Below are 114,124 nucleotides of genomic sequence, written 5' to 3' on the forward strand. Positions count from 1 at the left end.
AGATGTGCGGCGCGAAGAAGAGGAAAGTGCGCCCCTGCGAGGCCATAGCCCCCAGCTCCGCCACCGGCGCCTGGGCGCCGAGGCCGAGGAAGGAGAGCGCCGAGCCCAGCAGGATCACCTGCCCGAAGCGCAGCGTGGCGAAGACCAGGATGGGCGAGAGGCAATTGGGCGCGAGGTGCCGCCAGATCAGCCGCGCATCGCCCATGCCCTGCGCGCGCGCGGCCTCGATGTAGTCGAGGCCGAGCACGACCAGCGCCGTCGAGCGCGCGATGCGCGCCATCAGCGGCACTGTCGCCACCGAAAGCGCGATCACCACCGCCGTGATACCGGGGCCGAAGATCGCCGCGATGGCGAGGCCGAAGAGGATGGCGGGGAAGGAGAGCATGATGTCCACCAGCCGCATCAGCACGCCATCCAGCCGCCGGTAATAGGCCGCGCAGAAACCCATCAGCACGCCGATGCTGCCGCCGATGAGAAGGCTCATCGCGCCCATGCTCAGCGTCACGCGCAGGCCGTAGAGCATGCGCGAGAGCATGTCCCGCCCCTGCCCGTCCGTGCCCAGCAGATACTCGCCGCCGGGCGGCTGCATGATGGCCGAGAGGTTGGTGTCATAGGGGTCGTGGGGCGCAAGCCAGGGTGCCAGCAAGGCAAGCAGGATGCTCAGCACGACCAGGATCAGGGAAAGCGCCGCCCCGACATCGCGCAGCAGCAGCCGCAGCGTGGAGGGGCGCGCCGGCGCGGTGATCTCGGCGGCGGTGGCGCTCATGCCGCGCGCACCCGCGGATCGAGCACGCCGTAGAGCAGATCGACGATCAGGTTCACCACGATGAAGCCCATGGAGAGCACGATGATCGTGCCCTGCGCCATCGGGAAATCAGAGGAGGTGATGGCGCCGACCGCGAGGCGACCCACGCCCGGCCAGGAGAAGACCTGCTCCGTCACCACCGCGCCGCCCAGGAGGAAGCCGATCTGCAGGCCGATCAGCGTCACCACCGGCACCATCGCGTTGCGCAGCGCGTGGCGCAGCACGACAAGGCGTTCGGGCAATCCCTTCGCGCGCGCCGTGCGCACATGATCGGCGCCCAGCACCTCCAGCACCGCGGTGCGCGTCATGCGCGCGATGGGGCCGACGAAGACGCCGCCGAGCGTGATCGCCGGCAGCGCCACGGCGCGCAACCCCTCCAGCGTCCAGAGCGGCCCGGCCCGGCCCGTGAAGGGCAGCCACTGCCATTGGAAGCCGACGAACCAGATCAGCACGAGGCCAAGAAAGAACACTGGGATCGACACACCCGCGACGCTGAAGGCCATCACGAGGCGATCGAGCCAGGAGCCGCGCAGATAGGCGGCGATCGTGCCCATGGCGATGCCGAGCGGGATGGACCAGATCAGGCTCGCCGCCATCAGTTCGAGCGTCGGGCCGATGGTCGCCCCCAGCTCCTGCGCCACGGGCACGTTGTTGATGATGGAAACCCCAAGATCGCCCTGCAGCAGCCGCCAGAGATAGAGCCCGAATTGCACCGGCAGGGGCTGGTCGAGTCCGAGGTCACGGCGGATCTCCGCGATGATCTCGGCCGAGGCATTGGGCCCGGCGCGCACCACGGCCGGGTCTGTCGGCACCACCTGCATCAGCAGGAAACCCACCAGCAGCACGCCGAACATCACGGGCACCGCCAGCAGCAGGCGTTGCACGGCATGGCGCAGCATCAGGCGAGTTCCCCATGCCGGTCGTAGATCGCCACACCATCGCGCAGCGTGAGGTCCGCGCGCGCATCGCGCAGAACATCCTCCGGCGAACTCGTGAAGATGTCGCGCGAGAGGATGGCGATGTCGGCCAGCAGGCCGGGCTCGATGGTGCCGCGGCGATCCTCTGCGAATTGCGTGTAGGCGCCGCACCAGGTCTGGCAATGCACGGCTTCCTCCGCCGTCAGCGCCTCCTGCGCGCCGAGCACCGTGCCGCGATTGGTCTTGCGGGTCAGCATGGTGAACAGGTTGACGAAGGGATCGACGGTCGAGACCGGGCAGTCGGAGGACGCGGCCGGATGGTGCCCCTCCGCCAGCCAGGTCTTCATCGGATAGGCGGCCTCGCTGCGCGGCAGGCCGAGGTTGCGCACATAGAGATCGCCGAACTCGTACATGAAGACGGGCTGCGGCACGGGCAGGATTCCGCGCGCCTTCATGCGCAGCCGCTGGTCGCGGGTGAGGAAGCCGCAATGCTCGATGCGATGGCGCCGGCCGGCGAAGGGATGTGCGGCACTGTCCGCCGCCTCCATGCCCTGCAGCACCTGCTCGATCGCGGCATCGCCGATGGCGTGGATGTCGAGTTGCCAGCCCTGTTCATGGAACAGCTTGAGCAGCGCGTGGATCTTCTCGTCGGGGAAGGTGAAGACGCCCGTGCCGCCTCCCGCGCTGTCGAGATAGGGATCGAAGAAGGCCGCGGTGAGCCCGCCCGCGCTGCCATCGGCGAAGACCTTCACCGCGCCCCAGCGCAGCATGTCGTCCCCCTCCATCGGCCGCAGCCCCGTCTCCCAGGCGCGCAGTGCGATGCCCTCCGGATTGCCGGCGAGCACGTTCCAGAGCCGCAACTTCATCCGTCCCGAGGCGCGCGCGGCGCGATAGGCGTCGATCTCGGCCATGCCTGCCGTCATGCCGACATTCATGTCGGTCGCGGACGCGAAGCCGAGGCTGGCGAGGTGGTCGCAGGCGCGCGCGATGGCGGCGACCATGGCCTCCTCATCGGGCGGCGGGATGATGTCGCGCACCAGGCGCATCGCGCGTTCCTGGAACAGGCCGGTGAGCGCGCCCCCCTTGCGCTCGATCACGCCCCCTTCCGGATCGGGCGTGTTGTGGCCCACCCCGGCGGCACGCAGGGCGGCGGTGTTCGCAACACCCATATGGCCGCAGGTGCGCGTGATGAAGACCGGGTTGTCGGGTGCGGCCGCATCCAGCTCCGCCGCCGTCGGATGGCGGCCGATATCGAGCTCGGCATGGTCATAGCCGCGCCCGAGCACCCAGGCGCCCTTCGGCGCCGCCTGCGCGGCCCGGCGCAGCCGCGAGAGCATCTCATCGAGGCTCTTCACCTCCTCGGCGCGCAGGTTCACGCCGGCCAGGGCGAGCCCGTAGGGCAGCAGGTGCATATGCGCTTCGTTGAAGGCGGGAATGGCGACGCGCCCGGCGAGGTCGAGCACCCGTGCGCCCGGCGCGGCGGCGGCCATCTCGGCGGCGCTGCCCACGGCCAGCACGCGCCCGTCGCGCAGCGCGCAGGCCTCGGCGAAACCGCCTTGCAGGCCGCGGAACACCCGCCCCCCGCTGAGGATCAACCCGTCCTGCACCCTATGCCCCCAGCGCACCTTGCATGACGGGATGGTCATCGGCATGGGCGGGCGCGTCAAGCGCGCCGCGGCGTATACTGGTGGCCTGCGCGCCCTGCCTTGCCTCCGAATGAGGCGCGCGCTGCTTCGCGCAGGGGCGGCTCAATCCTTGTAGTCGGGCTGCTCCCGGTCGAGCTTGCGGCGCAACGCCTGCCAGGGCAGCCAGCCCTTGGTCGGCCCGGTGTTGAACTGCAGCTTCGTGCGCGCCACCACCTCCGGCGGGGCGACGGCCAGCGGCGCGCCGGAGGATTGCGCGGCGAGCTGGATGCGGCAGGCCTGCTCGAGATACCACATCCAGTAGAAGGCCTCGGCCACGGTGTGGCCCACCGTCAGCAGCCCGTGATGGCGCAGGATCATGCAGGGCTTGTCGCCGAGGTCCCGCACCAGGCGCTCGCGCTCATCCAGGTTGTCGTCGGCGGCAACACCTTCATAGTCGTGCAGCGCGACGCGGCCGTCGAACTCCATCATCATCTGGTTGAGCGGCAGCAGCCCCCCCTGCTGGGCGGCGATCGCCATGCCGGCCAGGGTGTGCGTATGCATCACGCAGGCGGCGTTGGGGTGGCCGCGATGCACGGCGGAGTGGATGACGAAGCCGGCCGGATTCACCGGCCAGGTCGTCGCCTGCCGCGGCGCGCCGTCCGCATCCACCAGCACCAGGCTGCTGGCCGTCACTTCCTCGAACAACAGGCCATAGGGGTTCACGAGAAAGCGATGGCCCTCGCCCGGCACGCGCACCGACAGATGCGTGAAGACGAGATCGGTCATGCCATGCAGCGCGATGAGCCGATAGGCGGCGGCGAGGTCCTCGCGCAGTTCGCGTTCGCTCGGCACATGGGTGGGGTCGGGCCGGACGGGCGGCGGGGGCAGGGCCATGTCAGTAGCCTCGCCCGTGGTCGTAGAGGTTGGGAAGCGTCTGGCCCGCCTCATGCAGCGCGATGCCGCGCGCGACATGCTCGGCCCGCTCGCGCCGCGAGGGCAGGCTCGCCAGATGCGGCGTGACGAGGATGCCCGGATGCACCCAGGCCGGGTGCTCGGGCGGCAGCGGTTCCTGCTCGAAGACGTCAAGCACGGCGCCGGAGAGCTGGCCGCTGTCGAGCGCGGCGATGATGTCCTCGACCTTCTGGTGGCTGCCGCGCCCGACATTCACCAGCCCCGCCCCGCGGGGCAGCTTCGCCAGCAGGGGGGCGGCGATGATGCCGCGCGTCTCATCGGTCGAGGGCAGCAGGCAGACCAGCAGCCTTGTCTTGGCGAGGAAGGCGTCGCGCTCCGCATCCCCGGCATAGCTCACCACGCCCGGGATGTCCTTGCGCCCGCGCGACCAGCCGATCACCGGGAAGCCGAGGCCGAGCAGCATCTCCGCCGCCCGGCTGCCCATATGGCCGAGGCCCATCATGCCCACCGTGGTCTCGTGCGCGGTGTGCTCCGGCTCGAAATACTCCCATTTCCGTGCTGCCTGGTTCAGGCCGATGCGCCGCGCGCCCTTGAGCAGCGAAAGCGCCGCCCAGCAGACGAACTCCCCCATGCGCTGGGCGGCACCCGAGGTCGCCATGCGCATCAGCGGCACATGGCGGGGCAGTTGCGGGTCGCGGGTGATGAAATCCACCCCGGCCCCGCTGCCGAAGATCACCTGCAGGTTGGGCAGGGCCGCGAGCCGCCCGGGCTCGGGATCCCACACAAGCACGTAGCGAACGCTGGCCGGGTCGACGCTGCGGTCATCCCACCAGCGCACCTCGATCTGCGGCGCACAGGCGGCAAAGAGGGCCTGCCATTCCGGCATCGCCGCCTCGCCGCCGGATTTCACGAGCAGGATGGGTTTGGGCACGCGCTCACCACGAGGTTGTCTGCGCGTGCCGGAATGCCCCCTGGCGCGGCCTGCGTCCACCCCAAAAGCCAAGGACCGCGTTGACGATGGCGCGGTTTCCGGGCTTCCTGCCGGGCAACGTCACTGGTCTTGGGGAGGACTGACATGCAACGCCGCCACCTGCTCGGCACCACCATCGCGCTCGCTGGCCTTGCGGCCACGCCGGCCTTCGCCCAGGGCTTCACGCCGCAGAACCCGGAATGCATCGCCCCCGCGGCACCCGGCGGCGGCTTCGACCTGACCTGCCGCACCGCCGCGCGGGCGCTGAACGAGCTTGGCATCATCGGCCCGGCCATCCGCACCCAGAACATGCCCGGCGGCATCGGCGCGGTGGCGATCAACCACATCAACGCGCAGCGCCGCGCCGACCCGAATGTGATCGTCGCCGTCTCGACCGGCAGCTGGGTGAACCTCGCGCAGAACCGCTTCGGCCGCTGGACCGAGAACGACGTGCGCTGGCTCGGCACGATCGGTGCGGATTTCGGCGTCATCGCCGTGCGCCGCGACAGCCGCTTCGCCACGCTGGCCGATCTGATCGCCGCCCTGCGGGCGGACCCGTCCTCCGTGCCGATGGGCGCCGGCGGCGCCGTTGGCAGCCAGGACTGGACCAAGGCGGCGCTGATCGCGCGCGGCGCCGGGCAGGACCCGCGCCGGCTGCGCTACGTGCCCTTCGAGGGCGGCGGCCAGGCCATGGCCGCGCTGCTCGGCGGGCACATCCAGGTCTTCCCGGGCGATGCCACCGAGGTGCGCGGGCAGCTCGAGGCCAATGAGATCCGCGTGCTGGCCGTGCTGGCCCCCAACCGCCTGCCCGGCCCCTTCGCCAATGTGCCGACCGCCAAGGAACAGGGCGTGGACGCGGAGTGGACCATCGTGCGCGGCTTCTACATGCCCCCCGGCGCGCCCGACGCGGCCTATGAATACTGGGCGAACGCGCTGCGCCGCCTGCATGCCGATCCGCGCTGGATCGCCATCCGCGACGGTGCGGGGCTCTACGAGTTCAACCTGGTGGGCCAGGAATTCTCCGATCTCGCGAAGCGGCGCACGGCGGAGTACCGGGCGCTGGCGCGCGAGGTCGGCGTGATCCAGCAGGCGAACTGAGCCCGCCTTGCGCGGCCTTTTGCCGGATCGGCTGCTCGGGCTCGCCCTGCTCGCGCTCGGCGCGGGCATTGCCTGGCATGCGCAATCGCTGGAGGTCGCCTTCGCCGCCGATCCGATCGGCCCGCGCGCCTTCCCCACCCTGGTCGCGGCCGTGATCGGCGGCTGCGGCCTGTTCGTGGCACTCCGGCCGGGCGATCTGTGGGAGGCCGCCGAACAGGTGGTGCCGGGCCTGACGGCCACGGCGGCGATGGCGGCCTATGCGCTGCTGCTGGTGCCGCTCGGCTTCATCCCGGCCACCTTCCTGCTCTGCATCGTCATCGCCCTGGCCTTCGCGGCGCGGCCGCTGCAAGCCGTGCTGAGCGCCGCGGTCACGGCGCCGGGGCTGTGGCTGCTGCTGGACCGGTTGCTCGATTTGCCGCTGCCGCGCGGGCCGCTGGGGGTCTGATGGAAAGCCTCACGGCCCTGATGGGCGGCTTCGCCATCGCGCTCACGCCGACCAACCTCGCCCTGGCCCTGATCGGCTGCGTGGTCGGCACCGCCATCGGCGTGCTACCGGGCATCGGGCCGATGAACGCCATCGCGCTGCTGCTGCCCTTCTGCTTCGCGCTGAAGCTGCCGCCGGAATCGGCGCTGATCCTGCTGGCCGCGGTCTATTACGGCTCGGGCTATGGGGGGCGGATCACGGCGATCCTGCTCAACATGCCGGGCGAACCCTCGGCGGCCATCACCACGCTCGATGGCCATCCGCTGGCCAAGCAGGGGCGCGGGGCGGCCGCACTTGCCGTCTCGGGCGTGGGCAGCTTCGTCGGCGCCACCATCTCGGTCGTGCTGATGACCTTCCTGAGCGTGCCGCTGGCGCGCATCGCGGTGGGCTTCTCGCCGGCGGATTATGTGGCGCTGATCGTCTTCGCGCTGTCGCTGCTGGGCGCGGTCGCGCCGGGCAATGCGGTGAAGGCCTGGGCGGCGGGCGGGCTGGGCATCGCGCTCGCGCTGGTGGGCATCGATTCCGGCACGGGGATCGAGCGGCTGACGCTGGGCAGCATCGAGTTGCTGGGCGGCATCGACTTCACCGTGCTCGCCATCGGCCTGTTCGCCATCGGCGAGGTGCTGCTGCTGCTCGAGACGCGGCTGCGCATCAGCGCCGCAGCGCTCGGCCATGGCGCGCGGCTCAGCCTGCGCGAGTTGATCGCCTGCATCCCCGCGATGACCCGCGCCACGGGCATCGGCTTCGTCATCGGCGTGCTGCCCGGCGCCGGCGCCTCGGTAGCAGCCGCCCTTTCCTACACCACCGAGAAGCGGCTGACCGACAAGCACGGCACCTTCGGCAAGGGCGATCTGCGCGGCGTCGCCTCGCCCGAGACGGCCGACAATGCGGCGCAGATCGGCAATCTCGTGCCAATGCTCTCGCTGGGCATTCCCGGTTCGGGCACCACCGCCGTGCTGCTCGGCGCGCTGCTGATGTACAATATCACGCCCGGCCCGCTGCTGTTCACGCAGCGCCCGGAGGTCGCCTGGGGGCTGATCGCCAGCATGTATGTCGGCAACGTCATGCTGCTGGTGCTGAACCTGCCGCTGGTGGGGCTGTTTGCCCGGCTGCTCGCCGTGCCGGGATGGGTGCTCTATCCGGGCGTCATCGCGCTGTCCTTCGCGGGCGTCTACGCCGTGTCCAACGCGGCCTTCGACCTGCTGATGGCGGTGGGCTTCGGGATCCTCGGCTATGTCTTCCGCAAGCTGAACGTGCCGCTGGTGCCGATCATCCTGGGCTTCGTGCTGGGCCGCCTGCTGGAGGACAATTTCCGCCGCGCCATGGCGCTCTCCGATGGCGATGTCATGGCGCTGTTCGCCTCCCTCCCCTCCCTCCTGCTCTGGGCCTGCACCCTCGCCGCCATTCTCTGGCCGCTGCTGCGCCGCAACCCCGCGTGAGCGCCGGCACAGGGCTGGCGCCCTCGGCCATCGCGCTCGTCGCGCTGCTCTGCGCCAGCTGGGGCCTGGCGCAGGTGGGCATGAAGGTGGCGGGCGAGGCGATCTCGCCCCTGGTGCATGCCGGGCTGCGCTCGATCCTCGCCATCCCGGTCCTGCTGCTCTGGTGCCGGATCCGCGGCGTGGTGGTGTTCCGGCGTGATGGCAGCCTGCCCGCGGGCATGCTGGCCGGCGCGCTCTTCGCCGGCGAGTTCTGGGCGCTCTACGCCGCGCTGGGGCTGACCACCGCCTCGCGCGCCGGCGTGCTGCTCTACACCGCGCCCTTCTTCGCCGTGCTGGGCGCGCATTTCTTCGTGCCCGGGGACCGGCTGACGGCACGCAAGCTCGGCGGCATGGTGCTGGCCTTCGCCGGGGTGCTGCTGGCCTTCGCCGACAGTCTCGGCGGGCCCGGCGCGGCGCTGATGGGCGATGCGCTGGCGCTGCTGGCCGGCGCGCTCTGGGGCGCGACCATCGCCACCATCAAGGCGACGCGGCTGACGCGCATCGCGCCGGAGCGGACGCTGCTCTACCAGCTCGCGGCCTCGGCGCTGCTGCTGCCGCTGGGCTTCGCCCTGGGCGAGCGCGGCATCGAGGGCGCCACGGCCATCACCTGGATCTCGCTGACCTACCAGGTGCTGGGCGTGGCGGTGGCGAGCTATGCTGCCTGGTTCTGGCTGGTTTCCCGCCACCCTGCCTCGCGCCTCGCGCCCTTCCTGTTCCTGACGCCGGTCTTCGGCGTCTCGCTCGGCGCGCTGCTGCTGGGCGAGCCGGTGACCTGGACGTTGCTGGGCGCGCTGGCCTTGATCGGCGCGGGGATCTGGGTGGTGAACCGCGCGCCGGGGTAGTTGGCAGGCCGGTGCCTACCGGCCTGAGGCCGCGAACGCGGCCCGCCGCTTATGCGGCGAGCCTAGAGCACGATCGATCCTGATGGATCGATCTCTTGCTCTACAACTTATTGAAACTACAGCACGAAATCGACAAACACTGATTCAGTGTTTGTCGATAGTGCTGTAGCCGCCGGAGGCGGCGCCCGGCGCCTGAGGGCAAAAAGCCTACCGCTGCCGCCAGGGCAGGCCATCCGCCTTCCAGCCGGCAATGCCGCCGCGATGGCCTTCGGCATCCACCGGACCCTCGAAGCCATCCGCCACGTTGAAGGCATGCGGGAAGCCCGCCTGCTGGGCCGCCTGCCCGGCCGCCAGGCTGCGCGCGCCGGAGCGGCAGATGAAGTAGAGCTTCGACATCGGCTTGGCGCCGGCGCGGTGAAGCTGCTCCACGAAATTGCCGTTCACCTGCATGGTCGGGTAGAGCTGCCAGGGGATGAGAACCACCTGCTTGCCGACCTCCTGCAAATCCGGCAGGCCGACGAAGTTCCACTCCGCATCGGTGCGCACGTCGACCAGCACCGCATCCGGGTCTTCGGCGATCGCCTGGTAGGCGGCGCGGGGGCTGACATCGGGAACACCGGCCATGCTGAGCTCTCCATCCTCTGTTGGCGCAGAGATTGGGGGCGCGGCGCCGGCAAAACAACCTCAGGCGGTCTCGCGGAAGATCTCCCGGCCGATCAACAGGCGGCGAATCTCGCTGGTGCCGGCGCCGATCTCGTAGAGCTTGGCGTCGCGCAGCAGCCGCCCGGCCGGGTAGTCGTTGATGTAGCCATTGCCGCCGAGGATCTGGATGGCGTCGAGGGAGGCCTTCGTGGCGGCCTCCGCCGCGAAGAGGATGGCGCCGGCCGCGTCCTTGCGGCTGGTCAGCCCGCGGTCGCAGGCCCGCGCGACGGCATAGACATAGGCGCGCGTGGCGTTGAGCGCGGTGTACATGTCCGCGACCTTGCCCTGAATGAACTGGAATTCGCCGATCGACTGCCCGAACTGCTTGCGATCGTGGATATAGGGCACGACCAGATCCAGGCAGGCCTGGAGGATGCCGATGGGCCCAGCCGCCAGCACCGCGCGCTCATAATCCAGGCCCGACATCAGCACCCGCACGCCGCCGCCGACCGCCCCGAGCACATTCTCCTCCGGCACCTCGCACTCCTCGAAGACGAGTTCGGAGGTGGGCGAGCCGCGCATGCCGAGCTTGTCGAGCTTCTGGGCCGGGCGGAAACCCTTGAAGCCCTTCTCGATCAGGAAGGCGGTGATGCCCTTCGCCCCGGCGGATGGATCGGTCTTGGCGTAGACCACCAGCGTCTCGGCGTAATGCGCGTTGGTGATCCAGAGCTTGGTGCCGTTCAGCACCCAGCGATCGCCGCGCTTCTCGGCGCGCAGCTTCATCGAGACCACGTCGGAGCCCGCCGAGGGCTCGCTCATAGCCAGCGCGCCGAGATGCTCGCCGCTGATCAGCTTCGGCAGGTAGCGGCGCTTCTGGTCCTCATTGCCGTTGCGGCGGATCTGGTTCACGCAGAGGTTGGAATGCGCGCCATAGCTGAGACCTACGCTGGCCGAGGCGCGGCTGACTTCCTCCATCGCCACGCAATGCGCGAGATAGCCCATGCCCGCGCCGCCATACTCCTCCTCCACCGTGATGCCGTGCAGGCCGAGCGCGCCCATCTCGGGCCAGAGGTAGCGGGGGAATTCGTCGGTGCGGTCGATCTCGGCGGCGATGGGGGCGACGCGCGCATCGCAGAAGCCGCGCACGGAATCGCGCAACAGATCGACCTCGTCGCCGAGGTCGTGGTCGAGCATGGGCATCTGGTTCGCGGCCATGGCTAGCTTCCTTCCGCATGGTGCTTGCGCAGCGCGCCGCGCATGATCTTGCCCGTTGCCGTCTGCGGCAAGGCCTCGGCGAAGATGACGCGCCGCGGGTAGCAATGCGCGGCCAGGCGCTGGCGCACGAAATCCTGGATCGCGGCGGCGAGCGCGGCATCCGCCACCACGCCGGGCTTCGGCACGACCACCGCGGTCACGATCTCGGTCCGCAGCGCATCGGGCAGGCCGATCACCGCCGCCATCGCCACGGCGGGGTGCCGCGCGAGGCAATCCTCCACCTCGCCGGGGCCGATGCGATAGCCGGCGGAGGTGATGACATCATCGTCCCGGCCGAGGAAGAAGACATGCCCGTCCTCATCCATCGTCGCGCGGTCGCCGGTGAGCAGCCACGCGCCATGGAACTTCGCCCGCGTATCCGCGGGACGGTTCCAGTAGCCCAGGAACATCACCGGATCGGGCGCACGCACGGCGATCAGCCCCTCCTGCCCCTTGGGCACGGGCGCGCCATCGGCGCCGAGGATCGCCACCTCATGCCCCGCCACCGCGCGGCCCATGCTGCCGGGCTTCACCGGAAACATCCCCGCGCTGTTGGAGACGATGAGGTTGCACTCCGTCTGGCCGTAGAACTCGTTCATCGTCAGCCCGAAGGCCCCGCGCCCCCAGTCCAGCATCTCCGCCCCCAGCGTCTCGCCCCCCGTGCCGAGGCTGCGCAGGCGGTGGCCGAAGCGCGCCGGGTTGGGCACGCCGCGCAGCATGCGCAGCGCCGTGGGCGGGATGAAGGCGTTGCGCACGCCCTGCGCGGCCATGAGGTGGAAGCAGAATTCGGGGTCGAATTTGTGCATCCGGTGCGCGAGCACCGGCACGCCGTGAAACAGGCTCGGCAGCAGCACGTCGAGCAGCCCGCCGATCCAGGCCCAGTCGGCCGGCGTCCAGAACAGGTCGCCGGGCTGCGGGAAGCCCTCCTGCGGCGCCTCCACGCCGGGCAGATGGCCGCGCAGCACGCGATGGGCATGCAGCGCCCCCTTCGGACTGCCGGTGGTGCCGCTGGTGTAGATGATCAGCGCGGGATCATCGGGCCCGGTCGCTACGCAGTCATGCGCGTCCTGCGCCCGCGCCATGGCGGCCGCGAGATCCTGCGCCCCGGGCCCGCCGCCGATCGCGAGGATGCTTTGCAGGTCAGGCAGATCGGCGCGGATGGCGTCGAGCTTGGCGAGCCCCGCCTGGTCCGTCACCAGCGCCGCCGCGCCGCAATCGGCGAGGCGATAGCGCAGCGCGTCCTCCCCGAAGAGCAGGAACAGCGGCACGGCAATGGCGCCGAGGCGATAGGCGGCGAGGTGCGCCACCGCGGCCTCGGGCGATTGCGGCAGCAGCACGCCCACGCGGTCGCCGCGCCCGATGCCCTGCGCGGCCAGGACATTCGCCAGGCGACAGACGCGGCGATGCAACTCATCGAAGCTGATGCGCTCGGCCGTGCCGTCCTCCTGCAGCGCGACCATCGCCAGGCGGCCGCTGCCATTGGCCCAGCGGTCGCAGCATTCCTCGGCGATGTTGCAGCGCGCCGGGATCTCCCAGCGGAAGCGCGCCAGCCAGGCGGCGTAGGTCCCGCGCGCCGTCATGGGGCGGGCCGCGTATCCTCGATCACCTTCCCGTCATTCGGCAGGGCGCCCGGCTCCTCGAGCCGCACTTCGCCGCGCAGGCGGGTGACACCCTGCAGGCTGCGCGCGAGGCTTTCGACCAGCGCGGCATCGCGCACCGGGCTCTCGACGCGCAGCGTCATAGTGTCGCGCGTCTCGGCGAGGCCGATGACGAGGCGCGCGCGGCCGAGGCCCGGATGCGCGCGCATGACCTCGGCGATCTGCTCCGGCCGCACGAAGAGCCCGCGCACCTTGGCGGATTGATCGGCCCGGCCCATCCAGCCCTTGATGCGCATGTTCGTCCGCCCGCAGGGCGAGGCGCCGGGCTGCACGGCGGAGAGATCGCCGGTGGCGAAACGGATCAGCGGATAGGCCCGGTCGAAGCTGGTGACGAGCACCTCCCCCACTTCGCCCTCCGGCACCGCATCGCCGGTGCCGGGGCGCACGATCTCCACCAGCACGTCCTCGTCGCAGATCAGCCCCTCCCGCGCTTCGGATTCATAGGCGATGAGGCCGAGATCGGCGGTGCCGTAGCTCTGCAGCACGGTCATGCCGCGCGCGGCGTAGAAGGCGCGCAGCGCGGGCAGATAGGCGCCCCCCGTGACATGGCCGTAGCGCAGCGACGACAGGTCGAGGCCGAGCGCCTCGCCGGCCTCGAGGATCGCCTTGAGGAAATCCGGCGTGCCGGCATAGCAGGCCGGGCGCAGATGCGCCGCTGCGCGGGCCTGCGCCTCGGTATTGCCCGGACCGGCGGGAAAGACGGGACAACCGAGGGCGCGCGCGCCTTCCTCCAGCATCATGCCGGCGGGCGTGAAATGGTAGGCGAAGCAATTGTGCAGCAGCATGCCGCGCCGCAGCCCCGTGGCGTGCAGCGCGCGGGCGAAGCGCCAGGGATCGGGCCCCGCGCCCTGCGGTTCATGGATCGGGCCGGGCGAGACGAAGATTCGTGCCAGATCGCCCAGCGGCGTCGCGGCGAAACCGCCCAGCGGCGGGGCATCCGCCTGCGCCTCGATCAGTGCGGATTTGCGCGTGACAGGAAGGGCCGCCAGCGCCGCGCGATCCGTCACCGCATGCGGATCGACATCGGCGAGCAGCGCGGCATAGGCCGGCGCGCGCGCCTTGGCGTGCGCGATCTGCCGCGGCAGGAGTTGCGCGAGCGCGGCTTCGCGCGCCGCGGCGCTGCGGGTCTCGCGATTGTCGAAATGTCCTGTCACAGCCAGCGTTTCCGGCGCTTGTAGGATTTCAGGTTGCGGAAGGATTTGCGCTCGGCGCCGTGGCCACCGAGGTAGAATTCCTTCACGTCCTCGTTGTTCGCCAGCGCCTCCGCGCTGCCATCCAGCACCACCTTGCCCTGCTCCATCACATAGCCGTGGCTGGCGACGGAAAGCGCCATGCGCGCATTCTGCTCGACGAGCAGGATGGTGATGCCAAGCTCCTCGTTCAGCTTGCGGATGATGCCGAAGACCTCCTTCACCAGCAGCGGCGAGAGGCCCATCGAGGGCTCATCCATCAGGATCAGCCTCGGCCGCGCCATCAGCGCGCGCCCGATGGCCAGCATCTGCTGCTCGCCGCCGCTGAGATAGCCGGCGAGGCCGGTACGTTCCTTGAGGCGCGGGAAGTAGTCATAGACCATGTCGATGTCGCGCTTCACCTCCGCATCGCTGCGCGTGAAGGCGCCGAGGCGGAGGTTCTCCAGGCAGGTCATGTCGCTGATGATCCGCCGTCCCTCCATCACCTGGAAGATGCCGCGGCGGACGATCTGATGCGCCTCGATCCCGTTCAGCCGCTCACCGGCGAAGCGGACGTCGCCGCGCGTGATCTCGCCCTCCTCGGTCTTGAGCAGGCCGGAGATCGCCTTCAGCGTCGTCGACTTCCCCGCGCCATTGGCGCCGAGCAGGGCGACGATCCTGCCCTTCGGCACGGCCAGCGACAGGCCGCGCAGCACGAGGATGACGTCGTTGTAGACGACCTCGATGTTGTTCACCTCGAGCAACGGCGCCTCCGCCGGCGCAGCCGCCGGCGGAGGGTTCGTGGCAGGAGCCGCCTGGCTCACCAGCCGAGCCAGTCGCGGCGGCGCGGCAGTTCGACCACCGTCACCGGCTCGACCTTCATCGTGCCGGCGGCCATCAGCTCGGCCACGCTGCCCTGCGCGGTGGGGCCGTTCACGACAGCGCGGTAGAGGCCGACGCGCAGCGTGCCGCGGTGATCATCGGGCGCGAAGTTGGAAGGGTTGCACACGCCCTCGAAGCCGCGCGGCACCCAGTTCTGGCGGGCGTAGAAGCCCTCGCGGATGCGTTCGCCGGTCATCGCGCCGCCGCCCTGCACCGCATGCTCCATGGCCTCCACCATCAGCATCGCGCTGCACACGCCGGCGACGTAGTGCACCGGGCGATAGGCCGTGCCGGCCGCGTCCGAGACGCGGCTGATCTCACGCACCGTGCGCATACCCGGCGCATCCTGGCCCCAGACCGCCGCGGTGCGGACGGGGAAGACCACGCCATTCGCCGCCGTGCCGGCGGCGCGCATCGCGTTCTCATCCATGCCCCAGACATTGCCCAGGAACTGCACCTGCACGCCCGCGGTCTGGCAGGCACGCAACACGGAGATGTTCGAGCCCGCCGTATTGCCGAGATAGGCATAGTTCGCCCCGCCGCTGCGCAGCGTCAGGCATTGCGCGGTGTAGTCGCCCGGCGTCAGGGCGAACTGGATGGCGGGCAGCACATCGAAGCCGAGCTCACGCGCCAGCGTCTCTCCCGCCTCCTTGGGCGAGTTCGGATAGGGGTGGTTCGCCCCCATATGAACGTATTTCGGCCGGCCCTGCTGGCCGCGCGCCTTCCAGTCATCCGCCGCCCATTGCAGCATCGCGCGCAGCGCATCGGAATAGGACGGGCCATAGAAGAAGTTGAAGGGCGCGGCCTCCACGCCCTGGCGGCCGGAGCGCCCGGCGGCATCGGTCAACGCGGCGGAGTAGGAGCCGCTTATGTAGGGGATGCGGTCGCGCGTGACGAAGCGGATCAGCGCCTCGGTGTCCACCGTGCCCCAGCCCTGGATCGCCACCACGCGGTCGCGCGACCAGGCCTGGTACTGGCTGACGGCGCGCGGCGCCTGGTAGCCGTAATCCACGCCGTTGACCGCGAGCGGGCGTCCGCCCACGCCGCGGCGCGTCGCATTCACCCAGGCGAGGGTATCGGCCACACCCTGTCCATAGGGCACACCGACATCCGAGGTCGGGCCGGAATTGTCCATCAGATGGCCGATGGGGATGCGCTGCTGCGCCGCCGCGGGCAGCGAGAGGCTCAGCGCCGCCGCCGCCCCGAGAACCAGTGACTTCATGTGCATGGCATATCCTCCCTGAAGGCCGGGCTTGCTGCCGGCTAGTGTGAATAGGGGTAGAGTTTCCAGTACGCCTTGATCAGGCGCCAGCGCCTTGCGAGCCCATCCGGCTCGAAGATCAGGAACAGCATGATGGCCGCGCCGAGTGCCATCTCGCGCAGGTAGCTGAGCGAATTGCCGAGCCGCAGCGCCTGGTCGATGGCGCTGCCGGAGAGCGCCTCCGCGCCCCATTGCGTCACCTCGGGCAGCATCACCATGAAAGCCGCGCCCATCAGGCTGCCCATGACGGAGCCAAGCCCGCCGATGATCACCATGCCGAGGAACTGGATGGAGAAGAGGATGTTGAAGGCCTCCACGCTCACGAACAGCAGGTAGTGCGCGTAGAGCGCGCCGCCGATGCCGGCGTAGAGGCTCGCGATGCCGAAGGAGAGGGTGCGGTAATAGGCGAGGTTGATGCCCATCATCTCGGCCGAGAGGTAGTGGTCACGCACCGCCACCAGCGCGCGGCCATCGCGCGAGCGCATGAGGTTCGCCGCGGCCACGAACATCACCACGACGTAGAAGAGCGTGAGGTAGAAATAGGTCTCGTCGCGATCGAAGGCGAAGCCGAAAACGGCGGGGCTCTCGGTCATCCGGCCCGCGACGCCACCGGTGAACCAGCGCGCGCGGGCAAAGAAATCCTCGAGGATGAACTGCGCGGCCAGCGTCGCGATGGCGAGGTAGAGACCCTTCAGCCGTGCCGCCGGTGCGCCGAAGACCGTGCCGATGAAGGCCGTGATCAGCCCGGCGAGGGGGATGCAGAGCATCACCGGGATGCCGAAGCGCTCATGCAGCCAGGCCGAGGTGAAGGCACCCAGGCCGAAGAAGGCGGCGTGCCCGATGCTGATCTGCCCGGTGAAGCCGACCAGGATGTTGAGCCCGAGTGCGGCGATGCCCAGGAAGCCGATGTTGATCAGCAGCGAGAGCTCATAGCGCCCGAGCACCAGCGGCGCGCAGCACAGCAGCGCAAGGCCCGCAACCAGCGCAAGGCGGCTGTTGCGCGTGGGGAAGATGGTGGTGTCGGCGGCGTAGCTGGTGCGGTAGTCGCCGCAGGGGGTCATGGCGCTCATGCGCTACACGCGCTCAATGTTTTTCGTGCCGAACAGGCCATACGGCTTGATCAGCAGGATCAGCACCAGCGCGTAGAAGGGCGCGATCTGGAACATGTTGCCCCAGTTCAGCCACTCGCTGTCGATGTAGTGCGCCCAGTTCTCCAGCAGCCCGACGATGATGCCGCCGAGCACGGCGCCAAGGATGGAATCGAGCCCGCCCAGGATCACCGCCGGGAAGACCTTGATGCCGTAGAAGGACAGCGCGGAAGACACGCCGTTCACCACGCCCACCACCACGCCGGCCACCGCCGAGACGACGGCCGAGATCGCCCAGCTCATCGCGAAGACCTTGGGCACGGAGACACCCAGCGACTGCGCCACCTGCTGGTCGAAGGCCGTGGCGCGCATGGCAAGGCCATGCTTGGAGGCGGTGAAGAACCAGCCGAAGGCCGCCATGATGAGCAGCGAGATGGCGAGGCTCATCAGGTACACGCTCTGCACCTCCAGCCCCAGCACGCTGACGCGCTCGACGGCGAAGATCGGCGGGAAGGGCTTGGCGAAGACGCCGAAGATCCACTTCATCAGCGCCTGGAAGAAGATGCCCAGCCCGATCGTCGCCATGATGACGCTGATCACCGGCTCGCCGATCAGCGGGCGCAGCACCACCACCTGCAGCACCACGCCGAAGATCGTCATGAAGACCAGGGTGAACAGGAAGCCGGCATAGAAGGGCAGTTGCCACTCGGAGAGGAACCACCAGCACACCCAGGCGCCCACCAGCAGGAACTCTCCTTGGGCGAAGTTCACCACCTGCGAGGCCTTGTAGATCAGCACGAAGCTCATTGCGACCACGCCATAGAGCGCGCCGACGATCAGCCCGTTCAGCGTGAGTTGCAGCAGTAGCGCCCAATCCATCCCTGCTCTCCTATGCCGCGGCCTGGGCGGGTGCGGGCGCGATGCGCATCACCTGCAGCGTGGTGCGGATGCGCTGCTTCGTGCCGTCCTGGAAGGCGATGGTGGTGTCCACCGGGATCGCCGCGTCGCCGCGATAGATCGCCGCGATGATGTCGCCGTACTTCTGCGCGATCACGCCGCGGCGCACCTTGCGCGTGCGGGTCAGTTCCTCATCATCCGCATCCAGCTCCTTGTAGAGCAGCACCACATCGCGCAGGCGCTGCGCCTCGGGCAGCGTGGCGTTGACGCGGGCAACCTCGGCACGCAGCAGTTCCAGCACAGGCGGCTTGGCGGCGAGGTCCGAATAGGTGGTGAAGGCGATGCGGTTGCGCTCGGCCCATTGGCTGACGATGGGGAAGCGGATGCAGATCATCGCCGCCAGGTGCGACTGTCCCGCGCCCAGCACCACCGCCTCTGCCACATAGGGCGAGAATTTCAGCTTGTTCTCGATGTATTGCGGGCTGAAGCGCACGCCAGCGGCGGTCTCCGCGATATCCTTGATGCGGTCGATCACCACGAGCTGCCCGGCCTTGTCGAAATAGCCGGCATCGCCGGTGTGCAGCCAGCCCTGGCGCAGATCGGCCGGCGCCTCGCCCCCCAGATAGCCGGCGAACATGTTGGGGTGGCGCGTCACGATCTCCCCCACCCCATTCGCATCCGGCGCGTCGATGCGGATCTCGATGGTATCGTCGAAGCCGACGCCGACCGTGTCGAAATCCACCTCGCCCGCGCGGTGCAGCGTATAGGCGCCGAGCAGTTCCGTCTGGCCATAGAGCTGGCGCAGCGGCACGCCCATGGCCTGGAAGAAGCGGAAGGTCTCCGGCCCCAGCGCCGCGCCGCCCGTCGCCGCCGATGTGAGGCGCGAGAAGCCGAGCCGGTCGCGCAGCGCGCGGAACAGCAACGCATCCGCGAGGCCCGAGCGCCGCCCCCGCGCCAGGCCCTCCAGCCCGAGCTTCATGCCAAGCTCGAACATCCGCCGCTTCAGCGGGCTGGCATCCATCACGCGGGCGCGCACTTCCGCCGCCAGGGCTTCCCAGACGCGCGGCGCGAAGAGCACGAAGGTCGGGCCGATCTCCCGGAAATCGGCCATCATCGTCTCGGGTTCCTCGACGAAGTTGACCTTCATCCGCGCGATCAGCCCCCAGCCGAGGACGTAGATCTGCTCCATGATCCAGGGCAGCGGCAGGACGGAGACGTATTCATCCTGCGGTCCCTTCGGGTCCGCCTTGAGATAGGCGTGGCAATGGCGCACCAGCGCGCCGGCGGTGAGCATCGCAAGCTTCGGTCGCGCCGTGGTGCCCGAGGTGGTGCAGAGCACCGCGACGGCTTCGGGATCCTGCGCCGCCAGCAGCGCGTCATAGGCCGCCACATCCACCTCAGCGCCGATCCGGCACAGCGCCTCGGCCGAGATCAGCCGCGGATCCTCCAGCTTGCGCATCCCGCGCGGGTCGGAGAAGACGATGTGGCGCAGCGCCGGCAGACGATCCGAGGCGCCGAGCAGCTTGTCCACCTGCTCCTCATCCTCGGCGAAGACCACCGCCGCGCCGCTGACCTCCAGCAGGTAGGCGACCTCATCCTCCAGCGCGTCGCGATAGACGCCGAGGCTGCGGCAGCCCAGCGCATGGGCGGCGATCTCCGCCATCACCCAATCGGGCCGGTTGTCGCCGATCATGGCGATCACCTCGCCGCGCTGCACGCCGAGCTGCCGCAGACCCAGCGCGAAAAGCCGCGTGCGGGCGTGGTATTCCGCCCAGGTGAAGGCGCGCCAGATGCCGAACTGCTTCTCGCGCAGCGCGATCTCATCCCCATGCCGCGCGGCGTTGTGCGCGAGCAGGCGCGGCAGAGTCTCGAGGCCGCTCACGCGTCCAACTCCGCCGGGTTGGGCACCTCATCCGCATCGCCGAGATAGGCGCGGCGCACCTGCGGGTGGGCCATCACCTCCTCCGGCAGGCCTTCCGCGATCTTGCGACCGAAATCGAGCACCATCACGCGGTGCGAGATGTCCATGACCACGCCCATGTCGTGCTCGATCATCAGCACGGTCATGCCCCATTCCTGGTTCAGGTCCAGGATGAAGCGGGCCATGTCCTCCTTCTCCTCGAGGTTCATGCCGGCCATGGGCTCGTCGAGCAGGATCAGCCGCGGCTTCAGCGCGACGGCGCGGGCCAGTTCCACACGCTTGCGCAGCCCATAGGGCAGCGTGCCGGCCTGCGCCTTGCGCACATGCTGGATCTCGAGGAAATCGATGATCTCCTCAACCTCCCGCCGGTGTTCCAGCTCCTCGCGCTGCGCGCCGCCGAACCAATAGGCCATGCCGCGCAGGAAGCCCGATTTCAGCAGGTGGTGGCGGCCGACCATGATGTTGTCGAGCACGCTCATGTGGCCGAACAGCGCCAGGTTCTGGAAGGTGCGCCCGATCCCCAGCCCCGCGCGGCGGTTGGGGCCAAGACGCGTGATGTCCTGCCCCTGGAACAGGATCCGCCCCTCGGTCGGGCGGTAGCGGCCGGAGATGCAATTGACCATGGAGGTCTTGCCCGCGCCGTTCGGGCCGATGATGGAGAAGACCTCGCCCTCGCGCACGGCAAAGGCGACATCGGTCAGGGCGCGCACGCCACCGAAGCGCAGACTCACGCCCTCGGCGACGAGGAGATTCTCCCCTGTGGCCACGCACCCTCCCAAGAACGCTTGCTTCTTGGGGGAAGTCTAGGCACGGCCAAAGCCGCACCGCAACCTGTTACAGCATCGCCGCACGCAGTGGCGCGGCGCGCGACAGATCAGCACTGGTGGCGCAGGGCGATGGCCAGGGGCGGGTCGTCGGTGGCGAAGACATCCACGCCCATCTCGAGCATCCGGCGGATCGAGCCCGCATGGTTTGCACCCCAGACGCCCAGGCGCAGACCTGCCGCTCGACAGGCGGCCAGGATCTGCGCATCGACCACGCTCTCGGCCATGCCGATCTCGGGAAAGCCATGCGCGCGCGCCACGGCCAGCATGCCCTCGATGCCCAGGTCGCGCAGCGTGGGGATCTCGAGCAGCCAGGCCACGCCGGCCAGGCCGCCGGCCGCCTGCGCCTCGGCCATGGTGTCGGCCTGGAAGCCGATGATCCAGGTCCGGCGGCGCTGCCCCGACGCATCCAGCGCCGCGAGCGTCTTTCCCACGATGCCAGGATAGGCCCGGCGGGAGTCATCCGCCTTGATCTCGATTCGCGGCGCCACCGGCGAAGGGGCGAGGATCTCGAGGTATTCTGCCAGCGTCGGCGGCGCCTCCCCGGCCGTGCCCTTCACGCGCAGCGCGCGGTAGGCGGCCAGGTCGATCTCCGCCACCGGCCCGCGACCATCGGTGGTGCGGTTGAGCGTGGCGTCGTGCATCACCACGACCTCGCCATCGCGGGTCATGTGCACGTCGCACTCCGCCTGCTCGACAGGCAGGCGCGCCGTCTCTCGGAAGGCGCGCGCGCTGTTCTCGGGCCAGAGGAAGAGGCCGCCGCGGTGGCTGGCGATCTCGATGGGTGTCTGTGGGGCCGCATTCATGCCACCATCCTGTCCGAACGATGCGCGCGACGGAAGGGGCCGCACGGGCGGCGCCTTGCGCCCCGGTGCCGGCCTTTTTTCAACCGGCCTGAGAGGAAACATGACACTAGTCCTGGTGGTCCACCATCCCGATGCGGCGCCGGATGCGGCGGCAGAGATGCGCGACGCGCTGCGCGACGCGATCTGGGAGGTGGCGGATGCCCATTGGGCGCTCGGCGCCGATGCGGTCCTGGCCGCCACCGACCTTTCGCCGGACTACCTGCTGGGCCATTTCCGGCGCGCCATCGCCCGGCGCGGGCTCAGCGAGTCGGGCCAGTTGCTGGTGGTGCCCTTCGCACCGCGCAGCGCCTTCATCGGCCTGCCGCCCGACGCGGCGGCCTGGGTGCGCGACCAGCTCGACTGAGCGCCGCCAGGAGTCCAGCCTGGCGCGGCGTCAGTCGAGGCAAGGGCATGCGAAAATGCCGGCGCGGCTTCGCGTTAAGGTTGCCGCAATCCCCCTGTTGCTTGCTATAAGGCGCGGCGTGGCCTTTCGCGTTGCCACCTCCGAGCTGGATCGTCGCTTTTGCTGCGGCGCCGGCCGGCCTCCGCTTCCACGCGACGGCGCATGCAAGGCCCAGGGACAAGGCAGGCGGCAAGGACGACACGGGAAGACGACACGAGAAGTTGACCGGGGACAGGGTCCCCTCGGCCAAGGGCGTTTCGAATGGCGTTTGGGATGGCATTGCAGATGTGGAGCGCACCGGCCAGCAGGGGAATCGGCTTCGGCCGCCCCCTCACTCTCCTGCGCCTCGCGCTCTGCCTGCTCGGCCTGCTGGTCGTCCTGCCCGTTCCGGTGGCCGCGCAGCAGCCGATCCGCCTGAAGGTGGTGGGCGGGCTCGCCAATGTCAGCCAGTATCTGCGCTACGAGGAGCCCTTCTGGCGCAGCCGCATCACCGAGATCACCGCGGGGCGGGTGGTGGCCGAGATCGCCCCCTTCGACCGCAGCGGCATCCGCGGGCAGGAGATGCTGCAGCTCATGAGGCTCGGCGTCGTCCCCTTCGGCACGGCGCTGCTTGCCGTGGTGGCGACCGAGGAGCCGGAATTCAACGCGGTGGACCTGCCCGCCCTGTCGCCGGACATGGCGACGCTGCGCCAGACCGTGCGCGCCTTCCGCCCGCATCTGGGAGAGGTGCTGCGCGAGCGCTACCAGATCGAGCTTCTGGGCGTGTATACCTACCCCGCCCAGGTCGTGTTCTGCGCGCGGCCCTTCAACGGACTGGCCGACCTCGCGGGTCGGCGCATCCGCACATCCTCCGTCGGACAGTCGGAGATGGTGCAGGCTCTGGGCGCCACGCCCGTGGTCACGCCCTTTGCGGAGATGGTGCAGGCCGTGCGCGGCGGGGTGGTGGAATGCGCCATCACCGGCACGCTGTCGGGCAATGCGGTCGGGCTGCATGAGGTGACGAGCCATGTGCACGCCATGGCGCTGGCCTGGGGCATTTCGGTCTTCGGCGCGAACCAGACGGCCTGGGCCGCCCTGCCGGCCGACATCCAGGCGCAGATGCGCCGCGGCGTCGCCGAACTCGAGGAAGAGATCTGGTCGGCCGCCGACCGCGAGACCGGCGAGGGCCTGGCATGCAATTCCGGCCAGGCGGGCTGCACGACCGGACGGCGTGGCACCATGACCGTGGTGCCCGTCAGCGCCGCCGATGAGGAACGCCGCCGCCGCCTGCTGACCGAAGTCGTGCTGCCGCGCTGGGTCAGCCGCTGCGGCGTCGATTGCGTGGAAGCCTGGAACGAGCATCTCGGCCCGGTGCTCGGCATCCGGGCGCGGGTTGAGTAGCGGCACGCGATGCACAACGCCCGCCTCCTTCGTCTCGCTGTCCTGGCGGCCGCCATCGCCATCCTGCTTGCGCAGGTGGTGGCGACAGTGCTGCTGCTGGACCGCGCGCGGGAGGCCGCCCTGGCGGCGGCACAGGACACCGCAAGCCGCGTCGGCCGGGCGGTGGAGGCCTCGATCAACCGCAGCTTCGTGCAGGTCGATGCGATGCTCGCCGGCCTGCCCGCCATCCTCGCCCCTTTCCACCGCGATGGCCGCTTCGACGCGAATGGCGCCAGCCGCGTGATGCGCGAGCTGAACAACCAGAACTTCACCTTCCGCGACGTGCTGCTGGTGGATGCCGAAGGCCTGCCCATCGCCACCGCGCTCAGCGTCTCGCGCCGCCGGCCGCTGCCGCTCGCCCTTGGTTCGGCGTTCCAGGATACCGGGCCCAATGCGGGCGGGGTGATGATCGGCGGGCCGGTGCGCAACCCCGCCACGGGCGAATGGGCGCTGTTCTTCGCTCGGCCCCTCGTCATGCCCGGCCTCGGTTCCGTGACCGCCGTGGCCGAGGTGCCGGTGCAGGTCGTGACCTCGCTGCTCGCGCTCGGTGGTGAGGCGCCGGGCCTGCGCGTGACGCTGGAACGCGACGACGGCACGCTGCTCGCCGCCCTGCCGCATGACGAGACGCGGATCGGCCGGCGGCTGCAGCCCCCCGCCCAGGCGCTCGCGACCGGCGAGGACATCCGCAGCCGCTTCAACGGCGAACCCGTGCTGGTGTCGGTGCGGCCCACGCTCTACCCGGCGCTCTCCATCGCCACCACGATCGAGCGCAGCCAGGCCCTGGCCGGCTGGGCCGCGGACCGCGAGCGCGCGCTGATCGTCTCCGTCGCCTTCGCCGGGCTGGTGATGGCGCTGGCCGCCGCCCTGCTGCTCGGCCTGCGCCAGCGCGAGCGCGTGGAGGCCGAGCGCGCACGCTGGCGCCGCACGCTGGAGAACGCGCTGGAGAGCATGTCCGACGGCTTCGTGATGTTCGGCCCGGACGACAGGCTGATCGCCTGCAACCAGCGCTACAAGGAGTTCTACGCGATCTCCGCGCCCTTCATCCAGGCGGGCGCCGCCTTCCGCGACATCATGCGCGAAGGCGCGCGGCGCGGGCAGTATCCGCAGGCCGTGGGCGACATCGAGGCCTTCATCGACGAGATGGATCGCTGGCGCCACGCCAACAACCCGCCCATCGAACGCCTGCTGCCCGATGGCCGCTGGGTGCTGATCACCGAGCGCAGCACCCCCGATGGCGGCACGGTGGGCATCCGCACCGACATCACGCCGCTCAAGCGCGCCATGGAGGAACTCGCCAGCGCGCGCGACGCCGCCCGGGCCGCGGGGGAGGCCAAGAGCCAGTTCCTCGCGCGCATGTCGCATGAACTGCGCACGCCGCTGAACGGCGTGCTCGGCTTCGCCCAGGTGCTGCTGCGCGACCCCGCACTCACCCCCGAGCAGCGCGACCAGGTGAACATGCTGCACGACGCCGGTCGGCACCTGCTGGAACTCGTGAACAGCCTGCTCGACCTGTCGAAGATCGAGGCCGGCAAGCTCGATTTGCACCTGCGCCCCATCGCGCTGCGACCACTGCTCGAAGCCTGTGCCGGTCTCCTGACGCCCGAGGTGGAGCGCAAGGGCATCGCCTTCTCCCTCCACCTCGCCCCGGGCACGCCCGAGGCGGTGGAGGCCGACGCCACCCGCGTGCGGCAGATGCTGCTGAACCTGCTCTCCAATGCCGTGAAGTTCACCCCCGCCGGCGGGCGCGTGATCCTGCGCGCCCTTCCCCTCGCTGCTCCCGCGGGCGGCCTGCGCTTCGAGGTGCAGGACAGCGGCCCCGGCGTGCCCGCCGACAAACGGCATCTGCTGTTCGAGGATTTCTCGCAACTCGCGCCGGTCGCGGGGGAAGGCGTGGGCACCGGACTTGGCCTGGCCATTTCCGCCCGGCTGGCCGAGGCGATGGGTGGGCGCATCGGCTGCGACGCGGCGACCCGCGTGGGTGCCCTGTTCTGGGTGGAACTGCCGCTGAAGCCCGCGGCGCTCCCGACTTCCGCCGAGGTGCTTCCCGCCCCCGGACTGGGGGGCGGCACGGGGCCGCGCAGCCTGCGCGTGCTGGTGGCCGATGACGTCGCCGCCAACCGCATGGTGGCGCGCGCCATGCTCGTCGCCGCCGGGCACCGGGTGGACAGCGCCGCCGATGGGGCCGAGGCCTTGGCCGCCGTGGCGCGCGAGACCTATGACGTGGTGCTGATGGACCTGCAGATGCCGGTGATGGACGGGCTGGAGGCCACGCGCCGGATCCGCGAGCTGGATGGCGGTCGGGCCAGCGTGCCGATCCTTGCCGTCACGGCCTCCGCCCTGCCCGAGCAGGTCGAGGCCTGCCGGGAAGCCGGCATGGATGGGCACCTCGCCAAGCCGATCGACCGCGAGAGCCTGCTTGCCGCGGTCAGCAGCCTCGCCGCCGGCGGGACACTGGCACAATCGGCCCGCCAGCCCGTGCTCGATCCGCGCCAGCCGCTGCTCGACAAGGCGGCGCTGCTGCACCTCGCGGCCGATATCGGACCGACGGCGGACATGGTCATCAGCGAATTCGTCGCCGAGCTGCGGCTGGGGCATGAGACGCTCTCGACCCCTGGCATCCTCCAGGACCTGCCCCGGCTGCGCCATGCCGGGCACAGGCTTCTGGGTGCGGCGCGCACGCTCGGCGCGCGGCGGCTTGGCGCGGCGGCCGAGGCGATGCAGGCGGAGATCCATGCCGGGCGCGACCCGGCGGCCGCGCTGCGGGTGGTGCTGGAAACCGCGGAGGCCACGCTGCCGCTGCTGGTCGCCCCCCTCGATCGCAACCCGCACAACGATGCCGGTCCACGCCTGGGTGGCAGGCTCGCGGCCCAGGGGGCGGGCGACTGAGCCTGCCTGACCCTATGGCAGGGCGCTGATCCGCGCCGCCAGCAGGTCGAAGAAGCCCTCCGCGTCCAGCGTCTCCAGCACGCCGCAATTGGGCGGCAGGCCCAGCCGGTCCCAGCGGTCGATCACGGTGCGGCCGCGGTTCGGCCCCGGCGCGCATTCGACCTGCAGATGCACCGCGCGCCGCGTGAACAGGCTGGGGGCGAGCAGCCACGCCACGGCGCAGGGATCGTGCAGCGGGAAGCCGCGGAAGCCCATCCGCCTGGAGGGCGGCAGGGCGCGCAATATGTCCCGCGCCGCCTGCCAGCAGGCGCCGCCGCGCCGCCCATCCAGATGCGCCACGACCTCGGGCGTCACGAAGGCCTGGGCGGTGAGGTCGAGCGTCGCAAGGGTGAGTGGCACGCCAAGCCCGGTGAGGATGGCCAGCGCCTCGGGGTCGTTCCAGGCGTTGAACTCGGCCGCGGGGGTGATGTTGCCCTCGGCCCAGGCGCCCGACATCAGCACGATCTCCGCCACGCGATCGGTGAGCGCGGGCTCGGCGGCGAAAGCGAGGGCGAGGTTCGTCACGGGGCCGAGGCCGATCACGGTGACGCTGCCCGGCGCGGCGGCGCGCAGCGTGGCGCGGATGGCGTCGGCGGCGATGCCGGGGGAGAGCGCCGCGCCCTCGGGCAGGGTCACGCCGCCGATGCCGTCCTGCCCATGCACCGCGGTCTCCGAGCGGAAGGGCGCCATCAGCGAGCGCTCCGCGCCGGCGACGATGGGGATGGCCTGGCCGGTGAGCCCGACCACGGCACGCGCATTGGCCGTGGTGCGATCGAGCCCGACATTGCCGCCCGCCACCGTGATCAGCCGCACATCGAGTTCGGGCGAGGCCAGCGCGAGCCACAGCGCGATGGCGTCATCCGTGCCGGGGTCGCAATCGATGATGGTGGGGATCATGCCAATTCACTCTCGACAAGGGAGCACCAGAAGGCCGCGCCATGGATCAGCGCGGCGTCGTTGAAGTCGAAATGCGGGTTGTGGTGGAACCCCTCCGGATGCGCCGGCGCGCCGGTGCCGAGCCAGCAATAGGCGCCGGGGAGCCGCGCCAGGAACTCGGAGAAATCCTCGCCGGCGGTGATCGGCGGGTGGTCGTCCTGCACGGCGAGCGCATACCCCGTCGCGGCGCGGACCATCGCGGCGGCCTGGGGCGCGTGGTTCACCGTGGGCGCGAGGCGGCGGGTGTAGATCGGCATCGCGTCCACGCGGTGCAGCGCGGCGGCGGCCTGCGCGATCTCGCCGATGCGGCGGGCGATGTGCTCGCGCACCTCGGCGGTCAGCGCGCGCGCCGTGCCCTTCACGAAGACCGCGGCGGGAATGACGTTCGGCGCGGCCGGATCGCCCGCGGCGATGTGCCCCACGCTGACCACGCCGGTGGCCAGCGGGTCGAGCTCACGCGCTGCGATCATCTGAAGTGCCACGATGAACTGCGCGGCGGCGAGCGTCGCATCCGTGCCCAGATGCGGCTTCGCGCCATGCGTGCCCGCGCCCGTGAAGGTCACCTCCCAGGTGTCGGAACTGGCCAGCACCGGGCCCTTCGGCACGGCGATGGTGCCAAGCGGCAGGCCGGGCAGGTTGTGCAGCCCGTAGACGGCATCGACGGGAAAGCGATCGAACAGCCCCTGCTCGACCATCACCCGCGCCCCGCCGAGCGATTCCTCGGCGGGCTGGAAGATGAGCTGCACAGTGCCGGCGAAGCGGTCCCGATGCGTGCTCAGCCAGTGCGCCGCGCCGAGCAGCATGGCGGTGTGGCCGTCATGCCCGCAGGCATGCATCCGCCCCGGCGTGGTGCTGGCATAGGGCAGGCCCGTGACCTCGGTCATCGCCAGCGCATCCATGTCGGCGCGCAGGCCGATGGCGCGGTTGCCGGGCCGCCCGCGAAGCGTGCCGACCACGCCCGTGCCGGCCACGCCCTCGGTCACCTCGATCCCCCAGCCGCGCAGCAGCTCGGCGACGATGCGGGCGGTGCGGTGTTCCTGGAAGCCCAATTCGGGATGGCGATGCACGTCCTGCCGCCACTCGGTCATGGTGGCGTGCAGGGGCGCGAGGGCCTCGGGCTTGGGCAAGGGCAGGCTCCGGTTGCAGGCAGCGGGTGCAGCATGGCACGCTCACCGGGCATTGCCCAACGGATCACCATGGCCTTCTGGCAGCAATTCGGCGCGTCTGCTCCCGCCACGGGCCCGTATCGCGACACCTACCCCGCGACGCTGCCGGAGGGGTTGCGCCTTGACCTCCCGTTGCGCGATTTCGGCAGCTTCGCCGTGGCGGGGCTCATCGCCAACCAGGCGAGCTTCGCTGTCGTGCGCCGGCTCGCGGGGTGGATGACCGAGGTGGCGCGCCCCTTCGGCGCCGAGGTGGTGGTGGGGCTGCCGAGCCTCGGCCAGGTCTTCGCGCCCCTGGTGGCGGAGGCGCTGGGGCACGCGAACTGGGTGGCGCCGGGCTGGTCGCGCAAGCGCTGGTATGAGGAAGCGCTGAGCGTGCCCATGCACTCCATCACCTCGCCGCTGGAGCGCCGGCTCTGGCTCGACCCGCGCCTGCTGCCACGCCTGGCCGGCAAGCGCGTGCTGCTGGTGGATGACGTGATCTCGACCGGAGCCTCGGCGCTCGCCGGCCTCGCGCTGCTGCGCGCCGCGGGCGTCTCGCCGGTGGCGATGGTGGTGGCGATGGCGCAGGGCGATCGCTGGCAGGCGGGCTGGCCCGCCCCGCTACCGCTCCGCGCCGCCTTCGCCACGCCGCTCTTCAGGCCCTCGCCGGAGGGCTGGCTGCCCGATCCGGCCAGCGCGCCACTCTCGCTCTGCCCGCTTCTGACCAAGGACCTTGCCGCATGATCCGTCCCTTCCGCGCTGCGCTTCTGGGTGCCGCACTCCTCGCCACGCCGGCGCTGGCGCAGGAGAACATCCGCATCGGCGTGGAGGCGGGCCCGACCTCGCTCGATCCGCATTTCGCCAGCCTGATCACCAACATCGCCTTCAGCCGCCACGTCTTCCAGCCGCTGATGGAGCAGGACCACAAGCAGGATCTGCGCCCGGCCATCGCCACCTCGATGCGCGCCATCGACCCGCTGACCTGGGAGGTGAAGCTCGACCCGCGCGCGCGCTTCCATGACGGCGCGCCGGTGACGGTGGAGGATGTGGCCTTCACCATCAGCCGCGCCGGCGACGTGCCGAACTCGCCCTCATCCTTCCGCTACGCCACGCGCCCGATCGCGGCGGTGGAGGCGGTGGATGCGACGACGCTGCGCATCCGCACCACCCAGCCCACGCCGCTGCTGCCCAACTTCCTCGCCCTGGTCATGATCGTCTCGAAGAAGCATGGCGAGGGGGCGGCGACCACGGACTACAATTCGGGCCGCGCGATGATCGGCACCGGGCCCTTCCGACATGTCAGCTGGCAGCCCGGCAGCCCGGTGGTGATGGAGCGCAACCCGGCCTTCCACGGCGCGGCGCCGGCCTTCGCCCGCGTCGAATTCCGCCCCATCGTCAATGCCGGCGCGCGCGTCGCGGCCCTGCAGGCGGGCGATGTCGATCTGATCGAGATCGTGCCCCCCGACCATTTCGCCCGCTTCCGCGCCGAGAGCGCGCGCTACAGCGTGGCGGAGAGCCCCTCGAACCGCCTGATCTTCCTCACCCTCGACTCGGATCGTGAGGACAGTCCGCATATCCGCGGCAAGGATGGCGCGCGCATCAGCAACCCGCTGCGCGACCCGCGCGTGCGGCGCGCGCTCTCGCTCGCCATCAACCGCGAGGCGCTGGTCAGCCGCGTGCTGCAGGGCCAGGCGCTGGCGGCGGGCGATCTCGGCCCACCCGGCTATTTCGGCACCTCGCCCGACATGACGCCCCCGCCCTTCGACCTCGACCAGGCGCGCCGCCTGCTGGCCGAGGCCGGCTGGGCGCAGGGCTTCGCCGCCCAGCTCAACGGGCCGAACGACCGCTTCGTGAATGACGAGCAGGTGGTGCAGGCCATCGCGCAGATGTGGACGCGGCTCGGCCTCGCCATCAATGTCGAGACGCGCACCCGCGCGGTGTGGCTGAGCGAGGCGGCGCAGCTGCGCTACTCCATCAACCTCGCCGGCTTCTCGCCCAACCCGGAATTGCTGGGCATGCTCGAGACGCAGATCCATAGCTGGAACACCACGCTCGGCCTCGGCACCGCCAATCGCGGCCGCTTCAGCAATGCGGAGATCGACGCGATCATCCAGCGCGCGCGCACCACCATCGACGACGAACAGCGCCGCGCCCTGACGCAGCAGGCCACGCGCATGGCGCTGGTGGACCAGACCGCGCTGATCCCGCTCTACTTCCAGGTGAACACCTGGGCGATGCGCCGCGGCTTCACCTTCGAGGCGCGGACGGATGAGATGACGCTCGCGACCTCGGCGGGGCGCGCTGCGCGATGAACCAACAGGTTGAAGCGGCGGTTCGCGCCCGCGCCGTCCAGGCGGCGCGGGGCTCGGCGCGCTTCGACCTGCTGCTGACCGGCGGCACGGTGGTGGATGTTGCGACGGGCGAGTTGCGCGCGGCCGATATCGGCATCGTCGGGCCGCTGATAGCCTCGGTGCATCCACCCGGCACGCGCGAGGATGCGGATGTCCTCGAGGATGTCACGGGCCGCTTCCTCACCCCCGGCTTCATCGACAGCCATCTGCACTACGAAAGCAGCCTGATGGCGCCGGCCGACTACGCCGCCATCGTCGTGCCCGCCGGCACCACGACCTGCGTGTGGGACCCGCATGAGCTGGCGAATGTGCTCGGGCTGGAGGGCGTGCGCTGGGCGATCGAGGCGTCGCGCGGCCTGCCGCTGCGCAGCCTGATCGCCGCCCCCTCCTGCGTGCCCTCCGCACCGGGGCTGGAGCGCGCCGGGGCCGAGATCCAGGCGGCCGAGATGGCCGAGATGCTGTCCTGGCCCGAGGTGGTCGGCGTGGCCGAGGTGATGGACATGCCCGGCGTGCTGCGCGGCACGGCGCATATGTCCGGCATCGTCGGCGCCGGCCTCGCCAGCGGCAAGAACGTGAACGGCCATGCGCGCGGCCTGATCGACGCCGAGTTGCAGGCCTATGCCACCGCCGGCGTGACCTCCGACCACGAGATCACCGCCGCCGAGGACTTCCTGCAGAAGCTGCGCGCGGGCCTGACCGTGGAGTTGCGTGGCAGCCATGACCAGGTGCTGCCCGGCGCCATCGCAGCACTCGCCACCCTGCCGCTGCTGCCGCCCAATTTGGTGCTCTGCACCGATGACGTCTTCCCCGACGAACTCGTCGCCAAGGGCGGGCTGCGTGACACCATCGCCCGGGTCATCGCGCGCGGCCTCTCGCCGATCAGCGCGATCCGCCTCGTCACCCTGCATGCGGCGATGCGGCTCAAGCGCGACGATCTAGGTCTGGTCGCGCCGGGGCGCCGCGCCGATATCGTGGTGCTGTCGGACCTCACCGGCGTGAAGGTCGAGCGCGTGGTGGTGGATGGCGCGCTGGTGGCGCGCGAGGGCAAGCTGCTGCGCCCGCCGAGGCGCGACCAGGCCGCCCTGCCCTCCTCCATGCATCTGCCGCCGCAGCCGGAATCCGCCTTCCGACTGCGCGTGGCGGGCGTCACCCACGGCAGGGCGCGGCTGCGCAAGATCATCGGCAACCGCTTTCCCCGCTGGGGCGAGATCGAGGTCGAGGTGCGGGACGGCTACGCCCTGCCGCCACCCGGTCACGCGCTGCTGAGCGTGACGCATCGCCACGGCAAGGCGCCCCCCCTGCCACAGACCTGTCTGACGGATGGCTGGGGCGCGTTGCGCGGCGCCATCGCCACCACCATCGCGCATGACAGCCACAATCTGCTCGTGCTCGGCAGCAACGAGGCCGACATGGCGACGGCGGCGAATGCGCTGATCGCGGCGGGCGGCGGCATGGCCGTCGCGCAGGGCGGCGCCGTGACGGCGCTGCTGGCGCTGCCCATCGCCGGGCTGCTCGCCACCACGCCGCCCTGGGCCACCGCCGAGGCCTTCGCGGCACTCCGCGCGGCGGCCGACCAGGTCTGCGACTGGCAGCCACCCTACCGCGTCTTCCGCGGCATCACCGGCATCTCGCTGGCCTGCAACCAGGGCCCGCACCTCACCGATCTGGGGCTGACGGACGGCACCACGGGCGAGATCTTCGACCCCGCCGAGCCGCTCTGAGAGGCGCTTGCCACGCCGGCAAGCCTTGGGTCATGCTGCGTGCAATCGATTGGGGGAGACATTCCATGACCAGCATGACGCGCCGCGCGATCCTCGGCGCCACCGCCGCCACCCTCGCCGCGCCGGGGCTCGTTCGGGCGCAGACCACGACGCTGAAGGTGAAGGTCTTCCCGGGCCTCGCCAACCTGCCGCTCTTCTCGGCGCAGCATACCGGCGCCTTCGCGCGCCGCGGGCTCATCATCGAGATCGAGAACACGCCCAATTCCGACGTGCTGCGCAACGGCCTCGCGCGCGGCGATCACCAGTTGGTCGTCGCCGGCGTGGACAATGCGGTGGCGATGAACGAGGCCGGGCACGACATCGGCATCCTCCATGGCGGCGACAGCGCCTTCAACGCCTTCTTCGTGAAGCCCGAGATCACGGGCTGGGCGGATATGCGCGGCAAGACGCTGATCGTCGATGCGCCGAACACGGCCTATGCGCTGGTCGCCTACAAGATGCTCGACATGAATGGCCTGCCGCGCGGCAGCTACACCATCCGCCCCACGGGCGGCACCTTCGCGCGCTATGAGCTGATGTTCAACGACCCCACCGCGCATGGCTCGATGCTGAACCCGCCCTTCAGCCTGCAGGCGCAGGATCGTGGCCTGCGCAAGCTCGCGGACGTGACCGATGTGGTCGGCCCCTATCTGGGCAATGCCGGCTGGGCGATGCGCGAGTGGTCGCGCCAGAACCCCGAGATCGTCACGCGCTACCTCGCCGCCTATGTCGAGGGCGTGCGCTGGATGCTCGCCCCCGCCAACAAACCCGCGGTGGTCGGGCTGCTGTCGGAGCGCCTGCGCCTGACGCCGGCGCTGGCCGAGCGCAACCTCGCGCTGCTCACCGCGCCCAACACCGGCTCGGCCACCGATGCGCGCTTCGACCTGCGCGGCTTCGAGAATGTGCTGAAGATCCGCGCCGAGGTACTGGGCAGCTGGGGCGGCACGCCGCCCGCCGCCACGCGCTACCTCGACCTCGGCTATTGGGAGCGCGCGGTCGCCACGCTGTAGCCGGCGGCGGCGCGGGGGCGCGCACCCTCGCGCCAGCGGGCGAAGGCGATCAGCAGCAGGATGCCGGCCGGGATCAGCGTGAGATCGAGCGCGATCCGCTGCGCCGGGAACAGGCTGAACAGCCCGGCCGCGATCCAGGAGAGGAACAGCCCGAGGCAGAAGACCTGCAGGCTGTTGCGCCCGATCGCCGCCATCGCCTGCGGGAAGGCCGTGTGCATCCACGGCGCCTCGCGCGGGATCAGCATCGAAACCAGCCAGGCCAGCGCCAGCGCATGGGCGAGGCGCAGCGGTGCGAGCGTATCCTTCGCCGTCAGCGCCAGCACCCACTCCTGCGACACCGGCACGAAGCCGTGCTGGCCGAGCTTCACCCACAGCCCCACCAGCACCACCGCCACCGCCATCGACACCAGCCAGGAAGGCCGCGGCAGCGGCGCGGCGCCATGCAGCGCGCGCCAGCCGAGCCAGGCGCCGGTCATGAACAGCACCTGCCAGGCGAAGGGATCGAAGGCGATCCAGCGCCCGCCGAGGCCGGGCGGCATCAGCCCGAAGGCCTGGGTCGCGGCATAAAGCGCCCAGGGCAGGACCAGCGCCTTGGCGCCGAAGCGCTCCAGCAGCCAGACGAAGCCGGGCAGCACCAGCATGCACCAGATGAAGATCGGCAGCACGCCCATGAAGTCGGGCTGGTAGAGCCCCACCGCCGCGCCGGGGATGGCGAACCAGGGCGCATCCGCAAGCCAGGTCCAGCCATGGGCCCCGACCACGCCTTCGAGCGGCGTGAAGATCTCGGCGCCGAAGACCATGGCGGCGAAGGCGAAGAAGACGACCAGATGCGTCACCCACAGCCGCTTCGCACGACCATGGAGGTCGCGCACGGCGCGGCCGAAGCCATCCCGTGCGCGCTTCAACGAGAAGACCGAGCCCAGCACCAGGCCCGAGAGCAGCACGAACTGCTCGGAACTGTCGGAGGTCCCCCAGGCGGCATGGATGCCCCAGGCGAAGGCGGTGCCGAAGGCGTGGCTGACGAAGATCGAGACCTGCATCCAGCCGCGCAGCACATCCAGCCGCAGGTCGCGCGGCGGGCGGGCGGGGACCGTCGCGCGCATCAGGCTGCGGCCGGCAGGAAGCGGGCGCGCAGCTTCTCGACCAGGGCGAAGGCCTCGGCGCGATGCGCGTAGAGAATGAAGCCGGCGCAGAAGAAGGTGAAGACCGCTTCCTTGAACAGCACGCCGCCATCGCCGTAGGGGTCGATGCCGAGCGGGCTGACGGTGTGGAAGAAGATCGCGCCCCCCATCGTGCCGAAGGACAGCGCGGCGCCGATCATGCGCGTGCGCGGGATCAGCACGAAGACGGCGCAGAAGATCTCGAGGATGGCGACGAAGAGGCGGAAGGGCTTCTCCCCGCCCGGCGTGCCGAGCCAGTCGGAGAGGATGGTGAAGAGGTAGACCGAGCCCTCATTCCCCGTGAGCTTGAACTGCTGGTACCAGGTCAGTTCGTAGGCGATCCAGATCGCCGCCGGCCAGGCCAGCAGGCGCAGGAGGCGATCGGTGCGGGAGAGGGCGTCGGCCATGGCGGGGGTCCTTGCATCGGGTCCGCCCGATGCTTCGCCGCCAGGGCGCGGGGGGTTACGCGCCGATCAGGGTTAACATCGCGTCACTCGGCTCGATGCCGAGCCCCGGGCCATCGGGCAGGGTATAGGCGCCAGCCGCGCAGGCCATGTGGCGCGTGCCGGTCGGCCGCGTCAGGTGCAGATTCGGGTCGAAGATGCTGTGCTGGTATTCGTGGCAGGGCAGTTTCTGCAGGGCGCTCGAGGCCTGCAGGCTCGCCGCCATGAACAGGCCGACGCCGATCGTGGCATGCGGCATCACCTCGATGTGGTTCGCATGGCAGAGCGCGCCGATGCGGGCGAATTCGGTGATGCCGGTGCGGCCCATCTCGGGCTGGCCGATGCCCATGCAGCGGGCCTCGAAGCGCGGCTGCCATTCGAAGACGGTGCGCAGCTCCTCGCCCAGCGCGATGGGCACGCCCACGCCGCGCGCGACGGCGGCCACGCCCGCGATGTCCTCCGGCGCGCAAGGCGCTTCCGCGAAGGCGAGGCCGTGGGGTTCGAGCGTGCGGATCAGGCGGATCGCCTCGGCGGCGGTGTATTTCCAGTGCAAATCCGCCATGATCCGCGCGCCGGCGCCGAGCCCTTCGCGCAGGGCGGCGATCTCGGCCTCCGGGCCGGCATCGGCGACGACGGCGGCGAATTTGAAGCCCGCGAAGCCGCGCGCCTGCCACTCGCGGGCGAAGGCCACGCGCTCTTCCAGCGTCGCGCGCGGCAGGCCGCTGACATAGGCCGGGATGGTCTGGTGCCGCCGCCCGCCGAGCAGGGTCGAGATCGGCACGCCGAGCCGCCGCCCCAGCAGGTCCCACAGGGCGATGTCCACCGCCGCCAGCGCATCGAGGAAGAAGCCGCCGAAATAGCCGCGCACGCGCATGAGGTCGTAGAGATCCTCATGGATCACGGCGGGCGCGGAGGGGTCGCGGCCTTCCAGCACGGGCGCGATCACATCCTCCACGATGGCGCGCACGGCCTCGGGCGCCACGATGCCATAGGTCTCGCCCCAGCCGACGAGGCCCTGCTCGGTGACGACGCGCAGAACGACGGAGCGATCGACGGTCGGGTAGAGCGTGCGGTTGCCCGCGCGGACGATGTAGCCCCGCCGGTTCACCTGCTCGCCCGCGCGCAGCGGGCCAAGATAGGGCACGTCACGCGGCAGGGTGACGATGTGCGCGGTGACGGACTCGATACGGTCGGTCATCGGACGGGATGAATCGTCAGGGTCGGTGCCGCCGTGGCGATGAGTTCGCCGATCTCCACGAGGTCGCCCGCATCGAATTTCGGCCCCGCGGCGCGCGCGCCGGTATGCACCAGCAGGCCGCGACGCTTCAGCACCTCCTTCGTCGCGCGGACGCGGAAGTTCATCTGGAAGAGCAGCAGCGGCAGCGTCAGCGTGTAGAGCCGCCGCGCCTCGGCCTTGTCGCCCGCAAGCCAGGCGCGCCAGAGCGCGGCATGGACATCGGCGATCTCCAGCGCGGGCATGGTGCCGTTCGCACCGCGTGCCAATTCGTCGAGCACGAAGCGCGCCCCGGCGCCGCCCATCACGCCATCGAGCCTGCCATCGGCCGCGACGAGGATGCGCGACACATGCTGGCCGCAGGGCAGCGTCTCCTCCTTCACGTAGCGGATCGCCGGCACGCCGGCGGCCACCGCCGCCACCGCCTCGGGCGAGAGGGCGGCGCCATTCGGCGCGGGCGCGTTCTGCAGCATGATCACCAGCCCCGGCGCGGCCTCGGCCACCGCGGCGAAGAAGGCGATCTGCTTCGCCACATCGGCCCCGGCCTGGGGCGGGGCCATGATCATCGCGCAGACCGCGCCCGCCGCCATGCCCTCCCGCGCCCGGGCCGCGCTCTGCGCCGGATCGGCGTGGGAGGCGCCGACGATGAAGGGCAGCCGCCCCGCGAGATGCACGCCGAGCGCGGCCACCATCGCGCCCCGTTCCTCGGCGGAGAGGGTCTCCACCTCGCTCGCCATGCCGGGGAAGACCACGCCATCGACGCCCGCTTCCACCGCGAAATCGATCAGGCGGCGGAAGGCCTGGGCATCCACCGCCCCCTCCGGCGTGAAGGGGGTTGGCAGAACCGGAAACACGCCCTTCAGCGCCATCTTCTCTCTCCCGCTGCCGGCGATTGACCAAGCCTGATTGACCCTGGCCGGCGATACTCCCCATGCTGCGAGCGGAAACACCGGCAGGCAAGCCGCGGGAGGAAGAGCATGTTCACACGTCGTACCCTTGGGGGCCTTGCGGCCGGCCTCGCCTTCGCCGGCGGCGCCAGCGCCCAGGAAGCCTGGCCGAGCCGCCCCATCCGCTTCATCATCCCCTTCCCGCCCGGCGGCGCGGCCGACCTCGTGGGCCGCATGGTGGCGGCGCATCTGCAGGGTGCGCTCGGGCGCGGCGTGGTGGTGGAGAATCGCGGCGGCGCGGGCAGCACCATCGGCGTCGATGCATTGGCGAAATCGGCGCCCGATGGCTACACGATCGGCATGATCAACATCGCCGCCAACGCCATCGTGCCGGCGGTGCGGCGCCAGCCCCTGCCCTTCCGCCCGGTCGAGGACTTCGCCCCGATCTCGAACCTGGCGGTCACGCCGGCGCTGCTGCTCATCAACCCGCAGAAGCTGCCCAATGTGCGCACGGTCGCGGATCTCGTGGCGGCGGCCAGGGCACGGCCGGAGGCGATCAATTTCGGCTCCTCCGGCGTCGGGTCCTCCCTGCATCTGGGCATGGAACTCTTCATGGCGAAGGCGGGCATCCGCATGACCCATGTGCCCTTCGCCGGCGGCGGGCCGCTGCTGCAGGCGCTGCTGGCCGGCACGATCGAGGTTTCCCTCGATGTCGCGGCGACCACCAAGGCGCTGATCGCCGAGGGACGCATCCGCGCGCTGGCCACCACCGCGCCGGTGCGCATGCCCGAATTCCCCGATCTGCCCGCGCTGAACGAGACCTATCCGGGGGCGGAACTGGCCTCCTGGCACGGGCTTGCGGCGCCGGCCGGCACGCCCGCACCGATCCTCGCGCGCCTGGCTACCGAGACGCAGGCGTTCCTGCGCAGCGCCGAGACCGCCACGCGCTTCCGCCAGCAATCGCTGGAGATGCCGCAGCAGACCACGCCCGAAGCCTTCCGCGCCTTCATGGTGCGCGAATTGGCGACCTTCCAGGAACTCGCCCGCGCGCAGAACATCGTGGTGGAGTAGGCCTCAACCGAGGTCCATCTCGATCCAGATAGGCAGGTGGTCGCTGCCCTGCGCCTTTGTGTCCACCCAGGCGCGGCGCAGCTTGCCCGCCAGCATGGGATGGAGGAAGGCGTAGTCGATGCGCGCCCCCTCCTGCCCCGCCCATTCGGCCAGGGTCCAGCCGCTGGCCTCCTTGTGGCCCGCGGCCACCCAGGCATCCACGAACTGCCCGCGCACCGGCACGCGGCCGTGGGATTCGTAATGCAGGCCCGCCAGCAGCGGATATTCCGGCCCGTCCGGGCGCAGGTTGAAATCGCCCATCAGGATGCAGGGCTCGGGCGGCGCCGGTGCGGCCCAGCCCTCGGCCCAATTGTCGGGGTCCGCATCATGCGAGTCGGTCCAGGCCATGCCCTCGCGCGGGGCGGCCTCCACCATCGCGCGCAGCGCCATCACCTGCGGGATGCGCGTATCGGGGGTCAGGTGCGACAGGTGCAGCGAATAGAGCCGGATCGGCCCGCCCGGCAGGTCGAGCACCGCTTCCACTGCGCAGCGCTGCACGTCGCGCGTGCGCATCGGCGGTGAGAAGGGCAGCGGCAGGGTGCGCGTGGAGCGGATCGGCCAACGGGAGAGCACCATGTTGCCGAAGCGCCGGCGGCGATTCACCACGCGCCCGGCGGCGTCGGTGAAGCTCGCATCCACGTCATAGGTCGCGCCGAACACCGCATGGCGGTTCAGCCGGCGCGCGAACCACTCGGCCTGGTCCACGAAATCGTTGCGCACGAAGCCGGAGGCGACCTCCTGCAGCGCGATCACGTCCGCGGCCTCGATCTCGGCGGCGATGCGTTCCAGGTCGAAGCGCCGGTCCTGGCCCTTGCCATACTGGATGTTGTAGCTCGCGAAGGTGATCGTCATGCCGGCACCAGATCCACAGCAACCTCCAGTTCCTGTCGCCCGCCGCCCAGCAGCAGGCCCTTCACCGGGCTGATGTCGGCGTAGTCCCGCCCCCAGCCCAGCACCACATGCTCATCCGCCACGACCAAATCATTGGTCGGGTCGAGATCCACCCAGCCGAATTCGGGACCGAGCCAGCAGCCCACCCAGGCATGGCTGGCATCCGCGCCCTGGCGGCGGATCTGCCCCGGCGGCGGCCGGGTGCGGACATAGCCGCTGACATAGCGCGCCGGCAGGCCCATGGCGCGCAGCCCCGCGATCATCGCATGGGCGAAATCCTGGCAGACGCCCGCACGGTTCGCCATCACCTGCGCCACGGGGGTGGAGAGCGTGGTCGCGCCCGGGCGGAAGGCGAAGTCGCGCTTGATGCGGCTGGTCAGCTCGCGCAGCCCCGCCAGCACCGGCCGGCCGGGGGCGAAGCTCGCGCGCGCATAGGCGCCGGCACTGGCCTCGGGGGCGGCGTGCTGGCTGGGCAGGGTGAATTCCACCGCATCCCAGCCGGAGCGCCGCTGCGCCGCATCGCGCACCGCCTCCCAGGGCGGGGTGAGGTGCGCCTCGGGCGGGGGCGCGAAGGCGACGTCCACCTCGGCCTCCAGGGTCACGGCGAAGGCGGCGTGCGGCGCATCGAGGAACAGCCACGTCATGCCATTACCGAAATGGTCCTGCCCTTCCGTGCGGTGGCTGGGCGCGGGCAGGCAGGTGACCTCCGCGCGATGCACGATCTGCCCGGGCAGCGGGCGCGGCGTGAGATGCAGCAGATGGGCGGCAAGGTCCACCGGCGCGGCATAGGCATAGGCCGTGCGATGCCGCAGCGCGTAACGGGTCATCTCAACGGTCGCCTACGGCGACGCGTTGAGATGGCTTCTGTGCCCTCAGGCGCCGGGCGCCGCCTTCGGCGGCTTGGCTCGTCATGCCGAAGGCATGCGTTCCGCATGACGGAGTGCCGGCGGGCGCCATTCGGCGCCTCGGCCCTGCGGGCCGCCAGAGATGTCCGCTTCTGGTCGGCATCACCCTTCTGTCGTCTCCTCCTCGCCCAGCGCGTGCGGGCGAACATGGGAGACATAGCGCCGGGCGACGGCGTCGGACAGGGCAGCGATCTCCGCCTCCAGCGCGAAAAGCGCGGCCGGCAGGCTGGCGGCGGCCACGGCGCGGTCGGGCGCGCGCAGCACCTCATCCACCAGCGCCTGCGGCCGCGCGGCGAGGCCGGCCGCGGTCGCCGCGAGGCTGTCATCCGTGCCGCCGATCTCGGCCAGGCGCAGCGAGACGGCGTCGAGCTGGAAGGCCAGCGCGCGCGGATTGCCGGGGTCCGCCAGCACCAGGTCCAGCACCGGCCCCGGCTGCACGGCGGCGAGGTAGCGGGCGCGGTAGGTCAGCGTCGAGTCGCACAATTCCAGGGCGAGGCGCAGCCCGGCCTCCATGCGCGGCGCCGGCTGGTCCAGCGCATGGCCCAGCGAACTCGCCGTCGCCGCCGCGCGCTCGATCCGCCGCCCGAGGTCGAGGAACATCCACGCGCCCCCGCGCACCATGTTCTCCGCCGCGATGCCCGCCAGCGCGGTGCAGCCGCGGATGATGCCGCTGGCGGCATCGACCAGCGCGTCGGCGCGCTGCGCGCCCTCCGCCAGCTGCGCCCGCCCGTCCTGGCTGAGCTGCGCGAAGGCGGCCCACATGTCATGCGTCAGCCGGTCGCGCACCGCGGCCTGGGGGCGCTCCGTCGCCTCGAGCAGGCCGAGCAGCGCCCCGCCCGGCGCGGCCGCGGCCTGCAGCGCCTCGGGCAGCGCCTTGCCCTCCATCTGGCCGGCCACCGTCTCGGCATTGATCAGCCCCGCGGCGGCGAGGCACTGGGCCAGGGCGCGCAGCTCCGCCACCTCGCGCGGCAGGGCGGCGCCGCGCAGCAGGCGGGTGAGCATCGCGCGCGTCAGCCGCGCCGCCGCCTCGAGCCTTTCGAGGTAGCGGCCGAGCCAATAGAGGTCGTCCGCGACGCGTGAGGGCAGTTCCGCCCCCGAGCGGCGGATCGGCAGCATCGCCACGCGCGGCGCGGCGGGGCCGAGGATGTCGGTGCTGTCCTCCGCCATCACCCAGACATCCTTGGCCGCGCCACGCCGGGTCGGCGGGGCGGCGATCGGCCCCTCCGGCTCGGTGACGAAGGCCAGGCCGCCCGGCATGGCGCGCCAATCGCCCGCCGCATCGCAGATCAGGAACATGCGCAGCACCACCGCGCCGGGTTCCAGCCGCTCGCCCTTCAGGCAGGGCGCGGCGGAGGGCTGAAGCGGGCGGGTCGCGGCATATTGCCAGGGCGCCTGGCCGGAAAGCGCCTCCAGCGCGCCCAGCGGCGGCGCCAGGCCCGGATCGAAGGCGGAGCGCAGGCGCCAGCCCTCGGGCTCGGCCAGCACACGCTCGCGCGCCGCGGCATCGCCCAGCCACAGCGTCTCCAGCATCGGCAGTTCGAGGGGCGCGTTCAGCAGGTGCCGCGCGCAATCGGCCAAGTAGGGCGCCATGCCCGGCGCCTCGACCAGCATGGAGCCGGGCGCATTCGCCATGCGCACCCTGCCCTCGCGCAGCGCCGCCATCAGGCCGGGCACGCCCGCGCCAGGGTTGAATTCCAGCGGGTCGCAGGCCTCGCCCTTGATGCGGCGGAGGATGACATCGATGCGCCGCAGCCCGCGCAGCGTCTTGAGGAAGACCTCCCCGCCGCGCACCGTGAGGTCGCCGGCCTCGACGAGTTCCAGCCCCAATTCGCGCGAGAGGTAGAGGTGCTCGAGCCAGGTTTCCTGCTTCGCGCCGGGGCTCAGCAGCGCCAGGCGGGGGTTGTCGGTGCCCGGCGGGGCCAGGGCCTGCAGGGCATCGAGCCAGGCGTCGAAGAAGGGCCGCAGCGGGCGGATCTGCACGGCGCGGAAGGCCTCGGGCAGCACGCGGGCAAGCAGCGCGCGGTTCTCGGCCGCGAAGCCCACGCCATTTGCCCCCCCGCTGCGATCCGCCAGCACATGCCAGCGCCCATCGGGGCCGCGGATCAGATCGGCGCCGTAGAACACAAGGCGCGGAAAGGGCTGCGGCGCGGGGGCGCGGCAGGCCCGGAGGAAATGCGGGTTGGCATAGGCGAGGCTCGCCGGCAGCACGCCCTCGCGCAGCAGGGTCTGCGGGCCGTAGAGGTCCTCGGCCATGGCGGCGAGCAGCCGGGCGCGCTGGGCGAGGCCGGATTCGAGGCTGGCGAATTCGCTGGCGTTCAGGATCAGCGGCACCGGGTCGCAGCGCCAGGGCCGGCGCGCGCGGCCCGGCGCGCCGGTGCCCTCGGCGGCGAGCACCGTGGCCACGCCTTCCTCATCGAAGGCGCGGTCCAGCCGGCGCGCGCGCTCGGCCAGCGCGGCGTAGCCGAGCGAAGAGAAGGCGCCGAGCAGCGGCCGCCACTGGCCGCGCACCCGCCCCGCGCCATCCACCATCTCATCCAGTGGCGGGGCCTGGACGCCCCCCTCGACGCTCACGCGCGGCGCAGATCGAGGGTGCGGGGCGTGGCGCGGCTTTCCACCACGCGCGGCGGCGCCATGGCGCCGGTGCTGTGGCCGAAGGCGTTGAACAGGGTGCGGCGGCGGGCCTCGGCCTCATTCGCATTGACCGGGAAGGTCTGGTAGTTGCGCCCGCCCGGATGCGCGACGTGATGCGTGCACCCGCCCAGCGACCGGCCCGACCAGGAATCGTAGATGTCGAAGGTCAGCGGCGCCTGGGCACGGATGGTCGGGTGCAGCGCCGAGGGCGGGTCCCAGGCCTTGAAGCGCACGCCGGCGACGTATTCGCCCGCCACCCCGGTGGGGGCGAGGGGCACGGCCACGCCGTTCACCGCCAGGGTGTAGCGCTCGGGCGCCCAGCCGGTGACGCGCGTCTGCAGCCGCTCCACCGAGCTGTCCACGTAGCGCGCGGTGCCGCCCGCGGTGGCTTCCTCGCCCAGCACATGCCAGGGCTCGAGCGCCTGGCGCAGCTCAAGCTCGATGCCGCGCTGCGCGATGGCGCCGATCCTGGGGAAGCGGAACTCGAAATGCGGCGCGAACCAGGCGGGGTCGAGCCTGAAGCCGAGCCCGCCAAGTTCCTCCAGCACGTCCTGGAAATCCTGGCGGACATAGTGCGAGAGCATGAACTCGTCATGCAGCCGCGTGCCCCAATGGATCAGCCGGCGCTCATAGGGCCGCTCCCAGAAACCGGCGAGCAGGCTGCGCAGCAACAGCTGCTGCGCCAGCGACATCTGCCAGTGCGGCGGCATCTCGAAGCCGCGGAACTCGACGAGGCCCCGCCGGCCTGACGCACTGCCCGGGTCGTACATCTTGTCGATGCAGAACTCCGTGCGGTGGGTGTTGCCGGTCATGTCCACCAGCAGGTTGCGGAAGATGCGGTCCGTCATCCAGGGCGGCGTGGACGACCCGCGCGGCGGCACCTGCGCGAAGGCGGTCTCGAGCTCATGCATCGCATCCGAGCGCGCCTCATCGACGCGCGGATGCTGGCTGGTGGGGCCGATGAACATGCCGCTGAACAGGAAGCTCAGCGAAGGGTGGTTGTGCCAGAAGCCGACGAGCGACTTCAGCAGATCGGGCCGGCGCAGGAAGGGGCTGTCGGCCGGCTCGGCCGCGCCCATCACCATGTGGTTGCCACCACCCGTGCCGACATGGCGGCCATCGAGCATGAACTTCTCGGTGGCGAGGCCGACCTGCCGCGCTTCCTCATAGAGCTGAGCGGTGCGGGTGCTGAGATCCGCCCAATCCGTGGCGGGGTGGATGTTCACCTCGATCACGCCCGGATCGGGGGTGACGGAGAAATGCAGCAGCCGCGGATCGGAGGGCGCGAGATAGCCCTCGAGGAACACCTTGCGCCCGGTCTCGGCCGCCGTGGCCTCGATGGCGGCGACGAGGTCGAGCCAATCGCCCGCCTCGGTCAGGGGCGGCAGGAAGACATGCAGCAGCCCACCGCGCGCCTCGACGCAGAGCGCGGTGCGGACCACGCCGGGCTCCTCACGGCCCGGCACCGGGGTGGGCTGCTCGACGACGCGGCCATGGCCCTCGGGCAGGGCGGCGCGGCTGCGCAGGGCCGGGCGCTTCGCGAAGGGGTCGGGCTCGGGCGCGGCGTCGATCGCCTTGTCGCTGGCCCAGGGCAGGCTATCGAGCGGCAGGCGGAAGCCGATCGGGCTGTCGCCGGGGATGAGGAACAACTCGCCCTCGCGCAGCGACCAGGTGCCGGATTCCCACACCCTGTCGCCCCCCGCCACGCCCCGGCGCAGCGGCAGCACGGAGCCCGCCTCGGCCGAAAGCCCGGCGCCGGCGAAGAGCCGGGCGAGGCGCGCGCGCTCCATCGGGTCGCGCAGCTTCGAGTCCTCGGCCAGGACGTTGGCGGGCAGCTTCTTCTCGCGCCAGAGGTAGTAATGGACGTCCTCATGCGCGGCCATGCGCAGCTTCGGATCGACGCCAAGCTTGCCGGCCAGAAGGGTCGCGAATTCCGCCGCATCCTTGGCGGTGGCGTTGTCCGTGTCGTCATCCGAGGCCAGCAGCGCGGGGTCCTGCCACACCGGCTCGCCATCGGCGCGCCAGTGGCAATAGAGGCCCCAGCGCGGCAATTGCTCGCCCGGATACCACTTGCCCTGCGCATAGGTCAGCGCCGCGCCCGGCGCCCAGAGCGGCTGCAGCCGGCGCAGCAGCCGCCCGGCATAGCGCCGCTTGGTGGGGCCGAGCGCCTCGGTGTTCCATTCGGGCGCGTCGCGATCGGTCTCGGCCACGAAGGTCGGCTCGCCGCCCACGGTCAGGCGCACATCCGCGGCCTCCAGCACCGCATCCACGGCCTGGCCCATGGCGTCGATCCTGGCCCAGGCAGCATCGGTGTAGGGCTTGGTGACGCGCGGCGTCTCGGAGATGCGGCGCACCTCCATGTGGAAGCCGAACTCGGTCTCGGCCTTGTCCACGCCGCCGGTGATGGGCGCGGCGGAACCCGGCTCGGGGGTGGCGGCGAGCGGGATATGCCCCTCGCCGGCCAGCAGGCCGGAGGTGGGGTCGAGCCCGATCCAGCCCGCGCCGGGCACATAGACTTCGCACCAGGCGTGCAGATCGGTGAAGTCGCTGGCCGGGCCGGCGGGGCCTTCCACGGGCTTCACATCGGGCACCAGCTGGATGAGGTAGCCCGAGACGAAGCGCGCGGCGAAGCCCAGATGCCGCAGGATCTGCACCAGCAGCCAGCCCGAGTCGCGGCACGACCCCTTGCGGTTGCCCAGCACCTGCTCGGGCGTCCAGACGCCGGGCTCCATGCGCACGATGTAGCCGATCTCGGTGGAGAGTTTCTGGTTCAGATCGACCAGGTAGTTCACCGTGTTGGGCGCGCTGCGCGGGATGTCCTTCAGATAGGCCTCGAGCAGCGGGCCCGGCGCCTCGAGCTTGCGGAAGGGGGCGAGTTCCTGCGCCAGCACGGGATCATAGGCGAAGGGGAAGGCCTCGGCCTCGGGTTCCACGAAGAAGTCGAAGGGGTTGATCGTCGCCATGTCGGCAACGAGATCGACCGTCACCTCGAAATGGCGCACGCGCTCGGGGAAGACGACGCGGGCGATGAAATTGCCCTGCGGGTCCTGCACCCAGTTCAGGAAATGCGGCTTCGGCGAGATGTTGAGCGCGTAGGAGAGGATCGGCGTGCGGCTATGCGGGGCCGGACGCAGGCGGATCAGCTGGGGCGAGAGGCCCACCAGCCGGTCATAGTCGTAGCGCGTGCGATGCGTCAGGGCGACGTGGATGCTCATGGGGTCTGCCGGGGTCCGGAAGGAAGCGTCGCCCCGCTATCCCACCGGAGGGGGGCGCCCCGCAAGGCCGCGCACTACCCCAGGGGCATGGGCAGGGTGGACAGGCAAGCCCGCCCCGCGCCACCCTGCCCGCAATTCGCGCTGCATGGGGAACGTCATGGCTGAGAAATACGCATTGGTGACAGGCGCCGGGTCGGGCGTGGGTCGCGCCGCTGCCCTCGCGCTGGCGGCCGATGGCTGGACGGTGGCGCTGCTGGGCCGCCGCCGCGAGGCGCTGGAGGAGACGGCCGGCCTCGCCAAGGGCCGCACGCTGGTGGTCCCCGGCGATGTCTCGGACCCTGCTTCGGTGACCGCCGCCTTCGCCACGATCGAGAAGGCCTTCGGGCGGCTCGACCTGCTCTTCAACAATGCCGGCAACAATGTCCCGGGCACGCCCTTCGAGGAGCTGACGGCCGAGCAGTGGTTCACGGTCGTGAATGTGAACCTCAACGGCGTCTTCCTGGTGGCGCATGCGGCCTTCAGGATGATGGCGAAGCAGACGCCCCAAGGTGGGCGCATCATCAACAACGGCTCGATCAGCGCCCATGCGCCGCGGCCGGGCAGCGCGCCCTATACCGCCACCAAGCACGCGGTGACGGGGCTGACGAAATCCATGAACCTCGATGGACGGCGCTTCGACATCGCGGTCGGGCAGATCGACATCGGCAATGCCGCCACCCCGATGGCCGAGCGCATGGCGCGCGGCGTGCCGCAGGCGGATTGGTCGATCAAGGCCGAGCCGCTGATGGATGTGGACCATGTCGGCACCGCCGTTGCGCAGATGGCGGCCTGGCCGCTGGCGACCAATGTGCTGACCATGACGATCATGGCCACCAAGATGCCCTATGTCGGGCGCGGCTGATCCCATGCGGTCGCTGCAGGGCCCAGGCGCCGCGCTGGGCTGGATGGCGACGCAGAACCTTGGGGCGCCGAGCACCGGAAGCGTGAATCGCATGGGAAGAAATCAATGAACAAGCTGGATCTTCAGGGCCGCGTCGCCATCGTCACCGGGGGCGCGCGCGGCATCGGCCTCGCCGTCGCGCGGCGCATGGTCGCCTCCGGCGCCGCCGTCTCGATCTGGGATGCCGACCCGGCCAAGACCGAGGAAAGCCGCGCCGCACTCGCCGCCGAGGGGCGCGTCACGGCCGAGGTGCTCGACCTGACGGATGAGGTCGCGGTGGCCGAGGCCACGGCCAAGACCGCCGCCGCGCATGGCAAGATCGACGTGCTGGTGAACAATGCCGGCATCACCGGCGGCAACATGCCGGTCACCGAGATCCCGCCCGACCAATGGCGCCGGGTGATGGAGGTGAACCTCACCGCGCCCTTCCTGGTGGCACGCGCCGTGGTGCCGCATCTGGTGGCCGCCGGCTGGGGCCGGGTGGTGAATGTCGCCTCGGTCGCGGGCAAGGAGGGCAACCCCAACGCCGCCCACTACTCCGCCAGCAAGGCCGGGCTGATCGGGCTGACGAAGTCGCTGGCGAAGGAGCTCGCCACCAAGGGCGTGCTAGTGAATTGCGTGACACCGGCCGCGGCCAAGACCGACATCTTCAACCAGATGACGGAACAGCACATCGCCTTCATGCTCTCGAAGATCCCGATGGGCCGCTTCGTGGAGGTGGAGGAGATCGCCGGGCTGATCTGCTGGCTCTGCACGCCCGATTGCTCCTTCTCCACCGGCGCGACCTTCGACATCTCGGGCGGCCGCGCCACCTTCTGACCCCCAGGGAGACCCCGCCATGCGCCCGCTGCTGACGCTGCTGCTGCTCAGCCTGCCGCTGCTGCCGGCCGAGGCAGCCGACCCGATGGCGGGGCGCGAGGCGGCGGCGCAATGGTGCGCCGCCTGCCACCGCGTGGCGGCCGACGGCCCCGGGCCGATGAGCGACGCCGCGCCGAGCTTCGCCGCCATCGCCCGCCGGCCGGCGGTGACGGCGGCAGGCCTCTCCACCTTCCTCCGCACGCCCCATGCGACGATGCCCGACCCGCGCGTGACGCTGCGCCAGGCGGAGGACATCGCCGCCTATATCCTCTCCCTGCGTCCGTGAGCGCGCTGCTCGCCGATATCGGCGGGACGAATGCGCGCTTCGCGCTGCTCGATGGGGCCGGGCTCGGCCCGCCGCTGATCCTGCCCGTGGCCGGCTTCGCCACGTCCGAGGCGGCGATGGCGCAGGCGCTGGCGACGCTCGCGCCCGCGGGCGGCGTGAGCCAGGCCGTGCTCGCCATCGCCGGGCCGGTGCCGGAGGATGGCGCGCCCGCGCGCCTGACCAACGCACCCTGGCGCTTCGACGCGGCCGCACTCGCCGCGCGCTTCGGCCTGGCGCGGGTGCGGGTGGTGAACGACTTTCTCGCCCAGGCGCACGCCCTGCCGCATCTGCAGGAGGCTGATCTGCACCGCATCGGCGGCGGCGCGGCCGTGCCCGGCGCGCCGATGCTCGTGCTCGGGCCCGGAACGGGGCTGGGCGCGGCGGGGCTGATCGAAACTCCCGCCGGTCCCCGCGCCGTGCCGACCGAGGGCGGGCATATCGGCCTGGCCGCCGTTGATGCAGAACAGGACAGGGTCATCGCCGCGCTGCGCCGGCGTGCCGGCCGCGCCGGGGCGGAGGAAGCGCTTTCGGGCCGTGGCCTCGCCGCGCTGCACGCCATCCTGGCCGAGTTGCAGGGCGCGCAGGTGCCGGCGCGCGACGCCGCCGCCGTGATCGCCGCAGCCCCGGACTGCCCCATCGCCGCTGCGACGGAGGCGATGTTCCTCGACCTGCTCGCCGGTTATGCGGGCGACATGGCGCTGGCCTGGGGGGCACGCGGCGGCGTCTTCCTTGGCGGCGGCATCCTGCCGCGGCTGCTGGCGCGGCTTGATGCCGCGCGCTTCCGCGCGCGCTTCGAGGCCAAGGCGCCGATGGCGGGCTACATGGCGGGCATCCCGCTCGCCATCGTCCTGCATCCCCTGCCTGCCTTTCTCGGGCTCGCGGCCCTGGCGCGGCAGGGGCCGGGCTGAGCCGCGCCAATTTCTGCTGCGGTGCAGCGAAGCGGCTTCAAATAGCGCGCATGATCGGGCAGATTGTGTCATAGGCCACGGGGCTGCGTGCCATACACGAACGCCGCCGGGCCGCTGCCCGATGCCGATGACCATGAAGGACGCGATGCGATGGATACCCCGACGAAACCTGGCGAGGCGCCCTTCGCCAGCGTCCAGCCGTTGCGCGATGCCATCCTGCACAAGCTGACCTACGACCTCGGCAAGAGCCGCCTCGGCGCGCTGGATCGGGATTGGTTCGTGGCCACCGCGCTGGCGGTGCGCGACCGCATCGTCGACCGCTGGATCGACCTGACGCGCGCCACCTACGATTCCGGGGCGAAACAGGTCTACTACCTCAGCCTCGAATTCCTCATCGGCCGCCTGCTGCGCGACAATGTCTGCAATCTCGGCCTGGTCGGCGAGCTGCGCGACGCGCTCGACCAGCTCGGCGTGGATGCGGAACGTCTGCGCATCGCCGAGCCCGACGCCGCACTCGGCAATGGCGGCCTCGGGCGGCTCGCCGCCTGCTTCATGGAAAGCATGGCCACGCTCGGCATCCCCGCCTTCGGCTACGGCATCCGCTACGATCATGGCCTGTTCCGCCAGGCGATCCGCGATGGCTGGCAGCATGAATACCCCGAGGATTGGCTGAAATTCGGCAACCCCTGGGAATTCGCCCGGCCCGAGATCGTGCATTCCATCGGCTTCGGCGGCTCGGTCGATGCGGTGACAGTGAGCGAGGCGCGCATCAAGCATGTCTGGCGCCCGGCCGAGACGGTGCAGGCCGTGGCCTATGACACGCCGATCGTGGGCTGGCGCGGGGCGCATGTGAACACGCTGCGCCTGTGGTCCGCCAAGGCCACGGACGAGCTGCGGCTCGACGCCTTCAACCAGGGCGACCACATCGGCGCGCTGGCCGCGCGCGTGCAGGCGGAGAGCATCTCGAAGCTGCTCTACCCCTCCGATGAGAGCAGCGCGGGGCAGGAGCTGCGGCTGCGCCAGGAATACTTCTTCTCCTCCGCCGCGCTGCAGGACCTCGTGCGCCGGCACCTGCGCGTCTATGGCGATTTGCGCAGCCTGCCCGACCGCGTCTCGATCCAGCTGAACGACACGCACCCCTCCATCGTGGTGCCCGAGCTGCTGCGCATCCTGCTCGACCTGCACGACCTGCCCTGGGACGAGGCCTGGGACATCACGCGCCGGACCATCAGCTACACCAACCACACCCTGCTGCCCGAGGCGCTGGAAAGCTGGCCCGTGCCGCTGATGGAGCGCCTGCTGCCGCGCCACATGCAGCTGATCTACCTGATCAACGCCTTCCACCTGGACGAGGTGCGCGACCGCTTCCCCCATGACGGGCGGCTGATGGCCTCGGTCTCGCTGATCGAGGAAGGCTATGGCCGGCGCGTGCGCATGGGCCACCTGGCCGTGGTGGGCTCGCACAAGGTGAATGGCGTCTCGGCGCTGCATTCCGAGCTGCTGAAGCAGACGGTCTTCGCCGATTTCCACCTGCTCTTCCCCGGCAAGCTCACCAACAAGACCAACGGCATCACCTTCCGCCGCTGGCTGCAGCAGTGCAATCCGGGCCTGACGGGGTTGCTGGTCGAGGCCTGCGGGGCCGAGGTGCTGGACAAGCCCGAAGCGCTGCGCAAGCTGATCCCGCTGGCCGATGACACGGCGTTCCAGCAGAGGTTCATGGCCGCGAAGCGCGTCAACAAGCAGGCGCTGGCGGCGCTGGTGCGCGACCAGCACCAGCTGAAGGTGGATCCGGACGCGCTGTTCGACGTGCAGATCAAGCGGATCCACGAATACAAGCGCCAATTGCTGAACGTGCTGGAGGCCGTGGCCCTCTACGACGAGATCCGCAGCCAGCCGACCAAGTCCTGGGTGCCGCGGGTGAAGTTCTTCTCCGGCAAGGCGGCCAGCAGCTATCACCGCGCCAAGCTCATCATCAAGCTCGCGCATGATGTCGCGCGCGTGGTCAATTCCGACCCCACGGTGCGCAACCTGCTGAAGGTGGTGTTCCTGCCGAACTACAACGTCTCCCTGGCGGAAATCATCGTCCCGGCCGCCGATCTCTCGGAGCAGATCTCGACGGCCGGCATGGAGGCCTCGGGCACCGGCAACATGAAGTTCGCGCTCAACGGCGCGCTCACCATCGGCACGCTCGACGGCGCCAATGTCGAGATCAAGGAGCATGTCGGCGACGACAACATCTTCATCTTCGGCCTGAGCACGGCGGAAGTCGGCCAGCGCCGCGCCGAGGGCTGGCGCGGCGAGACCGCGATCGGCCAGTCGCGCCGCCTGAAGGAGGTTCTCGACCAGATCGAGGACGGCGTCTTCTCCCCCGATGACCGCGACCGCTACAAGGATCTCGTCGCGGCGCTGCGCGGCAACGACTACTTCATGGTGGCCGCCGATTTCGACAGCTACTTCGAAGCGCAGCGTGCCGTCGGCCGGCGCTGGCGCGACCGCGCCTCCTGGGCCCGCGCCGCCATTCTGAACACGGCGAACATGGCCTGGTTCTCCTCCGACCGCACCATCGCGGAATATGCCGAGGAGATCTGGAACGTGCCGGTGCGCCGATGATCGCGGAGGGCTGAGCCGGTGGACCCCTGGCGCACGCCGCAGGCGGAGGTGGATGCCCTGCTCGGCGCGCGCCATGGCGACCCCTTCGCCCTGCTCGGCCCGCACGCGGCGCCTGGCGGCGTCGTCATCCGCGCCTTCGTGCCGCATGCGGCGACGCTGCAGGCGCTCGATGCGCAGGGCGGCGTGCATGACCTGCCGCGCCGCCAGGACGCGTTGTTCGAAGGCCTGCTCCCCGGTGCGCGCCTGCCCCTCGCCTATCGCCTGCGCGCGGCGAATGAAGGCGGCGCCTGGGAGATCGAGGACCCCTACCGCTTCGGCCCCACCCTTGGCCCGCTCGACGATCATCTGCTGGTCGAGGGCACGCATCGGCGTCTGCATGAACGCCTCGGCGCGCATCCCACGGTCCATGAAGGCGTCGCGGGCACGCGCTTCGCCGTCTGGGCACCCAAGGCGGCGCGCGTCTCCCTGGTCGGCCAGTTCAACGACTGGGACGGGCGCATGCACCCGATGCGCAAGCGGCTCGACAGCGGGCTGTGGGAGTTGTTCCTGCCCGGCATCGGTGCCGGCGCGGCCTACAAGTTCGAGATCCTCTCCCGTGAGGGCGTGGTGCTGCCGCTCAAGGCCGACCCCTTCGGCCGGGCGGCGGAGCTGCGTCCGTCCACCGCCTCCCTCGTCGCGGCCGATGACGCCTTCTCCTGGCAGGACGCGGCCTTCCTTGCCGCGCGCGCGCAGCGCCAGTCCCGCCGCGCGCCGATCTCGATCTATGAGGTGCACGCCCCCTCCTGGCGGATGCACCCCGATGGGCGTTTCTACGACTGGGACGAGCTGATCGCCTCGCTCATCCCCTATGTCGCCGGGATGGGCTTCACCCATGTGCAGCTGATGCCGGTGATGGAACATCCGCTCGATGCGAGCTGGGGCTACCAGCCGATCGGGATGCATGCGCCGACCGCGCGGCTCGGTGACCCCGCCGGCCTGAAGCGCTTCGTCGATGCCTGCCACGCGCAGGGCATCGGCGTGATCCTCGACTGGGTGCCGGCGCATTTCCCGCAGGACCAGCACGGGCTGATCCGCTTCGATGGCGGCACGCTCTACGAACACCCCGACCCGCGCCGCGGCTTCCATGCCGGCTGGGGCACCGCGACCTATGATTTCGGGCGCACCGAGGTGGCGGCCTTCCTCGCCTCCAACGCGCTGTACTGGATCGACGAGTTCCATGCCGATGGGCTGCGCGTCGATGCCGTCTCGACCATGGTGCATCTCGACCATGGCCGCGCGCCGGACGAATGGACGCCCAATCCCGATGGCAGCACCGAGAACCACGAGGCCATCGCCTTCCTCCGCCAGGTCAATGCGCTGGTGGCGGAGGAACATCCCGGCGCGGCCATGATCGCCGAGGAGGCGACCGCCTTCCCCGGCGTCTCGCGCCCCGCGGCCCAGGGCGGGCTCGGCTTCCAGTTCAAGTGGAACATGGGCTGGATGAACGACATGCTGCGCTACGTGGCGCTCGACCCCGTGCACCGGCGCTGGCACCACAACCTGGTCACCTTCAGCCTGATGTACGCCTTCAACGAGGATTTCGTGCTGCCGCTGAGCCATGATGAGGTGGTGCACGGCAAGGGCACGCTGCTCGGCCGCCTGCCCGGCGATGACTGGCAGCGCTTCGCGACGCTGCGCGCGCTCTATGGCTTCATGTGGGGCCATCCGGGCAAGAAGCTGCTGTTCATGGGCGGCGAGATCGCGCAATGGCGCGAATGGTCGGAGACGCGCGAGCTCGATTGGTGGCTGCTGCGCCACGCCCCGCACCAGGGCGTGCAGGCCCTGTTGCGCGACCTCAACGGGCTCTACCGCACCCACCCCGCGCTGCATGCCCGCGATGCCGAGCCCGATGGCTTCCGCTGGATCGATCCCGACGATGCCGAGCGCTCGGTCTTCACCTGGCTGCGCTTCGGGGCAGCGGGCGACCTGCCCGTGGCGGTGGCGGCGAACTTCACGCCCGTAGTGCGGGAGGGCTATCGCATCGGCCTGCCGCATCCGGGCGTCTGGCGCGAGATTCTCAACAGCGATGCAACCGTCTATGGCGGCTCGGGCGTGGGCAACCTAGGCGCCGTCGTCGCGAAAGATGAGCCCTGGCAGGGATTTCCCGCCTCGGCCACACTGGTTTTGCCGCCACTGGCCACGATATGGCTCCAGGCCGAGGAGAGCGGTGCGACGCCGCCGGGGGAGACAGAGGATGCCGCACTCTAGGGCAGCAGATACGGGCCCCGCGCCGCTGGCGCGTGGCGCCATGGCCTTCGTGCTGGCCGGCGGGCGCGGCTCGCGCCTCATGGAACTCACCGACCGGCGCGCCAAGCCGGCGGTCTATTTCGGCGGCAAGTCGCGCATCATCGACTTCGCGCTCTCCAACGCCATGAATTCGGGCATCCGTCGCATCGCGGTGGCGACGCAGTACAAGGCGCACAGCCTGATCCGCCACCTGCAGCGCGGCTGGAACTTCCTGCGCCCCGAGCGCAACGAGACCTTCGACATCCTGCCCGCCAGCCAGCGTGGCGAGGGGGCCAACTGGTATCTCGGCACCGCGGATGCGGTCTACCAGAACATCGACATCATCGAGGATCTCGCGCCGCGCCACATCGTCCTGCTCGCCGGCGACCACATCTACAAGCAGGACTACGAGAAGATGCTGCAGCAGCACGTCGAGACCGGCGCCGACGTGACCGTGGGCTGCATCGCCGTGCCGCGGATGGATGCGCGCGGCTTCGGCGTGATGCATGTGGATGGCGACAGCCGCATCGTCGATTTCGTCGAGAAGCCCGCCAACCCGCCGGGCATTCCAGGGCGCGAGGACCAGGCCCTGGCCTCCATGGGCATCTATGTCTTCGACACCAAGCTGCTCTTCGACCAGTTGCGGCGCGATGCCGCCGACCCGAACAGCGAACGCGATTTCGGCCGCGACATCATCCCCTACCTGGTCAGGAACGGGAAGGCGGTGGCGCATCGCTTCGAGGCCTCCTGCGTGCGCTCCCGCGCCGAGGACAAGCCCTATTGGCGCGATGTCGGCACGCTCGACGCCTATTGGGAGGCCAATATCGACCTCACCGATGTCGTCCCCCAGCTTGATCTCTACGACCGCGACTGGCCGATCTGGACCTATGCCGAGGTCGTGCCGCCGGCGAAATTCGTGCATGACCTCGACGGCCGGCGTGGTGAGGCCGTGGCCTCGCTGATCTCGGGCGGGTGCATCGTCTCGGGCGCGCAGGCGCGGCGGTCGCTGATGTTCACCGGCGTGCATGTGCACTCCTTCGCCAAGGTCGAGGGCGCGGTGATCCTGCCCTATGTCGATGTCGGGCGCGGCGCGCGGCTGACCAACGTCATCATCGACCGCGGCGTGAAGATCCCGGACGGCATGGTGATCGGCGAGGATCCGATCGAGGATGCGCGGCGCTTCCGCCGCACGGAAAAGGGCATCTGCCTGGTGACGCAGGCGATGCTCGATCGCATCGCTGGATGAACCCGATGCGTTCAACCAAGCCTACGGCCCGCAAGGGCCGAGCGTCCCGGTCGGAGCACTGCTCCGACGCGCCGCCGCCGATGCGGCGAAGCCCAGGCCGCAGATGCGGCCGCCCGGCGTCTGAGGGCATCAGAACATGACGCTGCGGGTTCTCTCCGTCGCGTCCGAATGCGTGCCGCTGGTCAAGACCGGCGGCCTCGCGGATGTGGTCGGCGCGCTGCCCGCGGCCCTGGCGAAGCAGGACATTCGCGTCACCACGCTGCTGCCCGGCTATCCGGCGGTGATGGCGGCGCTGGGCGGCGGGCGGGCGCTGAAGCGCATCGATGATCTCTTCGGCGGTCCCGCCCGGCTGCAGCGTGGCGAGGCCGCGGGGCTCGACATCATCGCCATCGATGCGCCGCACCTCTTCATGCGGCCGGGCAACCCCTATCTCGGGCCGGAGGGCGGCGAGTGGGGCGACAATGGCGTGCGCTTCGCCGCCCTGGGCGCCATCGCTGCCCTGGTCGCCACGGGCGGCCTGCGCGGGCTCAATTTCGATGTCATGCACGCGCATGACTGGCAGGCGGGCCTCGCCCCCGCCTATCTTCGTTTCGCGGGCGTGGAGAAGCGCCCGCCCTCGATCTTCACCGTGCACAACCTCGCCTTCCAGGGGAAATTCCCGATCGGGCTCTTCCCGGTGCTCGGCCTGCCTCCCGCCGCGCTCGACCTCGCCGGGCTCGAATATTTCGGCACGCTCGGCTACCTCAAGGCCGGGCTGTGGTACGCGGACCGCATCACCACCGTCTCCCCCACCTATGCCGCCGAGATCCGTGCGCCGGAGGCGGGCATGGGGCTGGATGGATTGTTGCGTGGCCGGTCCGGCGCGCTCTCGGGCATCCTCAACGGCATCGATGACGAATCCTGGGATCCGCGCACGGATCCCGCGCTGGTGGCGAATTTCGGGGCCGGGGACGCCGCCCCGCGCGCCGCCAACAAGGCCGAGTTGCAGCGCCGGCTTGGACTGAATGTGGACCCCGACGCGCCGCTCTACGCCTTCGTCGGGCGGCTGACCTGGCAGAAGGGCGTGGATCTCATCCTGGGCGCGCAATACACGCTGATGGAGCAGGGCGCGCAGCTGGTCTTTCTCGGCACGGGCGAATGGGGGCTGGAGAAAGGCTGCCGCGATGCCGCACTCGCGCATCCCGGCCGCGTGGCCAGCGTCATTGCCTTCGATGAGGGGCTCGCGCGGCTGATCTATGGCGGCGCCGATGTGATGCTGGTGCCCAGCCGCTTCGAGCCCTGCGGCCTCGCGCAGCTTTGCGCGCTGCGCTACGGCGCGCTGCCGCTGGTCGCGCATGTCGGCGGACTGGTCGATACCGTGATCGACGCGAATGAGATGGCGCTGGCCGAGGGCTGCGCCACGGGCGTGCATTTCTCACCCACCACGCGGGAGATGCTGGAAGCCGCCATCACGCGCATGAACGCGCTGTGGCGGGATCGCGACGCCTTCGTGCGCACCCAGGCGAATGCGCTGCGTGCCGATGTGTCCTGGGCGCGCTCCGCCGCGCGCTATGCGGCGCTCTACCGCGACGCCATCGCGCATGCGGCTTGAGGCCGGAAGGCCCGAGCCGCTCGGCGTCACGCTGACGCCGGGCGGTGCGAACATCGCCATCCCCGCGCCGGATGCCAGCGCGGTCTTCTTCTGCATCTTCGACGACCAGGACAGGGAAGTGGCCCGGCTGCGCCTGCCGCAACGGCAGGACGCGGTGCATTTCGGCCATGTCGCGGGGCTCACCGCCGGGGCGCGCTACGGGTTGCGCGCGGAGGGGCCGTGGGATCCCGCGCGCGGGCATCGCTTCAACCCCGCCAAGCTGCTCATCGACCCCTGGGCGCGCGCGCTCGACCGCCCCTTCGCGCTGCATCCGGCGCTGTTCGACACGGGCGAGACGCCGGAGCCGACCGACAGCGCCCCCTTCCTGCCCAAGGCGGTGCTGACCGCGCCGCTGCCGCCCGCGCATCGCCCTGCCCCGGCCGGGCCACAGGTGATCTACGAACTGCATGTGCGCGGCTTCACCGCGCAGCATCCGGCGATCCCCGCCGCACAGCGCGGCACCTTCGCGGGCCTCGCGCATCCGGCGGCGCGCGCGCATCTCAAGCGGCTCGGCGTGACGATGGTGGAGTTGCTGCCCAGCGCCTCCTGGATCGATGAGCGGCACCTGCCGCCGCTCGGCCTGACCAACTACTGGGGCTACAACCCGGTCGCGCTGCTTGCCCCCGATCCGCGCCTCGCGCCGGGCGGCATGGCGGAGGTGCGAGAGGCCATCGCGGCGCTGCAGGCCGATGGCATCGCGGTGATCCAGGATGTGGTGTTCAACCACACGGGCGAGGGCGATCACCTTGGCCCCACGCTCAGTCTCAAGGGCCTGGGCAATGCGGGCTTCCATCGCCTGCTGCCCGATGCGCCACGGCATTACGTGAACGATGCCGGCTGCGGCAACACCCTCGCGCTCGATCGCCCCTGGCCGCTGCGCCTCGTCATGGACGCGCTGCGGCACTGGGCGGCGCAGGCGGGGCTGGATGGCTTCCGGCTCGACCTCGCGACCACGCTGGCGCGGCGCGACCACGGCTTCGATCGCGCCGCCCCCCTGCTGTCCGCCATGCGCCAGGACCCGCTGCTGCGCGAGAGGCTGATCATCGCCGAGCCCTGGGATATCGGCCCGGATGGCTACCAGCTGGGCCGCTTTCCCGCCGGCTGGGGCGAGTGGAATGATCGCTTCCGCGACGATGTGCGCCGCTTCTGGCGCGGCGATGCCGGCATGGTCGGCGCGCTCGCCACGCGGCTTGCCGGTTCGGCCGATGCCTTCGGGCCCAGGCCTTCCTCCGACAGCGTGAACTTCATCACGGCGCATGACGGCTTCACCCTGCGCGACCTGGTTTCCTTCGCGGCCAAGCACAACGAGGCCAATGGCGAGCAGAACCGCGACGGCACGGACGCCAACCATTCCTGGAACAATGGCGCGGAAGGCGAGAGCGCCGATCCTGCCATCGGCGCGCGCCGGGCGGCCGATGCGCGCGCGCTGCTCGCCACGCTGCTGACCGCGCGCGGCACGCCGATGCTCACCATGGGCGACGAGGCCGGGCGCAGCCAGGGCGGCAACAACAACGCCTATGCGCAGGACAATGCGCGGAGCTGGTTCGACTGGGCGGGCGCGGACACGGCGCTGGTCGATTTCACCGCACGCCTGATCGCCGCGCGCCGCGCCCATCCCGCGCTGTATGGCGCGACGCCGCTGAGCGGCGCACAGGACGCGGATGGCCAGCCCGACGTCGCCTGGCTGCGGCCTGAGGGCGGCACGATGCAGGGCCAGGATTGGCACGATCCGGACCGTCGCGCCCTGCTGATGCTGCTCCAGTCCGGCGAGGATCGCTGCTTGGTCGCGTTCAATGCCGGCGCGGCGCTGCCGCTGCGCCTGCCCCCGCCGCGCCCCGGCCAGCACTGGACGCTGCTGGCCGACAGCGCCGACCCGCAAGCCCGCGCGCTGCCGAGCACCCTACCCGCCCGCGCCGTGCTGCTGCTGGCCGAGACGCCACGCAGCCCGCGCGCGCAGGACGACCCGGCCGCGCTGCGCCACCTCGCGCGCGCGGCCGGCATCGCGACCAGCTGGCATGCCATTTCGGGCGAGCGCCACCTCGTCCCACCCGACACGCTGCGCGCGCTGCTCGGCGCGCTCGACCTGCCGGCCGACAGCGCAGGCGAGATGCGCGACAGCCTCGCGCGGCTCGCCACGCCGCGCGCGCTGCCGCCTTCCCTCACCTGCCGCAGCGATGGCGAGGCGCTGCTGCCGATGGCGCTGGCCGACAAGCCGCTCCGCCTGCTGCTGCGCGACGAGGCGGGCGAGGAGCGCGTGCTCGACATCGCGCCCGAGGCTGGCAGCACCCACCGCGTCATCCGCGCCGATGGCAGCGCCGGGGCCGAGCGGCTGGTGGCGCTGCCGCGCCTGCCGGAAGGCCGTTACACGCTGCGCGACGCGGCGGCGCCCGAGACCGCCTGCCACCTCGCCATCGTCCCGCCGCGCTGCTTCCTGCCCGAGCCCTTGCACCAGGGCGCGCGGCGCTTCGGCCTCGCCGCGCAGCTCTATGCGCTGCGCCGTGCGGAGGACCAGGGCATCGGCGATTTCACCGCGCTGGGCGAGATGGCGCGCGGCGCCGCGGCGGAAGGCGCGATGCTGCTCGGCATGAGCCCGCCGCACGCGCTCTTCCCCACCGATCGGACGCGCGCCAGCCCCTATCACCCGAGCGACCGGCGCTTCCTGGATCCGATCTTCCTCGACGTGGCGGCGCTGCCCTTCTTCGCGGATCTGCCCGAGCTGCGCGCCGCGCTGGCGGCCGAGGCGCCGCTCTTCGCCGCCCTGCGGGCGCAGGCGCGCGTCGACCATGCCACCGCCTGGGCGGCGAAGTCGCGCGTGCTGCGCGCGGCCTGGGGGGCGGCGCCCGAGGCCGCGCGCGAAGCGCTTGCGCAGTTCCGCGCCGCGGGTGGCGTGGCGCTGGAGAATTTCTGCCGCTGGAATGCCATCGCGCTCGAGCAGGGCAGCAGCGATTCCCGCCTCTGGCCCGCTGCCCAGCGCCACCCCGCCACCGCCACGGCGGATCCGGGCGAGGTCGCCTTTCACGCCTTCGCCCAGATGCTGGCCGACGCGCAGCTGGCCGCCGCCGGGCAGGCCGGGGCCGGGCTCTATCGCGACCTCGCCGTGGGCGCCGCCCCCGACGGGGCCGAGATCTGGTCCGGCGACATGCGCTTCCTGCCCGGCTTCTCGGTCGGCGCGCCGCCGGATCCCTTCTCGGCCGAGGGCCAGGTCTGGGCCCTGCCGCCGCCCGACCCGCGGCATGGTGCGGCCACCGGCCATGCCGGTTTCGCCCGGCTCATCCGCGCCAATATGCGCCACGCCGCGGCGCTGCGGATCGACCATGTGCTGGGCCTGCGCCGGCTCTTCCTGGTGCCGGAAGGGGCCAAGGGCAGCGAGGGTGCCTATCTCGCCCAGCCCTTCGAGGACCTGCTCGGCCATGTCGCGCTGGAATCGCAGCGCGCGCGCTGCCTGGTGGTGGGCGAGGATCTCGGCACGGTGCCGGAAGGCATGGGCGCGGCGCTGCAAGCCGCCGAGGTGCTTTCCTACCGCGTGCTGTGGTTCGAGCGCCACGGCGGGGGCTTCACCCCGCCCGAACACTGGCCCGCCCGCGCGGCCGCCTGCGTCGCCACACATGACCTGCCCACGCTGGAGGGCTTCTGGAGCGGGGCGGATCTGGCGGAACGCGCCGGGCTTGGCCTGCTCAATGGCGGCGAGGAAGCGGCGCGCCTCGCCGATCGCGCGGCGCTGCTCGCAGCCCTGGCCGCGCAGGGGCTGCTGCCCGAAGGCACCACGCCGGACAGCCCGATGAGCGACGCGCTGGCGGGGGCGATCCATGCGCTGGTGGCGCGCACGCCCGCTGGCCTCATGCTCGCCCAGGCCGAGGATCTGGCGGGCGAGGCGGTGGCGGTGAACCTGCCCGGGACGGATCGCGAGCGGCCGAATTGGCGCCAGCGCCTGGGCGTGCCGGTGGCCGATCTCACGGCGCTGCCCCGCGCCCGGGCGATCCTCGCGGCCATGCGCCTGTCCCGGGGCTGACAGCAGCCCGCACGCGGCGCAAATTGCGGCCGCGATCAAGGGAAACGCCGCCACATGTCCGATGAAGCCGCCCAGAAATACCAGACGCTGCATGAGCTGGTGAAGGCCGCGAAGCTCAAGCTCAACGCCAACATCTGGGACTACCTGGTCGGTGCGACCGAGACCGAGACGACGATGCAGCGCAACCGCGCCGCACTCGATTCCATCGCCTTCCGCCCGCGCGTGCTGCGCGATGTCAGCACCGTGGATTGCACGGGCGACTTCCTCGGCAAGCGGCGCATCCGCCTGCCCGTGGCGCTGGCCCCGGTGGGTTCGCTCGACAGTTTCGAGGCCGGTGGGGCGGGCACGGCGGGGCGTGCGGCTTCGGCCTTCGGCGTGCCGATCATCGTCAGCTCCGTGACCCAGCCGGGGCTCGAAGGCTCGGCCGCCGCGACCCCGGGCCCCAAGGTCTTCCAGCTCTATGTGCGCGGCGATGCCGGCTTCATCGACGACCATGTGAAGCGCGCGATGGACAGCGGCTATGACGCCTTCGCCATCACCGTGGACACGGCGCATTACTCGCGCCGCGAACGCGACATCGCCAAGCGCTTCGTCAAGCATTGGCGCTTCCGCAACACCGGCATGAACTTCCAGGCGTCGCTCTCCTGGGCCGATATCGCCCGCTTCCGCGAGGTGCACCCGAACGTCACGCTGATCCTCAAGGGCATCGGCTGCGGCGAGGATGCCGAGATCGCCGTGCAGCATGGCGTGCAGGTGGTCTATGTCTCCAACCATGGCGGGCGGCAGCTCGACCATGGGCGCGGCTCGCTGCAGGTGCTGCCGGAGGTCGTGCAGGCCGTGGGCGGGCGCGCGCGGGTGTGGATGGATGGCGGCATCAGCCGCGGGACGGATCTGGTGAAGGCTATCGCGCTGGGCGCCGAGCTGGTGGGCATCGGCCGGCTGTATTGCTACGGCCTGGCGGCGGATGGCGAGGCCGGCGTGCGGCGCGTGCTGGAATTGCTGGAGGATGAGGTGCAGACCTGCCTCGGCCTGCTGGGGGCAACCAGCTTCGCGGCGGTGACGCCGGCGATGCTCTCGGCCGCGACGCCGGTCGCGCAGCCGCATGTCCATTCCGCCTTCCCGCTGCTCGCCGAGCCCGAGCGGGGCTACTGAATGACCGGGCGCCTCGCCGCGCTGCTGCTGCTGGGCGCCCTGCCGCTGGCCGGTGAGGCGCTGGCGCAGGCCGCCCAACAGCGCCCGCAGCGCCCGGCACCCGCGCGCCCCGCGCCCACGGCCCGGCCGCCCGTCACCATCGAGCCACTGGCGCCCCTGCCTGCCCCCCCGGTGCAGCGCCAGCTCACTTTGGCGGAACTCGGCCAGCCGGCCGGGCTCGGCTTCGACATGGCGGGGCAGGACATCCTGTTCCCCCTGCCGGCGGGGCTTCCGCTGCAGGGCCTGCGGCTGAACTTCACGGCCGAGCTGACCGCCCCCTTCGGCGGGCGCCAGGCGGTGGAGGTCAGCGTCAATGGCCGGCTGCTCGGCGCGCTCGCCTTCGCGGAAGGTGCCACCAGGCTGGGCTTCGAGGCGCTGATCCCGGCCGAGGATGTGGCGCGCAACCCGGCCGCGCTCGCGGTGCGGGTGCGCCTGGTCGAGATCGGGGCCCCGTCCGGCGCGCAGGCCAAGCTGCTGCCCGGCAGCCACCTCGCCCTGCCCCTGCCGACCACAGCGCCGAGCCTCGCCACGCTGCTCGCTGCCCTGCCGCCGCGCGTGCTGGTGGTGGTCGCGCCCGGCGCGGTGCCGGCCGAAGAAGCCGCCGCCGCGCTGCGCATCGCGCTCGGCCTCGCCGCGACGGGGCGGGAGGTCCGCTTCGGCACCGGCACCCCGCCCGGGCCCGTCGCCGGCCCTGGCGGGTCGCGGGTGTGGGAGACCGGCACCGTCGTGGTCGGCGCCCCCGTGCAGGGGGCCGAGGTGCGGCGCATCGCCGATGTGCCGGTGCTGCTGCTGGGTGGCGCCCTGGCCGAGCGCAGCGCCGGGCTGCTGGAAGGCCCCTGGCGCGCCGTGCTCGGCGGCACGGGCCTGCAGGTGGTGCGGGCCGAGACCGCCCCGCCGCCCGCCACCCTGCCCTTCCCCGCCTTGCCGCCGCAGGAGGGGGCGCGCGCCGAATGGCGGCTCGGCTTCTCGATGCGCGACCTGCCTGCCGGCACCGCGCCCCGCACGCTGGAATTGGCGCTGCACGCCCCGCCCGGCAGCCGCGCCAATGCTTCGGTGACGCTGAACGAGGTGGTGCTCGGCGCGCTGCCCGTGCCGGCGGAGGGGCGGGTGCGCTTCGCCCTGCCGGTGCCGGCGCCGCTGCTCGGCTTCGACAACCAGATCCGCATCGCCCTGCACCGCGAGGCCGGCCCCGGCGGCCCGGCGCAGCTTCTGCCCGAGAGCGGCCTGCGCCTCGCCCCGGCGGACCGCGTGCGGCAATTCCTGGACCTGCCGCCGGCCTTCGCCGCGGGGGTGGAGGTCATCCTCGACGCGCCGGGCGGCGTGGCGCCGGCGGAGAGCCTCGCCCCCGCGCTGTGGCTGCTGCGCCGCCTCGCCCCGCCCGGCACGCCGATCCGCGTGACGCTGCAGGATCCGAGCCAGCCGGCGCGGCCCACGGGGCCCTTCCTCGCCCTCACGGCCCTGCCGCCCGAGGGCAGCGCGCCGCCGCTGCGCTTCGAGCCCGGCCGGCTGGAACTGCGCGAGGTCGCCAGCCAGCGTGTGCTGGAACTCGGCGGGATCGAGCGGATCTGGGCGGCGCAAATCGTCGAGGCCACGGGCCAGCCCGGGCTGTGGCTCCGCGCCCCGGCGACGCCCCCCGCCCTCACCCCCGCGCCGCCGCTGCTCGACCGGGGCGATGTGGCGCTGATCGGGCGGGAGGGCGTGGCGCTGGCCTGGCAGGCCGCCCCCCTGCCGACGCCACCCGCCGCCGCCTTCACCCCCTTGGCGGCCCCGGCCCCTGCCCCGGCCGTGCCCGCCCCGGCGCCCCCTGCAGCAAGCGAGCCGAGCTTCGTGCAGCGCTGGCGCCCGGTGGTGGCGGGGCTGATCTGGGTGATCGGCTTCGGGCTGGTGGTCTATGCGATGGCCAATCCGCGGCGCGAGTGGCGGCCCACGCGGCGGGCCGGCCCGGTGACGTGACCGCGACCGATCCCGTGCCGCAGGTGGTCTTCATCCATTTGCCCAAGGTCGGGGGGATGAGCCTGCAGAATGCCATCACCGCCGCCCTGCCGCCCGGCCAGGCGCTGCGCATCGGCGACGAGGCCGAGCGCGCCGCCTTCCTGGCGCTCTCCGCGGCGGATCTGGCGCGCTACCGCTTCATCGGCGGCCATGTCAGCCTGGCGGAGGCCCTACCCCGCGCCCGGCAAGGGGCGCGCTTCGTGGCGCTGCTGCGCGACCCGGTGGCGCGGCTGGTCTCGGCCTTCAACTACATGGCGAGCTGGCCGGACCACCCGCTGCATGCCGAGTTCCGCGACCTCGGCTTCGCGGATTTCGTCGAGCGTTCGGGCATGCGGCTGGCCGGGCAGGCCTGCCGGCAACTCACCGGGGCCGCCACCGCGGCGGCGGCCATCCCGATCCTGGAGGCGCGCTACGCCCTGGTGGCGACCACGCCGAACCTCCCGATCCTGGGCCGTGCCGTCGCCAGCTGGCTCGGCCTGCCCCCGCCGGTGATCGGGCGGGAGAACGTGACAAGCGGCCAGGGCCGCATCGACCTCGACAGCGCGACCTGCGCGGCGCTGCTGGAGGTGACGCAGGAGGACCGCGCCCTCTACGCCCATGTCGCCGCCTATCACGGCGGCGTGCTGCAACGCGCGCCTTGAGCCACAACCACGACAGGAGACACGCCCATGCTGCACATCATCGCCATCCTCACCGCCAAGCCCGGCATGCGGGAGGAGATGCTGGCCATCTTCCGCGCCAACATCCCGGCCGTGCTGGCCGAGGAGGGCTGCATCGAATACCGCCCTGTGATCGATGCCGAGGGCATCGGCGCGCCGCAGACGCCGCTCGGCCCCGACACCTTCATGGTGATCGAGAAATGGTCGAGCCTCGCCACCTTCCGCGCGCATGGCGCGGCGCCGCACATGGTCGCCTATGCCGCCCGCGTGCGCGACATGCTGGCGGGCCGCGTCATCCATGTGCTGAGCGACGCGGCTTGACGCCTACCCGCGCGCGATCGACGCGCGCAGCACCGACAGCGCCTCCTCGATCATCGCCGCACTGACATCAAGATGCGTGCAGGCGCGGATGCGCCCGCCGAGCATGGACAGGTGCACGCCCTCGGCACGGGCGCGGCGCACCACCTCGGCGGTGGCGAGGCCCGTGCCGGAGACGTCGAAGAACACCAGATTCGTGTCCGGCGTCTCCACCGCCACGCCCGGGATCTGCGCGAGGCCGCGTGCGAGCGCCTTGGCGTTCGCATGGTCATCGGCGAGGCGCTCGATGTGGTGGTCCAGCGCATGGCTGCACCCGGCCGCGCAGATGCCCGCCTGGCGCATCGCCCCACCCAGGCGCTGCTTCCACCGCCAGGCCGTGTCGATGAAGGCGGCCGAACCGCACAGCACGGCACCGAGCGGCGCGCCGAGCCCCTTGGTGAAGTCGAGCCACACGCTGTCCCAGCCCGCCGTCATCTCGGCGGCGGGGATGCCGGCGGCGACGCAGGCATTCATCAGCCGCGCGCCATCCATGTGGGTCGCCATGCCGTTCTCATGCGCGATGGACGCGATCTGATCGAGCGTCGCCTTGGGCCAGACGGCGCCGCCGCCGATATTCGCCGTCTGCTCCACCTCGACCAGCGCCTGCGGCGGCGTGTGGCGCGACTTGCCGCGGATATGCGCGCGCAGTTCCTCGGGCGCATACATCCCGCGCGCGCCTTTCAGCGGCAGGATCTGGAAGCCGCCGAGCGCGCCATGGGCGCCGCCCTCGCTGGTCAGGATATGCGCCGTCTCATGCGCCAGGATCTCATCGCCCGGGCGGCAATGGGTGAGCGTGGCGGCGACGTTGCACATGGTGCCCGAGGGCATGAAGACCGCCGCTTCCTTGCCCATCAGCGCGGCCATGCGCTCACAGAGCGCGTTCACGGAAGGGTCGTCGCCATTCTGCTCGTCGCCGCAGGGGGCGCGCATCATGGCGTCGAGCATGGCCGGCGTGGGGCGCGTCTGCGTGTCGGAATAGAGGTTCACGCGCACCGGCGGCAGCGCGGCATCGGGCGCCTTCGGCGTGAAGTGAAGCGTGGTCTGCGACAATTCTGAACCGGCCAAGGCGGCGTCTCCTGCGATCTGCCCGCACTATGCCAAAGCGCGGCGCGGGCGATAGGGGCCGGCTTGTCGGCGCGCGGCGTTGGTCCGAACCTTCGCGCATGACCGAACTCGCCCCGCCCCCCACCCGCCTGCAACTCTTCCTGGCCTTCACGGAGGTCGGCCTGTTCGGCTTCGGCGGCGCGGCGGCGCTGGCGCGCAGCGTGATCGTCGAGCGCCGGCGCTGGCTGAGCGAGCGCGACTATGCCGAGATCCTCGCCGCCGGCCAGGTGCTGCCGGGGCCGAATGTGGGCAATACCTCCGTCATGATCGGCCGGCGCTTCCACGGCCTGACCGGCGCGCTGGCGGCGAGCGGCGGCTTCTATGCCGTGCCGCTGCTGCTGCTGACGGGGCTGCTGCTGCTCTATGACCGCTTCGGGGACGAACCCGCCGCCGCGCCCTTCCTGCACGGCATCGCGGCGGCCGCCGCCGGCATGGTGATCGGCACGGCGTTGAAGATGGCGGGCAAGCTCAAGCCGCCGCCAGAGGCGATCGTCATCGGGCTGCTCGCCACCGCGGGGGCGGCCTGGCTGCGCCTGCCGCTGCCGCTGATCGTGCTCGGGCTGGGGCCGGTCGCCATGTGGGCCGCCTGGCGGCGGCTGCGCGCATGAGCGGCGTGGTCCTCGGCCTGCTGCTGACCTTCGCCACGCTCTCGCTGCTGGCGGTGGGGGGTGCCAATGCCATCGTGCCGGAGATGCACCGGCAATTGGTGGAGATCCGCGGCTGGATGGACAGCGCGACCTTCGGCCAGGTCTATGCGCTGGCGCAGGCCGCGCCGGGGCCGAACATCCTGGTCTCCGCCGCGCTCGGCTGGGTGATCGCGGGTGCGGCGGGGATGGCGGCGGCGATGATCGGCATCGTCACCCCGGCCTGGATCCTCGCCTATTGGGTCGGCGGGCTGGCGGACCGGCTGGCGGGGCGTCCCTGGGTGAAGGCGGTGCGCGGCGGGCTGGTGCCGGTGGCGATCGGGCTCATCCTGGCCTCGGGCCTCATCATGGCGGAGACGGCCGGGGGCGACGCGATCAGCCTGGGCCTGGTCGGCGCCGCGGCGGTCTTCGTGTGGCGCACGGAGGCGAGCCCGCTCTGGGCGCTGGCCGCCGGTGGCCTGATTGGGCTGATGGTGTTGTAGCCCTCACACGATGGTCTCACCTCGCGGATCGCGCACCACGTAGCCATAGGCCAGGTTGCTGCGGCCCTCGCCGCGCGCGGCGTACTCGGCCTTGGCGCGCGCCACGCCATCATTCTCGAGCCCCGCGCGGCGGCGGTCGTAGCGGTACATCTTCTCGGAATTGCCGCCGAAGATCGCGGTCTTCACCGGGCCATCCGCCGGGCCGAGGGGCGCGAAGCCGTGCTGGCGCTGCATCTCCTCGGGGATTTCTAGCCGGCGCAGCGCCTCGATCTGCCATTGCGGCGAGCCGGTCCAGACCGCATCCGTGCCCCAGACCACATGATCGGCGCCGAGGCCGCGAATCAGCGTGCCCATCAGTGCGGCACAGAGGCCGGGTTCGATCACCGTGGTCTGGGCGAAGATCTGCCCGAGATCGCCATAGACGTTGTTGACGCCGAACTTGCTCGGGATCTCGGCCAGGTCGGTGGTCCAGTCCACGCGCCCGGTGCGGCGGAACTGCTCGACGCCGATGCTCGCCCCGCCCCCGCCGGTCCAGCGATAGGCGGAGTGGTAGATGACGAAATGGATGCCCGGCCAATCCTTCGCCGCCTTGCCGACATCATCGACGCCGGCATAGGGCACGAGATGCGGGAAGCGGTCCGTCACCTGCTGCGGGTAGAGCCCCTTGTGCACGCAGACGATGTTCTTCCCCGCGCGCTGGATGCGTTCGTAGAAGGGATAGAGCAGCTTCTCGTCATCCATCCGCCAGGGATGCTGCGCGAGGTGCTTGTTGGTGTTGTCGCCGACCGTGTAGCCCTTCCAGCTGTCGGGATCGAGCTGCTCGATGCAGCGCTCCACCTCCTCCATCCAGCCGGGCTGGCCGGGCGTGAAGACGGCGTGGGACATGGCGCGGCGCGAGCCGGCGGCGTCGTTCACGCGCTTCCTGGCATCGAACTTCATGTCGTTGGTCAGGAACCAGTCGCGCGGATCCTCGCTGGGCGAGCCGCTGACCAGCGCCACCTTGGTGTCGCTGTCGAGAAACATCTCCTTGAACCAGTTGGCTTCCATCAGCATCTCGATGGTCTGCTCGACGCCGACGAGCTGCGGGTTCCACCCTGCGCGGCCGACATTGCGGCGCGCCTCGACGAAGGTCATCAGCCTTGTGTCGGGGCGCAGGAAATGCGTGTGCACATCCATGATGAACTGGTCGCGCAGCGCGGCGGCGCGCGCATCGGCCACGCCCGGCGTCTGCGCCTCGGCCTTCGACACGCCGTAGAGGGGGCCGTATTCCTCGTTCATTGCCAGGAAGGCGGCGGCCATGCCGGCGGCGGATTGCAGGAAGCGGCGCCGGCCGAGGCCCTGCTTCGCGCCGAGCTCATCCGCCATGTCCTTGATCCGCGCCTCGACGCGCTTCTGGCGTTCATTCTGCGGCGTCGGCCAGAATTCGTCGGAAGAGACCACCTGCGTCGGGATGGGCGAGGGGAACATCGCCTCATCGGCCGGCTGCAGCCGCGCGAGGTCGTCCTCGGTCAGGAACCCGCTCATGTCGTCCTCCATCCCTTGCTGGCCATCAGGGATGCTGAACCGACCACGCACCGGGATTCAAGGCAGATTTCCAACCCCCGGAGCCGATACGCAAACCGTATCCGCCGGGTTCATGCGGCAGGCTTCGCCAGCCCGTGCCGCCGCCACAAGGTCGCGATGGCCGGACGCGCGGCGACCGCCTGGGCCAGGATCTCGAGCTTCGGGCAATGTGCCGGCACCCAATGCCGCCCGCCGAGCCAGCGCGACAGCACGGCGAGGTAGAGATCCGCGACGGTGAACCGCGCGCCGAGCAGGAAGGGTGCCTCGGGATCGCCGCTGAGGCCGGCATGCGCCTCGACCACCAGCCAGATCTCCCGCGCCATGTCCAGCGCGCGGTCCTTCAGCGCGGGAAGCTGTTCGGCACTGACGCCGAACCGCGCCGGGTAGTCCCAGCGCGTGACATGCGGATAGAATTCGGTGGCGGCCAGCGTCATCCAGCGCAGCGCCACGGCGCGGCCGGGATCCTGGGGCGGGGGCAGCAGTGCGGCTTCGGGATGGCGATCCGCCAGCAGGACCAGGATGGCGAGGCTTTCGGTCATCACCGTGCCGTCTGGCAGGATCAGCGTCGGCAGCCTCCCCATCGGGTTGAGTGCGCGATAGGCGGGCCCGAGTTGATGGTCGCCCGCCAGGGGAACGGGGCGGATCTCCACGGCGGCGCCGATTTCCGCCAGCGCCATCTCGATGGGGGCGGAGCCGGAACCGTCGTCGCCGTAGAGGAGGTAACTCATGCGCTCGGCGCGGGGGTCGCCGGGGCGGTGGCCGGGGGGGTGCCACGCCGGTAGAGCACGGCGGCGCGGCGTTCGAAGGCGCGCACCATCAGGCGCACGGCTTCATTGAACACGGTGCCGATCACGGCCTGGAGCAGGCGCGAGCGGAACTCGAAATCCACGAAGAAATCCACCTCCGTGCCGCCGGGGACGGGGCGGAAGCGCCAGTGATTGTTGAGATAGCGGAACGGCCCGGTCAGGTAGCGCACATGCACATGATGCGGGCGGCTCAGCAGCACCTGGCTGCGGAAGGTCTCGCGGAACATCTTGAAGCCGACGGTGAGGTCCGCGATCAGTTCCTGGTCGGTGCGGCTGATGATGCGCGCGCCGACGCACCAGGGCAGGAACTCCGGATAGCGGCGCACATCGGCCACCATGTCGAAGAGCTGTTCCTCGGTGAAGGGCAGCACCCGCTTCTCGGCGTGCGTGGGCATTGCGGGGTCAGGCCGCCTTGAGCCTGGCGTTCCGGGCATCCCGCAACGCCGCGAAGTCGCGATCCGCATGGTAGGAACTGCGCGTCAACGGCGTGGCGGAGACGAGCAGGAATCCCTTGCCGCGCGCCGCCTGGGCGTAGTCCTCGAACTCCTCGGGCGTGACGAAGCGGTCGATGGCGGCATGCTTCACGGTGGGCTGGAGATACTGGCCGATGGTGAGGAAATCCACCTCCGCGCTGCGCAGATCATCCATCACCTGCAGCACCTCGATCCGCTTCTCGCCCAGCCCGACCATGATGCCGGATTTGGTGAAGATGGAGGGATCAAGCTGCTTCACGCGATCCAGCAGCCGCAGCGAGTGGTAGTAGCGCGCGCCCGGCCGGATGGTGGGATAGAGCGCCGGCACGGTCTCGAGGTTGTGGTTGAACACATCGGGCCGGGCCGCGACCACCACCTCCAGCGCGCCCTCCTTGCGGAGGAAATCGGGGGTGAGGATCTCGATCGTCGTCTCGGGTGCGGCTGCGCGCAGCGCACGAATGGTCTGGGCGAAGTGTTCGGCGCCGCCATCGGCGAGGTCGTCGCGATCCACGCTGGTGATCACCACGTGCCGCAGGCCGAGCTTGGCGACGGCATCAGCCACGCGGCGGGGCTCATCGGCGTCCAGCGCCTTGGGCATGCCGGTGATGACGTTGCAGAAGGAACAGGCGCGCGTGCAGGTATCGCCCATGATCATCATGGTGGCGTGGCGCTGCGACCAGCACTCGCCGATGTTCGGGCAGGCCGCTTCCTCGCACACCGTGACCAGCTTGTTGGCGCGCATCAGCGCCTGCGTCTCCCGGTAGACGGGGCTGGTCGGCGCCTTCACGCGGATCCAGGCGGGCTTGCGCTGGATGGGGTTGTCCGGCCGCGCGGCTTTTTCCGGGTGCCTTTCGGACCCGGATTTGCGGTGATCGATCTCGACGCGCGTGCTCATGCTGCCTTCCAGGGCGGCCGCGGGAGGGGCCGTGGCCTAGATGTGGATCACCCGGCCATAGGCATCAAGCACCGACTCATGCATCGTCTCGCTGACCGTGGGGTGCGGGAAGACCGTGTGCATGAGGTCCGCCTCGGTCGATTCCAGGGTGCGGGCGATGCCGTAGCCCTGGATCATCTCGGTCACCTCCGGCCCGACCATGTGCGCGCCCAGCAATTCGCCGGTCTTGGCGTCGAACACCGTCTTCACCAGGCCCTCGGGCTCGCCCATGGCGATGGCCTTGCCATTGCCGATGAAGGGGAAGCGCCCGACCCGCACCTCATGGCCGAGTTCCTTGGCGCGCGCCTCGGTCAGGCCCACGGAGGCGACCTGCGGGCGGCAATAGGTGCAACCGGGGATGTTCAGCACATCCATCGCATGCGGGTGCAGCCCGGCGATGGATTCGACGCAGATGATCGCCTCATGGCTCGCCTTATGCGCCAGCCAGGGCGGGCCGGTGAGGTCGCCGATGGCATAGACTCCGGGCTCGCCGGTGCGGCCCATGGCGTCGGTCAGCACATGGGTGCGGTCCACCTTGATGGCCGTGCCCTCGAGGCCGAGATCCTCGACATTGCCGACGATGCCGACCGCCGAGATCAGCCGGTCGGCAGTGATTTCCTGCACCTTGCCGCCGGCCTCGACGATGGCGGTCACACTATCCGCGCCCTTGCGCAGGCCCTGGACCCGCGCGCCGGTCAGGATCTTCATGCCCTGCTTGGTGAAGGCCTTGTGGACGAAGCCGGAGATCTCGGCATCCTCGACCGGCAGGATGCGGTCCATCACCTCGATCAGCGTCACCTCGGCGCCCATGTTGAGGTAGAAGCTTGCGAATTCGGAGCCGATGGCGCCCGAGCCCATGACGATGAGCTTCTTGGGCAGCGCGGCGGGCGTCATCGCCTCGCGGTAGGACCAGATCAGCTTGCCGTCCGGCTCCATCCCCGGCAGCACGCGGGCGCGGGCGCCGGTGGCGAGGATGATGTGCTTGGCCGCGATCTCCGCAACCGCCTTTCCATCCTTGCTCACGCTGATCCTGCCCGGCCCGGCAAGCTTCCCGTGGCCGTCAAAGACGGAAACCTTGTTCTTCTTCATCAGGTGCTTCACGCCGCCCGAGAGCTGCGCGGCCACGCCGCGCGAGCGCTTGATGACCTTGGCGAAATCGAAGCGGATGTTGTCGGCCGCGAAGCCATAGGCGTCGAGCGTGTGCAGCAGATGGTTGATCTCGGAGGCGCGCAGCAGCGCCTTGGTGGGGATGCAGCCCCAGTTGAGGCAGATGCCGCCGAGATTCTCGCGCTCCACCAGCGCGGTCTTCATGCCGAGTTGGCTTGCGCGGATCGCCGCCACATAGCCGCCGGGTCCACCGCCCACCACCACCAGGTCGAATTGCTCGGCCATCGCCGTCATCCCTTCGCTTCGGCGAGTGCGGCCAGCGCCGCACCCGTCACGCGTTGCACGCGCCACTCATCCATGCCCCGCGCGCCGATCTTGCGGTAGAAGCGTATCGCGGGCTCGTTCCAGTCCAGCACCTGCCACTCCATGCGCGTCCAGCCGCGCGCGATGCAGATGGCGGCGCAATGCCGGAAGAAGGCCTCGCCGATGCCCTTGCCGCGATGCGCGGGCTCGACGAAGACATCCTCGACATACAAACCATGCCGGCCGGTGAAGGTGCTGAAGTTCGGGAACCAGATGCATTGGCCCACCGCCCGGCCCTCGATCTCGGCCAGCACGCAGAACACCGTGGGGTGCGGGCCGAAGAGGGTGGCGCGGAAATCGGCCTCCGTCCCCACGGCCTCGTGCAGCAGCTTCTCATACTCCGCGAGTTCCCGGACCAGCCGGAGGATCTCCGGCAGGTCCGCCTCTGTCGCGTCGCGAAGTGAGAAGGCGCTGCTCACAGCATCAACGAAAGCGGCTCTTCGACGATCCGCTTGAAGGCCTGGATCCACTCGGCGGCGAGCGCGCCATCCACCACGCGGTGATCGACGCTGAGCGTGCAGGTCATCACGGTGGCGATGGCGAGCGCGCCATCCTTCACCACGGGCCGCTGCTCACCGGCCGAAACCGCGAGGATGCCGGCCTGGGGCGGGTTGATGATGGCGGCGAAGTCGCGCACGCCATACATGCCCATGTTGGAGATGGAGAAGCCGCCGCCCTGGAACTCCTCGGGCTTCAGCTTGCCCGCCTTGGCGCGCGCGGCGAGGTCCTTCATCTGGTTGCTGATGGAGGCCAGGCCCTGCTGGTCTGCGCGGCGGATGATCGGCGTGATCAGGCCCTCGGGGATGCTCACGGCGACCGAGATGTCGACGTCGTGGTACTGAAGGATCGCATCCTCGGTCCAGGTCGCGTTCACCGCCGGGAAGCGCCGCAGCGTGACCGCGGCGGCCTTGATCACCAGGTCGTTGACCGAGAGCTTGAAGGCACCCGGCCCATCCTTGGGCGAGGTCGCGTTGAGCTGCGCGCGCAGCTTCAGCAGCGCGTCGATCTCGATATCCACCGAGACGTAGAAATGCGGCACATTCTGCTTCGATTCCGACAGCCGCCGCGCGATCACCTTGCGCATCGTGCTGTTCGGCACCGCCGTATGCGGCGCGCTGATCGAAACCGGCGCGGCCTTGGGGGCCGGCGCGGGCGCAGGCGCCTCCATCGGCACGGGCGCGACCGAGACGGCCTTGGGCGCCGGGGCCGGCTTGTTCAGCGCGGCCTCGACATCCGCCTTCACGATGCGCCCATTCGGCCCGCTGCCGACGAGGCCCGCGAGGTTCACCCCCGCCTGCGCCGCCATGCGGCGCGCGAGCGGCGAGGCGACGATGCGATCCCCCCCCGCGGCGACAGCGGCGGCCACGGGCGCGGCAGCCGCCACCGCGGCCGGCGCTGCAGCAGCCGCAGGCGCGGGCGCGAGCGGCGCCTTCGGCGCGGGCTTGGCATTCGCATCCTCGCCCGGCTGGACCAGCACGGCGATGACGTCATTCACCTTCACGCCGGCGGTGCCGCCGGGCACCATGATCTTGCCGAGGATGCCCTCATCCACGGCCTCGACCTCCATCGTCGCCTTGTCGGTCTCGATCTCGGCGATGATGTCGCCGGCCTTCACCGCCTCGCCTTCCTTCTTCAGCCAGCGGGCGAGCGTGCCCTCCGTCATGGTGGGGCTGAGCGCGGGCATCAGGATGTTCGTGGCCATGGATCGGCTCCCCCTTACCGGTAGGTCACGCGCTTCGCGGCATCCACCACCTGTTCGAGCCGCGGCAGGGCCAGCTTCTCGAGATTGGCGGCATAGGGCATCGGCACGTCGGCGCCCGCCACGCGCAGCACCGGCGCGTCGAGATCGTCGAAGCACTGCTCCATGATCTGCGCCGAGACCTCGGCGCCGATGCCGGCATAGGCCCAGCCCTCTTCCAGCGTGACGCAGCGATGCGTCTTGCGGATCGAGGCGGCGACCGTGTCCATGTCCAGCGGGCGCAGGCTGCGGAGGTTGATCACCTCCGCGCTGATGCCCTGCGCGGCCAGCGCCTCGGCCGCCTGCATCGCCATGCCGACCATGATCGAGAAGGCAACGAGCGTCACATCGCTGCCTTCGCGCTCCACCTTGGCCTTGCCGATGGGCAGAATGAAATCCTCCGCCGTCGGCACCTCGAAGGACTGCCCGTAGAGGATCTCGTTCTCGAGGAAGATGATCGGGTTCGGGTCGCGGATGGCCGCCCGCAGCAGGCCCTTGGCGTCGGCGGCAGACCAGGGGGCGAGCACCTTCAGCCCGGGGCAATGCGCGTACCAGGAGGCATAGCACTGGCTGTGCTGCGCGGCGACGCGCGCCGCCGCCCCGTTCGGGCCGCGGAAGACGATCTGGCAGCCCAGCTGGCCGCCCGACATGTAGAGCGTCTTGGCCGCCGAATTGATGATCTGGTCGATCGCCTGCATCGAGAAGTTGAAGGTCATGAACTCGACGATGGGCTTGAGGCCGGTGAAGGCCGCGCCCACCGCCATGCCGGTGAAGCCATGCTCGGTGATCGGCATGTCGATCACGCGCTTGGGGCCGAATTCGTCGAGCAGCCCCTGGCTGATCTTGTACGCACCCTGGTACTGGCCGACTTCCTCGCCCATCAGGAAGACATCGGCGTCGGCGCGCATCTCGGCCGCCATCGCGTCGCGCAGCGCCTCGCGCACCGTCATGGTCTTGGTGGGGCCCCAATCCTTCTCGGCGGCCGGGGCGCGCGGCGCGGCAGGAACGCTGGCCGGCACGGGCGCAGGGGCGGCAGCCACCGGCGCAGCCGCGGGCGCCGCGGCCGGAGCGGCGACGCGCCCGTCATCCAGCTCGGCGATCGGCGTGTTCACGGCGACCGCCTCGGTCCCCTCGGGCACCAGGATCTTGCCGAGCGTGCCTTCGTCCACCGCCTCGACCTCCATCGTCGCCTTGTCGGTCTCGATCTCGGCGATCACGTCGCCCGCCTTGATCTTGTCGCCTTCCTTCTTGAGCCAGCGGGCGAGCTTGCCCTCGGTCATGGTCGGGCTGAGCGCGGGCATCAGGATCTGCGTCATCTCAGCGGGTCTCCACCAGCACGTCCGTCCACAGCTCGGCCTCATCGGGCTCGGGCGAGGTCTGGGCGAAATCGGCGCTGTCCTGCACGATCGCCTTCACCTCCTCATCGATCACCTTCAGCTCGGCCTCGGTCGCGCCGTAGCTGCCCAGCAGCAGGGCGCGCGCGGTCTCGATGCAGTCGTTCTGCTCACGCATCTTCTGCACCTCCTCGCGCGTCCGGTACTTCGCCGGGTCGGACATGGAGTGGCCGCGATAGCGATAGGTCTTCATCTCGAGCAGATAAGGGCCGAGGCCCGCGCGGGTATGCGCCACCGCGCGCGCCGCGGCCTCACGCACCGCCAGCACGTCCATGCCGTTCACCTGCTCGCCCGGGATGCCCCAGGGGGCGCCGTTCTTGGACAGGTCGCGCGAGGCGCTGGCCCGGTCCATGGAGGTGCCCATGGCGTATTTGTTGTTCTCGATCACGAAGATGCAGGGCAGCTTGAACAGCGCGGCCAGGTTGAAGCTCTCATAGACCTGACCCTGGTTCGAGGCGCCCTCGCCGCAATAGGCCACGGCGATGCGGCCATCGTTGCGGTAGAAATTCGCGAAGGCGAGGCCGGCGCCGAGCGAGACCTGCGCGCCGACGATGCCATGCCCGCCGTAGAAGCCCTTCTCGCGCGAGAACATGTGCATGCTCCCGCCCTTGCCCTTGGAATAGCCGCCGATGCGGCCCGTGAGTTCGGCCATCACGCCGCGCGCTTCCATGCCGGTGGCGAGCATGTGCCCGTGGTCGCGGTAGGAGGTGATGACCTGGTCGCCGGGGGCGAGGCACATCTGCACGCCGACCACCACGGCCTCCTGGCCGATGTAGAGGTGGCAGAAGCCGCCGATCAGGCCCATGCCATAGAGCTGGCCGGCCTTCTCCTCGAAGCGACGGATCAGCAGCATGTCCCGATAGGCGCGGATCAGCTGGTCCTTGCTCACGGCGGGCTCGCTGGCGCCTTTCGGCGCCGCCTTGCCCCGCGGTTTGCGGGCGGCGGTTTCGGCCATGCCGATGCTCCTTCCTCGACGGTGCTTTCCCCCGATGTAGCCAGCGCGGCAGGGCGGCGCAAGCGCGCAAGGTTGCAGAAACCCTTGATGCTGCGGCGCAAAACAACAATTAACCGTAGATGAGTTAACTTCATTTCGCCTGCCTGCGCCCCAGGCCTACGGACACAGATCGCACGGCGTCACGCCGTCCTGACGAACAGGACGGCGCCTGTCGAACATCTGATTGCCGCATGGCTCGACGCCCCTCTCGCCCCGCGTTAGGGAAGGGGCGCGGCCGGAAGCGGTGCCGCCAAGACCCGGGAATCCGCGAGGCCGCCTTGAACCGATTGCTGCGCTGGCTGCTGCTGCCCTGGCACCTGGTCGCGCTCGCGACCAGCGCCAAGGCCTTCCGCGACAACCCCGTGCTGGGCAGCGAGTGGCTGAACCGCAAGGGCCTGCACATCGCCCGCCGGCGCCTCGCCGAAGCGATGGGCGCGCGCCGGCGCCGCCAGCTCGAAGCCGCAATGTCGCCCGAGGACCGCGCCGCCTTCCTGCGCGACGGCTACCTGGTGAAGCCGGACTACCTGCCGCCCGAGATCTTCGCCGCCGTTCATGCCGAGATCATGGCCCGCCACGCCACGGCACGGGAATCGCTCGATGGATCGACGCTGACGCGGCTGATCCCGCTCGACGCGATCGCCCTGCGCGAGATGCCGGCCACGCGCGCCGCGCTGGCGGACCCGGCCTATCTCGGCCTGCACCACTATGTCGGCTCCTTCCGTCGCCTGCCCTGGTTCTACGTGCAGACGCTGTTCAGCCGCGTCCGCCCCGGCCCGCCCGACGTGCAGAGCTATTTCCATACCGACACCTTCTTCCCCACGGTGAAATCCTGGCTGCTGCTGACCCCCGTGCGCCCGGAGGAGGCCGGCTTCACCTATGTGCCGGGCTCGCATTTCGCCAATCGGCGGCGCCTCGCCTGGGAGCGGCGCGTGTCCATCAGCGCGGCGCGCGCCCAGGACCGGCTGACGGGCGAGGGCTCCTTCCGCATCACCGAGGCAGAGATCGCCCGGCTGGGCTACCCGGCGCCGCTCAAGCTGGCGGCGGCGCAGAATACGCTCATCATCGCCGACACATCCGGCTTCCATCGCCGCGGCCTGGCCGACGACCAAGCCTGCCGCATCTCCCTCTGGGCGCAAAGCCGTGGCAGCCCCTTCCTGCCTTTCGCTGGCGGTGACCTGGCCATCCCGTCGCTGCGTGGGCTTGGCACGCGCGCCTTCGGCTGGGCGGATGAAGCCATCAAGGAGTGGCGCGGCCGCGCCAATGGCTGGCGCAAGGCCGGCAAGCGCCGCCCGGCGGAGGCACCACCCGCCATCCCGCAGGGCTGAGACCGGGTATTCAGCGCTGCGCGCGCAGCGCGAGGGCCGAGGGCCAGTCCAAGGCGTGGATCGCGACGGCGGAGAAGCCGGCGCGGATCACCTCGGTCCACATGTCGGCGCCGTATTCGGTCTGGACCTGCCAATCCGCGTCACTGACGCCGCTATTGCCGTGGTAGCTCGGCGGCAGGCCGACGCGGTTGCGGGTCAGGCGCCCCACGATCACCGGCACGGTGTAGCAAAGCCACCCGCCAGGGGCGAGCACGCGCCGACACTCCGCAAGGGCACGCACGGGATGCGCCACATGCTCGAGCGTGTCGGAATGCACCACCAAGTCGAAGCTGCCATCCGCGAAGGGCATGGCGTGCATGTCCACCTCGGGCCAGGACACGAGCCGATGCCCCGGCAGGCGCGAGAGCGTGCCGGTCAGGTTGCCGGCGGGGTTGATCTCGAGCACGCGCAGCCGCGCATGCGCCGCCGTCCCGACCGCGGCGGCGAGCGGGCCGGGATGGCCGAGCGCCGCCAGGATGGCCTGCGCCAGGACGGAGGAGCGCAGATTGGCGCCGCAGGCCCGGCAATGCGTACCCTGCTGGCGATCCACATAGGCGCGTTCCTCGGGCGAGATCTGCCACTCGGCGACGAGCCCGTCCCACAGCACGGCGGCATCGACGAAATCCTCGCCGCCGCAGACGGCACAGCGCAGTCCGGTCATCAGAACAGCCGCCCCGTCGGGCCATAGGGCACGACGATCTCATCGCGCCCGACCATGTTCAGCAATTGCCGCGCGCGCTCATCCAACTGATCGCGATCAAGCCGGTCGCCGCGCAGCGCCTGCACACGCCGCTCCATCGCCTGCTGCTCGGCGCGCGCGCGGTCCAGTTCGATCCGCGCGTCGGCGATCTGCTGCTGACGCTGTTCGCGCGCAATGAGGCCACGCTCGCCATGGACGGCATGCCAGATGAAGTAGCCGCCAACCGCAATGAGCACCACCGGCAGTATCAGCGCGCGCAGGCCGCGGCTGAGCGAGGCGAAAAAACCGCCGCGCCGTTCCGGAAGTTGGAACTCCTCGTTCACGCCCCGCGATACCCCTGTGGTCCCCTGAGGCTAAAGAATCAGAGGTTTGCAGCGCTGTCCAGCGGTATTGCGTTAATGCTGCGAAGTCTTCAGCGCCGCAGCACCGAGCGGCCCGCATAGCGCGCCGCCGGGCCGAGGCCCTGCTCGATGCGGATCAACTGGTTGTACTTCGCGATGCGGTCCGAACGGCTGAGCGAGCCGGTCTTGATCTGCCCGCAATTCGTCGCGACGGCGAGGTCGGCAATGGTCGCATCCTCGGTCTCGCCGCTGCGGTGGCTCATCACCGCCTTGTAGCCGGCGCGATGCGCGGTCTCGACCGCCTCGAGCGTCTCGCTCAGCGTGCCGATCTGGTTGACCTTCACCAGGATGGCGTTGCCCGTGCCGGTCTCGATGCCCCGGCGCAGGCGCTCGGTGTTGGTGACAAAGAGGTCGTCGCCCACCAGGTTCACGCTCTTGCCCAGGCGCTCGGTCAGCAGCTTCCAGCCGGCCCAGTCATCCTCGCTCATGCCGTCCTCGATCGAGACGATCGGGAACTTGCCGCAGAGATTGGCGAGATAGTCCACCATGCCGGCGCTATCCAGGCGCTTGCCCTCGCCTTCCATGGCGTAGACGCCGTCCTTGTAGAATTCGGTCGCGGCGCAATCCAGCGCCAGCATCACATCCTCGCCGAGCCGATGGCCCGCGCTCTCGCAGGCCTTGGCGATGAAGCCCAGCGCTTCCTCGGCGCTGCCGATATTGGGCGCGAAGCCGCCCTCATCGCCCACATTGGTCGAATGCCCGGCATCGTGCAGCGCGCGCTTGAGCTGCATGAAGATCTCCGAGCCGATGCGCACCGCATCCGCCACCGTGCCGGCGGCGACCGGCATGATCATGAATTCCTGGATGTCGATCGGGTTGTCCGCATGCTGGCCGCCATTGATGATGTTCATCATCGGCACCGGCAGGGTGCGGGCGAAGACGCCACCGACATAGCGGTAGAGCGGCATGTCGAGATCCGCCGCGGCCGCCTTCGCGGTGGCGAGCGAGACGGCGAGGATGGCGTTCGCCCCAAGGCGCGACTTGTTGGGCGTACCGTCCAGCTCGATCATCGTCTCGTCGATCTTCACCTGGTCGGCGGCATCGAGCCCGCCGATCGCGTCGAAGATCTCGCCCTCGATGTTGCCGCAGGCGCGGGTGACACCCTTGCCGCCGAAGCGCGCCTTGTCGCCATCGCGCAGTTCCACCGCCTCATGCGCGCCGGTCGAGGCGCCCGAGGGCACGATGGCCCGGCCGATCGCGCCGCTATCCAGCACCACCTCGGCCTCGACGGTGGGGTTGCCGCGGCTGTCGAGGACTTCGCGGGCGATGATGTCGGCGATGGCGGCCATGGGGATGCTCCGGCGGGAAAAGGCTTTGCGGCGCTTAGCGGGGCGCGGCCGGCCCGGCAAGGGCGTGCGGGCCATTCGCCGTCCTCAGCGCCGCTGGACGGCCCGCGCGCCCGCGTGATAGCGGGCCGGTGAAGTCAACCGGGGTGCGAAGGTCCATTCCATCGCCATGATGCGGGACTGATGCCCGTGAGAAACGACGCCCCCATCCGTACGGTTCAGGTGGGACCCTACCGGCTGCAACATCGCCCCGGCCAAGGGCGACCCCTGCTCATCATCCTGCCCGGTCCTGTCGAACAGCCTGAGGTCTGGTTCAGGCCCGGCTTCCATGCCGCTCGCCCGCTGGCGGTCATGTGCGAGCGGGAGATGAACAGCTTCGAATCCCCCGCGGATGAGGTGGTGGGCGCCCTGCTCGCCGAGACCGGCTGGCAGGACGCGGCGGAGGTGCAGGTCATGGGCTTCAGCATCGGCGGCTTCGCCGCCATCCTCTATGGCGCGCTGATGTCCAGGCTGCTGCCCGCCGCGAGGATCAGGGTGGTGGCCTTCAGCCCGCTGACCTGCGTGTGGCCGCCGCAGACGGTTGGCTGGCGCGCGGAGCACCATGAACGTTTGGTGTCGCTGAGCCACAGGCAATCTCCCGCGCAGCGCGAAAACCTGGAGCGTTTCGGCGATACCACGCCCTGGGTGCGCGAGGCGGTTTCGGCGGCGGGGGAGCGCTTCGGCGCCGTGCTCCTCTACGCCGCCCGGAACGAGCGCGACACCGCCCAGGCCCGTCTGCTGGAGGGCCTGCCGCAGGTCACGCTGGCGGAGATGCCGACGAGCCAGCACAGCTTCTATCGCCTGCTCCCTTTGAGGCGCGGCGGCGCCAACAGCCTGGCCCATATCCAGACCGCCCTGACGCAGAAACACCGGATGACGGAGGCGGAAGCCTCTGTCCGCGCGAACAGGCTGCACGCGGCCATGGCCCGGGCTGCGGCAAAGGCGCCGGACCTGCTCTCCCTCTACGCCATCACGCCGCGCGCATCGGGCCGGATGGCCTAGAAACCGTTCAATCCGGACCACGCTTCGTCCCTTCGGACAGTTCCCCGGCCCCGGATCCCCTGCATTCCGGCGCACGAGATCGGCGCCCCGGCGCTCAGCGCGGCTTGCGCGTATCCCACACGGCGGAAAAGCCGCGCGCGAGGGGCATGCCCTGCATGTCGCAGGGCTCGACCCGCCCGGCGGGGATGGCGACGCCGCGGGTCAGGGTGGAATCCTTCGCCCGGCCATAACCGGCAAACTTGATGTCCAGCGCGCCACAGGGGTGCACGCGCGTCACCCGCCCCCAATCGCCCGCGAAGGCGGTGGCCATGGGCCCGCCCTCGCTGCGCGTCAGGCGCACGAGATCGCCGGTCTCGTAGATGTAGACGGGAACGCCGCCCTGGCCCGCCAGTGTCCGCATGGCAGCATCCTCGCAGCTTCCCCTTTGCGAATGGTTGACGCACGCCCGCTCTTTCGCGCCACAGGGGCTGGCGCCATGCTGCCGACGCGCCGCGCCAGTTCGCGCGGCCACGGGGAGCCCCGCATGAACGCCCAGGCCCTGTCCCTCGCCGCCATCATCATCCTGCTGCTGCCGATGATCTACTTCCTTTTCGCCTCGCTGACCTTCTTCCTGCGACGGCTGAGCGACCCGGTGGTGACCTGGATGCTGCGCGGCCTGCTGCGCGCCTATTTCGCCGCAGTGGCCGCCACCGGAGCGGTCGCGGTGATGGCATTCCTCCTCGCGGGAAGGCCCGGCGTCGCGTCCGGGCTCGGCCTTCTGGCGGGGCTCGCCCTGGGGGCGCGGCGCAGGTTCCTCGCAAGGCTGGATGCCGCGATCCGCGGCAGCGACGCGGGCGAGGCCGGGGCGCTGGGCGGGCTGCGCCGGGTGCATCTGGGCGCCATGGCCTATAATGCGGCGCAGGCGAGCCTCGTGGTGCTGAGCATCCCGCACCTCTTCCCGGGGCTCTGAGCCGCCGGGGCGTCAGCCCTTCTTCGCCGGCCCGCCGCCCATCAGCAGGGTCACGCCCAGCCCCACCGCCAGCGCCAGGGGCACGGCCAGCGAGCCGAACTGCCAGCCGGCGATCACGGTGATCACCAGCGTGACCCCGGCCCCGATCCCCATCCGCCGCAGGCGTGCCTTCTCATCCATGCTACTCGTCCTCAGACCAGGCGCGCCTGGCGCACCGCGGCGCCGATGAAGCCGCGGAACAGCGGGTGCGGCTCGAAGGGCTTGGATTTCAGCTCGGGGTGGAACTGCACGCCGATGAACCAGGGGTGGTCGGGCAGTTCCACGATCTCGGGCAGGCTGCCATCCGGCGACATGCCGCAGAAGCGCAGGCCCACCGCCTCCAGCCGATCGCGGTAGGTGACGTTGACCTCGTAGCGATGGCGATGGCGTTCCTCGATCACCGGCTTGTCGCCATAGACCGTGCGCACCAGGGAGCCCTCGGCCAGCGCCGCCTTGTAGGCGCCGAGGCGCATCGTGCCACCGAGGTCGCTGGCCTGGCTGCGCACCTCCACCTGGTTGCCGCGCGTCCATTCGGTGAGCAGGCCCACCACCGGCTCCTCGCAGGCGCCGAATTCGGTGGAGGACGCCCCCTTGAGGCCAACGAGGTTCCGCGCCGCCTCGATCACCGCCATCTGCATGCCGAAGCAGATGCCGAAGAAGGGGATCTTGCGGGTGCGGGCGAAGCGCACGGCCTCGATCTTGCCGCCCGTGCCGCGCTCGCCGAAGCCGCCGGGCACCAGGATGCCGTGCACGCCTTCCAGGCGCTTCACCGCTTCCTCATCGTCGCCGGTCTCGAAGATCTGGCTGTCCACCCAGTCCAGCTTGACCTTCACATTGTGGGCGATGCCGCCATGCGCGAGCGCCTCGGCCAGCGACTTATAGCTGTCGAGCAGGTTGGTGTACTTGCCGACCACCGCGATGGTGACCTCGCCTTCCGGCGCGCGGATCGACTGCACAACCTTCTCCCAGCGGCGCATGTCGGGCTCGCCGTAGAAGGAGAGGTTGAAGTGGCGCAGCACCTCCCGGTCCAGGCCCTCGGCATGGTAGCTGCTGGGCACGGAATAGATGCTGTCCGCGTCATAGGCCGGGATCACGGATTCGGGCCGGACATTGCAGAACAGCGCGATCTTGCGGCGCTCATTCTCCGGGATCGGCCGGTCGCAGCGGCAGAGCAGGATCTGCGGCTGGATGCCCACGCCCAGCAATTCCTTCACGCTGTGCTGCGTGGGCTTGGTCTTCAGCTCGCCGGCCGAGGGGATGTAGGGCACGAGGGTGAGGTGGATGAACAGGCTGCGCGTCGGGCCCAGCTCATTCGCCAGCTGGCGGATGGCCTCCAGGAAGGGCAGCGATTCGATGTCGCCCACCGTGCCGCCGACCTCGACCAGGATGAAGTCGTAGCCATCCGTCTCGGCCTGGATCACTTCCTTGATCTTGTCGGTGATGTGCGGGATCACCTGCACCGTCCCGCCCAGGTAGTCGCCGCGCCGCTCGGCCGCGATGACATCGGAATAGATCCGCCCGGTGGTCCAGTTGTCGGCCTTGCTGGCGTGCACGCCGGTGAAGCGTTCGTAATGGCCGAGGTCGAGGTCGGTCTCCGCGCCGTCGTCGGTCACGAAGACCTCGCCATGCTGGTAGGGGCTCATCGTCCCCGGATCGACGTTCAGATAGGGGTCGAGCTTGCGCAGGCGCACCTTGTAGCCGCGTGCCTGCAGCAGCGCACCCAGGGAGGCCGCCGCGATCCCCTTGCCGAGGGAGGACACCACGCCGCCGGTGACAAATACGAACCGCGTCATGGACGCCCCTCATAGCGTGGCAGACGGGGCGTGCAAGCCCGCCCGCTGCCGGTGGATGATGCGTAGGTGGTGGAAGGTAGCGGCGGCGCGCCGCCCGGAGCGGCGGCGCCCATGCTCAATTGGTCGGGACGGCGGGCAGCGCGGGCAGCGCCGGCACGGCGGGTGCCGCCGCCCCTGCCGGGGCCTGCGGGCCATCCAGGATCGACCCGCGCGGCGCCTGCCCCTTGCCGAGCATCGCCAGGGTCAGCGCCAGCACCATGAAGGCCGTGCCCAGGATGGCGGTGGTGCGCGTCAGCAGGTTCGCGGTGCCACGGCCGGACATGAAGCTGCCCATGCCCTGCGAGGTACCGACGCCCAGGCCGCCGCCCTCGCTGCGCTGCACGAGGATGACGCCGATCAGCGCGAGCGTGACCAGCAGGAACAGGACAAGGAGGATGTTTGACATGGCGGCGGTTCTCTAGCGGCTTCGCGCGCCCCTTGCTACCCGGCTGCCCGGGCGATGGCCAGGAAATCCGCAGCGACCAGGCTCGCCCCGCCCACCAGCCCGCCATCGACATTCGGCAGGGCCAGGATCGCCGCCGCATTGGCGGGCTTCATCGAGCCGCCATAGAGGATGCGCATGCCCGCCCCGCCGGCGAAGCGGGCCACCAGCGCGGCGCGGATGGCGGCGTGGATGGCGGCGATGTCGGCCTCGGTCGGCACGCGGCCGGTGCCGATGGCCCAGACCGGCTCATAGGCGATGATGCCCTCGAAGCCCTCGGGCAGGGACTCGGCGAGTTGCCGGCCGACCACCGCCTCGGCCTGCCCGGCCAGGCGCTCGGCCTCGGTCTCGCCCACGCAGACGATGGGGGTCAGGCCCGCGGCCAGCGCCGCCTGCACCTTGGCGCGCACCACGGCATCGCTCTCGCCATGGTCGGCGCGGCGCTCGGAATGGCCCAGGATCACGTGGCTGGCGCCGATATCGCGCAGCATGGGGGCGGAGATGTCGCCGGTATGCGCCCCCTTCGCGGCGGCGTGGCAATCCTGCGCGCCCACCGCCACGGGCTGGCCGATCATGGCATGGGCCAGGATCTGCACATGCACGAAGGGCGGGCAGATCAGCAGTTCGGCGGGCAGCGCCTCGGCCACCGCCCCGGCGCGCACCGCCTCGGCCAGCGCCGCGGCCTCGCGCAGCGTGCCGTGCATCTTCCAATTGCCCGCGATCAGCGGCTTCACACCGGGCGTCATCGGATGCTCCCCAATTCGATGGCGCAGGCGGTAGCAACGCCGCTCTCCCCTGGCAACGGGGACCCTGGCAAGAGGGGCAATTCTCGGCTACCCGGAACCCATGATCACCTGGTTCCGCAAACTCGCCCAGACCTGGTTCGCCAAGGTCCTGTTCGTGCTCCTCATCATTTCCTTCGGGATCTGGGGGATCGAGGACATCGTGCGCAACCTCTGGCGCGAGACCGCGGTGGTGCGCATGGAGGGCGGCAACATCGAGGTGCCGGAGGCCCAGATGGCCGCGCGGCGCGAGTTGCAGCGCATCCAGCGCCAGCTGGGCCCGGCCTTCGAGCCGGACGAGACCATCCGCCGCGCCGTCGCCGGCCAGGCGGTGGAGACGCTGATCAGCGAACGCGCCCAGCGCGCCGAGGCCACGCGCATGGGCCTCGCCACGCCGGAAGATCAGATCCGCGACTATGTGCTGGCCATCCCGAGCTTCCAGGTGGGCGGGCGCTTCTCGCGCCCCATCCTCGACCAGTTCCTGCGCCAGAACGACATGACCGAGGCGCAGTTCCTGCTGCTGGTGCGCGACGACCTGCAGCGCATCCAACTGCTCGGCGCCGTGCGCGCCGGCGCCGTGGCGCCGGACCTGCTGGCCCGCGCCCTGGTGCGCTACGAGCAGGAGCGCCGGATCGCCCAGGTGGCTGAATTCCCGCTGGTCGAGGCGCCCGAGCCGCCGCCGCCCACCGAGGCGCAGCTGGAGCGCTTCCACGCCAACAACCCCGCGCAGTTCTCGATCCCCGAATTGCGGGAAGCGCGCCTCGCCGTGCTCTCGGCCGAGACGCTGCTCGACCAGATCGAGGTCTCGGACGCGGACCTCCGCGCCGCCTTCGAGACCCGCCGCGCCCAGTTCGAGACGCCCGAGCGGCGGGACCTGCAGCAGGCGCTGATGCCGAGCGAGGAAGCCGCCCGCACGCTCGCCGCCACCTGGTCCGCCAACCCCGACTTCGCCGCGATCGAGGCCGCCGCCACGGCCGGGGGCGGCGGCGCGCTGGCGCTGGGCGACCTCACCCGCGCCGACCTGCCGGTGGAACCCCTCGCCGCGGCGGCCTTCGCCGCGCCCGCCGGGGGCATCACCGCCCCGGTGCAGTCGCCCTTCGGCTGGCATGTCATCCGCGTGGCCAGCATCACGCCCGGCACGGTGGCGGAGTTCGCGGCCGTGGCCGAGCAGCTGCGGCGCGACGTGGCGCTGGAACGCGCCGGCGACCTCGCCTTCGACCGCGCCAACAAGGTGGAGGATGCGATCGCGGGCGGCGCGACGCTGGAGGAAGCCGCGCGCCGCTACGGCATGGCCGTGAGCGATCTGCGCGTGGACGCCCAGGGCCGCGACGCGGAGGGCCTGCCCGTGCCCCTGCCTTTCCCCGAGGCCGCGCGCCCCGAGGTGCTGCGCGCCATCGCCACCGCCGAGCTCGGCCGCGCGCCGCGCCTTGCGGAACTCCGCCAGACCGACGCCTTCGTGGCGGTGGAGCTGCGCGCCATCACCCCCGCCGCGCTCAAGCCGCTGGCCGATGTGATCGAGGATGTGCGCCTCGCCTTCCTGACCGAGGCGCGCCGCCGGGCGCAGGAGGAACGCGCGGCCGCCCTCCTCGGCGCCGTGCGCGGCGGCCAGCCCTTGGCCGAGGCCGCCGCCGCCGCCGGCGTGCCCAGCGAACGGCTCGGCCCCTTCGGCCGCCAGCCCGAGCCGGGCGCGCCCGGCCTGACCGTGCCGGCCGAGCTGCTGCCCGCGCTCTTCGCCACGCCGGTGGGTCAGGCGACGATGGTGCCCACGCGCAGCGGCTTCGCGGTGGGCCAGTTGCTGGACATCGTGCAGGCCGACCCGGCCGCCGACCCCGCTTTGCTCGCCAATGCCCGCCGCGCCGCCCAGGCGCAATCGGCCGACGATCTGGAGGCGCAGTTCGCCGCCGCCATGCGCGCCCGCGCCCAGCCCCGCCTCAACACCGAGTTGATGCAGCAGGTGGTGCCGTGAGCGCCGCCGAGGCCGGCTTCCGCGCCGGGCTCGAGGCCGGCCAGGGCCAGGTGCTGTTCCGCGAGCGCGTCGCGGATCTCGACACGCCGGTCGGCGCCTTCCTCCGCCTCGCGCAGAACCGGCCCAACGCCTTCCTGCTGGAGAGCGTGGAGGGCGGCGCGGCGCGCGGGCGCTATTCCGCGATCGGCATGGAGCCCGACCTGATCTGGCGGGCCCGGGGCCAGGTGGCGGAGATCAACCGCCACGCGCTCTCCGCCCCGCACGCCTTCGTGGCCGAGACCCACCCGCCGATGGACAGCCTGCGCGCCCTGGTGGCCGAGTGCCGCATGCCCGTGCCGGCCGGCCTGCCGGCCATTGCGGCAGGGCTGTTCGGCTATCTCGGCTACGACATGGTGCGGCATATCGAGCGCCTGCCCGACACGAACCCGGATGTGCTCAACATCCCCGAGGCGGTGATGATCCGCCCGACGCTGGTCGCCGTCTTCGACCATGTGCGCGACGTGCTGATGCTGGTCACCACCGTCTGGCCGACCCCGGGGATGGATGTGCAGGCCGCCTGGGAACAGGCGCAGGCCCGGCTGGATGAGGCCGAGGCGGCGCTCGACCGCCCGCTGCCCCGCCCGGCCCCGCCCGCCGCCCTGCCGGCGCCCCCGGCGCCCAGTTCCAACTTCACGCCCGAGGGCTTCAAGGCCGCGGTGCTGCGGGCGAAGGACTACATCGCGGCGGGCGATGCCTTCCAGGTCGTGCCCTCGCAGCGTTTCTCGGCGCCCTTCGGCCTGCCGCCCTTCGCGCTCTACCGCGCGCTGCGCCGGCTGAACCCCGCGCCCTACCTGTTCTTCTTCGATGCCGGCGGCTTCGCGCTGGTGGGCGCCTCGCCCGAGATCCTGGTCAGCGTGAAGCATGGCGAGGTGAAGCTGCGCCCCCTCGCCGGCACCCGCCCGCGCGGGGCGACGCCCGAGGAGGACCAGCGGCTCGAGCGTGAATTGCTCGCCGACCCGAAGGAGTTGGCCGAGCACCTGATGCTGATCGACCTCGGCCGCAATGATGTGGGCCGCGTGGCGGAGATCGGCTCGGTGCGCGTGACCCAGAAGTTCCAGGTCGAGCGCTACTCGCAGGTGATGCACATCATGAGCGAGGTGGTGGGGCGGCTGCGCCCGGGGCTCTCGGCACTGGATGCGCTGGCGGCGGGCTTCCCGGCGGGGACATTGTCGGGGGCACCAAAAGTGCGGGCGATGCAGATCATCGAGGAGCTCGAGCCCTCCCGCCGCGGCGTCTATGCCGGGGGCGTGGGGTATTTCGGCGCGGATGGCGACATGGACATCTGCATCGCGCTGCGCACCGCCCTGGTGAAGGACGGGGTGATGCATGTGCAGGCCGGCGCGGGGGTGGTTGCGGATAGCGACCCCGAGGCCGAATTCGCCGAGACCCAGCAGAAGGCCCGCGCCCTGTTCCGCGCGGCGGAGGAAGCCGTGCGCTTCGCCGCCCAGCGGCGATGAGGCGAGACGCCGCGCCGCGGCGATGAGGTGAGACGCCGCCTCGCGGCGGCAGGAGAGCACGGGCCGGCGCCGGGCGGTTAATCAAGGCGCAACCGAAAATCGATCATTGTCTCGTCAAGGAAGACAGACATGACCGATACGCGACCGCCCTCCCCTGGCCTGGCCCCGCCCGAGGCCCGCATGCTGCCCGGCCAGATGCCGCATGACCCGATGATTCCGGGCCAGCGCCCCGGCACGGATCCGACGCTCCGGGGCGGGCGCGATGGCGAGGCCGACGGCAACCTCATGGGCAAGCTCGCGGCCTTCGCGCGCCCGTCGGACTTGCAGACAGGCGAGGCCACGCCCGCGGCGCCCGCCGCTGGGGTGACGCGGGACGCGCCGCCCTGGCAGGAGGGCGGCTTCACGGCCCCCTCCCCGCCGCTCCATGCCGCCGATACGGGGCGGGGCGACGCCGATGGCCCGTCCGGCGAGGCGCGATCCGCCATGCCGGCCGCGCCGGAGCTCGCCCCGGATGGCGCGGCGCAGATCGCCGTGATCACCGCGACCGACCCGGTGGCGTCGCCGCCCCTGGCGCATGAATTGCTCGAGGCCGAGGCCACGCCACGCCCCATCGCCTCGCCCGACGCGGCCGGGTCAGCCCCAGCCGAGCCAGGCCCTGGCGTGTCCACGGGCGCTGAGCCTGCCCCCACCCGGACCGCCGGAATCGAGGCGCCGCCGGCCGCCCCGACCACGGCCCCGATGATCGAGCCGCCCGGGATCGCCGCGTCGCCCCCGAGCCGCCAGACGGCCCGCACGGATCAGCCGCCTGTGTCCCCCGCCGACTTCCCCCCGCCGAGCCGGGCCGAGGAGATCCCCGCCCCCTACGTCGAGGCTGACGAGGAAGACGCGCGCGGTGAGCCTGCTGGCGAGACACCCGTCGCCAAAGAACTGACCCCGGTCGTGCCCGACGAAGAGCCCTCGCCCGTCGACCCGGTCATCGAGGAACCCGTCGCCGAAGAGCCGACCCCGGTCGTGCCCGACGAGGAGCCAGCGCCCGTCGAGCCGGTCGTCGAGGAACCCGTCGCCGAAGAACCGGCCCCGGTCGTGCCTGACCCAGAGCCCACGCTCGCCGAGCCGGTCGTGGAGGAACCCGTCGCCGAAGAGCCGAGCGCGGTCGTGCCCGACGCAGAGCCCGCGCCCGTCGAACCGGTCGTCGAGGAACCCGTCGCCGAACAGCCGACCCCGGTCGTGCACGACGAAGAGCCAGCGCCAGTCGACCCGGTCGTCGAGGAAGCCGTCGCCGAAGAGCCGGCCCCGATCGTGCCTGACGAAGAGCCCGCGCCCTTGGAGCCCGTCGTCGAGGAACCCGTCGCCGAACAGCCGACCACGGTCGTGCCCGACGCAGAGCCCGCGCCCGTCGAACCGGTCGTCGAGGAACCCGTCGCCGAACAGCCGACGCGGGTCGTGCCTGACGAAGAGCCAGTGCCCGTCGAGCCGGCAGCGGAGGAACCCGTCGCCGAAGAACCGACCCCGGTCGTGCCTGACCCAGAGCCCACGCTCGCCGAGCCGGTCGTGGAGGAACCCGTCGCCGAAGAGCCGAGCGCGGTCGTGCCAGACGCAGAGCCCGCGCCCGTCGAACCGGTCGTCGAGGAACCCGTCGCCGAACAGCCGACCCCGGTCGTGCACGACGAAGAGCCCGCGCCCGCCGATCCGGTCGTGGAGCCACCCGTCGCCGAACAGCCGGTCCCGGTCGTGCCAGACGAAGAGCCCGCGCCCGTCGATCCGGTCGTCGAGCAACCCGTCGCCGAACAGCCGACCACGGTCGTGCCCGACGCAGAGCCCGCGCCCGTCGAACCGGTCGTCGAGGAACCCGTCGCCGAACAGCCGACGCGGGTCGTGCCTGACGAAGAGCCAGTGCCCGTCGAGCCGGCAGCGGAGGAACCCGTCGCCGAAGAACCGACCCCGGTCGTGCCTGACGAAGAGCCCGCGCCCGTCGATCCGGTCGTCGAGGAACCGGCCGCCGAAGAGCCGACCCCGGTCGTCCCCGCCGCAGAGCCCGCGCCCGTCGAGCCCGTCGTCGAGGAACCCGTCGCCGAAGAACCGGCCCCGGTCGTGCCCGACGAAGAGCCAGCGCTCGCCGAGCCGGTCGCCGAGGAACCCGTCGCCGAAGAGCCGCCACCGGTGGTCCCAGACGAAGAGCCCGCGCCCATCGAACCGATCGTCGAGGAACCCGTCGCGGAAGAGCCGGCCCCGGTCGTCCCAGACGAGGAGCCCGCGCCGGTCGACCCGATCGTTGAGCAGCCCGTCGCCGATGAACCGGCCCCGGTCGTGCCTGACGAAGAGCCTGCGCCCATCGAACCGATCGTCGAGGAACCTGTCGCCGAAGAACCGGCCCCGGTCGTGCCCGACGAAGAGCCCGCACCCACCGAGCCGGTCGCCGAGGAACCCGTCGCCGAAGAGCCGCCACCGGTGGTCCCAGACGAAGAGCCCGCGCCCATCGAACCGATCGTCGAGGAACCCGTCGCGGAAGAGCCGGCCCCGGTCGTCCCAGACGAGGAGCCCGCGCCGGTCGACCCGATCGTTGAGCAGCCCGTCGCCGAAGAACCGGCCCCGGTCGTGCCTGACGAAGAGCCTGCGCCCATCGAACCGATCGTCGAGGAACCTGTCGCCGAAGAACCGGCCCCGGTCGTGCCCGACGAAGAGCCCGCGCCCGTCGAGCCCGTCGTCGAGCAGCCCGTCGCCGATGAACCGACCCCGGTCATCCCCGACGAAGAGCCCGCGCCCGTCGAACCGGTCGTCGAGGAAGCCGTCGCCGAAGAACCGACCCCGGTCGTCCCCGACGAGGAGCCCGCGTCCGTCGAGCCGGTCGTCGAGGAACCCGTCGCCGAAGAACCGGCCCCGGTCGTGCCCGACGAAGAGCCCACGCCCGCCGAGCCGGTCGTTGAGGAACCCGTCGCCGAAGAGCCGACCACGGTGGTCCCCGACGAAGAGCCCGCGCCCGCCGAGCCGGTCGTCGAGGAACCCGTCGCCGAACAGCCGACCCCGGTCGTGCCCGACGCTGACCCCGCGCCCGCCGAACCCGTCGTCGAGGAACCCGTCGCCGAAGAACCGACACCGGTCCTGCCCGACGAAGAGCCCGCACCCACCGAGCCGGTCGCCGAGGAACCCGTCGCCGAAGCCGCGCCGGAACCCGCCAAGCCCGACCCGGTCGCACCCGCCCCGGTGCCGCAACTCCTCAACGGGGATTTCGAAACCTCGGCCGCCGATGCCAAGGTCATGGGCGGCTGGTACCTGACCCAAGGGGCGAGCGCGCAGGACAATCAGGCCTTCGGCTGGACGGCAGCGAACGGGGCCACGATCGAGATCCAACAGAGCGGCGTCGCCGGGGTGAACGCCTTCGACGGCAAATCCTACATGGAGCTGGACACCCACGGCACCGGCACCTCCCGCCCCCTGGTCAGCCAGGAATTCGCCACCCAGGACGGCGCCGCGCTGACCCTCGACTTCGCCTTCGCCGAGCGCCAGGGCGCGGGCGATGGCAGCAGCGACTTCCAGCTCTTCTGGGACGGGGCGCTCGTGGCCACCTTCACCAATCCCAAGGGCCGCGATGCCTGGCAGGTCGTCGATGCCGATGCGAAGGATGGCATCAGCGTCGCCATCGCCGATCACGGCGCGGCCGGCGGCTGGTTCACCGCCAGCGTCACCGGCCTGCTCGGCGATGGCCGCGACAGCATCGCCTTCCAGGGCCTGGCGGAGCAGGTCAACACCCACGGCACCTTCCTCGATGCCCTGCGCCTCGACCTCGCGCGGGGGCCGGAGCCGGCCGCGCCGCCCGTGGCCGAGGCCGCGCCGCGCAACACCGCGCCGACGGATATCGCCCTGTCCACCACCAGCGTGAGCGAGCGCGCCGCACCGGGCAGCGTCATCGCCAGCCTGTCCACCACCGATGCCGACGGCAAGGACGCGCACAGCTACACGCTGGTCGAGGATCCGAGCGGGCTGTTCGAGATCCGCGACGGCGCCCTGGCGCTCCGCGCCGGCGCCGCGCTGGACCGGGAGGAGGCCGCCAGCCACACCATCGTGCTGCGCAGCACCGATGCCGCCGGCGAGAGCATCGATCGCAAGTTCAGCCTCACCGTCGCCGATGTGAAGGAAAGCCAGCTCAGCGGCGGCGCCAAGGGCGATGACCTCAAGGCCAAGGACGGCATGGCCGACATCCAGGGCCGCGGCGGCGACGATAAGCTCGAGGGCAAGAACGGCGCGGACCGCCTGTGGGGCGGCGATGGCCATGACGCGCTCAAGGGCGACAATGGCGACGACCTGCTCTGGGGCGGCGCGGGCAATGACACCTTGGACGCCGGCAATGATTCGGACCAGCTCTGGGGCGGCCTCGGCCGCGATTCCCTCGCCGGCGACAATGCGAACGACACGCTGCATGGCGAGGCCGACCACGACACGCTCGATGGCGGCAACGCGGATGACCTGCTCTGGGGCGGCGAGGGCAACGACCTGCTGCGCGGCGGCAATGGCGACGACACGCTCCATGCGGGCATCGGGGCGGATGTCATCCATGGCGAGAACGACGACGACGTGCTCGCGCTCGAGCCCGATGGGATGTCGGATCGCTTCTTCGGCGGCAACGGCTTCGACAGCGTGGCGCTGGGCAGCAAGGCGGGCGGCTTCGGCGAGGCCGATGGCTGGTCGCTCAAGCTCGGCGCGGGGCGCGTCACCGACAAGGGCGAGGGTTTCCTCACCCTCTCGGACGGCGCGGATGGCGAGGTCACCTTCGCCGATGGCTCGACGCTGCGCTTCGAGGATGTCGAGCGCCTGACCTGGCAATTGCCGGCCTGAAGCCGCCAGAGATCACGGCCTCGCTTCACCGAACGTGAAGGGTTGCTGCGCTAGGCATGGCCGGGGCGGCGCGCGGAATCCTTCGCGCGCCGCGAGCCACCACGGATGCGCATGACGGCCAGCGCCGAGACCCCCCGATTGACCGGCCTGCTCAGCACGCGGGGCGATACCCTGCTGGCCTCGGCGCTGCTCAACCTCGCGGCGCTCGCCGTGCCGGTGCTGCTGCTGCAGCTCTATGACCGCATCATCCCCAACGCCGCCTATGGCACGCTGGCGGCGCTGCTGCTGGGCGTGGCCGTGGCCGTGGCGCTGGAGGCCGCGCTGCGCCATGCGCGGGCCTGCATCACCGCCTGGGTCGCGGCGCAGGAGGAACACGCGCTCTCCCGCGCCGCCATGGCGCGCCTGCTCGGCGCCGATGCGCGCGACCCCACCCCGCCCGGTGAGCGCGCCGATGCGCTGGGCGCGATCGCGGAGTGGCGCGCGCATCGTAGCGGGCAGATGGCCTTCACCCTGGCCGACCTGCCTTTCGGCCTGGTGTATCTGGGCTTCCTCGCCTGGCTCTCGCCGCTGCTGGCCGCGACGGCGGTGCTCGCCGGCCTGCCGGGCATGCTGGCCGCGGCCGCCTTCGGCCCCGCCGCGTCGCGCGCCATCGCCGAGCGCACGGCGGCGGAGACGCAGCGCCATGGCCTGACGCATGAGGCCATCGTGGCGATCGAGCCGCTCAAGGCCATGGGGGCCGAGGCGCCGATGCTGCGCCGGCATGAACGCCTGGTCGCCGCCTCGGCCGCGGCCGGGCGGCGCACCGCCTTCGCCGTGCAGATGTGCCAGGCCCTGGCCATGGCCGGCAGCCAGAGCGTGGTCGCGGGCGTCGCGCTGGTCGGCGCCTGGCTGGTGATGCAGGACCAGTTGACCGGCGGCGCGCTGGCCGCCGCCATCCTGCTGGCCGGGCGCGGCATGGAGCCGCTGGCCCGCCTTGCCGCCGGCACGCCGGCCCTGGCGCGCAGCCAGGCGGCGCGCGCGCGGGTGGGGCGGCTGCTGGCCACGCCGCAGGAACGCCAGGGCGGCGCGGCGGTGGCCGAAATCCGCGAGATCTCCCTGCATCGCGTGGCCCTGGCCCATCCGCATCGCGGCCTGCTGCTGCGCGACATCGACCTCACCCTGCGGCGCGGGGAGTGCCTGGCGCTGCAGGGCCCGGGTGGGTCGGGCAAGACCCGGCTGCTGCTGGCCATCGCCGGGCTGATCCCGGCGGATCGGGGGCGCATCCGCATCGATGGCGCCCCGCGGGAGATGCTGGCCGAGGCGTCGCTGCGCCGCCACATCGCGCTGCTGCCGCAGCGCCCGGTACTGATCCCGGGCCGGGTCATCGACAACCTTTCGCGCTTCGATCCGGCGCTGGTGGAGGAAGCCCTGCTCCTGGCCGCCGAGCTGGGTCTCGATGGCTATTTCCACCGCCTGCCGCAGGGCTACGCCACCGCCATCGGCCGCGGCGAGGGGCAGGATCTGCCGCCTTCCGTGGCCGAGCGCGTGGCGGCGGTGCGCGCCCTGGTCGGCGGGCCGCGCGTGATCCTCTTCGATGACGCCAATGCCTCCCAGGATCGCGACGGGGACCGACGGATGCGGCGGCTGATCGCGCGGCTGAAGCCCGAGGCCGCGATCCTGCTGGTGACCGAGCGGCCCGACTGGCTGGCGCTGGCGGATCGGCGCCTGCGCCTGGCCGGGGGCAGGCTGGAGGCCCAGTCGGCGCAGCCGACGCAACCGACGCTGCCGGCGTGAACGCCCCCGCCCTCACCCTCCTGCTGCCGGCAGGCCAGGCCGGGCTCTCGGCGGCGGCGGCGGCGGAGTCCGAAGCCGGCCTGCCCTGGGTGCTGCCGCGCCTCGCCCGGCTGCTGGGGCGCGAGATCGCGCATCGGCGGATGCTGGAGGCCCTGCCCCATGCGGTGGCGCATGATGCGGCGGCAGCGGTGCTGGGCACGGCGGGGCGGCTCGGCCTCAACCCCCGCCCCTGGCGCCGGCGCTCCGAACACCTGCCGGCGAGCCTGCTGCCGGCGCTCTGGGTGGGCCCGGATGGCAGGCTGGCGCTGATCGTCGAGCGCAGCGCGCGCTACCTGCTGGTGGAAAGCGCGCCCGGCGCCCCGCCCGAGCGGCTGCACGCCGTGGCGGTGCCGGGCCGCTTCTATGTCTTCGCCGGACCGGCGGAGGCCGGCCAGGAGCAGAAGCTGCTCCGCCGCCTGATCGGCGAGAACGCGCTGCCGATCGCCGGGCTGCTGGCGCTGGCCACGCTTTCCTCCATCGCCTCGATCGGGCTGGGCCTCGTGGTGATGATCGCCTTCGACATGGTGATCCCCGGCGGGCAGGCGGCGGCGCTGGTCGCGCTTGGCCTGGGCTTCCTGCTGGCGCTGGGTGCCGATGTCGCCGCGCGCGTGCTGATGGCGCGCGGCATCGGCCGGCTGGGCGAGCGGGCGGAACGGCTGGTGCTGACGGCGGTGTTCGAGAAGGTGCTCCGCCTGCCCTGGCAGAACGTGGCGGCGCAGGACCCGGCGGCGCAGGTGCTGCGCATGCGCGAGGTGGAATCGGCGCGCGAGGTCTTCACCGGCCCGCTGCCGCACCTGCTGCTGCAATTGCCGCTCGCGGTGCTGTTCCTGCTGGCGATCTGGGCCATCGCCGGGCCCGTGGTGGCGGTGCCGCTGGCGCTGCTGCCGATCCAGATGCTCGGCGCGCTGATCCTGGTGCCCCGCGCCCGGACCCGGGAGGCGGCGGCGGCGGCGCTCGGCCAGGAGAAGCGCCGCCTGATGCTCGAGACCCTCTCCCATGCCGGCACGATCCGCGCCCTGGGCGCCGAGGCCGCCTGGCTGGCGCGGTTCCGCGAGATCTCGGCCGCCGCCGCCGCCGCCCATGCCCGCGCGGCGCGGGCGAGCCATGCGGTGGAGACCCTCGCCCAGCTCGGCCTGCCGGTGGCCGCCGCCGGGATCGCCACGCTCGGCGCGGCGCTGGTGATCCAGCAGCAGATCAGCGCCGGCGCGCTGGTCGCCGCCATCATGCTCTCCTGGCGGCTGCTGGTGCCGCTGCAATCCTTCCTGCTGGCGGCGAGCCGGGCGAGGCAGGTGGCGGAGAGCGTGGGAAGGCTGCACCGGCTGCAGGCGCTGCGGGAGGAACCGCGCCCGGCGCTGGATGCGCCCAGCCCCGGGCTGCGCGGCACGGCGCTGCGCTTCGAACAGGTGGTGCTGCGCGGCAGCGGCGGGGGCGCGCCGGTGCTGGCCGGCGTCTCGCTGCTGGTGCCCCCCGGCGCGCTCGTGGCCCTCACCGGGCCATCGGGGGCGGGGAAGTCCTCCCTGCTGCGGCTCGCGCTCGGCATTCTCGCGCCGCAGGCGGGCGCGGTGACCCTGGGTGGCATCAACATCGCCCAGCTCGACCCGCTGGGGCTGCGCGCGCGCATCGGCTACCTGCCGCAGCGCCCGGCCCTGATCTACGGCACGGTGGCGCAGAACCTGCGCCTGGCCGCGCCCCTGGCCAGCGATTCCGACCTCGCCGCGATCTGCGAGGAGATCGGCATCCTCGCGGATCTGCGCGCCCTGCCGCAGGGGCTGGACACGCGGCTGAACGATCTGGGGAAGGAACGCCTGCCGCAGAGCCTGCGCCAGGGCATCGCGCTGGCCCAGGCGCTGCTGCGCCGGCCCGACATCCTGCTGCTGGATGACCCGACCCGCGCCCTGGACCGGGCGCGGGAGGCGAAGCTGGCCGCCCTGCTCGGCCGCCTGCGCGGGCAGGTGAGCGTGCTGGTGGTGACGCATCGCGCCGAGGTGATCCGCGCCGCCGACCACGCCTATGTGCTCGACCAGGGCCGCCTGCAGCCCCTGGCGCCAGAGATAGGTGCCCAGGGCGGCGCCGCCCGCCGCCTGCCAGACCGGAGCTGAGCCCCGCCCATGCCCCGCAGCCTCGACCGCACCCAGGTGGCGCCGGAGCCCCTGCCCCTGCCGCCCGCGCCGCTGCTGCTGCGTCGCACCACCGCGCGCCATGTGCTGAGCGTACAGGAGCTGGAGGATTGCCCGCCGCCGCGCTCGGCCCGCGCCGCGGTGCTGCTGGGCGCGGCGATGGTCCTGGGCTTCCTCGCCTGGGCCATGCATTTCCCGGTGACGCAGCGCGCCATGGGCTCGGGCGAGGTGCTGCCCCAGGGCTTCGTCCAGCCGGTGCAGCACCCCGATGGCGGCAAGGTGGCCGAATTGCTGGTCCGGCCCGGCGACGCCGTGGCCGAGGGCCAGGCGCTGCTGCGCCTCGATGCCACCCTCGTCACCGCCGAGGCCGAGGCGGCGCGGGCGCGGGAGGCCGCGCTCAGCCTCGCCGCCACGCGGCTGGCGGCGGCGGCGGAGGGGCGGCTGGCCGCGCTCGGCCCCACCCCGCCGGGCGCGATGGCCGCCATCCATGACAGCCAGGCGGCGATGGCCGAGGCCGGCGCGCGGCTGCGCGAGACGCAACTCGCCGTGCTGGACGCCGAGATCGCCTCCCGCGAGGCGGCGGTGCACAACCTCGCCGGGCTGCTGATCCCGACGACCGAGGCGCGCAACCTCGCCCGCGCCGAGGTCTCGGTGATGGCGACGATGCTCGAACGCGGCCTGGCACGGCGCTCGGAGGTGTTCTCGCTGCGCCAGGCGCATCTGCGCAGCGAGGGCGAGGTGGAGCGCGGGCTGGCGGATCTCTCCGCCGCGCGGCTCGCCGTGGCCGAGACCCGCGCCCGGCGGGACGAGCTTGCCGCCCGGGCGCGCAGCGAGGCGCTGGCAGAGCTGGTGCGGGTGGAGGCCGACCTTGCCGAGGCGCGGCAGGCGCGGGCGCGGGCGGAAGGGCGCCTTGCGCGGCTGACACTGCTCGCCCCCGTGGCCGGGCTGGTGAAGGAGGTCGCGCCGCGCGGCACCGGTGCGGTGGTGGAGTCGGGCGGGCTGGTGGCGGAGATCGTGCCCCAGGATGCCGGCATCCAGGTCGCGCTCGAATTGCCGGCGGACCAGGTCGGGGGCGTGCATCCCGGCCAGCCGGCGCGGGTGAAGGTGCTGACCTATGACCCGGCGCGCTTCGGCAGCATCGCCGGGCGGGTGGAGCAGGTCTCGGCGGCCTCCTTCCGGCGGCAGGATGGCTCGGCCTATTTCCGCGTGCAGGTGGCGCTGGCGGCCGAGCATGTCGGCGACCCCCGACTCGGGCTGCGGGTCTCGCCGGGGATGACGGTGGCGGTGGAGATCGCGACCGGGGAGGTCTCACTGCTGTCCTGGCTGGCCAAGCCGGTGCGCAACGCGCTGGACCAGGCCTTCGCGGAGCGGTGAGCCCGAATCATGGCTTGCGGAAGAAGGCGTCCGCGGCGGCGCGATGCGCGTCGAGCTTGCCGATGGCGGCCTCGGCGCGGGCGATCTCGGCCTGCAGCGTCGCGATATAGGCGCGCAGCTCCCCCACATCCCAGCGGTCCAGCACGGGGGGCACGAAATGGCGGGGCGGGCGGGGCAGTTCGTCATCGGTTTCGCGGCTCATGAATCCCTCCTGGACATGCAGGGGTTTGACTTGGGGCTTTGACCATGGCCCCTGCCGTCTCTATATCCGATCCTGACGAGGCGCGGGCGCCCCGGCGGAGGAGTATGCTTGCCCCCAGGCTGGCGACGACGCGCCGGCGGCGGCCGCCCACCCGACCGAAGGGACCACCATGAAGACCCCGCTGATGCCCAAGGCCACCGCCGTGTGGCTGATCGAGAAGACGTCCCTGTCCTTCGAGCAGGTCGCCGACTTCGTGCACATGCATCCGCTGGAGATCCAGGCCATTGCCGATGGCGAGGTCGCGCAGGGCATCGTCGGCTACGATCCGATCGCCAATGACCAGCTGACGCGCGAGGAGATCGCGCGCTGCGAGGCCGACCCCTCGGCCCGCCTGCGCCTGACCGAGCGCGCCATGCCCGCCGGCAAGCAGCGCGGCAAGGGGGCCCGCTACATCCCCGTGGCGAAGCGGATCGAGCGGCCGGACGCCATCGCCTGGCTGCTGCGCAACTATCCGCAGCTCAGCGACCCGCAGATCGTGAAGCTGCTCGCGACCACCAAGGAGACCATCGCCAAGGTGCGCGACAAGACCCACCCGAACACGGCCACGATCAAGCCGCGTGATCCGGTGACGCTGGGCCTGTGCACCCAGACCGCGCTGAACGAAGCCGTGGCGATCGCCATGGAGAAACATGGCGGCGGACCCATCCCGCCGCCGCTGGCCGCGAACGAAGACGCGGCCTGATCAACGGGAAAGGCCCTCTCCCCGCGCGTGGGGAGAGGGTTCCCGATCTTCAGTGGGTCTGGGCTTCAGTGGGTTTGGGGGCGGATGCGCTCCATTTCTTCCTTCAGGCGCAGTTTCTGCAGCTTGAGCTTCGCCAGCGCGGCCGTGTCCGGGCGGGGGCGTCCATCCTCCTCGGCGATCCGGGTTTCCAGATGGGCGTGCCGTTCCTCGAGGGAGCGGAGGCGAGCGGTCTGAGCCATCAGCGGGCATTCCCTTGCGGTGATGCAGGCGCTCAGCTCGCGGGACGCACCCGGCCTCGACCGGGGCGCCCCCTTTCCGGTGAGCGCCCGCACTCCGATGCTACGCTCCTGTGACAGCGGATTCAGCAGGAAATTTTTGCCGGGTGCGTGAGGGGTTCTGTCTTAAACCAGCCCCGCCCTGAGCAGGTCGTGCAGGTGCAGGATGCCCACCGGCCGGCCCTCCGCCACCACGAAAAGGCTCGTGATCCGCTTCTCGTTCATGATGCCGAGCAGGTCGGCGGCCAGCGATTCCGGCGCGGCGGTGCGCGGGCCGCGGGTCATGGCCTCGGCCACCGGCTGATCCATCGCCACGCCCTTCTGCAGCGCGCGCCGCAGATCGCCATCGGTCAGCACGCCGGCGAGCGCCCCGCCCGGCTCCACCACCCCGGTCACGCCGAAGCGGCGGGAAGTCATCTCCACCACCGCCTGGGCCAGCGTGGCGTCGAGCGGCACCAGCGGCAATTCGGCCGGCCCGTGCATGAGGTCGCGCGCGCGCTTGAGCCGCGCGCCGAGCTTGCCGCCCGGGTGGAAGTCCCGGAAATCCGCCGGCGAGAAGCCGCGCGCCTCCAGCAGGCACATGGCCAGCGCATCCCCCAGGGCGAGTTGCATGGTGGTGCTGGTGGTCGGCGCCAGGCCGTTCGGGCAGGCCTCGGCCATGCGCGGCAGGGTGAGGCAGATGTCGGCCGCACTGCCCAGCGCGCTCTCGGGCCGCGAGGTGATGGCGATCAGCTTCACGTCGAAGCGGCGGGTATAGGCGATGATGTCGGCCAGTTCCGGCGCCTCGCCGGACCAGGAGAGGGCGAGCACGCTGTCCTCGCGCGCGATCATGCCGAGGTCGCCATGGCTGGCCTCGGCCGGATGCACGAAGAGCGCGGGCGTGCCGGTGGAGGCGAGCGTGGCCGCGATCTTGCGCCCGACATGGCCGGACTTGCCCATGCCGGTGACCACCAGCCGCCCGCCCGGTTCCAGCAGCAGGGCCACGGCTTCCAGCAACGTATCGCCCAGCGCGCCTTCGAGGGCGGCGTGCAGCGCGTTGAGCCCCGCGGCCTCCAGCGCCACGGTGCGCAGCGCGGTGGCGCGGCGTTCGGATTGGCTCACGCCAACATCTCCCGCGCCCGCGCCAAATCTTCGGGGGTATCGACGCCGAGCGGCACGTCATCCACCGCGATGGCGTCGATGCGCATGCCGGCCTCCAGCGCGCGGAGCTGCTCCAGCTTCTCCCGCATTTCGAGCCCCGAGGGCGGCAGCGCGACGAAGCGCGCCAGCGCCGCGCGGCGCCAGGCATAGAGGCCGATATGGTGCCACAGCTTGCCCTCGCCCGAGGGCGCGGTGGCGCGGGTGAAATAGAGGCAGCGGAAGCGCCCCGGCGCGTGCTCGCTGCCCACCATCTTCACCACGGACGGCGCGGTGCGTTCCTCGGGCCGGTGGATCTCGGCCACCAGCGTCGCGATATCGACCTGCGGGTCCATCAGCGGCACCAGGGCCGCGCGGATGGTGGCCGGCGCGATGGTGGGCAGGTCGCCCTGCACATTCACCACCGCGTCATGCATCCCCGTGGGGTCGAGCACCGAGACCGCCTCATGGATGCGGTCCGAGCCCGAGGGGTGGTCGCCGCGCGTCATCTGCACCCGCCCGCCGGCGCGGCTCACGGCTTCCGCCACTTCGGGGCTGTCGGTGGCGACGACGACGGCGCCGATGGCGGCCTCCATCGCCCGGCGCCAGACATGCACGATCATCGGCTCGCCGCCGATATCGGCCAGCGGCTTGCCCGGCAGGCGGGTGGCCGACATGCGGGCCGGGATGAGGACAATCGGATTCATTGGGGGAAGCTCTTGGTCAGCGAATCAATGGCTTGCAGGCGCTCGATCAGCGCCTCGAAGGCGTTCAGCGGCACCATGTTGGGGCCATCCGAAGGCGCGCGGTCGGGGTCCTGGTGCGTCTCGATGAACAGGCCCGCGACACCCACGGCGCAGGCGGCCCGCGCCAGGGTCTCGACGAATTCACGCTGCCCCCCCGAACTCGCGCCCTGCCCACCGGGCTGCTGGACCGAGTGGGTGGCGTCGAAGATCACCGGCAGGCCGGTGTCGCGCGCCATGATCGGCAGGGCGCGCATGTCGCTGACCAGCGTGTTGTAGCCAAAGCTCGCGCCCCGCTCGGTCAGCAGCACGCGCGGATTGCCCGCCCCGGTCACCTTGGCGGCGGCGTGCTTCATGTCCCAGGGGGCGAGGAACTGGCCCTTCTTGATGTTCACCGCGCGGCCCGTGGCGGCGGCGGCCAGCAGCAGGTCGGTCTGGCGGCAAAGAAAGGCCGGGATCTGCAGCACATCCACCGCCTCGGCCACCGGGGCGCATTGCGCGGCGTCATGCACATCGGTCAGCACCGGCAGGCCCAGGCGCTCGCGGATCTCGGCGAAGACCTCCAGTGCGGCCGCCATGCCCACCCCGCGCGCGGCGGTGGCGGAGGTGCGGTTCGCCTTGTCGTAGCTGGTCTTGTAGATCAGCCCGATGCCGCGCCGCGCCGCGATTTCCTTGAGCGCGCTGGCCATTTCCAGCGCATGCGCCCGGCTCTCCATCTGGCAGGGGCCGGCGATGAGGGCGATCGGCAGGCGGTTGCCGAAGGTCACCTTGCCGATCGCAACGCTCGTGTCAGTCATGCCCCAGGCTCCTCGACGCGCCCGTGCTGTAGGGGCGCGCGCGGGCCGGAACAAGCCCAAGCGCCAGGGCCGAGCCTTTAGCCCCGCGCCGGGCCATGCTAGGAAGGCGCGGCCCGCAGCCCGATGCGCGGGCCCGAACCGAAGCCGAGGCGCATGCTCGCAGATCGCGATTCCCTCCTCCGCCGCCTGCACGAATTGCGCAGCGAACACCGCGACCTCGACACCGTGATCGCCCGCCTGGATGAGGGCGGGGCGGATCCGCTGCAGTTGCAGCGCCTCAAGAAGCGCAAGCTGAAGCTGAAGGACGAGATCAGCTGGCTGGAAGGCCGGCTCGTGCCGGACATCATCGCGTGAACGGCGCGTGGGACAATCGCGCGTGAACGGCGCGTGGGACAACCGCGCGTGAACGACGCGCCGGCGCCGCTGGTCGGCCTGATCATGGGCAGCACCTCCGACTGGGAGACGATGCGCCATGCGGCCGAGACCCTGCAGAAACTCGCCATCCCGCATGAATCGCGCGTGGTCTCCGCCCATCGCACGCCCGAGCGGCTGTTCGACTACGCGAAATCCGCGGCCCCGCGGGGCCTGAAGGTCATCATCGCCGGCGCGGGCGGGGCGGCGCATCTGCCGGGCATGGCGGCCTCCCTCACCGCTTTGCCGGTGCTGGGCGTGCCGGTGGAAAGCCATGCGCTGCGCGGGCAGGACAGCCTGCTCTCCATCGTCCAGATGCCCGCCGGCATCCCGGTCGGCACGCTGGCCATCGGCCGGGCGGGGGCAGTGAACGCGGCGCTGCTCGCCGCCGCGATCCTCGCCCTGCAGGACCCGGCGCTGGCCGAACGGCTCGCCGCCTGGCGTGCGGCGCAGACGGCCGCCGTGCCGGATCTGCCGGCGTGAGCGCCCCTCTCCCCCCCGGCAGCACCATCGGCATCCTCGGCGGCGGGCAGCTCGGGCGGATGTCGGCGCTGGCGGCGGCCCGGCTGGGCTATCGCTGCCATGTCTACGCACCCGAGCCCAACAGCCCCGGGATGCAGGTGACCTCGGCGCACACCATCGCCCCCTATGAGGATGCCGCCGCCCTCGCCCGCTTCGCCGCCGCCGTCGATGTCGTGACCTTCGAGTTCGAGAACGTCCCCGCCGCGACGCTGGACGCGCTGGCGCCGCTGGTGCCCTGCCGGCCGGGCGTGGCCGCGCTGCGAATCGGCCAGGACCGGCTGGCGGAGAAGGGCTTTCTCGACTCCATGGGCATCCCGGTCGGCCCGTGGCGGGCGATCCACAGCCGCGCCGACCTCGACTCGGCCATCGCCGAACTCGGCCTGCCCGCCGTGCTCAAGACCACGCGGCTCGGCTATGACGGGCGCGGCCAGGCCGTGCTGCGCCGGGCCGAGGAGGCCGAGGCCGCCTTCGCGCGGCTCGGCCCGCATCCGCTGATCCTGGAAGCCTTCGTGCCCTTCGCGAAGGAGATCTCGGCCATCGCCGCGCGCGGGGCGGATGGCGCGGTGGTGACCTACGACGCGGTCGAGAACCGCCACGCGCACCATATCCTCGACCTCTCCATCGCCCCGGCGCAGGTGCCCCCGGCGGTGGCGGCGCAGGCGCGCGCGCAGGTGGCCGCGCTGGCCGCGGCCCTCGACCTCGTCGGCGTGCTGGCGCTCGAGATGTTCCTGCTGCCCGATGGCCGCCTGCTGGCCAATGAGATGGCGCCGCGGCCGCATAATTCCGGCCACTGGACCATGGATGCCTGCCGCGTCAGCCAGTTCGAGATGCATGTGCGCGCCGTGGTCGGCCTGCCGCTGCCCCAACCCGGGCGCGAACATGATGCGGTGATGCGCAACCTCGTGGGCCCCGACTCCTATGCAGCCTGGCCGCGCCTCGCCGCCGAATCGGGCGTCGCACTTCACCTCTATGGGAAGGTGCGCGGCAGCGAAGGGGCGAAGCCGGGCCGCAAGCTCGGCCATGCCACGCGCCTCTTGCCGCCAGGAAGCCTCGCTTCGGGGGTGGAGCCGGGGTCCCTGGCGCCTCTGTGACCCTTTTGCATCGCGCCGCTGTGTCTAAATCGCCACACCGTGCGCTTTGTGTGCCATCCATGCTGTTGCGGCGCGGATGACGGTGTTAGACAGCGTCTTACGCATTGCTTCCAAGGGCCTGAACCGGGCGACCGGCCCAGCGCACATGAAGCGGCAGTGCAAACGGTCCCTAGGAGAAAAGTGATGAGCCTGAAGAAGGTCCTGCTGGCAGCCTCGATGATGGCCCTGCCGCTCGCCGCCAACGCCCAGCCCGTGAGCGGCTTCTACATCGGCGCCGGCGCCGGTGCGAACATGCTGATGGACAGCGACCTGACCAGCCAGGCCGGCCTGACCACCGCCCTGCGCGGCGCCGGCATCGGCACGACGGGCACGGCCAGCTTCGACTACGGCTATATCGGCGTGCTCAGCGTCGGCTACGGCTTCGGCAACGGCGTGCGCGCCGAGATCGAGGGCAGCTACCGCCAGAACAGCATCGACGGCATCTCCGGCTTCGCCGGCATGGCCGCGCCCCGCACGCAGTCCGGCGACGTGGCGAGCTACGGCGTGATGGCGAACGTCCTGTATGACTTCGACCTCGGCCCGGGCGCTTTCATGACCCCGTATGTCGGCCTCGGCGCCGGCTACATCGTGCAGAACTGGGATAGCGTGCGGGTTGCCACCACGGCGACCGGCCGCAACGTGACGGTTGATGGCGACAACGGCAACTTCGCCGGCCAGGCCATCGTCGGCGCTGCCTTCCCGATCGCCTCGGTGCCCGGCCTGGCCGTGACCGCCGAGTACCGCTTCATGATGTCGCTGTCCGACGACGTGGACGCCCGCTTCCAGGGCGCGCGCGGTGCGGCCCAGACGCGCGGCTCGATCGAAGTCGACAACATGAACCAGAGCCTGCTCATCGGCCTGCGCTACGCCTTCGGCGTGACGCCGCCGCCGCCGGCCCCGGTTGCGCCCGCGGCCGCCCCGGCCCCGGCCCGCACCTTCCTGGTGTTCTTCGACTTCGCCCGCGCCGACCTGACCGACCGCGCCCGCCAGATCATCGGCGAAGCGGCGACCAACGCGCAGCGCGGTGGCGTGACCCGCATCGAAGTCAGCGGCCACACCGACACGGTCGGCTCGGCCCGCTACAACCAGGCGCTGTCCGAGCGTCGCGCCGCCGCGGTGGCCGCGGAACTCGAGCGTCGTGGCGTGCCGCGCAGCGCGATGGTGCTGCAGGGCTTCGGCTTCACCCGCCTGCTGGTCCCCACGGCCGCGAACGTCCGCGAGCCGCAGAACCGCCGCGTCGAGATCGTCCTGCGCTGATCGCGCGGGACCCTCTCTCGCACCAAGCTGGGAAGGGGCGCCGCAAGGCGCCCCTTTTCTTTTGTCTGCCCCCAACGCCCCGAGCCCCACCATGATCCTGATCGGTCGCTACCTCTCCCCCTTCGTGCGCCGCACCGCGGCCAGCCTGAACCTGCTCGGCCTGCCCTTCACGCAGAAGCCGCTCAGCACCGCCGACCAGGGCGAGCTGATCAGCGGCTACAACCCACTGCGACGCGTGCCGGCGCTCGAACTGGATGATGGCGAGGTGCTGGTCGATTCGGCCGCCATCCTCGACGCGCTGGATGAGATCGCGGGCCCCGAGCGCGCCCTGGTGCCGCCTGCCGGCGCGCCGCGCCGCGCCGTGCTGCGCGCCGTCGCCCTCGGCCAGGGGGCGATGGAGAAGCTCGTCGCCGCCTATTACGAGCGCGACCGCCGGCCCAAGGACCTTGTCTGGCCCGAGGCGGTGGAGCGGCTCTCTGGCCAGAGCGCGGCGGGCTTCGCCGCCCTTGATGCCCTGGCCGGCGAGGGCTGGCTGTGCGGCGATCGCCTCACCCAGGCCGATGTCACGGCGACCGTGGCGCTCGACTTCGCCGACATCGTGATGCCCGACCTCGTGCGCGGCCGCTTCGCCCGACTCGCCGCGCTGCGGGACCGGGCCAACGCCCTGCCGGCCATCGGCTCCACCCGCTGGACGGGCTGAGCGCCACCCCTCTCACCCCAGCCCATGTTTTGGGCAGAATGATTGACTCATGCGCCCAGACCTTGCTGCCTCGGTCTGGGCGCTTCTTTTTTGGGCGATTTTTTCCGCAAACCCCTTGGCGTTCACCCTAAGGTAACCCTGAGGGAGGTAGCGCCGGTTTGGCCATGACGGCCGGAAAGGGGCAGCACCATGCGGCATGGGTCCTTCTCTCGACGTTCTCTCCTCGGCGCGGGTCTCGCCACGCCCTTCCTCGCCATCCCGCGCGGCGCGCGCGCCATGGAACCGGTGGATGTGGAGCTCGTGCTCGCCGTCGATGTCTCCCGCTCGGTGGATGAGCAGGAACAGGCGCTGCAGTTCCGCGGCTATGCCAATGCCTTCCGCGACCAAAAGCTGATCGAGGGCATCGCCGGCGGGCCGATCGGGCAGATCGCGGTCACGCTCTTCACCTGGTCCGACTGGCACATCCAGGAGCTGCTGATCCCCTGGATGCGGATCGACGGCCCGCGCAGCGCCGAGGCCTTCGCCGCCGCCGTCGACGCCGCGCCGCAGCGCACCTGGCTCTACACCTCGATCTCCGGCGCCATGGATTATGCTGCCCGCCTCTTCGGCCAGGGCTATGAGGGCACGCGCAAGGTGGTGGATATCTCCGGCGACGGGGTGAACAATTCCGGCCGCCCGGTGGCCGAGGCGCGGGCCGATGCGCTGGCCAAGGGCATCGTGCTGAACGGCCTGGCCGTGCTGGATCGCACGCCCCAGCCCTGGGCCGCGGGGCTGCCGCCGCTGGACGATTACTTCCGCGAGGAAGTCATCGGCGGCCCCGGCGCCTTCCTGATGGTGGCGGAGGGCTTCGACTCCTTCGAGACGGCGGTGAAGCGCAAGATCATCCGCGAGATCGCCGCCGCCCCACCGCCTGGCCCGCTGGTGGAACGCGCCTATGCCTGAAGCTACGGTCGCAGGATGGATGCGCCCCGCCTCGCCCGCCCCCCGGAAGCCGCCGCCCTGGCCGCCCTGGTTGCCGCCGCCTATGCGCCCTGGGTGAGCGTGATCGGCCGCGCGCCGGGGCCGATGGGGGATGACTACGCCGCGCGCATCGCCGCCGGCCAGGCCTGGGTGATCGGCGCGGCCCCGCCCCGCGCCCTGCTGGTGCTGGAAGAGGCCGGCGACGCCCTGCTGGTGGATCATGTGGCGGTCGCCCCGGCGGCGCAGGGCCAGGGACTCGGCCGCCAGATGATGGCTTTCGCGGAAGCCGAGGCCCGACGCCGCGGCAAATCCGGCCTGACGCTCTACACCCACGCCCTGATGGCCACGAACATCGCGCTCTATGCCCGGCTCGGCTTCGTCGAGACGGCGCGGCGGCAGGAGAAGGGCTTCGACCGCGTCTACATGGCGAAGCGACTCCTGACTCAGTAAAGCTGCGCGAGCCGCGCCGGGGCCTCCCGGTCGTAGCTCACCGGGTCGAGTCGCCCGGCGGTGGCCGATTGCATGAACTGCCCCGCCGTCGGCACCGCCGCCGGACGCTGCAGGTCCCCCCAGAGGCGCGAGCGCATCAGCGCGCGGGCGCACTGGAAGAACACCTCCTCCACCGCGATGCGCAGCACGGTGGCGGGCTCCTTGCCCTGCTCGGCCAGGGCTGCGCGCAAAGCGGGGTCGGTGGTGATGGTGGCGCGCCCGCCGACCCGCAGCGTCTCCCCCACGCCGGGGATCAGGAAGAGCAGCGCCACGCGCGGGTCGCCCAGGATGTCGCGCAGCGCATCCAGCCGGTTGTTGCCGCGCCGGTCCGGCAAGGCGAGCTCGCTGGACGAGAGCACGGCGCAGAAGCCCGGCCCGTCGCCGCGCGGCGTGCCATGCGGGCGGCCATCCGCGCCGCGCGTGGTCAGCACGCAGAAGGGGCTGAGGCCGATGAAGCGCCGGCTGGGCTCGTCGATGTCGTGGCGGACCTTGGCCAGGGAGTTCGGATTCGCCGGCCCGTAGAGCGCCTCAAGTGCGGCGAGGCTGGTCACGGCATGCGGGTCGGCGCTCATCGCTTCAGGCTCATCGCTTGAGGTTGGGGGCGGGCTGGCCCGCGATCTCGACATTCACGCAGGCCGGCTTGCCCGAGGCCAGGGCGCGGGCCAGCGCCGGGGCGAGGTCGGCGGCCTCGCGCACCCATTCGCCATGCCCGCCCATGGCCGTTGCCACGAGGTCATAGCGCGTGCCGGGGGCAAGGTCGCAGCCATGCGCGCGATTGGCGCCATAGTCGCGGATCTGGATCTGGTTCTCGGCGTTCCAGCAACTGTCATTGCCGACCACGGTAACCACCGGCAGGCCGTGCCGGGCGGCGGTGTCGAGTTCGGCCATGTGGAAGCCGAAGCTGCCATCGCCCATCAGCGCGATCACCGGCCCGCCGGTCGCGGCCCTTGCCCCGATGCCGAAGGGGATGCCCACGCCGATCGCCCCCGCCACGCCGTTGGTGACGCGCGCGGCCGCGCGGACCATGCTTTGCCCCCATTGCCCCATCTCCCCGCCGTCGCAGACGAAGGTCGCGCCCGGCTGGCTGGCCAGGGCGTCGGTGATGGCGTGGCAGAGCGTGGCCGGGTGGATCGGCCCGGCGGGGGTGCCGCGGAAGGCCTCCCAGGCGGCGGGGCGCCAGGCGACGGCCTCGCGCACGCTCTCCGCCCAGCCCGCCTGGGCCGGGTTGCGGCGCAGCGCGGTGGCCAGCGCCGCCAGCGCCTCGGCCGGGTCGCAGGGGAAGGCGCCGAGCAGCCGTGCCCCCAGGATCCGCTGCGCCCGGGCGATCACGGCCGAATCGGGCTCGAGCAGCAGGATCCGGCTGTCCGGCGCGGTGGGCGGCGTGCGGCCGAAGCCGAGCGTGAAATCGAGCGGCTTGCCCAACAGCACGATCAGGTCGGCCGCCGCCAGCGGCTCCCGGAAGGCGCCCAGCGAGGGGTCGTTCAGTCCGCGCGGCGAGTTCATCGGCACCACGGGCAGGCCCGAGGCCAGTTCCACCGCCGCCATCGCCGCGGCGCCCATGGGCGAGCACAGCGCCGGCGCGCCGAGCAGCAGCGGCCGCTTGGCCTGGGCGATGGCCTCGGCCACCAGCGCCGCACTTGCCGCGCCGAGCGGCATGGCGACGCGGGCAAAGGCGCTCGCCGGGGGCGGGGCGATGGCGCCGATCTCGGCCTCCAGCAGGTCGGTCGGCAGCGACAGATGCGTGGGCCCCGGCCGGCCCGACAGGGCGACGCGGATGCAGCGCGCGAGATCGGCGGCGAGGTCCTCCGCCCGCGCGGAGGTCAGGCTGAGCTTGGTGACGGGCGCCGCCATCGCCGCCTGCGGCAATTCCTGGAAGGCGCCGTCGCCGAGCTGGCTGGTCGGCGCATGGCCCGAGAGCAGCACCACCGGCGATTCCCCCGCCAGCGCCGAGCACAGCGCGGCGGTCGCGTTCGCATGCCCCTGCCCGCCGGTGACGAGCGCGATGCCGATCTTCCCCGTCAGCCGCGCATAGGCATCGGCCATGTGCACGCAGGCCGCTTCCTGGCGGGTGTGCACCAGCTCGATCCCGCTGCCGAGCAGCGCGTCGAAGACCTCCATGATGTGGTTGCCGGAGAGGGTGAAGATGCGGCTGACCCCCGCCGCCTGCAGGCCCCGCACCAGAAGATCTGCGCCGCGTGTAGTGCTCGGGGTGGTGCTGGCCATGTCGTGTCTTCCCGCTGTCTTGTCCGTCCCTTGCGACCATGCCAGCGTCGGCCGCAGCGCGGGAGGGTCGGTTGAGCGAAAAGACGCTGCAGGTCTCGGTCTGGCGCGGCGACGCCGCGGGCGGCGCCTTCGCGCGCTATGCGGTGCCGGCGCGCGCCAACCAGACCGTGCTGGACGTGGTGACGCATATCCAGCGCGAGATCGAACCCGACCTCGCCTACCGCTTCGCCTGCCGGGTCGGCATGTGCGGAAGCTGCGCGATGGAAGTGAATGGCCGCGCGCGCTGGACCTGCCGCACCCACGTCTCCCGCGTTGCGGGCGATGGCGTGCTGGAGTTGCGGCCGCTGGCGAATCTGCCGGTGATCCGCGACCTCGCGACCGACATGGCGCCCTTCTTCGACAAATGGGCGCGCGCCAAGGGCAGCTTCCAGCCGAAGGATTCCCCGAGCGGCGAGGTGCCGCAGGAATTCGCGGTGGTGCCGCCGAGCTCGCCAAAGCGCCAGGCGGCGGATGCGGGTATCGAGTGCATCGGCTGTGGCGTGTGCTACGCCAGTTGCGACATCGTCGCCTGGAACCCCGACTATCTCGGCCCCGCCGCGCTGAACCGCGCCTGGACGCTGGCCAATGACGTGCGCGACGGCGCCAACAAGGCGCGCCTCGCCGCCGTGGCGGGGGATGCGGGCTGCCATGCCTGCCACTCGACGCAATCCTGCACCGAGCGCTGCCCGAAGCAGATCGACCCCTCCGGCGCCATCGCCGGGCTGAAGCGCAGCCTGTTCTGGGGTGCCTTGGGGCGATGAGCGGGCCGCAACTCTGGATGCTCCAGCGGGGCAGCGCGATGCTGCTGGCGCTCGGCGTGGTGGTGCATCTGGTGACCATCATGGTCGCGGTGCGCGGCGGGCTGAGTGCGGCGGAGATCCTGGCCCGCACGCGCGGCAATGAGGCCTGGCTCGCCTTCTACGTGGTCTTCGCGCTGGCCGCCGGGCTGCATGGCGCGATCGGGCTGCGCGCCATCGCGGCCGAGTGGCTGGGCTGGCGCGGCCAGCGCTTCGACCTGGCGTGGATGGCTGTCGGCCTGCTGACCGCGCTGTTCGGCATCCGCGCGGCCTATGGGCTTTACAGCGCATGAGGTTCGATCCCCGAGGGCGCTCCCACCCCGCCTACATCGCCTTCCTCGTGCACCGCGTCTCGGGCCTGTTGCTCGCGCTGTTCCTGCCGCTGCATTTCTGGGCGCTCGGCCAGGCCATCACCGGCGAGGCCGCGCTGGAGGGCTTCCTGCGCTGGACGGACAACGCCCTGCTGAAGGCGGCCGAGACCGGCCTCGTCGTGCTGCTCGCCGCGCATCTCGCAGGCGGGTTGCGCGTGCTGGCGCTGGAATTCCTCGGCTGGCGCAGCAGCCAGAAGACCATGGTGGCGGCTTCGGCCGGCCTCTCCCTCGCCGCGGGACTGCTGTTCCTGCTGAATGCCGGATGATGATGCCTGACCTCCTGATCCTGCTCGCCGGCTGCTTCATCGCCGCCTTCTGCTCGGGCCTGGCGGGTTTCTCCTTCAACCTGGTGGCGGCGGGGATCCTGTTCCATTTCCTCTCGCCGCAGGAAACCGCGCCGGTGCTGGTGCTGGGCTCGATGCTGATCCAGCTCGGCACCATCCGCCCGGTGATCCCGGCGATCCGGCGCGAGGTGCTGCTGCCCTACCTGATCGGCGGCACGCTCGGCACGCCGGTTGGCGTGGTGATCCTGAGCGTGAGTTCCGGCGGGCTGATCGCAGCGCTGGTGGGCGGCTTGCTCGTTGCCTATGCGGGCGTGGCGCTGGCGCGCATCGCGCTGAAGCTGCAGCCGGCGGTGATCCAGGCCGGGCGCGGGGCGGATGTGGGCGTGGGCTTCGCCGGCGGCGTGCTGGGCGGCATCGGCGGCTTCTCCGGCGCGCTGCCGGCCATGTGGGCCGACTTCAAGGGGCTGCGGAAGGATGAGGCGCGGGCGATCTTCCAGCCCTTCGTCATCGTCATGCAGATGGTGGCCGCCGTGGCGCTGGTGATCGGCGGCTTCTTCGGCCCCGAAAGTGCCCGCATGCTGCTCGCCGCCCTGCCGGCGCTGGTGCTTGGCGCCTGGCTGGGCGTGAAGGCCTATGCCGTGATCCCGGCCGAGCAGTTCCGCCTCGTGCTGCTGAGCCTGCTGCTGGTGTCTGGCCTGTCGCTGATTCTCTGAGGAGGCTGCCGTGACCTTGCATGTTGCCCCCGACGCCATCGAGGAAGCCGCCAAGCTTCTCTACATCCGCGCGCTGAAGATCCTGCCCGACGACATCAAGCAGGGCTTTGCCCGAATCAGCGCCAGCGAGACGGATGCGACGGCGCAGAGCATCCTCGCCACCATGGTCGAGAATATCGGCGTGGCGGAGCGCACGGAGAATCTGCTGTGCCAGGACACCGGCATCCCGATCTTCAACGTGCAGATCGGCCGCGACGTGGTGCTGGATGGCTGGGAGCTGAAGCAGGCGCTCAAGCGCGGGACGGAGCGAGCGACGCGCGAACACCCGCTGCGCAGTTCGGTCGTGCATCCCATCACGCGGCGCAATGAGCATACGAGCTGTGGGGCGCATGTGCCCGTCATCCACATCGACTTCGTCGATCAACCCGAGATCCTGCGCATCGAGATGATCCCGAAGGGTTCGGGCAGCGAGAACGGCTCCTTCCTGCAGATGCTGATCCCGGCCGATGGCATGGCGGGGGTGAAGCGCTTCGTCATCGATTGCGCCATCAAGGCCGGCGGCAAGGTCTGCCCGCCGACGATCATGGGGGTGGGCGTGGGCGGCACCTCGGATCTGTGCATGCATCTTGCGAAGGTCGCGGCGACGCGCCCGCTGGGGTCGCGCTGCACCGATGCGGAAGGCGCGGCGCTGGAGGCCGCCTTGAGCGAGGCGGTGAACAGCCTCGGCATCGGCCCGCAGGGGTTGGGCGGGGACAGCACGGCCTTCGCGGTTCACGTCGAGGTGGCGGCGACGCACATCACGATGAACCCTGTTGCCGTCAACATCCAATGCCACTCGGCGCGTCGCGCGAGTGCCACTTTCACGCCCGCCGGTGTCGAGATCGGGTTCTGATTCCATGCATCACAATCTCCCGATGCCCTGCACCGAGGCCGACATCCGCAAGCTGCGGATCGGCGACCATGTGACGCTCCAGGACACGCTCTTCGGCATCCGCGACGCCACGCAGATCCACATGTTCGACCATGGCCGCCGCACGCGCATGGATCTGCGCGGCCATGCCGTGATCCACACCGCGCCCAATGTCCGCAAGGTCGAGAAGCGCGGCACGAATGACAGCGGCTATGAGAAGATCTGCATCGGCACCACGACGTCGGACCGCATGGAGCGCTTCACCCGCCCGCTGATGGAGCGCGAGGGCGTGCGCATCATCATCGGCAAGGGCGGGCTGCGTGAGGAGTCACAGCGTGCCTTCGCGGAACTCGGCGGCGTCTACCTCGCCATCATCGGCGGCACCGCGGCGCTGGAGACGACCTGGATCGAGGCGATCGAGGA

The 114,124-nt window shown here is 71.2% G+C and carries 102 protein-coding genes (2 of these 102 running past the window's edge); 50 read left to right on the forward strand and 52 right to left on the reverse strand.

Features of this window, described 5'->3' with window-relative positions; translation table 11 throughout:
- From AC2D9U_RS05160 to AC2D9U_RS05180, 5 genes are all read right to left on the reverse strand, one after another.
- Positions 1-766, reverse strand: partial view of an ABC transporter permease gene (locus AC2D9U_RS05160; protein WP_484747049.1) — the 5' portion only. Its footprint begins 98 nt before the window's first position; the window shows 766 of its 864 coding nt (coding positions 1-766); its start codon is at positions 764-766; the stop codon falls past the left edge of the window.
- Entirely contained in the window at positions 763-1,704 is a 942-nt protein-coding gene (locus AC2D9U_RS05165) for an ABC transporter permease (RefSeq protein ID WP_484747051.1), read from the reverse strand. Before AC2D9U_RS05165 ends, AC2D9U_RS05160 begins: the two co-directional genes overlap by 4 nt.
- Positions 1,704-3,374: an amidohydrolase gene (locus AC2D9U_RS05170; RefSeq protein ID WP_484747052.1), complete on the reverse strand. Its 1,671-nt coding sequence runs from the start codon at positions 3,372-3,374 to the stop codon at positions 1,704-1,706. Before AC2D9U_RS05170 ends, AC2D9U_RS05165 begins: the two co-directional genes overlap by 1 nt.
- Positions 3,375-3,470: 96 nt before the next feature.
- Positions 3,471-4,241: a class II aldolase/adducin family protein gene (locus AC2D9U_RS05175; RefSeq protein ID WP_484747053.1), complete on the reverse strand. Its 771-nt coding sequence runs from the start codon at positions 4,239-4,241 to the stop codon at positions 3,471-3,473.
- A 1-nt stretch (position 4,242) separates the two neighbouring features.
- Positions 4,243-5,190: a 2-hydroxyacid dehydrogenase gene (locus AC2D9U_RS05180; protein WP_484747055.1), complete on the reverse strand. Its 948-nt coding sequence runs from the start codon at positions 5,188-5,190 to the stop codon at positions 4,243-4,245.
- 144 nt (positions 5,191-5,334) lie between these two features.
- Here AC2D9U_RS05180 and AC2D9U_RS05185 point away from each other — a divergent pair, with 144 nt between their 5' ends.
- The 4 genes from AC2D9U_RS05185 to AC2D9U_RS05200 are packed head-to-tail and all read left to right on the forward strand — an operon-like array spanning position 5,335 to position 9,131.
- On the forward strand, positions 5,335-6,327 hold the full coding sequence (locus tag AC2D9U_RS05185; RefSeq protein WP_484747056.1) for a Bug family tripartite tricarboxylate transporter substrate binding protein: 993 nt from the start codon (positions 5,335-5,337) through the stop codon (positions 6,325-6,327).
- A gap of 7 nt (positions 6,328-6,334) precedes the next feature.
- Complete coding sequence (locus tag AC2D9U_RS05190) at positions 6,335-6,772, forward strand: tripartite tricarboxylate transporter TctB family protein (RefSeq protein ID WP_484747057.1); 438 nt, start codon at positions 6,335-6,337, stop codon at positions 6,770-6,772.
- Positions 6,772-8,250: a tripartite tricarboxylate transporter permease gene (locus AC2D9U_RS05195; RefSeq protein WP_484747058.1), complete on the forward strand. Its 1,479-nt coding sequence runs from the start codon at positions 6,772-6,774 to the stop codon at positions 8,248-8,250. Before AC2D9U_RS05190 ends, AC2D9U_RS05195 begins: the two co-directional genes overlap by 1 nt.
- Positions 8,247-9,131, forward strand: coding sequence for a DMT family transporter (locus tag AC2D9U_RS05200; protein ID WP_484747059.1), 885 nt, complete (start codon positions 8,247-8,249; stop codon positions 9,129-9,131). Before AC2D9U_RS05195 ends, AC2D9U_RS05200 begins: the two co-directional genes overlap by 4 nt.
- A gap of 207 nt (positions 9,132-9,338) precedes the next feature.
- Here AC2D9U_RS05200 and AC2D9U_RS05205 read toward each other — a convergent pair whose 3' ends face one another.
- The 11 genes from AC2D9U_RS05205 to AC2D9U_RS05255 form a co-directional block, all read right to left on the reverse strand.
- Positions 9,339-9,755: a rhodanese-like domain-containing protein gene (locus tag AC2D9U_RS05205; RefSeq protein WP_484747061.1), complete on the reverse strand. Its 417-nt coding sequence runs from the start codon at positions 9,753-9,755 to the stop codon at positions 9,339-9,341.
- Between the two features lie 60 nt (positions 9,756-9,815).
- Positions 9,816-10,988 (reverse strand): isovaleryl-CoA dehydrogenase, encoded by a 1,173-nt coding sequence (locus AC2D9U_RS05210; RefSeq protein ID WP_484747063.1) that lies wholly within the window; start codon positions 10,986-10,988, stop codon positions 9,816-9,818.
- Between the two features lie 2 nt (positions 10,989-10,990).
- Positions 10,991-12,607, reverse strand: a complete 1,617-nt coding sequence (locus AC2D9U_RS05215; RefSeq protein ID WP_484747064.1) for an AMP-binding protein — start codon at positions 12,605-12,607, stop codon at positions 10,991-10,993.
- Positions 12,604-13,839 carry a phenylacetate--CoA ligase family protein gene (locus tag AC2D9U_RS05220; RefSeq protein ID WP_484747066.1) on the reverse strand — a complete coding sequence of 412 codons (1,236 nt, stop codon included), beginning with the start codon at positions 13,837-13,839 and terminating at the stop codon, positions 12,604-12,606. The genes AC2D9U_RS05215 and AC2D9U_RS05220 overlap by 4 nt, the downstream gene beginning before the upstream one ends.
- Positions 13,836-14,618, reverse strand: a complete 783-nt coding sequence (locus AC2D9U_RS05225) for an ABC transporter ATP-binding protein (RefSeq protein ID WP_484747067.1) — start codon at positions 14,616-14,618, stop codon at positions 13,836-13,838. The genes AC2D9U_RS05220 and AC2D9U_RS05225 overlap by 4 nt, the downstream gene beginning before the upstream one ends.
- Positions 14,619-14,674: 56 nt before the next feature.
- Entirely contained in the window at positions 14,675-15,958 is a 1,284-nt protein-coding gene (locus AC2D9U_RS05230; protein ID WP_484747068.1) for an ABC transporter substrate-binding protein, read from the reverse strand.
- A 41-nt stretch (positions 15,959-15,999) separates the two neighbouring features.
- On the reverse strand, positions 16,000-17,067 hold the full coding sequence (locus tag AC2D9U_RS05235; RefSeq protein WP_484747070.1) for a branched-chain amino acid ABC transporter permease: 1,068 nt from the start codon (positions 17,065-17,067) through the stop codon (positions 16,000-16,002).
- A 3-nt stretch (positions 17,068-17,070) separates the two neighbouring features.
- Entirely contained in the window at positions 17,071-17,964 is an 894-nt protein-coding gene (locus AC2D9U_RS05240) for a branched-chain amino acid ABC transporter permease (RefSeq protein WP_484747071.1), read from the reverse strand.
- A gap of 10 nt (positions 17,965-17,974) precedes the next feature.
- Positions 17,975-19,864 (reverse strand): AMP-binding protein, encoded by a 1,890-nt coding sequence (locus tag AC2D9U_RS05245; protein WP_484747073.1) that lies wholly within the window; start codon positions 19,862-19,864, stop codon positions 17,975-17,977.
- Positions 19,861-20,670, reverse strand: a complete 810-nt coding sequence (locus AC2D9U_RS05250) for an ABC transporter ATP-binding protein (protein ID WP_484747074.1) — start codon at positions 20,668-20,670, stop codon at positions 19,861-19,863. The genes AC2D9U_RS05245 and AC2D9U_RS05250 overlap by 4 nt, the downstream gene beginning before the upstream one ends.
- Before the next feature lie 107 nt (positions 20,671-20,777).
- On the reverse strand, positions 20,778-21,533 hold the full coding sequence (locus tag AC2D9U_RS05255) for a glycerophosphodiester phosphodiesterase family protein (protein ID WP_484747076.1): 756 nt from the start codon (positions 21,531-21,533) through the stop codon (positions 20,778-20,780).
- A 100-nt stretch (positions 21,534-21,633) separates the two neighbouring features.
- Here AC2D9U_RS05255 and AC2D9U_RS05260 point away from each other — a divergent pair, with 100 nt between their 5' ends.
- The 3 genes from AC2D9U_RS05260 to AC2D9U_RS05270 all read left to right on the forward strand — a co-directional run bounded on the left by AC2D9U_RS05260 (position 21,634) and on the right by AC2D9U_RS05270 (position 26,280).
- On the forward strand, positions 21,634-21,936 hold the full coding sequence (locus AC2D9U_RS05260; protein ID WP_484747078.1) for a hypothetical protein: 303 nt from the start codon (positions 21,634-21,636) through the stop codon (positions 21,934-21,936).
- A gap of 312 nt (positions 21,937-22,248) precedes the next feature.
- Complete coding sequence (locus tag AC2D9U_RS05265; protein ID WP_484747079.1) at positions 22,249-23,355, forward strand: TRAP transporter substrate-binding protein; 1,107 nt, start codon at positions 22,249-22,251, stop codon at positions 23,353-23,355.
- 9 nt (positions 23,356-23,364) lie between these two features.
- Complete coding sequence (locus tag AC2D9U_RS05270; RefSeq protein ID WP_484747080.1) at positions 23,365-26,280, forward strand: response regulator; 2,916 nt, start codon at positions 23,365-23,367, stop codon at positions 26,278-26,280.
- A 12-nt stretch (positions 26,281-26,292) separates the two neighbouring features.
- On the opposite strand, the gene AC2D9U_RS05275 is transcribed toward AC2D9U_RS05270, so the two are convergent.
- Together AC2D9U_RS05275 and AC2D9U_RS05280 are read right to left on the reverse strand one after the other, a co-directional pair.
- Positions 26,293-27,216 (reverse strand): nucleoside hydrolase, encoded by a 924-nt coding sequence (locus tag AC2D9U_RS05275; protein WP_484747082.1) that lies wholly within the window; start codon positions 27,214-27,216, stop codon positions 26,293-26,295.
- Complete coding sequence (locus AC2D9U_RS05280; RefSeq protein WP_484747083.1) at positions 27,213-28,382, reverse strand: amidohydrolase; 1,170 nt, start codon at positions 28,380-28,382, stop codon at positions 27,213-27,215. The genes AC2D9U_RS05275 and AC2D9U_RS05280 overlap by 4 nt, the downstream gene beginning before the upstream one ends.
- A gap of 33 nt (positions 28,383-28,415) precedes the next feature.
- Here AC2D9U_RS05280 and AC2D9U_RS05285 point away from each other — a divergent pair, with 33 nt between their 5' ends.
- The 4 genes from AC2D9U_RS05285 to AC2D9U_RS05300 all read left to right on the forward strand — a co-directional run bounded on the left by AC2D9U_RS05285 (position 28,416) and on the right by AC2D9U_RS05300 (position 33,521).
- Complete coding sequence (locus AC2D9U_RS05285) at positions 28,416-29,144, forward strand: phosphoribosyltransferase (protein WP_484747084.1); 729 nt, start codon at positions 28,416-28,418, stop codon at positions 29,142-29,144.
- Positions 29,141-30,712, forward strand: coding sequence for an ABC transporter substrate-binding protein (locus AC2D9U_RS05290; RefSeq protein WP_484747086.1), 1,572 nt, complete (start codon positions 29,141-29,143; stop codon positions 30,710-30,712). The genes AC2D9U_RS05285 and AC2D9U_RS05290 overlap by 4 nt, the downstream gene beginning before the upstream one ends.
- Positions 30,709-32,472, forward strand: coding sequence for an adenine deaminase (locus AC2D9U_RS05295; RefSeq protein WP_484747087.1), 1,764 nt, complete (start codon positions 30,709-30,711; stop codon positions 32,470-32,472). The genes AC2D9U_RS05290 and AC2D9U_RS05295 overlap by 4 nt, the downstream gene beginning before the upstream one ends.
- 65 nt (positions 32,473-32,537) lie before the next feature.
- Positions 32,538-33,521, forward strand: coding sequence for an ABC transporter substrate-binding protein (locus AC2D9U_RS05300; RefSeq protein ID WP_484747089.1), 984 nt, complete (start codon positions 32,538-32,540; stop codon positions 33,519-33,521).
- Here AC2D9U_RS05300 and AC2D9U_RS05305 read toward each other — a convergent pair.
- The 4 genes from AC2D9U_RS05305 to AC2D9U_RS05320 are packed head-to-tail and all read right to left on the reverse strand — an operon-like array spanning position 33,491 to position 37,227.
- Positions 33,491-34,624: an OpgC family protein gene (locus AC2D9U_RS05305; protein WP_484747090.1), complete on the reverse strand. Its 1,134-nt coding sequence runs from the start codon at positions 34,622-34,624 to the stop codon at positions 33,491-33,493. The two genes, AC2D9U_RS05300 and AC2D9U_RS05305, sit on opposite strands and share 31 nt — an antisense overlap.
- A complete protein-coding gene (locus tag AC2D9U_RS05310; protein ID WP_484747091.1) occupies positions 34,624-35,088 on the reverse strand; it encodes a hypothetical protein in 465 nt (154 codons plus the stop codon). The genes AC2D9U_RS05305 and AC2D9U_RS05310 overlap by 1 nt, the downstream gene beginning before the upstream one ends.
- Before the next feature lie 55 nt (positions 35,089-35,143).
- Positions 35,144-36,322: a mandelate racemase/muconate lactonizing enzyme family protein gene (locus AC2D9U_RS05315; protein WP_484747093.1), complete on the reverse strand. Its 1,179-nt coding sequence runs from the start codon at positions 36,320-36,322 to the stop codon at positions 35,144-35,146.
- Complete coding sequence (locus AC2D9U_RS05320) at positions 36,319-37,227, reverse strand: dihydrodipicolinate synthase family protein (protein WP_484747094.1); 909 nt, start codon at positions 37,225-37,227, stop codon at positions 36,319-36,321. Before AC2D9U_RS05320 ends, AC2D9U_RS05315 begins: the two co-directional genes overlap by 4 nt.
- A gap of 108 nt (positions 37,228-37,335) precedes the next feature.
- Here AC2D9U_RS05320 and AC2D9U_RS05325 point away from each other — a divergent pair, with 108 nt between their 5' ends.
- Positions 37,336-38,316 (forward strand): Bug family tripartite tricarboxylate transporter substrate binding protein, encoded by a 981-nt coding sequence (locus AC2D9U_RS05325; RefSeq protein ID WP_484747095.1) that lies wholly within the window; start codon positions 37,336-37,338, stop codon positions 38,314-38,316.
- Between the two features lie 3 nt (positions 38,317-38,319).
- Here the strand turns inward: AC2D9U_RS05325 and AC2D9U_RS05330 are convergent, their stop codons facing one another.
- The 4 genes from AC2D9U_RS05330 to AC2D9U_RS05345 form a co-directional block, all read right to left on the reverse strand.
- The gene (locus tag AC2D9U_RS05330) at positions 38,320-39,207 is read right to left on the reverse strand and encodes an endonuclease/exonuclease/phosphatase family protein (RefSeq protein WP_484747097.1); all 888 of its coding nucleotides are present in this window, start codon (positions 39,205-39,207) and stop codon (positions 38,320-38,322) included.
- Positions 39,204-40,073 (reverse strand): transglutaminase family protein, encoded by an 870-nt coding sequence (locus AC2D9U_RS05335; RefSeq protein ID WP_484747098.1) that lies wholly within the window; start codon positions 40,071-40,073, stop codon positions 39,204-39,206. The genes AC2D9U_RS05330 and AC2D9U_RS05335 overlap by 4 nt, the downstream gene beginning before the upstream one ends.
- Positions 40,074-40,253: 180 nt before the next feature.
- A complete protein-coding gene (locus tag AC2D9U_RS05340; RefSeq protein WP_484747099.1) occupies positions 40,254-42,722 on the reverse strand; it encodes a circularly permuted type 2 ATP-grasp protein in 2,469 nt (822 codons plus the stop codon).
- On the reverse strand, positions 42,719-45,997 hold the full coding sequence (locus tag AC2D9U_RS05345; protein WP_484747100.1) for a transglutaminase family protein: 3,279 nt from the start codon (positions 45,995-45,997) through the stop codon (positions 42,719-42,721). The genes AC2D9U_RS05340 and AC2D9U_RS05345 overlap by 4 nt, the downstream gene beginning before the upstream one ends.
- A 157-nt stretch (positions 45,998-46,154) precedes the next feature.
- On the opposite strand from AC2D9U_RS05345, the gene AC2D9U_RS05350 reads away from it, so the two are divergent.
- From AC2D9U_RS05350 to AC2D9U_RS05410, 13 genes are all read left to right on the forward strand, one after another.
- On the forward strand, positions 46,155-46,898 hold the full coding sequence (locus tag AC2D9U_RS05350; protein ID WP_484747101.1) for an SDR family oxidoreductase: 744 nt from the start codon (positions 46,155-46,157) through the stop codon (positions 46,896-46,898).
- Between the two features lie 105 nt (positions 46,899-47,003).
- Complete coding sequence (locus AC2D9U_RS05355) at positions 47,004-47,756, forward strand: SDR family NAD(P)-dependent oxidoreductase (protein WP_484747102.1); 753 nt, start codon at positions 47,004-47,006, stop codon at positions 47,754-47,756.
- A 19-nt stretch (positions 47,757-47,775) separates the two neighbouring features.
- Positions 47,776-48,081, forward strand: a complete 306-nt coding sequence (locus AC2D9U_RS05360; protein ID WP_484747103.1) for a c-type cytochrome — start codon at positions 47,776-47,778, stop codon at positions 48,079-48,081.
- A complete protein-coding gene (locus AC2D9U_RS05365) occupies positions 48,078-49,028 on the forward strand; it encodes a glucokinase (RefSeq protein ID WP_484747104.1) in 951 nt (316 codons plus the stop codon). The genes AC2D9U_RS05360 and AC2D9U_RS05365 overlap by 4 nt, the downstream gene beginning before the upstream one ends.
- Positions 49,029-49,115: 87 nt before the next feature.
- Positions 49,116-51,638, forward strand: coding sequence for a glycogen/starch/alpha-glucan phosphorylase (locus AC2D9U_RS05370; RefSeq protein ID WP_484747105.1), 2,523 nt, complete (start codon positions 49,116-49,118; stop codon positions 51,636-51,638).
- Positions 51,639-51,656: 18 nt separating this feature from the next.
- Positions 51,657-53,885: a 1,4-alpha-glucan branching protein GlgB gene (gene glgB / locus AC2D9U_RS05375; protein WP_484747107.1), complete on the forward strand. Its 2,229-nt coding sequence runs from the start codon at positions 51,657-51,659 to the stop codon at positions 53,883-53,885.
- Positions 53,872-55,149, forward strand: a complete 1,278-nt coding sequence (gene glgC / locus AC2D9U_RS05380; protein ID WP_484747108.1) for a glucose-1-phosphate adenylyltransferase — start codon at positions 53,872-53,874, stop codon at positions 55,147-55,149. The genes glgB and glgC overlap by 14 nt, the downstream gene beginning before the upstream one ends.
- Before the next feature lie 142 nt (positions 55,150-55,291).
- Positions 55,292-56,740, forward strand: coding sequence for a glycogen synthase GlgA (glgA, locus tag AC2D9U_RS05385; RefSeq protein ID WP_484747334.1), 1,449 nt, complete (start codon positions 55,292-55,294; stop codon positions 56,738-56,740).
- Complete coding sequence (gene glgX / locus AC2D9U_RS05390; RefSeq protein WP_484747110.1) at positions 56,730-60,788, forward strand: glycogen debranching protein GlgX; 4,059 nt, start codon at positions 56,730-56,732, stop codon at positions 60,786-60,788. The genes glgA and glgX overlap by 11 nt, the downstream gene beginning before the upstream one ends.
- Positions 60,789-60,842: 54 nt before the next feature.
- Positions 60,843-61,940 (forward strand): alpha-hydroxy acid oxidase, encoded by a 1,098-nt coding sequence (locus AC2D9U_RS05395; protein WP_484747111.1) that lies wholly within the window; start codon positions 60,843-60,845, stop codon positions 61,938-61,940.
- Complete coding sequence (locus tag AC2D9U_RS05400; RefSeq protein WP_484747113.1) at positions 61,941-63,932, forward strand: hypothetical protein; 1,992 nt, start codon at positions 61,941-61,943, stop codon at positions 63,930-63,932.
- Positions 63,929-64,612, forward strand: coding sequence for a sulfotransferase family protein (locus tag AC2D9U_RS05405; RefSeq protein WP_484747114.1), 684 nt, complete (start codon positions 63,929-63,931; stop codon positions 64,610-64,612). Before AC2D9U_RS05400 ends, AC2D9U_RS05405 begins: the two co-directional genes overlap by 4 nt.
- Positions 64,613-64,639: 27 nt before the next feature.
- Positions 64,640-64,951: a putative quinol monooxygenase gene (locus AC2D9U_RS05410; RefSeq protein WP_484747115.1), complete on the forward strand. Its 312-nt coding sequence runs from the start codon at positions 64,640-64,642 to the stop codon at positions 64,949-64,951.
- A gap of 3 nt (positions 64,952-64,954) precedes the next feature.
- On the opposite strand, the gene AC2D9U_RS05415 is transcribed toward AC2D9U_RS05410, so the two are convergent.
- Complete coding sequence (locus tag AC2D9U_RS05415; protein WP_484747117.1) at positions 64,955-66,052, reverse strand: threonine aldolase family protein; 1,098 nt, start codon at positions 66,050-66,052, stop codon at positions 64,955-64,957.
- A 98-nt stretch (positions 66,053-66,150) separates the two neighbouring features.
- Between AC2D9U_RS05415 and AC2D9U_RS05420 the strand changes: the two genes are divergently transcribed.
- Together AC2D9U_RS05420 and AC2D9U_RS05425 are read left to right on the forward strand one after the other, a co-directional pair.
- Positions 66,151-66,699 carry a chromate transporter gene (locus AC2D9U_RS05420; RefSeq protein WP_484747118.1) on the forward strand — a complete coding sequence of 183 codons (549 nt, stop codon included), beginning with the start codon at positions 66,151-66,153 and terminating at the stop codon, positions 66,697-66,699.
- Complete coding sequence (locus AC2D9U_RS05425; protein WP_484747119.1) at positions 66,696-67,217, forward strand: chromate transporter; 522 nt, start codon at positions 66,696-66,698, stop codon at positions 67,215-67,217. Before AC2D9U_RS05420 ends, AC2D9U_RS05425 begins: the two co-directional genes overlap by 4 nt.
- A gap of 3 nt (positions 67,218-67,220) precedes the next feature.
- Here the strand turns inward: AC2D9U_RS05425 and AC2D9U_RS05430 are convergent, their stop codons facing one another.
- From AC2D9U_RS05430 to pdhA, 9 genes are all read right to left on the reverse strand, one after another.
- Positions 67,221-68,741, reverse strand: coding sequence for an amidohydrolase family protein (locus AC2D9U_RS05430; RefSeq protein ID WP_484747121.1), 1,521 nt, complete (start codon positions 68,739-68,741; stop codon positions 67,221-67,223).
- 110 nt (positions 68,742-68,851) lie between these two features.
- Entirely contained in the window at positions 68,852-69,508 is a 657-nt protein-coding gene (locus AC2D9U_RS05435) for a glutathione S-transferase family protein (protein WP_484747122.1), read from the reverse strand.
- Positions 69,505-69,981, reverse strand: a complete 477-nt coding sequence (locus AC2D9U_RS05440; RefSeq protein WP_484747123.1) for a type II toxin-antitoxin system RatA family toxin — start codon at positions 69,979-69,981, stop codon at positions 69,505-69,507. Before AC2D9U_RS05440 ends, AC2D9U_RS05435 begins: the two co-directional genes overlap by 4 nt.
- Before the next feature lie 7 nt (positions 69,982-69,988).
- Positions 69,989-70,954 (reverse strand): lipoyl synthase, encoded by a 966-nt coding sequence (lipA, locus tag AC2D9U_RS05445; RefSeq protein ID WP_484747125.1) that lies wholly within the window; start codon positions 70,952-70,954, stop codon positions 69,989-69,991.
- Positions 70,955-70,990: 36 nt separating this feature from the next.
- Complete coding sequence (gene lpdA / locus AC2D9U_RS05450) at positions 70,991-72,385, reverse strand: dihydrolipoyl dehydrogenase (protein ID WP_484747126.1); 1,395 nt, start codon at positions 72,383-72,385, stop codon at positions 70,991-70,993.
- Between the two features lie 5 nt (positions 72,386-72,390).
- Positions 72,391-72,882, reverse strand: a complete 492-nt coding sequence (locus tag AC2D9U_RS05455; protein WP_484747127.1) for a GNAT family N-acetyltransferase — start codon at positions 72,880-72,882, stop codon at positions 72,391-72,393.
- Entirely contained in the window at positions 72,879-74,165 is a 1,287-nt protein-coding gene (locus AC2D9U_RS05460) for a pyruvate dehydrogenase complex dihydrolipoamide acetyltransferase (RefSeq protein WP_484747129.1), read from the reverse strand. The genes AC2D9U_RS05455 and AC2D9U_RS05460 overlap by 4 nt, the downstream gene beginning before the upstream one ends.
- 14 nt (positions 74,166-74,179) lie before the next feature.
- Entirely contained in the window at positions 74,180-75,517 is a 1,338-nt protein-coding gene (locus tag AC2D9U_RS05465) for a pyruvate dehydrogenase complex E1 component subunit beta (protein ID WP_484747130.1), read from the reverse strand.
- 1 nt (position 75,518) lies between these two features.
- Entirely contained in the window at positions 75,519-76,550 is a 1,032-nt protein-coding gene (gene pdhA, locus AC2D9U_RS05470) for a pyruvate dehydrogenase (acetyl-transferring) E1 component subunit alpha (protein ID WP_484747132.1), read from the reverse strand.
- 317 nt (positions 76,551-76,867) lie between these two features.
- On the opposite strand from pdhA, the gene AC2D9U_RS05475 reads away from it, so the two are divergent.
- Positions 76,868-77,914 carry a phytanoyl-CoA dioxygenase family protein gene (locus AC2D9U_RS05475; protein WP_484747133.1) on the forward strand — a complete coding sequence of 349 codons (1,047 nt, stop codon included), beginning with the start codon at positions 76,868-76,870 and terminating at the stop codon, positions 77,912-77,914.
- 10 nt (positions 77,915-77,924) lie between these two features.
- Here AC2D9U_RS05475 and AC2D9U_RS05480 read toward each other — a convergent pair whose 3' ends face one another.
- The 3 genes from AC2D9U_RS05480 to eno form a co-directional block, all read right to left on the reverse strand.
- Positions 77,925-78,614 carry a class I SAM-dependent methyltransferase gene (locus AC2D9U_RS05480; protein ID WP_484747135.1) on the reverse strand — a complete coding sequence of 230 codons (690 nt, stop codon included), beginning with the start codon at positions 78,612-78,614 and terminating at the stop codon, positions 77,925-77,927.
- Entirely contained in the window at positions 78,614-78,976 is a 363-nt protein-coding gene (locus AC2D9U_RS05485) for an FtsB family cell division protein (RefSeq protein ID WP_484747137.1), read from the reverse strand. The genes AC2D9U_RS05480 and AC2D9U_RS05485 overlap by 1 nt, the downstream gene beginning before the upstream one ends.
- Positions 78,977-79,065: 89 nt before the next feature.
- Positions 79,066-80,343, reverse strand: a complete 1,278-nt coding sequence (gene eno / locus AC2D9U_RS05490; protein WP_484747138.1) for a phosphopyruvate hydratase — start codon at positions 80,341-80,343, stop codon at positions 79,066-79,068.
- A 186-nt stretch (positions 80,344-80,529) separates the two neighbouring features.
- Here eno and AC2D9U_RS05495 point away from each other — a divergent pair, with 186 nt between their 5' ends.
- On the forward strand, positions 80,530-81,381 hold the full coding sequence (locus tag AC2D9U_RS05495; protein ID WP_484747140.1) for a hypothetical protein: 852 nt from the start codon (positions 80,530-80,532) through the stop codon (positions 81,379-81,381).
- Between the two features lie 94 nt (positions 81,382-81,475).
- On the opposite strand, the gene AC2D9U_RS05500 is transcribed toward AC2D9U_RS05495, so the two are convergent.
- Positions 81,476-81,781, reverse strand: coding sequence for a hypothetical protein (locus AC2D9U_RS05500; protein ID WP_484747142.1), 306 nt, complete (start codon positions 81,779-81,781; stop codon positions 81,476-81,478).
- 123 nt (positions 81,782-81,904) lie between these two features.
- On the opposite strand from AC2D9U_RS05500, the gene AC2D9U_RS05505 reads away from it, so the two are divergent.
- Positions 81,905-82,330: a hypothetical protein gene (locus tag AC2D9U_RS05505; protein WP_484747144.1), complete on the forward strand. Its 426-nt coding sequence runs from the start codon at positions 81,905-81,907 to the stop codon at positions 82,328-82,330.
- 12 nt (positions 82,331-82,342) lie between these two features.
- On the opposite strand, the gene AC2D9U_RS05510 is transcribed toward AC2D9U_RS05505, so the two are convergent.
- The 4 genes from AC2D9U_RS05510 to tpiA form a co-directional block, all read right to left on the reverse strand.
- Complete coding sequence (locus tag AC2D9U_RS05510) at positions 82,343-82,510, reverse strand: hypothetical protein (protein WP_484747145.1); 168 nt, start codon at positions 82,508-82,510, stop codon at positions 82,343-82,345.
- Positions 82,511-82,521: 11 nt separating this feature from the next.
- Complete coding sequence (pyrG, locus tag AC2D9U_RS05515; RefSeq protein ID WP_484747147.1) at positions 82,522-84,162, reverse strand: CTP synthase; 1,641 nt, start codon at positions 84,160-84,162, stop codon at positions 82,522-82,524.
- Positions 84,163-84,277: 115 nt separating this feature from the next.
- Positions 84,278-84,607 carry a preprotein translocase subunit SecG gene (gene secG / locus AC2D9U_RS05520; RefSeq protein WP_484747148.1) on the reverse strand — a complete coding sequence of 110 codons (330 nt, stop codon included), beginning with the start codon at positions 84,605-84,607 and terminating at the stop codon, positions 84,278-84,280.
- Positions 84,608-84,642: 35 nt separating this feature from the next.
- Positions 84,643-85,377, reverse strand: a complete 735-nt coding sequence (tpiA, locus tag AC2D9U_RS05525) for a triose-phosphate isomerase (RefSeq protein ID WP_484747336.1) — start codon at positions 85,375-85,377, stop codon at positions 84,643-84,645.
- A gap of 112 nt (positions 85,378-85,489) precedes the next feature.
- Between tpiA and AC2D9U_RS05530 the strand changes: the two genes are divergently transcribed.
- Positions 85,490-87,391, forward strand: a complete 1,902-nt coding sequence (locus AC2D9U_RS05530; RefSeq protein WP_484747150.1) for a peptidylprolyl isomerase — start codon at positions 85,490-85,492, stop codon at positions 87,389-87,391.
- Positions 87,388-88,887, forward strand: a complete 1,500-nt coding sequence (gene trpE, locus AC2D9U_RS05535; RefSeq protein WP_484747151.1) for an anthranilate synthase component I — start codon at positions 87,388-87,390, stop codon at positions 88,885-88,887. The genes AC2D9U_RS05530 and trpE overlap by 4 nt, the downstream gene beginning before the upstream one ends.
- A gap of 633 nt (positions 88,888-89,520) precedes the next feature.
- Here trpE and AC2D9U_RS05540 read toward each other — a convergent pair.
- On the reverse strand, positions 89,521-92,097 hold the full coding sequence (locus tag AC2D9U_RS05540; RefSeq protein WP_484747153.1) for a hypothetical protein: 2,577 nt from the start codon (positions 92,095-92,097) through the stop codon (positions 89,521-89,523).
- Here AC2D9U_RS05540 and AC2D9U_RS05545 point away from each other — a divergent pair.
- The 4 genes from AC2D9U_RS05545 (at position 92,089) to AC2D9U_RS05560 (ending at position 99,020) form a co-directional block, all read left to right on the forward strand.
- A complete protein-coding gene (locus AC2D9U_RS05545; RefSeq protein ID WP_484747154.1) occupies positions 92,089-93,717 on the forward strand; it encodes a cadherin domain-containing protein in 1,629 nt (542 codons plus the stop codon). The genes AC2D9U_RS05540 and AC2D9U_RS05545 overlap by 9 nt on opposite strands.
- Before the next feature lie 111 nt (positions 93,718-93,828).
- The gene (locus AC2D9U_RS05550) at positions 93,829-95,490 is read left to right on the forward strand and encodes an ATP-binding cassette domain-containing protein (protein ID WP_484747156.1); all 1,662 of its coding nucleotides are present in this window, start codon (positions 93,829-93,831) and stop codon (positions 95,488-95,490) included.
- On the forward strand, positions 95,487-97,628 hold the full coding sequence (locus AC2D9U_RS05555) for a peptidase domain-containing ABC transporter (protein ID WP_484747157.1): 2,142 nt from the start codon (positions 95,487-95,489) through the stop codon (positions 97,626-97,628). The genes AC2D9U_RS05550 and AC2D9U_RS05555 overlap by 4 nt, the downstream gene beginning before the upstream one ends.
- Before the next feature lie 9 nt (positions 97,629-97,637).
- Entirely contained in the window at positions 97,638-99,020 is a 1,383-nt protein-coding gene (locus AC2D9U_RS05560) for an HlyD family type I secretion periplasmic adaptor subunit (RefSeq protein ID WP_484747158.1), read from the forward strand.
- A 7-nt stretch (positions 99,021-99,027) separates the two neighbouring features.
- Here AC2D9U_RS05560 and AC2D9U_RS05565 read toward each other — a convergent pair whose 3' ends face one another.
- The gene (locus AC2D9U_RS05565) at positions 99,028-99,222 is read right to left on the reverse strand and encodes a DUF1192 domain-containing protein (protein ID WP_484747159.1); all 195 of its coding nucleotides are present in this window, start codon (positions 99,220-99,222) and stop codon (positions 99,028-99,030) included.
- A 169-nt stretch (positions 99,223-99,391) separates the two neighbouring features.
- Between AC2D9U_RS05565 and AC2D9U_RS05570 the strand changes: the two genes are divergently transcribed.
- Entirely contained in the window at positions 99,392-99,964 is a 573-nt protein-coding gene (locus AC2D9U_RS05570) for a cell cycle transcriptional regulator TrcR (RefSeq protein WP_484747160.1), read from the forward strand.
- A gap of 65 nt (positions 99,965-100,029) precedes the next feature.
- On the opposite strand, the gene AC2D9U_RS05575 is transcribed toward AC2D9U_RS05570, so the two are convergent.
- The 4 genes from AC2D9U_RS05575 to kdsA all read right to left on the reverse strand — a co-directional run bounded on the left by AC2D9U_RS05575 (position 100,030) and on the right by kdsA (position 102,895).
- Entirely contained in the window at positions 100,030-100,203 is a 174-nt protein-coding gene (locus AC2D9U_RS05575; protein ID WP_484747162.1) for a DUF465 domain-containing protein, read from the reverse strand.
- Between the two features lie 162 nt (positions 100,204-100,365).
- Positions 100,366-101,340: a KpsF/GutQ family sugar-phosphate isomerase gene (locus AC2D9U_RS05580; protein ID WP_484747163.1), complete on the reverse strand. Its 975-nt coding sequence runs from the start codon at positions 101,338-101,340 to the stop codon at positions 100,366-100,368.
- The gene (locus tag AC2D9U_RS05585; RefSeq protein ID WP_484747165.1) at positions 101,337-102,062 is read right to left on the reverse strand and encodes a 3-deoxy-manno-octulosonate cytidylyltransferase; all 726 of its coding nucleotides are present in this window, start codon (positions 102,060-102,062) and stop codon (positions 101,337-101,339) included. The genes AC2D9U_RS05580 and AC2D9U_RS05585 overlap by 4 nt, the downstream gene beginning before the upstream one ends.
- Complete coding sequence (gene kdsA, locus AC2D9U_RS05590; protein WP_484747166.1) at positions 102,059-102,895, reverse strand: 3-deoxy-8-phosphooctulonate synthase; 837 nt, start codon at positions 102,893-102,895, stop codon at positions 102,059-102,061. The genes AC2D9U_RS05585 and kdsA overlap by 4 nt, the downstream gene beginning before the upstream one ends.
- A gap of 153 nt (positions 102,896-103,048) precedes the next feature.
- Between kdsA and AC2D9U_RS05595 the strand changes: the two genes are divergently transcribed.
- The 7 genes from AC2D9U_RS05595 to AC2D9U_RS05625 all read left to right on the forward strand — a co-directional run bounded on the left by AC2D9U_RS05595 (position 103,049) and on the right by AC2D9U_RS05625 (position 108,325).
- Positions 103,049-103,249: a YdcH family protein gene (locus AC2D9U_RS05595; RefSeq protein ID WP_482001077.1), complete on the forward strand. Its 201-nt coding sequence runs from the start codon at positions 103,049-103,051 to the stop codon at positions 103,247-103,249.
- 84 nt (positions 103,250-103,333) lie between these two features.
- Positions 103,334-103,789 (forward strand): 5-(carboxyamino)imidazole ribonucleotide mutase, encoded by a 456-nt coding sequence (gene purE, locus AC2D9U_RS05600; protein WP_484747338.1) that lies wholly within the window; start codon positions 103,334-103,336, stop codon positions 103,787-103,789.
- On the forward strand, positions 103,786-104,919 hold the full coding sequence (locus tag AC2D9U_RS05605; RefSeq protein WP_484747167.1) for a 5-(carboxyamino)imidazole ribonucleotide synthase: 1,134 nt from the start codon (positions 103,786-103,788) through the stop codon (positions 104,917-104,919). Before purE ends, AC2D9U_RS05605 begins: the two co-directional genes overlap by 4 nt.
- 183 nt (positions 104,920-105,102) lie before the next feature.
- Entirely contained in the window at positions 105,103-106,215 is a 1,113-nt protein-coding gene (locus AC2D9U_RS05610) for an OmpA family protein (RefSeq protein ID WP_484747169.1), read from the forward strand.
- Between the two features lie 91 nt (positions 106,216-106,306).
- Complete coding sequence (locus tag AC2D9U_RS05615) at positions 106,307-106,915, forward strand: glutathione S-transferase family protein (RefSeq protein WP_484747170.1); 609 nt, start codon at positions 106,307-106,309, stop codon at positions 106,913-106,915.
- Positions 106,916-107,104: 189 nt separating this feature from the next.
- Positions 107,105-107,857: a DUF1194 domain-containing protein gene (locus AC2D9U_RS05620; protein WP_484747172.1), complete on the forward strand. Its 753-nt coding sequence runs from the start codon at positions 107,105-107,107 to the stop codon at positions 107,855-107,857.
- Between the two features lie 15 nt (positions 107,858-107,872).
- Complete coding sequence (locus AC2D9U_RS05625; protein WP_484747173.1) at positions 107,873-108,325, forward strand: GNAT family N-acetyltransferase; 453 nt, start codon at positions 107,873-107,875, stop codon at positions 108,323-108,325.
- Here the strand turns inward: AC2D9U_RS05625 and AC2D9U_RS05630 are convergent.
- Positions 108,319-108,936: an MSMEG_1061 family FMN-dependent PPOX-type flavoprotein gene (locus tag AC2D9U_RS05630; protein WP_484747175.1), complete on the reverse strand. Its 618-nt coding sequence runs from the start codon at positions 108,934-108,936 to the stop codon at positions 108,319-108,321. The two genes, AC2D9U_RS05625 and AC2D9U_RS05630, sit on opposite strands and share 7 nt — an antisense overlap.
- A 10-nt stretch (positions 108,937-108,946) precedes the next feature.
- Positions 108,947-110,587 carry a thiamine pyrophosphate-binding protein gene (locus AC2D9U_RS05635; RefSeq protein WP_484747177.1) on the reverse strand — a complete coding sequence of 547 codons (1,641 nt, stop codon included), beginning with the start codon at positions 110,585-110,587 and terminating at the stop codon, positions 108,947-108,949.
- A 71-nt stretch (positions 110,588-110,658) separates the two neighbouring features.
- On the opposite strand from AC2D9U_RS05635, the gene AC2D9U_RS05640 reads away from it, so the two are divergent.
- The 6 genes in view from AC2D9U_RS05640 to AC2D9U_RS05665 are tightly spaced (at most 10 nt apart) and all read left to right on the forward strand, a layout consistent with a single transcriptional unit that may run on beyond the window.
- Positions 110,659-111,387, forward strand: a complete 729-nt coding sequence (locus tag AC2D9U_RS05640; protein ID WP_484747178.1) for a succinate dehydrogenase/fumarate reductase iron-sulfur subunit — start codon at positions 110,659-110,661, stop codon at positions 111,385-111,387.
- On the forward strand, positions 111,384-111,716 hold the full coding sequence (locus tag AC2D9U_RS05645; protein WP_484747179.1) for a succinate dehydrogenase/fumarate reductase transmembrane subunit: 333 nt from the start codon (positions 111,384-111,386) through the stop codon (positions 111,714-111,716). The genes AC2D9U_RS05640 and AC2D9U_RS05645 overlap by 4 nt, the downstream gene beginning before the upstream one ends.
- Positions 111,713-112,060, forward strand: coding sequence for a succinate dehydrogenase/fumarate reductase transmembrane subunit (locus AC2D9U_RS05650; protein WP_484747181.1), 348 nt, complete (start codon positions 111,713-111,715; stop codon positions 112,058-112,060). Before AC2D9U_RS05645 ends, AC2D9U_RS05650 begins: the two co-directional genes overlap by 4 nt.
- A 2-nt stretch (positions 112,061-112,062) precedes the next feature.
- The gene (locus AC2D9U_RS05655) at positions 112,063-112,791 is read left to right on the forward strand and encodes a TSUP family transporter (RefSeq protein ID WP_484747183.1); all 729 of its coding nucleotides are present in this window, start codon (positions 112,063-112,065) and stop codon (positions 112,789-112,791) included.
- A 10-nt stretch (positions 112,792-112,801) separates the two neighbouring features.
- Positions 112,802-113,683: a fumarate hydratase gene (locus tag AC2D9U_RS05660; protein ID WP_484747184.1), complete on the forward strand. Its 882-nt coding sequence runs from the start codon at positions 112,802-112,804 to the stop codon at positions 113,681-113,683.
- Positions 113,684-113,687: 4 nt separating this feature from the next.
- Positions 113,688-114,124: the 5' portion of a fumarate hydratase C-terminal domain-containing protein gene (locus tag AC2D9U_RS05665; protein WP_484747186.1), read on the forward strand. 169 nt of this gene lie beyond the right edge of the window; 437 of the gene's 606 nt are visible here — the first part of the coding sequence; it begins with the start codon at positions 113,688-113,690; its stop codon lies off the right edge, out of view.

It is taken from the genome of Roseomonas sp. TF40, from assembly GCF_057219975.1.

Coding starts and splice junctions, on each gene's coding strand:
- AC2D9U_RS05565 (WP_484747159.1), bottom strand. CDS start 99,222: ATGAGCCGCGAAACCGATGACGAACTGCCCCGCCCGCCCCGCCATTTC.
- AC2D9U_RS05500 (WP_484747142.1), bottom strand. CDS start 81,781: ATGCGGACACTGGCGGGCCAGGGCGGCGTTCCCGTCTACATCTACGAG.
- AC2D9U_RS05585 (WP_484747165.1), bottom strand. CDS start 102,062: ATGAATCCGATTGTCCTCATCCCGGCCCGCATGTCGGCCACCCGCCTG.
- lpdA (WP_484747126.1), bottom strand. CDS start 72,385: ATGGCCGAGCAATTCGACCTGGTGGTGGTGGGCGGTGGACCCGGCGGC.
- AC2D9U_RS05230 (WP_484747068.1), bottom strand. CDS start 15,958: ATGAAGTCACTGGTTCTCGGGGCGGCGGCGGCGCTGAGCCTCTCGCTG.
- AC2D9U_RS05270 (WP_484747080.1), top strand. CDS start 23,365: ATGCACAACGCCCGCCTCCTTCGTCTCGCTGTCCTGGCGGCCGCCATC.
- AC2D9U_RS05275 (WP_484747082.1), bottom strand. CDS start 27,216: ATGATCCCCACCATCATCGATTGCGACCCCGGCACGGATGACGCCATC.
- AC2D9U_RS05420 (WP_484747118.1), top strand. CDS start 66,151: ATGACCGAACTCGCCCCGCCCCCCACCCGCCTGCAACTCTTCCTGGCC.
- AC2D9U_RS05360 (WP_484747103.1), top strand. CDS start 47,776: ATGCGCCCGCTGCTGACGCTGCTGCTGCTCAGCCTGCCGCTGCTGCCG.
- AC2D9U_RS05610 (WP_484747169.1), top strand. CDS start 105,103: ATGAGCCTGAAGAAGGTCCTGCTGGCAGCCTCGATGATGGCCCTGCCG.
- AC2D9U_RS05240 (WP_484747071.1), bottom strand. CDS start 17,964: ATGGATTGGGCGCTACTGCTGCAACTCACGCTGAACGGGCTGATCGTC.
- AC2D9U_RS05285 (WP_484747084.1), top strand. CDS start 28,416: ATGGCACGCTCACCGGGCATTGCCCAACGGATCACCATGGCCTTCTGG.
- AC2D9U_RS05165 (WP_484747051.1), bottom strand. CDS start 1,704: ATGCTGCGCCATGCCGTGCAACGCCTGCTGCTGGCGGTGCCCGTGATG.
- AC2D9U_RS05625 (WP_484747173.1), top strand. CDS start 107,873: ATGGATGCGCCCCGCCTCGCCCGCCCCCCGGAAGCCGCCGCCCTGGCC.
- AC2D9U_RS05410 (WP_484747115.1), top strand. CDS start 64,640: ATGCTGCACATCATCGCCATCCTCACCGCCAAGCCCGGCATGCGGGAG.
- glgX (WP_484747110.1), top strand. CDS start 56,730: ATGCGGCTTGAGGCCGGAAGGCCCGAGCCGCTCGGCGTCACGCTGACG.
- AC2D9U_RS05480 (WP_484747135.1), bottom strand. CDS start 78,614: ATGACCGGACTGCGCTGTGCCGTCTGCGGCGGCGAGGATTTCGTCGAT.
- AC2D9U_RS05290 (WP_484747086.1), top strand. CDS start 29,141: ATGATCCGTCCCTTCCGCGCTGCGCTTCTGGGTGCCGCACTCCTCGCC.
- secG (WP_484747148.1), bottom strand. CDS start 84,607: ATGTCAAACATCCTCCTTGTCCTGTTCCTGCTGGTCACGCTCGCGCTG.
- AC2D9U_RS05305 (WP_484747090.1), bottom strand. CDS start 34,624: ATGCGCGCGACGGTCCCCGCCCGCCCGCCGCGCGACCTGCGGCTGGAT.
- AC2D9U_RS05300 (WP_484747089.1), top strand. CDS start 32,538: ATGACCAGCATGACGCGCCGCGCGATCCTCGGCGCCACCGCCGCCACC.
- kdsA (WP_484747166.1), bottom strand. CDS start 102,895: ATGACTGACACGAGCGTTGCGATCGGCAAGGTGACCTTCGGCAACCGC.
- AC2D9U_RS05615 (WP_484747170.1), top strand. CDS start 106,307: ATGATCCTGATCGGTCGCTACCTCTCCCCCTTCGTGCGCCGCACCGCG.
- AC2D9U_RS05620 (WP_484747172.1), top strand. CDS start 107,105: ATGCGGCATGGGTCCTTCTCTCGACGTTCTCTCCTCGGCGCGGGTCTC.
- AC2D9U_RS05550 (WP_484747156.1), top strand. CDS start 93,829: ATGACGGCCAGCGCCGAGACCCCCCGATTGACCGGCCTGCTCAGCACG.
- AC2D9U_RS05265 (WP_484747079.1), top strand. CDS start 22,249: ATGGCATTGCAGATGTGGAGCGCACCGGCCAGCAGGGGAATCGGCTTC.
- AC2D9U_RS05560 (WP_484747158.1), top strand. CDS start 97,638: ATGCCCCGCAGCCTCGACCGCACCCAGGTGGCGCCGGAGCCCCTGCCC.
- AC2D9U_RS05320 (WP_484747094.1), bottom strand. CDS start 37,227: ATGGCGCTGAAGGGCGTGTTTCCGGTTCTGCCAACCCCCTTCACGCCG.
- AC2D9U_RS05350 (WP_484747101.1), top strand. CDS start 46,155: ATGGCTGAGAAATACGCATTGGTGACAGGCGCCGGGTCGGGCGTGGGT.
- pyrG (WP_484747147.1), bottom strand. CDS start 84,162: ATGACGCGGTTCGTATTTGTCACCGGCGGCGTGGTGTCCTCCCTCGGC.
- AC2D9U_RS05575 (WP_484747162.1), bottom strand. CDS start 100,203: ATGGCTCAGACCGCTCGCCTCCGCTCCCTCGAGGAACGGCACGCCCAT.
- AC2D9U_RS05595 (WP_482001077.1), top strand. CDS start 103,049: ATGCTCGCAGATCGCGATTCCCTCCTCCGCCGCCTGCACGAATTGCGC.
- eno (WP_484747138.1), bottom strand. CDS start 80,343: ATGGCCGCCATCGCCGACATCATCGCCCGCGAAGTCCTCGACAGCCGC.
- AC2D9U_RS05210 (WP_484747063.1), bottom strand. CDS start 10,988: ATGGCCGCGAACCAGATGCCCATGCTCGACCACGACCTCGGCGACGAG.
- AC2D9U_RS05635 (WP_484747177.1), bottom strand. CDS start 110,587: ATGGCCAGCACCACCCCGAGCACTACACGCGGCGCAGATCTTCTGGTG.
- AC2D9U_RS05440 (WP_484747123.1), bottom strand. CDS start 69,981: ATGCCCACGCACGCCGAGAAGCGGGTGCTGCCCTTCACCGAGGAACAG.
- AC2D9U_RS05505 (WP_484747144.1), top strand. CDS start 81,905: ATGAACGCCCAGGCCCTGTCCCTCGCCGCCATCATCATCCTGCTGCTG.
- AC2D9U_RS05175 (WP_484747053.1), bottom strand. CDS start 4,241: ATGGCCCTGCCCCCGCCGCCCGTCCGGCCCGACCCCACCCATGTGCCG.
- AC2D9U_RS05400 (WP_484747113.1), top strand. CDS start 61,941: ATGACCGGGCGCCTCGCCGCGCTGCTGCTGCTGGGCGCCCTGCCGCTG.
- pdhA (WP_484747132.1), bottom strand. CDS start 76,550: ATGGCCGAAACCGCCGCCCGCAAACCGCGGGGCAAGGCGGCGCCGAAA.
- glgC (WP_484747108.1), top strand. CDS start 53,872: ATGCCGCACTCTAGGGCAGCAGATACGGGCCCCGCGCCGCTGGCGCGT.
- AC2D9U_RS05345 (WP_484747100.1), bottom strand. CDS start 45,997: ATGAGCATCCACGTCGCCCTGACGCATCGCACGCGCTACGACTATGAC.
- AC2D9U_RS05255 (WP_484747076.1), bottom strand. CDS start 21,533: ATGAATGCGGCCCCACAGACACCCATCGAGATCGCCAGCCACCGCGGC.
- AC2D9U_RS05465 (WP_484747130.1), bottom strand. CDS start 75,517: ATGACGCAGATCCTGATGCCCGCGCTCAGCCCGACCATGACCGAGGGC.
- AC2D9U_RS05395 (WP_484747111.1), top strand. CDS start 60,843: ATGTCCGATGAAGCCGCCCAGAAATACCAGACGCTGCATGAGCTGGTG.
- AC2D9U_RS05510 (WP_484747145.1), bottom strand. CDS start 82,510: ATGGATGAGAAGGCACGCCTGCGGCGGATGGGGATCGGGGCCGGGGTC.
- AC2D9U_RS05355 (WP_484747102.1), top strand. CDS start 47,004: ATGAACAAGCTGGATCTTCAGGGCCGCGTCGCCATCGTCACCGGGGGC.
- lipA (WP_484747125.1), bottom strand. CDS start 70,954: ATGAGCACGCGCGTCGAGATCGATCACCGCAAATCCGGGTCCGAAAGG.
- AC2D9U_RS05430 (WP_484747121.1), bottom strand. CDS start 68,741: ATGAGCGGGTTCCTGACCGAGGACGACCTCGCGCGGCTGCAGCCGGCC.
- AC2D9U_RS05205 (WP_484747061.1), bottom strand. CDS start 9,755: ATGGCCGGTGTTCCCGATGTCAGCCCCCGCGCCGCCTACCAGGCGATC.
- AC2D9U_RS05195 (WP_484747058.1), top strand. CDS start 6,772: ATGGAAAGCCTCACGGCCCTGATGGGCGGCTTCGCCATCGCGCTCACG.
- AC2D9U_RS05170 (WP_484747052.1), bottom strand. CDS start 3,374: ATGCCGATGACCATCCCGTCATGCAAGGTGCGCTGGGGGCATAGGGTG.
- AC2D9U_RS05185 (WP_484747056.1), top strand. CDS start 5,335: ATGCAACGCCGCCACCTGCTCGGCACCACCATCGCGCTCGCTGGCCTT.
- AC2D9U_RS05315 (WP_484747093.1), bottom strand. CDS start 36,322: ATGACCGACCGTATCGAGTCCGTCACCGCGCACATCGTCACCCTGCCG.
- AC2D9U_RS05295 (WP_484747087.1), top strand. CDS start 30,709: ATGAACCAACAGGTTGAAGCGGCGGTTCGCGCCCGCGCCGTCCAGGCG.
- purE (WP_484747338.1), top strand. CDS start 103,334: ATGGGCAGCACCTCCGACTGGGAGACGATGCGCCATGCGGCCGAGACC.
- AC2D9U_RS05215 (WP_484747064.1), bottom strand. CDS start 12,607: ATGACGGCGCGCGGGACCTACGCCGCCTGGCTGGCGCGCTTCCGCTGG.
- AC2D9U_RS05435 (WP_484747122.1), bottom strand. CDS start 69,508: ATGAGTTACCTCCTCTACGGCGACGACGGTTCCGGCTCCGCCCCCATC.
- AC2D9U_RS05630 (WP_484747175.1), bottom strand. CDS start 108,936: ATGAGCGCCGACCCGCATGCCGTGACCAGCCTCGCCGCACTTGAGGCG.
- AC2D9U_RS05425 (WP_484747119.1), top strand. CDS start 66,696: ATGAGCGGCGTGGTCCTCGGCCTGCTGCTGACCTTCGCCACGCTCTCG.
- AC2D9U_RS05235 (WP_484747070.1), bottom strand. CDS start 17,067: ATGAGCGCCATGACCCCCTGCGGCGACTACCGCACCAGCTACGCCGCC.
- AC2D9U_RS05645 (WP_484747179.1), top strand. CDS start 111,384: ATGAGCGGGCCGCAACTCTGGATGCTCCAGCGGGGCAGCGCGATGCTG.
- AC2D9U_RS05330 (WP_484747097.1), bottom strand. CDS start 39,207: ATGACGATCACCTTCGCGAGCTACAACATCCAGTATGGCAAGGGCCAG.
- AC2D9U_RS05310 (WP_484747091.1), bottom strand. CDS start 35,088: ATGGCCGACGCCCTCTCCCGCACCGATCGCCTCCTGCGCCTGCTGGCC.
- AC2D9U_RS05530 (WP_484747150.1), top strand. CDS start 85,490: ATGATCACCTGGTTCCGCAAACTCGCCCAGACCTGGTTCGCCAAGGTC.
- AC2D9U_RS05460 (WP_484747129.1), bottom strand. CDS start 74,165: ATGGCCACGAACATCCTGATGCCCGCGCTCAGCCCCACCATGACGGAG.
- AC2D9U_RS05650 (WP_484747181.1), top strand. CDS start 111,713: ATGAGGTTCGATCCCCGAGGGCGCTCCCACCCCGCCTACATCGCCTTC.
- AC2D9U_RS05335 (WP_484747098.1), bottom strand. CDS start 40,073: ATGACCCGTTACGCGCTGCGGCATCGCACGGCCTATGCCTATGCCGCG.
- AC2D9U_RS05325 (WP_484747095.1), top strand. CDS start 37,336: ATGTTCACACGTCGTACCCTTGGGGGCCTTGCGGCCGGCCTCGCCTTC.
- AC2D9U_RS05570 (WP_484747160.1), top strand. CDS start 99,392: ATGAAGACCCCGCTGATGCCCAAGGCCACCGCCGTGTGGCTGATCGAG.
- AC2D9U_RS05260 (WP_484747078.1), top strand. CDS start 21,634: ATGACACTAGTCCTGGTGGTCCACCATCCCGATGCGGCGCCGGATGCG.
- AC2D9U_RS05655 (WP_484747183.1), top strand. CDS start 112,063: ATGCCTGACCTCCTGATCCTGCTCGCCGGCTGCTTCATCGCCGCCTTC.